At 64.1% G+C, this 92,454-nt stretch carries 100 protein-coding genes and 1 tRNA gene (1 of these 101 only partly in view); 59 read left to right on the forward strand and 42 right to left on the reverse strand.

Annotation, left to right across the window (positions count from 1 at the left end; translation table 11 throughout):
* The 3 genes in view from serA to AC066Y_RS28080 are tightly spaced (at most 43 nt apart) and all read left to right on the forward strand, a layout consistent with a single transcriptional unit that may run on beyond the window.
* A protein-coding gene (gene serA / locus AC066Y_RS28070) for a phosphoglycerate dehydrogenase (RefSeq protein WP_478276697.1) crosses the window boundary here: on the forward strand, positions 1-402 show its end. 1,188 nt of this gene lie to the left of the window's left edge; only the last 402 of its 1,590 coding nucleotides appear in the window; its start codon lies beyond the left edge, outside the window; it ends in the stop codon at positions 400-402.
* A 43-nt stretch (positions 403-445) separates the two neighbouring features.
* Positions 446-637, forward strand: a complete 192-nt coding sequence (locus tag AC066Y_RS28075) for a hypothetical protein (RefSeq protein ID WP_478276698.1) — start codon at positions 446-448, stop codon at positions 635-637.
* Positions 630-1,802 (forward strand): thiolase family protein, encoded by a 1,173-nt coding sequence (locus AC066Y_RS28080; protein ID WP_478276699.1) that lies wholly within the window; start codon positions 630-632, stop codon positions 1,800-1,802. The genes AC066Y_RS28075 and AC066Y_RS28080 overlap by 8 nt, the downstream gene beginning before the upstream one ends.
* A gap of 72 nt (positions 1,803-1,874) precedes the next feature.
* Here AC066Y_RS28080 and AC066Y_RS28085 read toward each other — a convergent pair whose 3' ends face one another.
* Complete coding sequence (locus AC066Y_RS28085; RefSeq protein ID WP_478276700.1) at positions 1,875-2,333, reverse strand: MarR family winged helix-turn-helix transcriptional regulator; 459 nt, start codon at positions 2,331-2,333, stop codon at positions 1,875-1,877.
* 83 nt (positions 2,334-2,416) lie between these two features.
* Here AC066Y_RS28085 and AC066Y_RS28090 point away from each other — a divergent pair, with 83 nt between their 5' ends.
* The 3 genes from AC066Y_RS28090 (at position 2,417) to AC066Y_RS28100 (ending at position 6,614) form a co-directional block, all read left to right on the forward strand.
* Complete coding sequence (locus AC066Y_RS28090; RefSeq protein WP_478276701.1) at positions 2,417-3,844, forward strand: MFS transporter; 1,428 nt, start codon at positions 2,417-2,419, stop codon at positions 3,842-3,844.
* 175 nt (positions 3,845-4,019) lie between these two features.
* Entirely contained in the window at positions 4,020-5,696 is a 1,677-nt protein-coding gene (locus AC066Y_RS28095) for a mucoidy inhibitor MuiA family protein (protein ID WP_478276702.1), read from the forward strand.
* An 81-nt stretch (positions 5,697-5,777) separates the two neighbouring features.
* Complete coding sequence (locus AC066Y_RS28100; RefSeq protein WP_478276703.1) at positions 5,778-6,614, forward strand: enoyl-CoA hydratase-related protein; 837 nt, start codon at positions 5,778-5,780, stop codon at positions 6,612-6,614.
* Positions 6,615-6,633: 19 nt separating this feature from the next.
* On the opposite strand, the gene AC066Y_RS28105 is transcribed toward AC066Y_RS28100, so the two are convergent.
* The 6 genes from AC066Y_RS28105 to hemP form a co-directional block, all read right to left on the reverse strand.
* A complete protein-coding gene (locus AC066Y_RS28105) occupies positions 6,634-7,077 on the reverse strand; it encodes a hypothetical protein (protein ID WP_478276704.1) in 444 nt (147 codons plus the stop codon).
* Between the two features lie 508 nt (positions 7,078-7,585).
* A complete protein-coding gene (locus AC066Y_RS28110; RefSeq protein WP_478276705.1) occupies positions 7,586-8,938 on the reverse strand; it encodes an esterase-like activity of phytase family protein in 1,353 nt (450 codons plus the stop codon).
* Between the two features lie 108 nt (positions 8,939-9,046).
* Positions 9,047-9,850 carry a heme ABC transporter ATP-binding protein gene (locus AC066Y_RS28115; RefSeq protein WP_478276706.1) on the reverse strand — a complete coding sequence of 268 codons (804 nt, stop codon included), beginning with the start codon at positions 9,848-9,850 and terminating at the stop codon, positions 9,047-9,049.
* Positions 9,847-10,947 carry a FecCD family ABC transporter permease gene (locus AC066Y_RS28120; RefSeq protein ID WP_478276707.1) on the reverse strand — a complete coding sequence of 367 codons (1,101 nt, stop codon included), beginning with the start codon at positions 10,945-10,947 and terminating at the stop codon, positions 9,847-9,849. The genes AC066Y_RS28115 and AC066Y_RS28120 overlap by 4 nt, the downstream gene beginning before the upstream one ends.
* On the reverse strand, positions 10,944-11,894 hold the full coding sequence (locus AC066Y_RS28125) for a heme/hemin ABC transporter substrate-binding protein (protein ID WP_478276708.1): 951 nt from the start codon (positions 11,892-11,894) through the stop codon (positions 10,944-10,946). Before AC066Y_RS28125 ends, AC066Y_RS28120 begins: the two co-directional genes overlap by 4 nt.
* An 8-nt stretch (positions 11,895-11,902) precedes the next feature.
* Entirely contained in the window at positions 11,903-12,109 is a 207-nt protein-coding gene (gene hemP, locus AC066Y_RS28130) for a hemin uptake protein HemP (protein ID WP_478276709.1), read from the reverse strand.
* Between the two features lie 251 nt (positions 12,110-12,360).
* Here hemP and AC066Y_RS28135 point away from each other — a divergent pair, with 251 nt between their 5' ends.
* The 6 genes from AC066Y_RS28135 (at position 12,361) to AC066Y_RS28160 (ending at position 17,859) form a co-directional block, all read left to right on the forward strand.
* Positions 12,361-14,709, forward strand: a complete 2,349-nt coding sequence (locus AC066Y_RS28135) for a TonB-dependent hemoglobin/transferrin/lactoferrin family receptor (protein ID WP_478276710.1) — start codon at positions 12,361-12,363, stop codon at positions 14,707-14,709.
* Positions 14,710-14,857: 148 nt separating this feature from the next.
* Positions 14,858-15,190, forward strand: a complete 333-nt coding sequence (hmuQ, locus tag AC066Y_RS28140) for a heme-degrading protein HmuQ (RefSeq protein ID WP_456718829.1) — start codon at positions 14,858-14,860, stop codon at positions 15,188-15,190.
* 47 nt (positions 15,191-15,237) lie between these two features.
* Positions 15,238-15,711 carry a heme utilization cystosolic carrier protein HutX gene (gene hutX, locus AC066Y_RS28145; RefSeq protein WP_478276770.1) on the forward strand — a complete coding sequence of 158 codons (474 nt, stop codon included), beginning with the start codon at positions 15,238-15,240 and terminating at the stop codon, positions 15,709-15,711.
* 58 nt (positions 15,712-15,769) lie between these two features.
* Positions 15,770-16,522, forward strand: a complete 753-nt coding sequence (gene exbB / locus AC066Y_RS28150) for a tonB-system energizer ExbB (RefSeq protein WP_420971875.1) — start codon at positions 15,770-15,772, stop codon at positions 16,520-16,522.
* A 3-nt stretch (positions 16,523-16,525) separates the two neighbouring features.
* Positions 16,526-16,972 carry a TonB system transport protein ExbD gene (gene exbD, locus AC066Y_RS28155; protein WP_478276711.1) on the forward strand — a complete coding sequence of 149 codons (447 nt, stop codon included), beginning with the start codon at positions 16,526-16,528 and terminating at the stop codon, positions 16,970-16,972.
* A gap of 65 nt (positions 16,973-17,037) precedes the next feature.
* The gene (locus AC066Y_RS28160) at positions 17,038-17,859 is read left to right on the forward strand and encodes a TonB family protein (protein WP_478276712.1); all 822 of its coding nucleotides are present in this window, start codon (positions 17,038-17,040) and stop codon (positions 17,857-17,859) included.
* 170 nt (positions 17,860-18,029) lie between these two features.
* Here AC066Y_RS28160 and AC066Y_RS28165 read toward each other — a convergent pair whose 3' ends face one another.
* The 4 genes from AC066Y_RS28165 to AC066Y_RS28180 form a co-directional block, all read right to left on the reverse strand.
* Positions 18,030-18,926 carry a carbohydrate ABC transporter permease gene (locus AC066Y_RS28165; RefSeq protein WP_478276713.1) on the reverse strand — a complete coding sequence of 299 codons (897 nt, stop codon included), beginning with the start codon at positions 18,924-18,926 and terminating at the stop codon, positions 18,030-18,032.
* Positions 18,919-19,875: a carbohydrate ABC transporter permease gene (locus tag AC066Y_RS28170; RefSeq protein WP_176533451.1), complete on the reverse strand. Its 957-nt coding sequence runs from the start codon at positions 19,873-19,875 to the stop codon at positions 18,919-18,921. The genes AC066Y_RS28165 and AC066Y_RS28170 overlap by 8 nt, the downstream gene beginning before the upstream one ends.
* A 132-nt stretch (positions 19,876-20,007) precedes the next feature.
* A complete protein-coding gene (locus AC066Y_RS28175; protein WP_478276714.1) occupies positions 20,008-21,354 on the reverse strand; it encodes an ABC transporter substrate-binding protein in 1,347 nt (448 codons plus the stop codon).
* A 146-nt stretch (positions 21,355-21,500) separates the two neighbouring features.
* Positions 21,501-22,544 (reverse strand): C-terminal binding protein, encoded by a 1,044-nt coding sequence (locus AC066Y_RS28180; RefSeq protein WP_478276715.1) that lies wholly within the window; start codon positions 22,542-22,544, stop codon positions 21,501-21,503.
* A 269-nt stretch (positions 22,545-22,813) separates the two neighbouring features.
* On the opposite strand from AC066Y_RS28180, the gene AC066Y_RS28185 reads away from it, so the two are divergent.
* Positions 22,814-24,499 (forward strand): methyl-accepting chemotaxis protein, encoded by a 1,686-nt coding sequence (locus AC066Y_RS28185; RefSeq protein ID WP_478276716.1) that lies wholly within the window; start codon positions 22,814-22,816, stop codon positions 24,497-24,499.
* A gap of 307 nt (positions 24,500-24,806) precedes the next feature.
* On the opposite strand, the gene AC066Y_RS28190 is transcribed toward AC066Y_RS28185, so the two are convergent.
* Complete coding sequence (locus AC066Y_RS28190; RefSeq protein ID WP_478276717.1) at positions 24,807-25,190, reverse strand: nuclear transport factor 2 family protein; 384 nt, start codon at positions 25,188-25,190, stop codon at positions 24,807-24,809.
* 135 nt (positions 25,191-25,325) lie between these two features.
* Between AC066Y_RS28190 and AC066Y_RS28195 the strand changes: the two genes are divergently transcribed.
* Positions 25,326-26,282 carry a LysR family transcriptional regulator gene (locus tag AC066Y_RS28195; RefSeq protein WP_478276718.1) on the forward strand — a complete coding sequence of 319 codons (957 nt, stop codon included), beginning with the start codon at positions 25,326-25,328 and terminating at the stop codon, positions 26,280-26,282.
* A gap of 118 nt (positions 26,283-26,400) precedes the next feature.
* On the opposite strand, the gene AC066Y_RS28200 is transcribed toward AC066Y_RS28195, so the two are convergent.
* Together AC066Y_RS28200 and AC066Y_RS28205 are read right to left on the reverse strand one after the other, a co-directional pair.
* Positions 26,401-27,342, reverse strand: coding sequence for a DMT family transporter (locus tag AC066Y_RS28200; RefSeq protein WP_478276719.1), 942 nt, complete (start codon positions 27,340-27,342; stop codon positions 26,401-26,403).
* Positions 27,343-27,634: 292 nt separating this feature from the next.
* Complete coding sequence (locus AC066Y_RS28205) at positions 27,635-28,480, reverse strand: metal-dependent phosphohydrolase (RefSeq protein ID WP_478276720.1); 846 nt, start codon at positions 28,478-28,480, stop codon at positions 27,635-27,637.
* A 133-nt stretch (positions 28,481-28,613) separates the two neighbouring features.
* Between AC066Y_RS28205 and AC066Y_RS28210 the strand changes: the two genes are divergently transcribed.
* Positions 28,614-29,015, forward strand: a complete 402-nt coding sequence (locus AC066Y_RS28210) for a DUF1330 domain-containing protein (RefSeq protein ID WP_478276721.1) — start codon at positions 28,614-28,616, stop codon at positions 29,013-29,015.
* 137 nt (positions 29,016-29,152) lie between these two features.
* Here AC066Y_RS28210 and AC066Y_RS28215 read toward each other — a convergent pair whose 3' ends face one another.
* Positions 29,153-29,770, reverse strand: a complete 618-nt coding sequence (locus tag AC066Y_RS28215; RefSeq protein WP_478276722.1) for a TetR/AcrR family transcriptional regulator — start codon at positions 29,768-29,770, stop codon at positions 29,153-29,155.
* A gap of 74 nt (positions 29,771-29,844) precedes the next feature.
* Here AC066Y_RS28215 and AC066Y_RS28220 point away from each other — a divergent pair, with 74 nt between their 5' ends.
* Positions 29,845-30,249 (forward strand): hypothetical protein, encoded by a 405-nt coding sequence (locus tag AC066Y_RS28220; RefSeq protein ID WP_478276723.1) that lies wholly within the window; start codon positions 29,845-29,847, stop codon positions 30,247-30,249.
* Positions 30,250-30,251: 2 nt separating this feature from the next.
* Here AC066Y_RS28220 and AC066Y_RS28225 read toward each other — a convergent pair whose 3' ends face one another.
* From AC066Y_RS28225 to AC066Y_RS28245, 5 genes are all read right to left on the reverse strand, one after another.
* Positions 30,252-31,406, reverse strand: coding sequence for an alpha-hydroxy acid oxidase (locus tag AC066Y_RS28225; RefSeq protein WP_478276771.1), 1,155 nt, complete (start codon positions 31,404-31,406; stop codon positions 30,252-30,254).
* A gap of 107 nt (positions 31,407-31,513) precedes the next feature.
* Entirely contained in the window at positions 31,514-32,323 is an 810-nt protein-coding gene (locus AC066Y_RS28230) for an MlaD family protein (RefSeq protein ID WP_478276724.1), read from the reverse strand.
* 82 nt (positions 32,324-32,405) lie between these two features.
* Positions 32,406-33,332 carry a DMT family transporter gene (locus AC066Y_RS28235; protein ID WP_207835212.1) on the reverse strand — a complete coding sequence of 309 codons (927 nt, stop codon included), beginning with the start codon at positions 33,330-33,332 and terminating at the stop codon, positions 32,406-32,408.
* Between the two features lie 200 nt (positions 33,333-33,532).
* On the reverse strand, positions 33,533-33,919 hold the full coding sequence (locus AC066Y_RS28240; RefSeq protein ID WP_478276725.1) for a hypothetical protein: 387 nt from the start codon (positions 33,917-33,919) through the stop codon (positions 33,533-33,535).
* Positions 33,920-34,352: 433 nt separating this feature from the next.
* Positions 34,353-35,126, reverse strand: a complete 774-nt coding sequence (locus AC066Y_RS28245) for a LuxR family transcriptional regulator (RefSeq protein ID WP_478276726.1) — start codon at positions 35,124-35,126, stop codon at positions 34,353-34,355.
* Positions 35,127-35,205: 79 nt separating this feature from the next.
* Here AC066Y_RS28245 and AC066Y_RS28250 point away from each other — a divergent pair, with 79 nt between their 5' ends.
* Genes AC066Y_RS28250 through AC066Y_RS28260 form a run of 3 tightly spaced genes read left to right on the forward strand, consistent with a single transcriptional unit; the run spans position 35,206 to position 37,443 of the window.
* Positions 35,206-35,862 (forward strand): acyl-homoserine-lactone synthase, encoded by a 657-nt coding sequence (locus tag AC066Y_RS28250; RefSeq protein WP_478276727.1) that lies wholly within the window; start codon positions 35,206-35,208, stop codon positions 35,860-35,862.
* Complete coding sequence (locus tag AC066Y_RS28255; RefSeq protein WP_478276728.1) at positions 35,822-37,186, forward strand: cytochrome P450; 1,365 nt, start codon at positions 35,822-35,824, stop codon at positions 37,184-37,186. The genes AC066Y_RS28250 and AC066Y_RS28255 overlap by 41 nt, the downstream gene beginning before the upstream one ends.
* Before the next feature lie 38 nt (positions 37,187-37,224).
* Positions 37,225-37,443 (forward strand): hypothetical protein, encoded by a 219-nt coding sequence (locus AC066Y_RS28260; protein ID WP_092117320.1) that lies wholly within the window; start codon positions 37,225-37,227, stop codon positions 37,441-37,443.
* A gap of 104 nt (positions 37,444-37,547) precedes the next feature.
* Here AC066Y_RS28260 and ybaK read toward each other — a convergent pair whose 3' ends face one another.
* The gene (gene ybaK, locus AC066Y_RS28265; RefSeq protein ID WP_212316129.1) at positions 37,548-38,030 is read right to left on the reverse strand and encodes a Cys-tRNA(Pro) deacylase; all 483 of its coding nucleotides are present in this window, start codon (positions 38,028-38,030) and stop codon (positions 37,548-37,550) included.
* Positions 38,031-38,055: 25 nt separating this feature from the next.
* Here ybaK and AC066Y_RS28270 point away from each other — a divergent pair, with 25 nt between their 5' ends.
* The 7 genes from AC066Y_RS28270 to AC066Y_RS28300 all read left to right on the forward strand — a co-directional run bounded on the left by AC066Y_RS28270 (position 38,056) and on the right by AC066Y_RS28300 (position 45,017).
* The gene (locus AC066Y_RS28270; protein WP_478276729.1) at positions 38,056-38,196 is read left to right on the forward strand and encodes a hypothetical protein; all 141 of its coding nucleotides are present in this window, start codon (positions 38,056-38,058) and stop codon (positions 38,194-38,196) included.
* Positions 38,197-38,379: 183 nt separating this feature from the next.
* Entirely contained in the window at positions 38,380-39,672 is a 1,293-nt protein-coding gene (locus AC066Y_RS28275; RefSeq protein ID WP_456760972.1) for an adenylosuccinate synthase, read from the forward strand.
* Positions 39,673-39,707: 35 nt separating this feature from the next.
* Complete coding sequence (locus AC066Y_RS28280; RefSeq protein WP_478276730.1) at positions 39,708-41,285, forward strand: hypothetical protein; 1,578 nt, start codon at positions 39,708-39,710, stop codon at positions 41,283-41,285.
* 193 nt (positions 41,286-41,478) lie between these two features.
* Positions 41,479-41,913 (forward strand): DUF5413 family protein, encoded by a 435-nt coding sequence (locus AC066Y_RS28285; RefSeq protein WP_478276731.1) that lies wholly within the window; start codon positions 41,479-41,481, stop codon positions 41,911-41,913.
* A 283-nt stretch (positions 41,914-42,196) separates the two neighbouring features.
* On the forward strand, positions 42,197-43,819 hold the full coding sequence (locus AC066Y_RS28290; protein ID WP_478276732.1) for an inorganic phosphate transporter: 1,623 nt from the start codon (positions 42,197-42,199) through the stop codon (positions 43,817-43,819).
* Positions 43,820-43,882: 63 nt separating this feature from the next.
* Positions 43,883-44,251, forward strand: a complete 369-nt coding sequence (locus AC066Y_RS28295; protein ID WP_456760975.1) for a Crp/Fnr family transcriptional regulator — start codon at positions 43,883-43,885, stop codon at positions 44,249-44,251.
* Between the two features lie 205 nt (positions 44,252-44,456).
* Positions 44,457-45,017, forward strand: coding sequence for a DUF4112 domain-containing protein (locus tag AC066Y_RS28300; RefSeq protein ID WP_478276733.1), 561 nt, complete (start codon positions 44,457-44,459; stop codon positions 45,015-45,017).
* Between the two features lie 61 nt (positions 45,018-45,078).
* Here AC066Y_RS28300 and AC066Y_RS28305 read toward each other — a convergent pair whose 3' ends face one another.
* The 6 genes from AC066Y_RS28305 to AC066Y_RS28330 form a co-directional block, all read right to left on the reverse strand.
* Positions 45,079-45,369, reverse strand: a complete 291-nt coding sequence (locus AC066Y_RS28305; protein ID WP_092117298.1) for a hypothetical protein — start codon at positions 45,367-45,369, stop codon at positions 45,079-45,081.
* 222 nt (positions 45,370-45,591) lie between these two features.
* Entirely contained in the window at positions 45,592-45,756 is a 165-nt protein-coding gene (locus AC066Y_RS28310) for a DUF3309 family protein (protein ID WP_016844323.1), read from the reverse strand.
* 137 nt (positions 45,757-45,893) lie between these two features.
* Positions 45,894-46,271 carry a hypothetical protein gene (locus AC066Y_RS28315; RefSeq protein WP_478276734.1) on the reverse strand — a complete coding sequence of 126 codons (378 nt, stop codon included), beginning with the start codon at positions 46,269-46,271 and terminating at the stop codon, positions 45,894-45,896.
* A gap of 178 nt (positions 46,272-46,449) precedes the next feature.
* The gene (gene msrB, locus AC066Y_RS28320; protein WP_478276735.1) at positions 46,450-46,863 is read right to left on the reverse strand and encodes a peptide-methionine (R)-S-oxide reductase MsrB; all 414 of its coding nucleotides are present in this window, start codon (positions 46,861-46,863) and stop codon (positions 46,450-46,452) included.
* 21 nt (positions 46,864-46,884) lie between these two features.
* Complete coding sequence (gene msrA / locus AC066Y_RS28325; RefSeq protein WP_478276736.1) at positions 46,885-47,601, reverse strand: peptide-methionine (S)-S-oxide reductase MsrA; 717 nt, start codon at positions 47,599-47,601, stop codon at positions 46,885-46,887.
* 392 nt (positions 47,602-47,993) lie between these two features.
* Positions 47,994-49,103 carry an ATP-dependent DNA helicase gene (locus AC066Y_RS28330; RefSeq protein WP_478276737.1) on the reverse strand — a complete coding sequence of 370 codons (1,110 nt, stop codon included), beginning with the start codon at positions 49,101-49,103 and terminating at the stop codon, positions 47,994-47,996.
* Between the two features lie 217 nt (positions 49,104-49,320).
* Between AC066Y_RS28330 and AC066Y_RS28335 the strand changes: the two genes are divergently transcribed.
* From AC066Y_RS28335 to AC066Y_RS28365, 7 genes are all read left to right on the forward strand, one after another.
* Complete coding sequence (locus AC066Y_RS28335) at positions 49,321-50,526, forward strand: LLM class flavin-dependent oxidoreductase (RefSeq protein ID WP_478276738.1); 1,206 nt, start codon at positions 49,321-49,323, stop codon at positions 50,524-50,526.
* Between the two features lie 216 nt (positions 50,527-50,742).
* The gene (locus AC066Y_RS28340; RefSeq protein WP_478276739.1) at positions 50,743-51,693 is read left to right on the forward strand and encodes a sulfonate ABC transporter substrate-binding protein; all 951 of its coding nucleotides are present in this window, start codon (positions 50,743-50,745) and stop codon (positions 51,691-51,693) included.
* A 38-nt stretch (positions 51,694-51,731) separates the two neighbouring features.
* Positions 51,732-52,685 (forward strand): sulfonate ABC transporter substrate-binding protein, encoded by a 954-nt coding sequence (locus AC066Y_RS28345; RefSeq protein ID WP_478276740.1) that lies wholly within the window; start codon positions 51,732-51,734, stop codon positions 52,683-52,685.
* Entirely contained in the window at positions 52,667-53,848 is a 1,182-nt protein-coding gene (ssuD, locus tag AC066Y_RS28350) for an FMNH2-dependent alkanesulfonate monooxygenase (RefSeq protein WP_456760983.1), read from the forward strand. The genes AC066Y_RS28345 and ssuD overlap by 19 nt, the downstream gene beginning before the upstream one ends.
* The gene (locus tag AC066Y_RS28355) at positions 53,845-54,651 is read left to right on the forward strand and encodes an ABC transporter permease subunit (RefSeq protein ID WP_092117282.1); all 807 of its coding nucleotides are present in this window, start codon (positions 53,845-53,847) and stop codon (positions 54,649-54,651) included. Before ssuD ends, AC066Y_RS28355 begins: the two co-directional genes overlap by 4 nt.
* 8 nt (positions 54,652-54,659) lie before the next feature.
* Complete coding sequence (locus AC066Y_RS28360; RefSeq protein ID WP_478276772.1) at positions 54,660-55,505, forward strand: ATP-binding cassette domain-containing protein; 846 nt, start codon at positions 54,660-54,662, stop codon at positions 55,503-55,505.
* A 7-nt stretch (positions 55,506-55,512) separates the two neighbouring features.
* The gene (locus AC066Y_RS28365) at positions 55,513-56,103 is read left to right on the forward strand and encodes a flavin reductase family protein (RefSeq protein WP_092117278.1); all 591 of its coding nucleotides are present in this window, start codon (positions 55,513-55,515) and stop codon (positions 56,101-56,103) included.
* Positions 56,104-56,127: 24 nt separating this feature from the next.
* Here the strand turns inward: AC066Y_RS28365 and AC066Y_RS28370 are convergent, their stop codons facing one another.
* Positions 56,128-56,505 (reverse strand): hypothetical protein, encoded by a 378-nt coding sequence (locus tag AC066Y_RS28370; protein ID WP_478276741.1) that lies wholly within the window; start codon positions 56,503-56,505, stop codon positions 56,128-56,130.
* Positions 56,506-56,660: 155 nt separating this feature from the next.
* Here AC066Y_RS28370 and AC066Y_RS28375 point away from each other — a divergent pair, with 155 nt between their 5' ends.
* A complete protein-coding gene (locus AC066Y_RS28375; RefSeq protein ID WP_478276775.1) occupies positions 56,661-56,840 on the forward strand; it encodes a hypothetical protein in 180 nt (59 codons plus the stop codon).
* A gap of 42 nt (positions 56,841-56,882) precedes the next feature.
* Here the strand turns inward: AC066Y_RS28375 and flbD are convergent, their stop codons facing one another.
* The 6 genes from flbD to sciP form a co-directional block, all read right to left on the reverse strand.
* Positions 56,883-58,262: a sigma-54-dependent transcriptional regulator FlbD gene (gene flbD / locus AC066Y_RS28380; RefSeq protein ID WP_478276742.1), complete on the reverse strand. Its 1,380-nt coding sequence runs from the start codon at positions 58,260-58,262 to the stop codon at positions 56,883-56,885.
* Between the two features lie 53 nt (positions 58,263-58,315).
* Positions 58,316-58,666: a flagellar motor switch protein FliN gene (gene fliN / locus AC066Y_RS28385; RefSeq protein WP_456659307.1), complete on the reverse strand. Its 351-nt coding sequence runs from the start codon at positions 58,664-58,666 to the stop codon at positions 58,316-58,318.
* 18 nt (positions 58,667-58,684) lie between these two features.
* Positions 58,685-59,308, reverse strand: a complete 624-nt coding sequence (locus AC066Y_RS28390; protein WP_478276743.1) for a FliH/SctL family protein — start codon at positions 59,306-59,308, stop codon at positions 58,685-58,687.
* A complete protein-coding gene (gene fliG, locus AC066Y_RS28395) occupies positions 59,308-60,393 on the reverse strand; it encodes a flagellar motor switch protein FliG (RefSeq protein ID WP_021077001.1) in 1,086 nt (361 codons plus the stop codon). Before fliG ends, AC066Y_RS28390 begins: the two co-directional genes overlap by 1 nt.
* A gap of 1 nt (position 60,394) precedes the next feature.
* Positions 60,395-61,972 carry a flagellar basal-body MS-ring/collar protein FliF gene (fliF, locus tag AC066Y_RS28400; protein ID WP_478276773.1) on the reverse strand — a complete coding sequence of 526 codons (1,578 nt, stop codon included), beginning with the start codon at positions 61,970-61,972 and terminating at the stop codon, positions 60,395-60,397.
* Positions 61,973-62,199: 227 nt separating this feature from the next.
* Entirely contained in the window at positions 62,200-62,475 is a 276-nt protein-coding gene (gene sciP / locus AC066Y_RS28405) for a CtrA inhibitor SciP (RefSeq protein ID WP_002714638.1), read from the reverse strand.
* Between the two features lie 541 nt (positions 62,476-63,016).
* Here sciP and AC066Y_RS28410 point away from each other — a divergent pair.
* The gene (locus AC066Y_RS28410; RefSeq protein ID WP_342726624.1) at positions 63,017-63,796 is read left to right on the forward strand and encodes an alpha/beta fold hydrolase; all 780 of its coding nucleotides are present in this window, start codon (positions 63,017-63,019) and stop codon (positions 63,794-63,796) included.
* Between the two features lie 136 nt (positions 63,797-63,932).
* On the opposite strand, the gene AC066Y_RS28415 is transcribed toward AC066Y_RS28410, so the two are convergent.
* Together AC066Y_RS28415 and AC066Y_RS28420 are read right to left on the reverse strand one after the other, a co-directional pair.
* Positions 63,933-65,159, reverse strand: a complete 1,227-nt coding sequence (locus AC066Y_RS28415) for an OpgC family protein (RefSeq protein WP_478276744.1) — start codon at positions 65,157-65,159, stop codon at positions 63,933-63,935.
* Positions 65,160-65,313: 154 nt separating this feature from the next.
* Positions 65,314-65,493, reverse strand: coding sequence for a hypothetical protein (locus AC066Y_RS28420; protein WP_478276745.1), 180 nt, complete (start codon positions 65,491-65,493; stop codon positions 65,314-65,316).
* A gap of 543 nt (positions 65,494-66,036) precedes the next feature.
* Here AC066Y_RS28420 and AC066Y_RS28425 point away from each other — a divergent pair.
* Both AC066Y_RS28425 and AC066Y_RS28430 read left to right on the forward strand, forming a co-directional pair.
* Positions 66,037-67,014: a helix-turn-helix domain-containing protein gene (locus AC066Y_RS28425; RefSeq protein WP_478276746.1), complete on the forward strand. Its 978-nt coding sequence runs from the start codon at positions 66,037-66,039 to the stop codon at positions 67,012-67,014.
* A gap of 29 nt (positions 67,015-67,043) precedes the next feature.
* On the forward strand, positions 67,044-67,259 hold the full coding sequence (locus AC066Y_RS28430; protein WP_478276747.1) for a hypothetical protein: 216 nt from the start codon (positions 67,044-67,046) through the stop codon (positions 67,257-67,259).
* Positions 67,260-67,389: 130 nt separating this feature from the next.
* Here AC066Y_RS28430 and AC066Y_RS28435 read toward each other — a convergent pair whose 3' ends face one another.
* From AC066Y_RS28435 to AC066Y_RS28445, 3 genes are all read right to left on the reverse strand, one after another.
* Positions 67,390-67,563 carry a hypothetical protein gene (locus tag AC066Y_RS28435; protein ID WP_478276748.1) on the reverse strand — a complete coding sequence of 58 codons (174 nt, stop codon included), beginning with the start codon at positions 67,561-67,563 and terminating at the stop codon, positions 67,390-67,392.
* A gap of 461 nt (positions 67,564-68,024) precedes the next feature.
* Positions 68,025-68,741 carry a flagellar hook assembly protein FlgD gene (locus AC066Y_RS28440; protein ID WP_092117260.1) on the reverse strand — a complete coding sequence of 239 codons (717 nt, stop codon included), beginning with the start codon at positions 68,739-68,741 and terminating at the stop codon, positions 68,025-68,027.
* Positions 68,742-68,751: 10 nt separating this feature from the next.
* Positions 68,752-70,338, reverse strand: coding sequence for a flagellar hook-length control protein FliK (locus tag AC066Y_RS28445; RefSeq protein WP_478276749.1), 1,587 nt, complete (start codon positions 70,336-70,338; stop codon positions 68,752-68,754).
* A gap of 369 nt (positions 70,339-70,707) precedes the next feature.
* Here AC066Y_RS28445 and mnmA point away from each other — a divergent pair, with 369 nt between their 5' ends.
* The 4 genes from mnmA (at position 70,708) to AC066Y_RS28465 (ending at position 73,170) form a co-directional block, all read left to right on the forward strand.
* Positions 70,708-71,904, forward strand: coding sequence for a tRNA 2-thiouridine(34) synthase MnmA (gene mnmA, locus AC066Y_RS28450; RefSeq protein ID WP_478276750.1), 1,197 nt, complete (start codon positions 70,708-70,710; stop codon positions 71,902-71,904).
* 25 nt (positions 71,905-71,929) lie between these two features.
* Positions 71,930-72,568, forward strand: coding sequence for a class I SAM-dependent methyltransferase (locus AC066Y_RS28455; RefSeq protein WP_173640979.1), 639 nt, complete (start codon positions 71,930-71,932; stop codon positions 72,566-72,568).
* A 52-nt stretch (positions 72,569-72,620) separates the two neighbouring features.
* Complete coding sequence (locus tag AC066Y_RS28460; protein WP_478276751.1) at positions 72,621-72,977, forward strand: hypothetical protein; 357 nt, start codon at positions 72,621-72,623, stop codon at positions 72,975-72,977.
* 116 nt (positions 72,978-73,093) lie between these two features.
* Positions 73,094-73,170 (forward strand) — tRNA-Met (locus tag AC066Y_RS28465).
* Here AC066Y_RS28465 and AC066Y_RS28470 read toward each other — a convergent pair.
* The gene (locus AC066Y_RS28470) at positions 73,127-74,731 is read right to left on the reverse strand and encodes a recombinase family protein (RefSeq protein WP_478276774.1); all 1,605 of its coding nucleotides are present in this window, start codon (positions 74,729-74,731) and stop codon (positions 73,127-73,129) included. The genes AC066Y_RS28465 and AC066Y_RS28470 overlap by 44 nt on opposite strands.
* 700 nt (positions 74,732-75,431) lie before the next feature.
* Between AC066Y_RS28470 and AC066Y_RS28475 the strand changes: the two genes are divergently transcribed.
* From AC066Y_RS28475 to AC066Y_RS28485, 3 genes are all read left to right on the forward strand, one after another.
* Entirely contained in the window at positions 75,432-75,569 is a 138-nt protein-coding gene (locus AC066Y_RS28475) for a hypothetical protein (protein ID WP_478276752.1), read from the forward strand.
* Positions 75,570-75,678: 109 nt separating this feature from the next.
* Entirely contained in the window at positions 75,679-76,242 is a 564-nt protein-coding gene (locus AC066Y_RS28480) for a sigma-70 family RNA polymerase sigma factor (protein ID WP_478276753.1), read from the forward strand.
* A gap of 10 nt (positions 76,243-76,252) precedes the next feature.
* The gene (locus AC066Y_RS28485) at positions 76,253-78,418 is read left to right on the forward strand and encodes an AAA family ATPase (RefSeq protein ID WP_478276754.1); all 2,166 of its coding nucleotides are present in this window, start codon (positions 76,253-76,255) and stop codon (positions 78,416-78,418) included.
* Here AC066Y_RS28485 and AC066Y_RS28490 read toward each other — a convergent pair.
* Positions 78,415-79,119 (reverse strand): DUF4145 domain-containing protein, encoded by a 705-nt coding sequence (locus AC066Y_RS28490; RefSeq protein WP_478276755.1) that lies wholly within the window; start codon positions 79,117-79,119, stop codon positions 78,415-78,417. The two genes, AC066Y_RS28485 and AC066Y_RS28490, sit on opposite strands and share 4 nt — an antisense overlap.
* Before the next feature lie 749 nt (positions 79,120-79,868).
* Here AC066Y_RS28490 and AC066Y_RS28495 point away from each other — a divergent pair.
* The gene (locus AC066Y_RS28495) at positions 79,869-80,174 is read left to right on the forward strand and encodes a hypothetical protein (RefSeq protein ID WP_478276756.1); all 306 of its coding nucleotides are present in this window, start codon (positions 79,869-79,871) and stop codon (positions 80,172-80,174) included.
* A complete protein-coding gene (locus AC066Y_RS28500; protein WP_478276757.1) occupies positions 80,167-80,355 on the forward strand; it encodes a hypothetical protein in 189 nt (62 codons plus the stop codon). The genes AC066Y_RS28495 and AC066Y_RS28500 overlap by 8 nt, the downstream gene beginning before the upstream one ends.
* Positions 80,356-80,370: 15 nt before the next feature.
* Here AC066Y_RS28500 and AC066Y_RS28505 read toward each other — a convergent pair whose 3' ends face one another.
* Entirely contained in the window at positions 80,371-80,556 is a 186-nt protein-coding gene (locus AC066Y_RS28505) for a hypothetical protein (protein WP_478276758.1), read from the reverse strand.
* 87 nt (positions 80,557-80,643) lie between these two features.
* On the opposite strand from AC066Y_RS28505, the gene AC066Y_RS28510 reads away from it, so the two are divergent.
* The 13 genes from AC066Y_RS28510 (at position 80,644) to AC066Y_RS28570 (ending at position 92,148) form a co-directional block, all read left to right on the forward strand.
* On the forward strand, positions 80,644-81,249 hold the full coding sequence (locus AC066Y_RS28510) for a hypothetical protein (RefSeq protein WP_478276759.1): 606 nt from the start codon (positions 80,644-80,646) through the stop codon (positions 81,247-81,249).
* Positions 81,250-81,513: 264 nt separating this feature from the next.
* Positions 81,514-82,029 carry a hypothetical protein gene (locus AC066Y_RS28515; RefSeq protein WP_456722804.1) on the forward strand — a complete coding sequence of 172 codons (516 nt, stop codon included), beginning with the start codon at positions 81,514-81,516 and terminating at the stop codon, positions 82,027-82,029.
* 12 nt (positions 82,030-82,041) lie between these two features.
* Positions 82,042-83,850 (forward strand): phage terminase large subunit family protein, encoded by a 1,809-nt coding sequence (locus tag AC066Y_RS28520; protein WP_456722805.1) that lies wholly within the window; start codon positions 82,042-82,044, stop codon positions 83,848-83,850.
* Between the two features lie 7 nt (positions 83,851-83,857).
* A complete protein-coding gene (locus AC066Y_RS28525) occupies positions 83,858-84,220 on the forward strand; it encodes a hypothetical protein (RefSeq protein ID WP_456722806.1) in 363 nt (120 codons plus the stop codon).
* A 128-nt stretch (positions 84,221-84,348) separates the two neighbouring features.
* Entirely contained in the window at positions 84,349-85,968 is a 1,620-nt protein-coding gene (locus tag AC066Y_RS28530; RefSeq protein ID WP_478276760.1) for a phage portal protein, read from the forward strand.
* 15 nt (positions 85,969-85,983) lie between these two features.
* Positions 85,984-86,268: a hypothetical protein gene (locus AC066Y_RS28535; protein ID WP_478276761.1), complete on the forward strand. Its 285-nt coding sequence runs from the start codon at positions 85,984-85,986 to the stop codon at positions 86,266-86,268.
* A gap of 2 nt (positions 86,269-86,270) precedes the next feature.
* Complete coding sequence (locus AC066Y_RS28540) at positions 86,271-86,912, forward strand: hypothetical protein (protein WP_478276762.1); 642 nt, start codon at positions 86,271-86,273, stop codon at positions 86,910-86,912.
* A gap of 31 nt (positions 86,913-86,943) precedes the next feature.
* Positions 86,944-87,288: a hypothetical protein gene (locus AC066Y_RS28545; RefSeq protein WP_478276763.1), complete on the forward strand. Its 345-nt coding sequence runs from the start codon at positions 86,944-86,946 to the stop codon at positions 87,286-87,288.
* A gap of 136 nt (positions 87,289-87,424) precedes the next feature.
* The gene (locus tag AC066Y_RS28550) at positions 87,425-89,707 is read left to right on the forward strand and encodes a phage tail tape measure protein (protein ID WP_478276764.1); all 2,283 of its coding nucleotides are present in this window, start codon (positions 87,425-87,427) and stop codon (positions 89,705-89,707) included.
* Positions 89,708-89,721: 14 nt separating this feature from the next.
* Entirely contained in the window at positions 89,722-90,156 is a 435-nt protein-coding gene (locus AC066Y_RS28555) for a hypothetical protein (protein WP_478276765.1), read from the forward strand.
* Positions 90,157-90,740: 584 nt separating this feature from the next.
* Positions 90,741-91,007 (forward strand): hypothetical protein, encoded by a 267-nt coding sequence (locus AC066Y_RS28560; RefSeq protein ID WP_478276766.1) that lies wholly within the window; start codon positions 90,741-90,743, stop codon positions 91,005-91,007.
* Between the two features lie 446 nt (positions 91,008-91,453).
* Positions 91,454-91,867: a hypothetical protein gene (locus AC066Y_RS28565; protein WP_478276767.1), complete on the forward strand. Its 414-nt coding sequence runs from the start codon at positions 91,454-91,456 to the stop codon at positions 91,865-91,867.
* Positions 91,868-91,977: 110 nt separating this feature from the next.
* A complete protein-coding gene (locus AC066Y_RS28570) occupies positions 91,978-92,148 on the forward strand; it encodes a hypothetical protein (protein WP_478276768.1) in 171 nt (56 codons plus the stop codon).
* The last annotated feature ends 306 nt before the right edge of the window (positions 92,149-92,454 follow it).

A 92,454-nucleotide genomic window follows, 5' to 3' on the forward strand; every position in this document is an offset into this window, starting at 1 on the left:
CGCGGCATGGTGGTGGACGAGGTCGTCCGCGCCGCGCAGAGCGATTATGAAAGCCTGATCACGGTCACCGTCACCACCGAGCGCCAGGAGCGTTCGGTGTCCGGCACCGTCTATGCCGACGGCAAGCCGCGCCTCGTCGACATCAAGGGCATCCGCGTCGATGCCGAGTTCGGCAAGTCGATGATCTACGTGACCAACGAGGACAAGCCGGGCTTCATCGGCGCGTTCGCGAGCCTGCTCGGCGATGCCAAGATCAACATCGCGACCTTCCATCTCGGCCGCGTCAAGCAGGGCGGCGACGCCATAGCGCTGGTCGAGGTCGACGGTGCGGTGCCGGCGGACCTGCTCGCCAAGGTGCAGGAGCTGCCGCAGGTGAAGCAGGCCAAGGCGCTGACGTTTTAAACGTTGTTTGAGCGGCTCTCGTCATCGCCCGGGACGGGCCGGCATGACGCGGGAAGATACCGTCCAAGCGCGTCCAAATTCCGATCTGCGGAACATGACGCCGTCTCCGGCCCCGGAGGCGGCGTTTGCCGTTCCGGGGCGTCTGGTATTGCTGTTGCAGCGTCCAAAATATGTGTACGAAGGCGCCAAGACGCGCCACTATCCGGCGATCTCAGAGGGAGAAAACAATGCGTGAAGCCGTAATCGTTTCCTATGCGCGCACCGGCCTGGCGAAGTCCGGCCGTGGCGGATTCAACATCACCCCGCCGATGTCGCTGGCCGGGCACGCCATCAAGCACGCGGTCGAGCGCGCCGGCGTCGACAAGGACTATGTCGAGGATTGCTATCTCGGCAATTGCGCGCATGGCGCGCCGAACATCGGCCGCCAGGCGGCGCTGCTCGCCGGCCTGCCGAAGACGACCGCGGGTGTCTCGGTGAACCGCTTCTGTTCGTCGGGCCTGCAGACCATCGCGATGGCTGCGAACTCGATCCGTTCCGACGGCTCCGATTGCATCGTCGCCGGCGGCGTCGAGAGCATCTCGATTCCCGGCGGCGGCTCGCCAAAGGAATCGATCGATCCGGACCTGCTCAAGACCGCGCCCGACATCTTCATGGCGATGATCGACACCGCCGACATCGTCGCCGAGCGCTACAAGGTCAGCCGTGAATACCAGGACGAGTATTCGCTGGAGTCGCAGCGCCGCATGGCGGCCGCGCAGCAGGCCAACAAGTTCAAGGACGAAATCGTCCCGATGAAGACCAAGATGAAGGTGGTCGACAAGGCGACCAAGGCCGAGTCGATCGTCGACTATGTGGTCGATCGCGACGAGTGCAACCGTCCCGAGACCACGCTGGAAGGCCTTGCCAAGCTCGAGCCGGTCAAGGGCCCCGGCAAGTACGTCACCGCCGGCAATGCCAGCCAGCTGTCCGACGGCGCCGCCGCGGTGGTGCTGATGGAAGCCAAGGATGCCGAGAAGCGCGGCCTCAACCCGATGGGCCGCTTCGTCGCCTGGGCCTCAGCCGGCTGCGAGCCCGACGAGATGGGCATCGGTCCGGTGTTCGCCGTGCCGAAGCTCTTGAAGCGCCACGGTCTGAAGATCGACGACATCGATCTCTGGGAGCTCAACGAGGCCTTCGCCAGCCAGTGCCTCTATTCGCGCGACCAGCTCGGCATCGATCCCGAGAAGTACAACGTCAATGGCGGCTCGATCGCGATCGGCCATCCGTTCGGCATGACCGGTGCCCGGCTTACCGGCCACCTCTTGCAGGAAGGCCGCCGCCGCAAGGCGAAGTGGGGCGTCGTGACCATGTGCATCGGCGGTGGTCAGGGCGGCGCCGGCCTGTTCGAGATTTACAGCTAAGCGCGATCGATCCTGATCGTGTCAGAACGAGTGGCCCGGCGGCAACGCCGGGCCACTTCCGTTTGAAGCCGGTCATGTTGCCGGCAAATCCGCCGCGCGTTCGCCGAACTCGAACGTGGAAATCAGTTCGAGCGTCTGCCTCAGATCGGCCGCCTGTTTCGTGCCAAAGGCGGTCTCGAAGCGCTCCTGCGCCTCACGCCAAGCGGCCTGCGACTCGTCAAGCCGGGCTTCGCCGCGTTTGGTCAGCCGAACCACGCGGCTGCGCCGGTCATTCTTGTCGACGGTGATGGTCAAAAGGCCGTCGCGCTCCAGCGGCTTGAGGTTGTGGTTCAGCGCGGTGCGGTCGAGCACCAGCGCAGCGGCCAGCTCGCCAATCGTCGGCGCGCCCGAACGTCTGATGTGGACCAGAATGGCGCGTTGCGTGCCGCGCAGGCCGGATGTCGCCAGGACCTGATCGTACAGCTGCGACACGCGCCGCGTCGCCTTGCGCAACGCCGTGAGATTGCACCGGCTGGGTTCCGTTTTCACCATCGCTGCCTCCAAACTAGGCTTGACAGATATATGCATATGCACCTAATGGCAATAGATGCATATGCATATATTTGGAGGGTGTGATGTCGGAGATCGAAGCGGAGACGATCGGGCTGGCTATCGGAACTGACGCGCGGCCGCGGTCCCGCGTAGCAACGCCGCGCCAGGTGCTCGCGATCGTATCGGTGGGGATCTGCCTCGCAAACCTCGACCTGTTCATCGTCAATGTCGGGTTGCCGAACATCGCGCAGGAATTCCGCGGCGCCTCGCTCGAGGATTTGTCCTGGATCCTCAATGGCTACGCGATCGTCTATGCGGCGCTGCTGGTGTTTTTCGGCCGGCTCGCCGAACGCCACAGCCGCAATCTGAGCTTCCTGCTCGGCGTTGCGCTGTTCACGGCCGCGTCGGCGGCCTGTGCGCTCGCGCCCAACGTCGAATTGCTGGTCGTCGCCCGCATCGCGCAGGCCGCCGGTGCGGCATTGATGACCCCGACCTCGATCGGCCTGCTGCTGGCGTCGTTCCCGCCCGAGCAGCGTCCCGGCGCGGTGCGGACCTGGACGGCGATCGGCGGCCTTGCCGCCGCGCTCGGGCCATTGGCGGGCGGCGTGCTCGTCACCTTCGACTGGCGCTGGATCTTCATCGTCAATGTCCCGATCGGCATCGTCGCACTGATCATCGGATGGCTGAAACTGCCGGAAGTGCCCGGCCATGACGTGCCGCGTCCGAGTTCATGGGCGGCGCTACTGGTCACCTGCGGCATCGGTGCGCTCACCCTTGCGATCGTGAAGGCCAATGACTGGGGATGGGGGTCGCGCGGCGTCGTGCTTGGCTTTGCCATCGCAGCCATCTCGCTCGCTGCCTTTACGTGGCACTGCCTCAACTCGAAGAATCCCTTCGTCGATCCTACGTTGTTCAAGGTGCGGCCGTTCACCGGGGCGACGTTTGTGATGGCGCCATACTCGGCGGCCTTCGGCGCGATGCTGCTGTCGGTGGCGTTGTGGGAGCAAACGGTGTGGGGCTGGTCGGCGCTGAAGACCGGCCTTGCGATCGCGCCGGGTCCGCTGCTTGTCCCGTTCACCTCGCTGTTGTTTGCCCGCCGCCTGATCGCGCGATTTGGCGCCGCGGCCGTCGTGTCCGCCGGGATCGCATCGTTCGCGGGCGGTCTTGCGATCTGGGCAACGTTGCTTGGGGTTGACCCCGACATGCCTGCCTTTGTGGTCGGAATGATGTTCACTGGCATCGGCGTCGGGCTGACCTTTCCGACCCTGATGGGCGTCGGCGCCGGTTCGCTGCCGCCGTCGTCGTTCGCCACCGGCTCCGGTGTCATCAACATGATCCGGCAGGCCGCGCTTGCGATCGGCGTCGCGATCTTTATCGCGATCCTGGCAACGCCGGCCTCGATGACTGAGCGGATCGCGGCGTTTCAGCGCGGCTGGTGGATCATGATCGCCATCACCATTGCCGGCTTCGTGCCGAATTACCTGTTCATCCGGCGCAGGGCGGACCGCTAGCGGGTCAAAGCCGCCGCCGCGCCATCCGGCAGCCGCGAGCGCGCCATCGTCGTGCCGCACCGAAACCTCAATCGAACCAGTCCTTTCCTCGCTGCGTCTCACCACGAGAAACGGCGCGCTCTGAGCCCAGCGCACCGTTGGTCTCGCGCGATGCGATGTTTCCTGGAGGGATGTGATGCGAAGGATTACGAATTGTCTCGTGACCACCAGCCTGGTGCTGGTGGGTGCGCTGGTTGCCGGGCCGCTCCACGCGGCCAATCTCGATGCCGCGTCGCAGGTCGACGCCGTGACCGTCTATCCCGATGGCGCGAGCGTCACCCGCGTCATCACGCTGGATCTGCCCGCCGGCGACAACACGCTGGTCGCGAAGGATTTCCCGATGGGCCTCGATCCGTCCTCGCTGCGGGTTGAAGGCGAGGCGGGCGGCAGGCTGACGATCGGCGCCATCGACGCGCGGCCGCCGCGCCCGGTGGAGCCGGCGAACCTGCCTGAGATCGACAAGCGGATCGAGGCGCTGCGGGATCAGCGCGAGGATCTGCAAGGGATCATCACCTCGGCCGAGGCGCGGCGCAAATTCGCCGAACACTTCGCCGAGGCCTCGCCGGTCGGGATCGGCGATAAGGGCGAGGCGCGTCCGGTCAGCGAGTGGCGCGCCGCGTTCTCGGCAGTCGGGGACGAAGTCGCAACCGCCGACACCGCGATCCGCGACGCCGCGCGCAAGCAGCGCGACATCGATCGCGAGATCGCGCGCCTTGAAGCCGACCGCGCCGCCAAGCCGCCGAGCAAGCTCGAGGTGCGGATCGAGCTTGCCTCCGCTGCCGCGACCCGCGCGACATTGCGGGTGACCTATGCGGTGCGCAACGCCCGCTGGATGCCGATTTACGACGCCCGTCTCGACACCGGCGCCAAGGATCGCAAGCCGGCGATCGAGCTGGTGCGCCGCGCCGAGATCACCCAGGCGACCGGCGAGGACTGGTCGAACGTGGCGCTCGCCGTCTCCACCGTGCGCGTCGCCCGCGGCGGCAACGCGCCCGATCTGCATTCGCTGATCGTGCAGTATCCGCAGCCGCCGCGGCCGCTTGCGTGGCGAAATAGGGAGGATGGCGTGCAACAGCGCTCGGCCGCGGCGCCCGCTCCGGTCGCCGACGCGCTCAAGGAATTCCACCTTGGTGGGGGGCCGGTCATTGCGGAACAAGAGGCCACAGCTGACGTCGGCGCCTTCCAGGCCACGTTCAAAATTCCCGGCCGCGTCAGCGTCGCCGCCAACGAGGGCGCCAAGAGCCTGCGCATCTCGACGGCGACGATCACCCCCGATCTCGCAATCCGCGCCGTCCCGGTGATCGATCCGACCGCGTTCCTGGAAGCGAGCTTCGTGCAGGCCGACGAGGCGCCGCTGCTGCCGGGGCAGGTCTCGATCTATCGCGACGGCATCTTTGTCGGCCGCAGCCGGATGGCGACGGCCGCCAAGGACGAGACCGTGCGGCTCGGCTTCGGTGCCGACGACAAGGTCAAGATCGAGCGCACGGTGGTGAAGCGCAATGAAGGCTCCGCCGGCCTGATCGTGACGACATCGAAGACTGACGAACGCGCGTTCAAGACCACGGTGCGCAACGGCCACGACTTCCCGATCAAGGTCGCGATCCAGGATCAGCTCCCGGTCAGCGAGAACGACGATATCGTGGTCGAGATGCTGCCGTCGTCGACGCCTGCGACGACAACCAATCTGCGCGACAAGCGCGGCGTGCTGGAATGGGCGTTCGAGGCCAAGCCCGGCGAGGTCCGTGACATCAATTTCGCCTGGCGGATGCGCTGGCCCAAGGACAAGGGCGTCGTGATGGTTCCGGCCGGCTGATCTGCACCGGTAGCCGATGACAACTCTCCCGATCTCGGGCATCACTTTGCCAACGGCAAAAAGCCGAGATCGGGAGGATCCATGAGCTACCAGCACATCATCGTCGATGATCCGCGTCCGCGCGTCCGCCGCATCACGCTGAACCGGCCCGAGAAGCGCAATGCGCTGAACAACCGCCTGCGCGGCGAGATTTTCGAGGTGCTGGAGCAGGCCGATCGCGACCCCGACATTTCGATCTCGATCCTGCGCGGCGCGGGTCCGTGTTTCTCGGCAGGCTATGATCTCTCCGCCGACAACCGCGTCGACCAGCCCTATCATTCGGCGTCCGGCCCCGGCCAGTGGTCGCGCCACGTCGTCGAGGGCTGGTTCTCGATCTGGGATCTTGCCAAGCCGGTGATCGCGCAGGTGCACGGCTATTGCCTCGCCGGCGGCACCGAGCTCGCGACCGCCTGCGACGTGGTCTATGTCGCCGACGATGCCCAGATCGGCTATCCGCCGGTGCGGCTGATGAGCCCGCCCGACATGCAGTATCATCCCTGGCTGGTCGGCATGCGCCGCGCCATGGAATTGATGCTGACCGGCGATGCGATGTCCGGCCGCGAGGCCGCCGAGTGGGGCTATGCGACCCGCTCGTTCCCGCTCGCCGAGCTGGAGGCGAAGACGCTGGATTTCGCCGAGCGCGCGGCGAAGGTGCCGGTCGAGCTGCAGCAGCTCAACAAGCGCAGCGTGCATCGCGCGATGGAGATCATGGGCGCCCGCGCCGCGATGCGCGCCGGCACCGAGATCCAGGCGCTGGCCTTCACCACCGAGGCGAGCAAGGCCTACATGGCCGGCTTCCGCCGCGACGACGGCAGCGTGAAGGCTCAGCTCGACCAGCGCGACACCACGTTCGGGGATTACCGGACCAAGAAGGAGTAACGTTTGATGCGAACGCGGGCTAGAAGCCCGCGTCCTCCTCCAGCCATTGCTGATTGTCCCAGCGCGCGCGGCGGCCGACGACATATTCGCGAACATCGTCCATGAAGCGCACTTTGCTGGCGAGTGCTCCAATGAAAGCCACGATCGCCGCGATCCAGGGCCACAGATGCATCAGCAGCGAGGCGGGTATTTGATTGGCGAATCCCGCCTGCAGCGCGCCCGTGACCAGATAAGCCAACACGCCCCACACAGCGGCCAGGATCGTCGCCACGACTTCATAGCTGTTTTGATGAAACCTCACCAACCGTCGCATCAGGCACAGGTAGGCAAAGTAGACGACCGCGCCGAGAATCAAAGCGACGAGCCCGGGCGGAAACCCCCAGCTCTGGTCCCAGCCCAGATACGCAACGGAGCCCGCGGCGATCAACGCCTCGATGTAGGTCAGGCTGGATTTTTCTCGCATGATTTGCCCCGAAGCGATTCAAGCATCGGCCGAGGCTATCATCATCGAGCGCTTCGGTAGAAGGGCAATTGCAAGACAACCGTTGGCGCCTTGTCCAGCGCGATCCTATGTTCGGGGATTCGGATGAAGAAGGAGCGAGCTAATGCTGAGTGAGGCGCGGCGCTCTATCACCGTCACCCTGAGGAGGCGGCAAAGCGGCCATCTCGAAGGGCGACGGCCCGGCTGCTCCGCGCGGCATCGTCGGGGCCGTGCATCCTACGAGGCTCGCTCCGCTCGCACCTCAGGATGACGGGACTGCTTCCGCATATTCGCTGTCATGCCCCGCCTTGAGCGGGGCATCCAGTACGCCGCGGCCCATCGATTGAACTCAGACGTCTCTGGAATACTGAGTCGCCCGGTCCCGTCTACGCCAAGGCTTCGACGAGGCCATGAGTGCATGGCGCGCCGAAGCTTTAGCGGGGCGGCGAGCCGGGCGACGACCCTGTTGTGGGTGGCGACAGCAATCGCCTCACTTCGCCTTCAGGAAGTCTCCGACTTCGAGCAGCACGAACTCGTCGTCATCGGCCTTGTTCGGGTCGCGGCTCGAGGAGAACGGCAGATTGTTGTCGTTGCCGACGATGATGTGGGTCTCGTCGACCCGGTCGACGTTCTCGATGGTGAAGAACGGGAAGGTGTAGACACCGTCGTTGAGCGGCTTGCGGGCCTTCTTGTTCGGATCGCGGATCTTCATCAGGTCGATATAGGCGATCTTGCGCACCGGCTTGCCGACATTGGCGTCGGACAGCTCGATCTTGTAGACGCGCTTGAACCTGGCGAGGTCAGGGAAGCAGTTCTCGCCGCGCTGGCCTTGCGGGCAGGCCTTGTCGGCGGTGCCCTCGCCATTGTCGCGCTCGATCACGAGGCCCTGAGTCGGATCGATCATGTTGAAGTCGCCGATCGCATTGCCGTTCTGCTCGAACACATATTGCCAATAGCGACCGGTGAACTTCTCCGCCGCGACGTCGAACTCGAGGATGCGCGAGGCTTCCTTGCCGTCGACCTTCTCCCAATCCTTCTTGTCGGCATCCCACAGCGGCCCTTCGAGCAGGCCGTAGAGGAACTTGCCGTCCTTGGAGGAGGCAAAGCCCTCATAGCCCTTGGAGCGGCGCAGGTTGACGTTGGTGTAGGTGGCGCCGGGCGCGCCGGGCGACTGCACGGCCCAGTGATCCGGCGAGCGCACCGGCTTGCCGTCGGCGACCGTCTCGAACACCGCGAGGATCTTGCCGGTCTTGTCGGCCTTGAGGATGTAGGGCCCGAACTCGTCGCCGATCCAGAAGGTGTCGTTGATGATCTGGAAGCCCTCGGTATCGAAGTCGGCACCGGTGAGGTAGCGCTTGGCGGTGTCCTCATGCACGATGCGGAACGGCACCTTCTTGTCGGGATCGTGCAGGAACACGGTCTCCTGACGCTCGATCTTGCCGTTCGCCCAGTCCATCTTGTAGCGGTTCAGGTACAGCATCGAGTCCGCCGAGTTGTAGCGCGCGCCCATGCCGTTGTCGGTGATCACCCAGAACGAGCCGTCGGGCATGGCCTTGATGCCGGAATGGCCTTGCAGCGGCTGGCCCTTGAATGGCAGCGACACGCCGGTCGGCCGCTCGTAGGATTTTCCCATCACGGTGCCGATGGCATCGACGCGCTTGCCGGTGGTGTACTTGCCCGATGTCTTCAAATCGTTCGGGGCATCGGCGGGAGCGTCGATGAAGCTCTCCGCCGGCATCACGGCGTGTCCTGCCAGCGTCGCCGGGAATTCGCCCTCGCTCTGCGCGAACGCCGATGTGGCGAGCAGGATCGAGGCGACGGAACAGAGCAGTGACAAGCGCATGGTTGATCTCCCAAAGGATAAACGATGCGATGTTCTCCGAGCCGCCTGTTACAGCCGGCTGACAGTTTTGTGAACCGCGGATGTTGCGACGGGATAAGCCTTGCGGCGTTACGTCGCCTTGCCCGCCGGCCGCATCGTTTGCGGCAGCAGGAAGGGCACGCCGCTCGCGGTATAGTCGATCGTGGCGTCGACCTCGAAGATCTGCCTCAGCGTGTCGGCCTGCATTGCCGCGGCACGGTCGCCGTCGACGGCAAGCCGCCCGCGATGCAGCAGCAGGATGCGGTCGGCGAACCGCATCGCGAGGTTGAGATCATGCAGGATCGCGATCACGGCGGTGCCGCGCGCGGCGCGCCGCCGGGCGGTCTCGACCAGGTCGATCTGATGCCGCAAATCGAGGCTCGAGGTCGGCTCGTCCAGCAGCAACAGTCCCGGCCCGTGCAGCGCTTCGCCGCAGGCGAGCTGCACCAGCACGCGGGCGAAATGCGCGCGTTGCTGCTCGCCGCCGGACAGCGTCGGCAATTGCCTGAACCGGAAATGCGCCAGCCCAACCTCGTCCAGCGCCGCGGTGACCAGCGCACGCGTCACCGCGCGCGGACTCTCGCCGGCGCCCATGCTGACGATTTCCTCGACCGTGAACGGGAAGCTGACGTTGACGTGCTGCGACAGCATCGCACGGTGCTGCGCCAGCTCGCGTGGACCATAGGCGTTGAGGTCGCGCTGCCTGAGCCGAATCGTTCCGCGCGACGGACGGAGGTCGCCCGACAGCATCCGCAACAAGGTCGATTTGCCGGCGCCGTTGGGACCCACGATCGCGATCATCTCGCCGGCGCCGATCTGCAGCGAGACCGCATCGACCAGCGCGGCGCCGCCGACCGTCATCGATACCGACTGCGCCTCCAGCAGCGCGCTCATAGCGACACCAGGGAGCGCTGGCGCAGCAGCATGGCAAGGAAGAACGGCGCGCCGATCGCCGCGGTCAGGATGCCGATCGGCATTTCAGCGGGGCCCACGATGGTGCGCGCCACCGTGTCGGCGCCGACCAGCAGGATCGCACCGAGCAACGCGGACGCCGGCAGCAGCAGGCGATGCCCGGGTCCGATCACCAGCCGCAGCAGATGCGGCACCACGATGCCGACGAAACCGACCACGCCGCAGACCGAAACCGCGACCCCGGTCATCGCCGACACCAGCACGATCGAAATCCGCTTCAGCCGTTCGACATCGACGCCGCTGTGGAACGCCTCGGCCTCGCCGAGCACCAGCACGTCGAGCCCGCGCGCGATCCAGAGGCAGGCAATCAGGGCCGCGGCCAGCACCGGCGCCAGCGCTGTGAGCTTGGTCCAGGTCGCGCCGCTCAGCGAACCCAGCATCCAGAAGGTGATGTCGCGCAGCTGGCGGTCGTCGGCGACGAATACCAGGAGCCCGATGCCGGCATTGGCGATCGCGGCAATTGCAAGTCCGGCCAGCAGGAAGATCGCAATCGAGGTCCGGCCGCCGCGGCTGGCAATGCCATAAAGCACGATGGTCGTGACCAGCGAACCCGCGAAAGCCGCGATCGGCAGCAGCTGATGCTGCAGGAAGCGCACGCTCTCGCCGAGATGGCTGTCGGTGAACACGATCGCCGCCGCTGCGGCAAACGCGCCGCCGGAGGAGACGCCGACCAGCGCCGGATCGGCGAGGGGGTTGCGGAACAGGCCCTGCATGATGGCGCCGGAGACGGCAAGGAGTCCGCCGACCATCGCAGCCGCCGCGATCCGCGGGATCCGGATCGACCACACCACGAGCTGGTCGCGCGCGAGCAGCGGATTGGCCACGCCGTCGGCCCATAGCCCGAGCGCGGCGGGAAGTCGCGCCAATGGAATGCCGGCGGCCCCGACCGTCAGGGCGACCAGCGCGCTTGCTGCGAGCGCCGCAAGCAGGCAGAGCAAAGTGAGTGTCGCCGCTGGCCGCAGCGACATGCCGGCGCGCCGTCGTTTCGCACGCGCGGGGCGTTCGGCCAGCACGCTCATTGCCGGCAGTTCGCGGTCAGCGCCGCCGGCTTGAAGGTGGCGGCCTCCGGCGCCAGCGCCGGATAGAGCTTGACCGAGAGGTCGCGTGCCGCGGCCGCGGTGCGCGGCCCGAAGCCGAGCAGATAGAGCCCCTCCATCGAGATGAAGGCGTTATTGGCCGCAACCGGCGTCAGTGCGAAAGCTGGATGCGCGAACACGGCATCCGACGTCAGCGAGTCCTTGCCGCGATCGATCGACAGCACGACATCCGGCCACGCCGCCACGATGGCTTCGTCGTTGACCGGCTTGTAGCCGTCGTAACCGTCGACCGCGTTGACGGCGCCGGCAAGCTGGATGATCTCGTCCGCGGCGGTCTTGTGGCCGGCGGCCAACGCCCGGCCGTTCAGGAGCGACATCACGAACATCACGCGCACCGGCTTTGTCACTTTGGCGCGCAGTGCGCGCAGTTGCGCGAGGTCGCTCTCCACCGCCGTGGCCAGGCAGGCGGCGCGCGGATCGGCGCCCATGGCATGGCCCACAAGTTTGATCTTCTCCACCAGCCCGGCCTCCGTGAACGCCTCGGGCACCAGCACCAGCGGCACCTTGGCCGCCTCCAGCACGTCCATGGTCTCCTTCGGCCCGGAGCCCTGCACCGCAAGCACCAGCGACGGATGCAGGCCAAGCACGCCCTCCGGCGACAGCTGGCGCATGTAACCGACGTCGGGCTTCTCACGCAGCGCGGACGGCGGGTAGAGACTGGTGGCATCGACGCCGGCGATGCGGTCCTCGAAACCCAATGCATAGAGGATCTCGGTGATCGCGCCGCCGATCGAGACGATCCGCGTGGGATCATCGATCACGACGTCGCGGTCGCGTGCGTCGTGCACCATGATGCCCTCGGCGATCGCTGCGCCGATCGGCAGCAGACAGGAGAGCGCGAGCAGAGCGAGCGTGCGACAAATTGTCATCGGGGCCGTCACTTGGTCAGGATCAGCTTGTTCTGAGAGGTCAACCGCAAGCGGTAACGCTCTTCGCCATGCACGATGATGATCTCGCGCTCAGCCGAGAACAGGTCGCGGCTGTCGAGGCGATTCCCGCGCATGATGAGCGTTTTGGCCGCGTCAGGCGCTGATACGGCCTGCTTTCCCGCCGCGCCGATGTTGTCTCCGAAAGTTGCCGACATGCTCGTGGTGCTGCGCCTTCGAGATCTTCAAATGATGTTTGCTTGTATAAGCGGGCGAAGGCGCATTCCAACGGCCGCACTTTACAATCGATGTAAACAGCGCTGCCGCATTCTTGACCGTTTTGTTGCCGGCTCGTAACCAATCATCACACGATGCGAGCTTGTGGCTTGCATTGCAACGTAGCCAGCAAGCCGCTCGGTCGAGCGCACGCCAGCCAAACCAGAAATGCGATGATCGGGCTGGGGCTAGAATGGCTGACGGGGCTAGGATTTCGCGCGCCTTGATTTTGGGGGCGTCGGTGTTTTCATTTTCGGCGGCGCTGCCGGCAAGCGGTTTGGCGCAAACCGTTGATGCGTCGGCTGCGCGTCCCGCGACCGAGCGGCCGAAGCAGGCCAAGCGCAAGCCGAAGCCTGCGGCCGAATCGCAGGCAGCGGCGTCGCCTGCGATGAATGCACGCGCGCAGGTCGGCGCGGTGTCGGTGCAATCGCTCGACACCATCACGGCTGTGGCATCCAAGACCGAGGAGCGCGCGATCGACGCGCTGGCGCCGGTCAGCTCCGTCACGCTGGAGAAGATTCAGGGCCTGCAGCCGAACCGGGTGTCCGACATCTTCTATAGCGTGCCCGGCGTCTCGTTCCAGGAACGCGGCGACGATCCGGCGACCGTGATCAATATCCGCGGCCTGCAGGATTTCGGCCGCGTCGCCGTGGTGGTCGACGGCGCGCGGCAGAATTATCAGCGCACCGGCCACAACGCCAACGGCTCCTTCTTCCTCGATCCGGAATTGATCGGCGGCGTCGACGTGGTGCGCGGCCCGACCGCGAATATCTACGGCTCCGGCGCGATCGGCGGCGTGGTCTCGTTCCGCACCAAGGATATCAACGATGTGGTGCGTCCTGGCGAGCGCTGGGGCGTCGACATGTCGGGTTCCTACGGCAGCAACAAGGACCGCGGCATGGGTTCGGTGTTCGGCGGCGTGCGCGCCGATCCGAATGTCGATGTGTTCGGCGGCGCGGTCTACCGCACCCAGAGCAATTACAAGGACGGCGCGGGCACCGAGATCGGCAACACCGGCAACGATATCGCGGCCGGCCTGATGAAGGTGACGATCCGCCCGACCGAAGGCCACGAGTTCAAGATCGGCGGAGTCTTCCAGGACTACCAGTACAATATCGGTCAGCAAAACCGCGGCCCGACCACGACGGCGGCGCCGCTGGCCGCGATCGCGGGCTCCTCGGTCTACGCTTCCGATGCAAGGAACTACACGGGCACGCTGAGCTGGCGATATTCCAAGCCCGACGACATGCTGTTCGACTGGAACATCTCGGTCTACGGCAACCGCACCGACAACGACCAGGTCAAGACCTACAACAACCGCATCACGTCAGGCGGCGGCGTCTGCACGCTGGCCAATCCCGGCAACAACATCTCCGGCTGCGTCGGCGACAAGCGCGGCTATTCGCTCGACACCGTCGGCCTCGACGTCAACAACACCTCGCGCTTCAATTTCGGCGACTGGCGCAACACCGTGACCTACGGCTTCGACGCCTTCCGCGACGATGTCGAGACTTTCGACTCCCGCGGCAATTCCAACATCACGACGCCCGGCGGCCAGCGCACGGTGTCCGGCGGCTTCGTGCAGTTGAAGCAGAACTATTCGACCTGGCTCGAGCTTGTCAGTGCGGTCCGCTACGATCATTACGAGCTCACCTCGATCAACACCACGACGAGCGGCGACCGGCTGTCGCCGAAGATCACGGTCGGCGTTACGCCGGTGACCGGCTTCACGCCCTATGTGAGCTATGCCGAGGGCTATCGCGCGCCGTCGATCACCGAGACCCTGATCTCGGGCGGCCACGCCACCGGCGGCGGGCCGGCGCTGTTCAACTGCCCCGACGGCACCAGCGGCCTGTTCTGCTTCCTGCCCAATGCGGCGCTGCGGCCCGAAGTCGGCAAGAACAAGGAAGCCGGCATCAATCTGAAGTATGACGGCATCTTCGCCGCGAGCGACTCGTTCCGCGGCAAGATCAACGTGTTCCACAATGACGTCGACGGCTATATCGACCTCGTCCCTTCGGCGCCGACCCTGACGCCGTTCGGACGCTTCAGCCAGTTCTACCAGTACCAGAACATCGCCCATGCCCGCATCGAGGGTTTTGAGCTCGAGACGATGTATGACGCGGGCGGCTGGTTCGTGGGCGTCGCCGGGCATCTGATGCGCGGCCGGAACACCGCGACCAATGTCGGCCTCGCCACCATCACGCCGCGCAAGGTGACGACGACGGGCGGCGTCCGCCTGCTCGACCGCACGCTGATCATTGCAGCGCAATGGTCCTCGTTCGGCGCCAATAACGACCTGCCGGCGGGCTATCTGCCCTCGACCGGCTACGAACTGGTCAATCTCTATCTGACCTGGAACGCCACCAAGGACATCACCTTCACGGCGTCGGTCGACAATCTCTTGAACCAGTACTACCGGCCCTATGCCATCCCGGGCTCCTCGAGCGACGGCACGACGCAGAACGACGTGCTGTTCTCGAGCCCCGGTCCGGGCACTGTCTACAAGGCCGGGCTCAGGATTCACCTAGGTGGAGCGTAACGCGACGAGCCGATCATTCCATCCAGGTTGCTCCGGCCGCGCTGGTGCTCCCAGTGCGGCCTTGGCGGATTCCTTGGCGCATTCATGATATCAACGAGATCAACCGGCAGGATCCCGTGCATCCGCCGCCAATCAGGAGAAGGCTTTCATGTTCATCGCAATGAACCGGTTTCAGGTGATCAAGGGCAAGGAACAGGCGTTCGAGACGGTCTGGAGGACGCGCGAATCCTATCTCGGCGATCTGCCTGGATTCATCGAGTTTCACCTCGTGAAGGGCCCCGAGGCCGAGGACCACACGCTCTATGCGACCCACACAGTGTGGGCCAGCAAGTCGGCGTTCGAAGACTGGACCAGGTCCGATGCGTTCCGCCGCGCCCATTCCCGTGCAGGCAACGAGACCGGCGGCAGCCTCTATCTCGGCCATCCCAAATTCGAAGGCTTTGAAGTGCTGATCACCGAGCGCGCCAAGAGCCCGGCGTGACGGAGGCGGCCGTGCAGAACGCGGAGCTTGCCGGGTTGAAGGCCTATATGGCCGACAATCCCGGCGCAGTCATCGAGGACGTCGCGCGCGAGCGCAACGTGACGCCGCGCGCGGTGCTCGAGGCGCTGCCCGAAAGCATGGTGCGGATCGGCGCCGGCGAGTTCGTCGCCGCGATGCAGGACATCGCGGACTGGGGCGAGGTGACGCTGATCGTGCACACCGATGATGCGATCTTTGAATTCACCGGCGCCATTCCGAAAGGCGAAGTGGGCCGCGGCTATTTCAACCTGATGCAGCCAAAGGGCTTGCACGGCCACCTCAGGCATGAGCGCTGTGCGGCGATCGCGTTCGTCGAGCGGCCCTTCATGGGCAAGGTGTCGGCCTTCATCGCCTTCATCAATCTCGACGGCGCCATCATGTTCAAGGTGTTCGTCGGCCGCGACGAGACGCGCGCGTTGCGCGGCGACCAGCTGGCGCGCTTCCACGCGCTGGCGGATCGCATCGCACCGAAAGCAGGCTGAGACCGACGAAGGACGGGAGGCGACCATGTCGCATCGCAGGCTTGGGCGACGCATCGGGATGTTGGCGGGCGCCATGTTCGGCATGCTGCCGGGCGCGAGCCTTGCCGCAGCCGACGCCGCGCTGCTGCCGCGCAATCTCTCGCCCTGGGGCATGTTCGAGAGCGCCGACATCGTCGTGAAGGCGGTGATGATCGGGCTGGCCTTCGCCTCGCTCGTGACCTGGACAGTCTGGCTCGCCAAGACCGTCGAGATCCGCCGCAAGACGACGCTTGCACGGCAACGGATCGGGCTGCTGGAGCGCGACACGCAGCTTGCCGAGGTCGAGCAGGCGAGCCGCGACGGCAGCGATGCCGTGGCGCAGATCGTGCAGTCGGCGTCGCGCGAGGCCGCGCTCTCCGGCGGCATGTTCGACGACGGCTTCAAGGAGCGAATCGCGCTGCGGCTCGAGCGGGTCGAGGCGGCGATGTCGCGGCAGATCGCGCGCGGCACCGGCGTGCTCGCGACGATAGGCGCTACCGCGCCGTTCGTCGGCCTGTTCGGCACGGTGTGGGGCATCATGAATGCCTTCATCGGGATCTCCGAGGCGCACACCACCAATCTCGCGGTGGTCGCGCCTGGTATTGCGGAGGCGCTGCTTGCGACCGCGCTCGGCCTCGTCGCCGCGATCCCCGCGGTCGTGATCTACAATCATCTGACGCGTTCGATTGCGGCCTACCGTGCGCTGCTCGGCGATGCCTCGGTCATGGTGATGCTGCTGGTCAGCCGCGAGGGCGATCGCAGCCTGTTCCGGCTGGCGCGCGCCGCGGAGTAGGCGATGGGCGCGAAGCTCGGTTCTGGCGGTGCATTCGGTGGCCGGCGTCGCGGCGACGACGATCTGGCCGAGGCACATGAGATCAACGTCACGCCGTTCATCGACGTGATGCTGGTGCTGCTGATCATCTTCATGGTGGCCGCGCCGCTGGCGACCGTCGATCTCGGCGTCGATCTGCCGGCCTCGACCGTGGAGCCGCAGCCGCGGCCGGACAAGCCGGTGTTCGTCACGGTGAAGCCCGACCTCTCGGTCGCGGTCGGCGAGGACGTGATCGCGCGCGACGCGCTGACCGCGACGCTCGACGGCGCCACGCAGGGCAAGAAGGACGAGCGCATCTTCCTGCGTGCCGACAAGGCGGTCAGCTATGGCGACCTGATGGAGGTGATGAACCTGTTGCGCAACGCCGGTTATCTCAAGATCGCGCTCGTTGGCCTCGACGGACGCAGCTAGCGCATGATCCGGAAAAGTGGGTACCGGTTTTCCGGCAAGATCATGCGCAAACAAGACGAATCTCGATGAACGCGTATGCGCTTCATGATGCGGGCGACGAAATCAGGCTGCGGCGGTGGGGCCTGTCGGCAACCGCGATTCTGGCCGCGCATGCGGTGCTGATTGCGCTTGGCATCACCTGGGTCTCGGCGCCGCCGCCGGGTGTCGTGGTGCCGGCGGTGCTGGTCGACCTGACGCCGATCACGTCCTCGCCGGCGATCTCGGAGACCGAGCTGCCGCCGGGCCCGGCGATGCAGGAGGCTGACGCCTCGCCGCCAGAGCCTGCCGCCACGCAGCCGGTGCAGGAGGAGATCGCGCCGACGCCGCTGCAGGAGAAGCCCGAGGTGACAGCGCCGCCGGAGCAGAAGCAGCAGGCCACGCCGCCGAAGCCCGAACCCGCAAAGGTCGTTCCGGAGCGGAAACCCGAACCGATCAAGCCGAAGGTCGTCCGTCGCGAGGCCAAGAAGCCGTCCGAGGCAGCGCCGGCACCACGCACCAGCGCGCCGAGCCGGGCCGAGCGTCAGGCGCCGGCGGCATCCGCGATCAGCGCCGGCGCAGCCGCGTCTGCGATCGCGGCCTACAACGCACGCGTTCGCGCGCATCTGCTGCGCTTCCACTCCTATCCGGCCGGCGGCAACGGCCAGCGCGGCGTGGTCCGGCTGGTGTTCACGCTCGGCCGCGGCGGGCAGGTGCTGTCGAGCCATCTCGGCGGCTCCTCCGGCAATCCGACCTTCGACGCGCGGGCGCTGGCGATGGTGCGCCAGGCCCAGCCGTTTCCGGCGTTTCCATCCGAGGTCACGCAGGGCTCGATGGCTTTCAGCGTGCCGGTCGCGTTCGTGCCGCGCTAGTACCAAGCCTCACTGACCTAGGCCGCACTTCTTTTCCCGTCATCCTGAGGTGCGAGCGGAGCGAGCCTCGAAGGATGCACGGCCCCGCCGGTGGCCGTCGATCCTTCGAGACGCGCTTCGCGCTCCTCAGGATGACGGGAAAGGCTGAGTTCGCTTCGACCGACGCCCCGCTACTCCTTCACCGCCCCCGTCAGCGACGAGACGTAGTAGTCGACGAACAGCGAGTAGAACAGCGCGACCGGCAGCGAGCCGAGCAGGGAGCCCGCCATCAGCGCGCCCCACTGGTAGACGTCGCCGGTGATGAGCTCGGTCAGGATCGCAACCGGCACGGTCTTGTTGGCGCCGCTCTGGATGAAGGCGAGCGCGTAGATGAACTCGTTCCAGGACAGCGTGAAGGAGAAGATGCCGGCCGAGATCAGGCCGGGTACCGCGAGCGGCAGCGTGATCCGCCACAGGATCTGCAGCCGCGTTGCGCCGTCGACCAGCGCGCATTCCTCGAGCTCATAGGGGATCGACTTGAAATAGCCGATCAGCAGCCACGTGCAGAACGGCACCAGGAAGGTCGGATAGACCAGGATCAGCGCCAAGGGTGAATCGAACAGGCCGAACTGCACGATCACGGTGGCCAGCGGAATGAACAGGATCGACGGCGGCACCAGATAGGCGAGGTAGATGCCGAGCCCGACATAGGGGCTGCCGCGGAAGCGCAGCCGCTCGATCGCGTAGGCGGCGAGCGTCGAGGCGAACAGCGACAGGAAGGTCGAGCCGATCGCCACCAGCATGGTGGTCTTCAGCCAGCGCGGATACGAGTTGTCGAACAACAGATGCTTGACATGCGCGAGCGTCGGCGAGGTGATCCAGAACGGATTGTGCTCCTTGTAGTTCAAGAGCTCCGCGTTCGGTTTGAACGAGGTGATCGCCATCCAGTAGAACGGGAACAGCAGGATCAGGATGAAGCAGGCGAGCGGCAGATAGATCATCACCACGCGCCGGGCGCGGGAATCCCACGCCATCGTGTCGGGCGTGGCGCTGGCGACGTTGGAGGATTGGGCTGCAACGTCAGTCATTGGCTTCTCCCTGCTGCCATTTGCGGCGGGCGAGGCCGAAGTAGCTGAACAACGTCGCGAACACGAGGAACGGGATCATCGAGACCGCGATCGCCGCACCCTCGCCGAGCTCGCCGCCGGCGATGCCGCGCTGGAACGCCAGCGTCGCGAGCAGATGGGTCGAGTTGACCGGGCCGCCACGGGTAATGGCGTAGACGAGCTGGAAGTCGGTGAAGGTGAAGATGATCGAGAACGTCATCACGATCGCCAGAATCGGCATCATCATCGGGAAGGTGATGTAGCGGAAGCGCTGCCAGGAGGTGGCGCCGTCGAGCATCGCCGCCTCATAGAGCGAGGGCGAGATGGTCTGCAGCCCGGCCAGCAGCGAGATCGCGACGAACGGGATGCCGCGCCAGATGTTGGCCGCGATCAGCGAGAACCGCGCCGGCCAGGGCGAGCCGAGGAAATCGACATTGCTGTCGCGCAGGTGCAGCACGTCGACCAGCAGATAGGAGATGATCGAGAACTGCGGATCGTAGATCCACCAGAATGCCAGCGCGGAGAGCACCGTCGGCACGATCCACGGCAGCAGCACGATGGCGCGGATCAGGCTCTTGAACGGAAAGTGGTTGTTGAGCAGCAGCGCCAGCCAGAAGCCGAGCGCGAACTTTCCGAAGGTTGCGACCGCGGTGTAGAAGATCGAGTAGAACACCGCGTTCCACCACAGGGGATCCTTGAGCAGATACTGGAAGTTCTCGAGCCCGATATAGACACCGCGCTGGCCGATCGTGGTGTCGGTGAAGGCGAGCCAGATGCCGAGGCCGAGCGGATAGGTGAGGAACACCAGCAGCAGGCCGACCGCGGGCGCAAGGCACATCACGATCAGGAACGGCTTGTAGTCGAACAGCCGCGCGAGCCAGCCCGGCTGGCGTAGTGCCGCGCCGCGTGAATTGAGGGTGGTTACGGACATTGAATGCTCGTCTTGTCGTCATTGCGAGGAGCGAAGCGACGAAGCAATCCATCTCTCCTCTGGGGCGTTATGGATTGCTTCGCTTCGCTTGCAATGACGGTTGATTAAGTTTCGCAGTTTCAATGACCGTCGTTACCGGCCCTGCCGCCGGAAGTACCGCTTGGCGCGCTGCTCGGCTTCCGCGGCGGCGGCCTCAGGCGTTGCCGCATCGGTCGCCACCGAGGCGCACATCTGCACCAGCACGTAGTCGGCGTTGACCGCGCCGGTCGCGGTCGAGATCGGCCCCTTGTAGCCGTTGTAATAGGGGCTCTTCATCGTGTCCTTGAAGATCGCGACCTTGGGATCGCCCGACCACACCGCAGCGTCGGCGTAGGCTGCGAGCGGCTGCGACCAGTAGCCGGAGTTGGCGTTGAGCCACGGCTCGTACTGCTCCTTCTCCAGCATGAATTGCAGGAACGCCTTCGCTGCGTTGGGATACGGGCTGTGCTTGAACGCCATCGCATTCAGCGTCAGGCCGGACATCGGCGAGGTCGATGCCAATCCCTTGGGCAGCAACTGATGCTCGGTGTCGTCGGCGACCGCCTTGGTCGCGGGATCGTTCTTCAGCGAGAAGTACAGCGAGACGCCGTTGCCGGTCAGGCCGATTTCCTGCGACGAGTAGGCGCGGTTGTTGGAGACGTCGTTCCAGGACGGCGTGCCGGCGATGAAGGTCGGATAGAGCTCCTTCAAATATTTCAGCGCGGCGATCGTCTCCTTGCTGTTGATGATGATATTGCCTTCCTCATCGAGCAGCGCGGCATTGTGGGACCACAACAGCCAGTTGGCGAAGCCGTTGCCGTCGCCGACGGCGTTGCCGAGCGCGAAGCCCGCGGGCTTGCCGGCCGCTTTCAGCTTCTTGCAGAGCTCGAGGATGCCGGCGTGGTCTTCCGGCACCTTGTCGAAGCCGGCCGCATTGACCAGCGACTTGCGGTAGACCAGCGGGCCACCCGAGGCGCCGAACGGCAGGCCGACCCAGCTCTTCGACTTCGAGCGCATGCCGTAGCGGCGCGCCAGCGTCAGCCATCCGCCGTAGCGCTTGTCGAGATAGTCGGCGACGTCGGTCAGTTCGATCAGCTTGTCGATATAGATGTGCGGTGCGTCGCCGAAGCCGATGATGATGTCGGGACCGGCGCCGGAGTTCGAGGTCACCGCGGTCTGCTGATTGATGTCTTCCCAGCCGACGAAGTCGACCTTGACCTCGACGCCGGTCTTGTCGGTGAAGCGCTTGGCATTGGCGCGGAACACGTCTTCGTCGGCCTGGACGAAGCGCACCGGCCGCAACATGCGCAAGGTCGCGCCCTTCTCGATCGGCAGCGACGGCGCCGCCACGTCGGCAGCCTTCACTTTCGATGCGTCCTGCGCCGAGGCCCCGGTGACCGCCAGTGCCGCCGCGGACGCCCCCAGCGCCAGCGCGTCGCGACGCGTGATCTCGTACTTCATGTCGTTCGCACTCCCGTTCTTATTGTTTCGTTGTCATTGTTCCTTCCCGGCGTTGGTCGCCGGTGAAGGGTCTTGTGGTGTCGGCGCACCCGCGCGCGAAGGGCCCGCATGAGACGGGGCCCTCGCGCGAAAAGCGCAATCCCGCCTCAGCTGTTCGGACCGCGATCCATGCTGACGGGCTGCCAGCGGCGCAGCGCGGTGTCTTGCAGCACCGACGGGTTGACGCAGCTTACCGGCCACATGCCTTGCAGCACTAGTGACAATTCGTAGCCCACGCGGCGCTTGCGCGCCTCGTCAAAACGTGCCGATGCCGAGGCGACGTGGGCGGTCAAGGTAACATTGTCCATCCCGAGCATCGGATTGTTGTGCGACGGCGGCTCCTTCTCCAGCACGTCGAGCGCGGCGTGGGCGATCCAGCCCTCTTGCAGCGCCTTGATCAGCGATTCCTCGTCGACGGTGGCGCCGCGGCCGGTGTTGATGAAGATCGCCGATTTTTTCATCTGACGAAAATGCTTCTCGGTCAGCATGTGATGCACTTCGGGCCGCGCCGGGGCGTGCATCGAGACGAAATCAGACTGCGACAGCACCTCCGACAGCGTCGAGGGAATCACGCCGTGGTCGTACATCAGCGTTTCCTGGATGAAGGGATCGTAGGCCATCATCCTGAGGCCGAACGGCGCGGCGCGCTTGGCCACCGCGCGGGCGACGCGGCCGAACGAGATGAAGCCGAGCGTCTGGCCCATCAGCCGCGGAATCTTCAAGAGGGCCGGGCGGCCCTCGGCCCAGCGGCCGCTGCGCACCATCTTGTCCTGCTCGATCAGGCGGCGGAAGCCTGCGAGCAGCAGCATCATGGCGTGGTCGGCAACCTCCTCGATGAAGGTGTCGGGGATGTTGGTGACGGGGATCCCGCGGGCGGTCGCGGCCTTGACGTCGACGGAGTCGACGCCGACGCTGCCGAGCGTGATCACCTTGCAGTTCTCCAGCGCATCGATCACCGCTTTGGTGATTAGCATGCCCTTGGCGTAGATCGCGTCCGCGGTGCGTGCCGCGGCGATGAATTCGGCCTCGTTGGCCGGCGCCTCGACGATCTCGGCGCCGATCGGATCGAGCGCCTCCCGCTCGTAATCATAGCCGCCGCCGGCGACCGTGAAGCTCGCGCCCTTTGGCGTCACCACCCTGAATTTCGACATTGTCTGCTCCCGATTGAGGTCTTCTGTTCTTGCTTCTTGCTGGTTTGCTTCTTGATGTTCTTGATTCCCGGAGCGCGGCCTGGATCACCGCTGTCCCTACTTGTACGCGAGCGGCGCTGTTCTCTCCACAATTGCCGGTTGGTCCGCCGCCCGATTCTCCGGGCTTCTACGGAGAACCTCCGTAACCATCAGGTAAAGGGTCTCACATTACGGTGAGCGGAATCAATCCGCCAATCGCGTCGCGTTCCCCGCCTCCTCTGGAGATCCCCGTGAAGCTGTCAAATCTGAAGATCACCCCCAAGCTCGGCATTCTGGTGGGAGTAGCGCTCCTCGGCCTGTGCGCGGCCGGTATCCTGGCGATCAACCTGATGCAGCGTGAGATGACCAATGCTCGCATCGACCAGGCCAAGGCCATCGTCGAGATGGCGAAGAACATGGCGGCAGGCCTGAAGAAGGAAGTCGACGCCGGCAAGATGACCAAGGAAGCGGCACTGGCCGAGTTGGGCAAGCGCGGCAACGCGATGACCTACGATAACGGCTCGGGCTATCTGTTCGGCACGGACTACAACGGCATCACGGTGTTGGCACCCGATCCGAAGCAGGTCGGCACCAACCGGATGGACGTCGTGACCAATGGCCGCAAGCTGTCGCAGGAACTGATGGATGGCGTGAAGGCCAAGGGCGAGATTCTGCTGTTCTATGAATACGTGAAGCCTGGTCAGGAGACGCCGATCCGGAAGCTTGGTTACGCGGTCGCAGTGCCTGGCTTCGATATGTATCTCGGCACCGGCGCCTATCTCGACGATATCGACGCCAAGATGCGGCCGATCGCGTGGCTGCTCGGCCTTGCGATCCTCGGCATCGGCATCATCTCCGGCTCGGTCGCCTGGCTGATCGGCCGCAGCATCTCCCGGCCGCTCAACCTGCTCGGTGCACGCATGCGCGACATCGCCGACGGCAAGCTCGACGGCGACATCCCGGGTGTCGGCCGCGGCGATGAGGTCGGCGGGATGGCGGCGACCGTGCAGATCTTCAAGGACAATGCGATCCGCATCCGCGGCCTCGAGCAGGCCGAGGCCGAGACGCAGGCCCGCGCCGCCGCCGAGCGGCGCAGCGCGATGCAGGACCTTGCGAGCGATTTCGAGCGCAGCGTGAACGGCATCGTCCGAACGGTGGCGTCCGCCGCCGCCGGCATGCAGACCACGGCGCAGTCGATGACCGCGACCGCCAGCGACGCCAGCGCGCGGGCCGCGACCGTCGGTGCTGCCTCCGATTCTGCCTCCGACAATGTCGGCACCGTCGCCGCGGCGGCCGAGGAGCTCTCCAGCTCGGTTGCGGAAATCTCCCGCCAGGTGGCGCGTTCCAGCGAGGTCGCGAGCCAGGCGGTGGCCGATGCTGAGCGCACCAATGCGACCGTGCAGGCGCTCTCGACCGGCGCCGAGAAGATCGGCGAGGTGGTCAAGCTGATCCACTCGATCGCCGCCCAGACCAACCTGCTCGCGCTCAACGCCACCATCGAGGCGGCGCGCGCCGGCGAATCCGGCCGCGGCTTCGCGGTGGTCGCCTCCGAGGTGAAGGCGCTGGCCAACCAGACCGCAAAGGCGACCGAGGAGATCTCGGCGCAGGTCGCCGCGATGCAGGCCTCCACCGGCGAAGCGGTGACCTCGATCGGCGGCATCACCGCGACCATCGCGCAGATGAGCGAGATCACGGCCTCGATCTCGACCGCGATCGACCAGCAGGGCGATGCGACGCGCGAAATCGCGCGCAACATTCAGCAGGTCGCGGCCGGCTCGAGCGAGATCTCCGCCCATATCGGCGGCGTCACCACCGCGGCCGCCGCCACCGGCACCGCGGCGGGCGACGTGCTGTCGAACGCACGCGAGCTCGACACCCAGTCCGGCATGCTGCGCAACGCGGTCGACGAGTTCCTGCAGAAGGTGCGCGCGGCGTAAGGTTGCGCAGGGTGGGTTAGCGAAGCGTAACCCACCGCCTTCATCCGCGAACAGACGGCGGGTTACGCCTTCGGCTAACCCGCCCTACGGTTTCTGCGGTCGTGCTTCCCCGTCATCCCGACGCAATGGCTTCGCCTTTGTCGCTGGAGGCGCCCGACTCCCGGGCCGTCGCGGGGACGCGCGGCCAAAAAATCGAAAAACAACCCCATGCAAAGGAGCCGGTGAAGGGCCGGCCTATGACCAGCCAACTTGACTCGTCGGGCAAATCAGTGCCATATTTCTAATATTCAGAAAATCCCGTGCGGCGTCATGATCCCGCCGGAAAGACCTGCGCGACGTGAAACGCCTTGGTGGTGATGAGCCACCTGCCGTCGATCCGATGAACCACGAGATGGTCGATGAAGCCGGTTTGGCCGGCCCTGACGCGCACCTTGGCGATGGCCAGATCGGACGCGGTCTGGTCGATGCTGATGATGGCCTCGTCGCGCGGCGATTTCATCGACGCCGGCGAGGGGCGGCTGCGGATGAAGTCGCGGAATTCCGCGGCCGACCGCACCGTGTGCTTGCCGTCCCGGATGCCGTGCACGATGCAGGCATCGGAGAAGACGTCGCGGAACCGGCTATCGTCGACGTCATACATCAGGTTGAAATATCCATCGATCGCGGATGCGATGGCCTGGATGTCGCTCATTGCAAAATCTCCGTAGCGGATAATGTGGCGGTGGCCGCACCGGATCGAACCGGTGATCTGCGCCGACAGTGGCCGATATGGCGGCGGAGTGCTACGACTGGACGGTCATCTCTTGGATGACTGAGAGGCATCGGCATGGACGAAGTTGACGGTCGGCTGGTTGGCGGCCTGGTGGTCCTCGCGGCGCTGGCGGATGCGCGCAGTTTTGGCCGGGCCGCCGAACGGCTCGGCATGACGCAATCCGGGGTCAGCAAGGCGATCGCCAAGCTCGAGGCGCGCCTCGATGCCAGGCTGGTTCACCGCACCAGCCGCGCCGTCGAGCTCACCGAGGAAGGACGCGCGCTGGTCGAGCGGGTTGCCGCGCATCTGGCCGGGATCGGCGAGGCGGCGGCGGAGACCTCGAAATCGCGCGATGCGGTCCGCGGCAGGCTGCGGGTCAATGTCGACCCGCTGTTCTCCCGCATGGTGCTGTCGCCGAAGCTGAGCGAGTTCCTGCTGCAGAATCCAGGCATGGAGCTGCGGATCGAGACCCGCGACCGGATCGCGGATCTGGTCAGCGACGGTTTTGATCTGGCGGTGCGTTTCGGCGAGCCGGCGCCGTCGGCGCTGATTGCACGCCGCGTCCTCGATGCGCGCGTGCTCACCGTGGCCTCGCCGATCTATCTCGAACGACACGGCCGGCCGCTTGATCCGCGGGAGCTGGCGAGCCGCGACCATCAGTGCATCCTGGCCATCGACGCGGCGACCGGGCGTCCCTTCGATTGGGAGTTTTGGCGCGGCGGCGAGGTGGTGCCGGTCGCGGTCAACGGGCGGCTCACCGTGACCGATTCAGGAACCAAGCTCGGCGCATGCCTGGCCGGCTTCGGCATCGCGCAGGTGATCGATCTCGGCATCGATGAGCACCTGCGGAGCGGCGCGCTGGTCGAGCTGTTTCCGGACTGGCCCGACGAGCGCTTTCCGCTCTACGTCTATTACGCCTCGCGTAACCACGTGCCGGCCAAGGTGCGGCGGTTTATTGACTTCATCACGGAAACGCTGGCGGCAAAGCCGCATTCGCCGCGCAAATCCGTCGGCTTGCGCAAGGCAGGCTAGAGCTTCGGTTCTGATTGAATCAGAACCGAAGCTCTGGATTCTTGCTTTCACGCGTTTTCTTCACGCGAACCGCTGCCCACTTCGCTCGAAAACGCTCTAGCCGTATCCTCGGCGTCAGCTAGCGCTTCGCGGACCCTTGCCGCGAGGCGATGATGACGCCGGCGAGCACCAGTGCGTAGCCGATCAGATGGTACGGCGCGAGCGTCTCGCCGAGCAGCAGGATCGCCATCGCCGAGCCGAACACCGGCACCAGATGAAAGAACGGCGCCGCGCGGTTCGGGCCGATCAATGCGACGCCGCGGTTGAAGAACAGATAGGCGAGCGTGGACGGGAAGATCAGCGTGTAGCCCAGCGTTGCGAAAGTCAGAACGTCGAGCTTCAGCGTCACGCCGTTGGCGAATTCCCAGATAGCCACCGGCAACAGCATCAGCGCACCGCAGCAGGTGGTGAACGAGATCAGCGAGAGCTGATGGATTTTCGGCCGCCGCGGGATCAGCGCCGAATACAGCCCGAACGACACCAGCGAGGCGCCGAACATGATGTCACCGCGGTTGAAGCTGATGCTGGCGAGCGCCGAGAAGTCGCCGCGCAGGATGATGGTCAGCACGCCCGCCAGCGAGATCGCAATGCCGGCAAGCTGTGCCGGCGTCAACCGGACGCCGAACAGGATCAGCGACCACAGCGCCACGAACAGCGGCCCCGCCGACTGGATCAGCAGCGCGTTCAACGCCTCGGTGTATTGCATCGCCCAGTAGGAGATCGCGTTGTTGAACGCGAAGCCGACCGCGGACAACAGCAGCATCAGCGGCAGCGCCCGGCGCAGCTTCGGCCAGTCCTCCTTCAGATGCGGCCAGGCGAACGGCAACAGGATCAGGAACACGCCGAACCAGCGGATCGTGGTCAGCGTGACCGGCGGCACATGGCTGCCGACATGCCGGGCCAGCACGATATTGGCGGCCCAGAACAGCGACGTCAGGCTGAGCAGCAGATAGGGCTGGTTGTTGAGCCAGTGCAGCGGAGAGCGGCGTGGGGTTGTGGCAGGTGCGGGCAAGGCGGTCATTATCGAGTGGATGTTGTGCCCGAATCCGCCGCCGCCACAAGACGAAAGAGCGGATTGGAGCCATGCGTGCGGGGCCGCAATCTGGCGCGGAAGCTACACCGCTAAGGCGTCGTCCGCCCGCAGGGGATCCGAGTAACAGAACTGAATTCCGTCATCCTGAGGTGCGAGCCCCTTCGGCGAGCCTCGAAGGATGCACGGCCCGACTGTGGCCGATTCATCCTTCGAGGCTCGCTCCGCTCGCGCCTCAGGATGACGGGGATAGTTCTTGGGTGCGGCCTGCGCGGCCTTCAACCTACTTCTGCGGCCCCGACAGCGAGATGTCGCGCTCGGCGCGAAACACGTTGCTGTAGAGATTGGCGATCCATTGCCGTCCGCTGGAGGTGATGTTGAGGTGGCGGATCGCCTGCTGGACGTGCGGCGCGACGCTGTCCCAGTAGAAGCGCGGATAGAGGTCGACGAGGTCGGCCGGAGAATCGTAACCGAGCTGGCGGTTCAGTCCGGCCTCCTCGAATTCGAGGTACAGTGCGTTGGCCTTGCGGATGTAATGGGGATCGCCGAGCTGGCCGATCAGGTCGGCGGCCCGCAGCAGGATGGCCTCCTCGCCGAACTCCTCATTGCCATCAGGCGCGCTCTGCGGAAAGCGGGTGCCCTCGATGGCGCGCGCGATGCGCTCCTTGTCGAGCAGGGCGACGCCCTTGAGCCGCTCCATCACGAAGATCTTCGAGCGGTCGACGTGATAGGACATCAGCGCCGCGTCCGATGAGCCGCGCGGCAGGATCACCTTGCGGCCGTCGGCGGCGACCAGATAGCCGTCCTGGTCGTCGGCGTCGAACAGCCCGCGCACATAGCCGATGTCATGGGTGAGGCAGGCGACGATGACATGCGCATAGTCCTCGGCGCTCATATGCGAGTGCAGCGCGCGGCCGCGCAGGATGGCGTGGCCCGCCAGGGTCACCAGCATGGTGTGCTCGACATTGTGATAGAGCGCGTCGCTGTTGCCGATGCATTCGATCGCGATCCGCGCGATCGAGGGCACCATCTCGACCAGCTGGGTCTGCGAAGAGCCGAAGCGGCGCTGCATGTATTCGCCGAGGAATTTGCCGAGCGCGTCGGCCGCCAGTTCGGGAAGGGTCATCACGGCATTGACCTCCGAGATCGGGTGACGAGCTTACGGCCTGCCGGCATTTCAGGGTAGTCCCGCGATGTGACATAATCGTTGCGGCCGGTCCGACCCGGCCCGGACTGATGCGACTTTGGGCGGGAGCTGGTGGATGGGTGTCGATCTCTTGAACGTCAAAGGCTTGAGCGAACTGGATCAAAAGGCTCCGGTCGTGATGGTCAATCTGATGCGGTTTCGCCAGCGGTCGCTCGACGGCGACGGCTCGGGCTGGGATGCCTATCTGCGCTATAGCGCGCTCACCGTTCCGATGATCAAGGCACGCGGCGGCACGCTGCTCTGGACCGGCAGCGCCGAGACGGTCGCGCTGGGCGAGCCGGCCGGCCAGCGCTGGGATTACCTCGCGCTGGTTTATTACCCGAGCGTCGCGGCCTTCCGCGACATGATGACCTCGGCCGACTACGAGACCCGCTGCGACCCGCATCGCCGCAACGGCTGCGAGGAGCACGTCATCATCGCGACGCGCGAGGCCTACAGCAAGTTCAAGGTGGGGTGAGGGGGAGCGCGAACTTTTCCCGATGGTAGCGTCGCCCTTCAAATCTATGACCTGAGGAGGTCGCAACGCGGCCGTCTCGAAGGGTCGACGGCCCGGCTGGGGCCGATTCATCCTTCGAGACGCCGCTTCGCGGCTCCTCAGGATGACGGGTTGATTAGCGGCGCCAGCGCCGCGCGGCAGGCCGCCTGAACCAACCGGCTGACCTCATCCCGCGATCGTCCGGCGCTCAGCGAGGCGAAGGTCGGATAGCTCGTCAGCGCGAAGATCAGGTCGACGGCGTCCTTGCGGGCCTGCGGCGACGCGCCCTTGCCCGCGATGCGGTCGACCAATGCGGTGACGCCGCGGCGGCGGCGCTCGTTGCGCTCGCTCAAGGCTTCGGCGAATTCGGGATCGGTCGCCATCGCGTCGTGCAGGCGTCCGACCGCGGAATCGCGGCTCCAGAAGCCGCAGAAGATCTCGACCATGCGGTCGAGCGCGGCGCGCGGATCGGCCATCGCCATGGCGTCGGCGAGCTGATGCAGCCCGCCATGGCGCGCGATCTCGTCGAACACGGCTTCGAGCAGTCCGCGCCGCGAGCCGAACTGGTTATAGACCGTCAACCGCGTCACGCCGGCGGCCTTCGCCACAGTATCCAGCGAGAAGCGCGCAATGCTCTCGCCTTCGCGCAGCGTGCGCGAGGCGGCCTCGATCACGCGCTCGCGGGTCTCGGCGGCGGCGGCGCTGCGCGCCGGGCTCACATAACTGCGCGGCGGCATCGGCTGGCCTTGCTTTCGTCAGATTGACTATACATTATGTATATCTAATTTCCAATGCCCTTTGGAGCGAGATCATGCAGACCGTCCTCATCATAGCCCTGTCCCTTCACGTCCTGTCATCGGTGTTTTGGGCCGGCTCCAGCTTCACGTTGGCGCGCACCGGCGGCCTCGGTGGCGAAAAGCTGCTGGTTCCCCAAATCGGCGCGGCGACGGTTGCGATCGTGACCGGCGCAACGCTCTGGCGCCTGGTCCATGAAGGTTCGTTCGCGCTGTCGGAGCAGATCCTGGCGGGCGGCGCGCTCGCCGCGCTGGCCGCGATCACCGTGCAGATCATCGTCGGCGGCGGCGCCATCAGGCAGCTGCGCAATGGCGCGGCCGAACCGTCAGCCGCACGTTCGCGGCTCGCGGTCGCCCAGCGCATCGCGGCCGGGCTGCTCGCGATCACCGCGCTCTGCATGGGCGCCGCGCGCTATACGTAAGTTCAGAACTTGCGCACCAGGTCCGGGGTGATCTCTTTCAGGCTGCGGATGCCGAGCAGTGCGAGATCGCGGTCGATCTCGGCGTGCAGCAGCGAGATCGCGCGCGAGACGCCGGCTTCGCCCGCGACCACCGCGCCATAGAGGAACGGGCGCCCGATCCAGACGAAATCCGCACCGAGCGCGAGCGCCTTGATCACGTCGGTGCCGCGGCGGATGCCGCCGTCCATCATCACGGTCATGCTGCCCTTCTGCGCCGCGATCTCCGGCAGCGTGCGCAGCGCGGAGACGGTGTAGTCGAGCTGGCGGCCGCCGTGGTTGGAAACCATCACGCCGTCGCAGCCGTGTTCGCGCGCCAGCCGCGCGTCCTCCGGCGAGATCAGCCCCTTGACCACGAGCTTGCCGCGCCAGCGCTTGCGGATCAGCTCGACGTGTTTCCAGGCGAGCTGGTCGCGGCTGCCGATGTTGCGCATCAAGTTCTTGGACAGCACCGGCGGGCCTCGCTTGGCGTCCATGTTCTCGAAATGCGGCATGCCGTGATTGAACACGGTGCGGGCCCAGGTGTTCAGCAGCCAGTCCGGATGGGTGATGGTGTCCCAGAACACCCGCGGCGTGATCTCGAGCGGCACCTGGAAGCCGTTGCGGATGTTGTTCTCGCGGTTGGGGGGCACCGGCACGTCGGCGGTGACGACGAAGGTGTCGTAGCCGGCCGCGGCGACGCGATCGACCAGCGGCTCGATCCGTTCGTCGAGCCCGGCGAGATAGGCCTGGTACCAAGCCTGCTGGTTGGCGGCGCGGACGTCCTCCAGCGTGATCAGCGAGGAGGCCGAGAGGATCATCGGGACATTGGCCGCGGCCGCTGCGCGCGCCAGCACGATGTCGCCGCGATAGGCGCACAGCGCGGACGAGCCCATCGGCGGAATCCCGAACGGCGAGGCGTAGCTCTTGCCGAACAGCGTCGTGGTCTGGTCGCGGCCGGAGACGTCCTTCAGCACCCGCGGCACGAAGCCGTATTCGTCGAACGCCCGGCGATTGTCTGATCGTGCCGCGTCGGTCTCGGCGCCGCCGGAGATGTAGCCGTAGAGGAATTTCGGCAGCAGCCGCCGCGCCTGCGGCTCGAAATCGTCGAGCGTGAGATAGCGTCGCAAATGCCGGGGCACGGCGCTGGCCGCGCGGTTGACGGTTGCGGGAGGCGTGGCAGGGGCTGCGGTCCGGTCGTGCACGTTGGGCGTTTCCGTTGTTCTTGGTTCTTGGCTGGAACGCGAGGCTAGCGCCTTGCGGCGGGCGGGACAAATTTCTCGTTGAACTTGTTGACCGACTGGCTGACGTCGGTGAGCGTCTTGCGGGTCTCGGCAATCATGGCGCCGGATTTCTTGTCAAAACTCTGGATCAGCTCGCGCAGCGAGATCACGGTCGGCAGCAGCTCGCCGCCATATTTGTCGCTACCGAAGCTCTTCAGGAACTTGTCGGCGGACGTCAACTTGCTGTCGACCGCGTCGACGCCGTCCTCGGCGGCATCGATGAAGCCTGCGATCAGCTCGCCACTGCCGGACAGCGAGTTGGTGAAGTTCTCGAGCCCGAGCAGCGAGTCCTTGATGTCGGCCTCGTTCTCGGTGATGACGCGGTCGACATTACGCAGCGCGACCCGGAGCTTCTCCTGGATGCCCATCGTGCCTTCGGCGTCGGCGGTCAGCTCGGGAATACCGTCGGCGCCGAGCGCGGGCGGCGGAGCATCGTCGGTGCCGCCGGTGAAGGAGATCGAGGCGATCCCGGTGAGGCCCTGGAATTCGAGGCCGACCTGGGTGTCCTTCTTGATCGGGGCGTTGCCCTCGATCCGCGTCATCGCCACCACGCGATGACGGTCGAGCCTGATCGAGACCACTTCGCCGATCCGCACGCCGGCGAAGTTGACGCTGCCGCCGCGACGCAGGCCGGAGGCCGAGCCCTCGAACACGACGCGGAACGGCACCATCCGTTTGATGCCGGCATAGCGCTGATAGCCCAGCCAGCCGCCGAGCGAGCCGGCGATCAAAGCCAGCGTCAGGGTGCCGATCACGAGATTGCTGGCGCGCGCCATGCGTTGGGGACCTGTCCGCGAAGCAGACCTCAAGAGATAGCGGATTTGCCGCCGATAGTCACCGCGCCTCCGGCGGGCAAGATCAGGCCGACTGCCTCCGCGACGCCGCGAAGACGCCGGCCAGCACCAGCGCGAAGCCGATGAAATGGAAGGCCTGCGGATGCTCGCCGATGAACACGATCGACATGATGGTGCCGAACACCGGAACCATGTGGAAGAACGGCGCGGCGCGGTTGGCGCCGATCAACTGCACACCGCGGTTGAAGCACAGATAGGCCACCGTCGAGGGGAATACCGCGACATAGAAAAGAGACAGCAGATTGCTGGTGGTGAGCTGCATGACCGGACGCGTGCCGAGTTCCCAGATCAGGAACGGGATCAGGAACAGCGCGCCGCAGCCGAAGGTGAAGGCCGCGACCGACAGCCCGTGGATCTTGGGCCGCTTCAGGGTCAGCACCGAGTACAGTGCGAAGATCACCAGCGCGGCGATGAAGATCAGGTCGCCCTTGTTGAACTCGATCTTCGACAGCGTCGTGAGGTCGCCGTGCAGCAGGATCACCAGCACGCCAGCGAGCGACAGCAACACGCCGCAGAGCTGCGCCAGCGTCAGCCGTGCGCCGAGCAGGATCAGCGACCACAGCGCGACCATCAGCGGCACGGAGGATTGCAGCAGCAGCGTGTTGAGCGCCTGGGTGTGCTCGAGCGCCCAGTATTGCAGCGTGTTGAAGGCGCTGATGCCAGTCATCGACAGCAGCATCATGATGCCGAGATTCTTGCGGATCGCAGGCCAGTCGCTGGCGAGGTGCTTCCAGGCAAACGGCAGAATGATCAGGAACGCCACGAACCAGCGCAGGAACGACAGCGTCACCGGCGGAATATGGCCGGCGGCGAGCCGGCCGACGATCGCATTGCCGGCCCAGCACATCGCGGTGATGCAGAGCAGCAGATATGGCTGGTTGGCGATCCAGGAGCCGGACGCAGGCGTTGTGGTGGAATCGGTGGCAGACATGCGAAGGGCCCGGGTTCACGACGCCGCGGCCTGCCCGCCCGGCCTTCGCCGGGCCGGTATGGATCGCCCCGGCACCCGTCACAGACACGGATTCCGCCGTTCTATCAATGGTGATCGACGCATCGCGACCATGCGCGAAGGCCCCTTACGGAAGGCGCGACGGCGCCTTGCCAGGCCGGTCGGGCACACGCCACAAGCCTCTAGCCGGTCTCCGGCGGCGTGGTCTGGCGCTTGACGATCTGCTCGGCGAGCTCGATCAGGATCCGCTTGGTGTCGGGATCCTTGACGTCGCGGAACACCCGCAGCATGCGCAGCTCGAGCAGGGATTGCAGCGATTCCGACGCCTTGCCGCCTTGCGTGTGCGCCGTGGCGGCGGGCCGGTGATTGAGGATGTCGGCGGCGATTCCGAGCATCTCGGCGACCGTCGCGAGGCGCCCGGTCTCGATTTTGACGGTGCCGTCCACGCCGTTCTTGTGCAGGGAGGCCCCCGCGCACAGGATCTCTGCGAGATCTGCCTGCGACAGCCCGATTGCGCGCCAGCGCGCCTGCACCAGTTGATCGATCTGGTCGTCCTGCGATGTGCTCATGGTGCGCTTGGGCGATCTCCAGCTACGTCCGTCGACAGCATGTCCGCGACGATGATTGGTAGCAAATGGAACAGCGGTTCGTCGCGACGGGACTTCTACGGATCACCCGGATCGACAATCGGTCCCGGCGCGCCGGGCGACGTGCTGGACGATCCGTGCTTTCACGACGGCTCGGCAGTCGCGCTAGGCGGGCACTGCAATACGCACCCATGGTCTGAAATCCCTGTCATCGGGCCGCAGCCCTATTATGCAGCCTTATTATCAAGATCGTACGCGAATGCAATCTGGGGGCGATCGCTGAGGCGAATCCAACCCGGATGTGTGACCTTGCCACAGTTCGCGGCGTTGCCGTCGCGCGCGGCGATACCGGCCGCACGGAAGCAGCGCGCACGGAAGCAGCCCTCGGAGCGCCGCGACGGCCGCGCGGCGCCGCTCACAGGTCGATGATCCCGAGCGCAATGCTCTTCGCCACCCCGTGCGTCTTGTTGGAGGCCTCGAGCTTGCGCAGCGCCTGCTTGATGAATCCTTCCACCGTCTCCGGCGAAATGCCGAGGATCTGCGCGGTGTCGGCCACGGTCTTGCCGCGCGCCGCCCAGGCGATCACTTCCTTCTCCCGTCCCGTCAGCTTGATGGTCTCGGCGGCGTCGGCGGGCTTCAGGATGGTCGGCGCGTTGCGCTGGTCGCGGTTGACGATGTCCATCGCCCGCTGCACCCAGTAGATCATCAACAGATGCAGTTCATGCCGATGGCAGACGAACAGCTTGTCGAAGTCGCGCGGCTCGTCTTCCCAGAAGAACACCGTCGAGCTCGAATGCACCGCGCCGAGCCGGTCGCGGTAATGGAACGGCACCACGAAGCCGTCCTTGAAGCCGAACTCCCGGGCGGCATCCATCGTCTTGGCCTCGGGCGCCCGCTTGTGTCCGCTTCGCTCCGGCAGCTTCAGGCTGCTCCAGCTGAACGGCGTGTTGGTGCGTCGCGACCGCGCCAGCGCCGGGTCGGCATGGACGAACTCGTTCTGCACATACGCCCGCTTCCAGGCCTCGGGAAAGGTGCCGACATGATAGGGCAGATCAAGGTCGGGCCGGCCGGCATCGACAAAGGCGAAGCCCGAGAAGCCGTAATTCTGGATGACACGGTGCAATGACGAGCTGAGCTCGTCGATGGTATCCGACGCCTCGATGGTTGCAATCGCGTCTACCAGGCCCATTGACTAAAACCCCCGGTTTCCGGGGGTACCACATTTGGCCCCTTTCGTTCCACATGTTCCGCATTTGGAGGAAAGGATAATGCCGCATTCATTGGACGGATATCATGCACTCATCACCAGGGAAGAGCTTGATCCGGCGCATGTCGGGGCGATGCTGCGGCTACGCAAGCGGCTGTTCGTCGACCATTGCGGCTGGCTTCTGAGCACGACCGGCGACGTCGAACGCGATCAGTTCGACAGCTGGTATACCGAGCACTGCCTGTTGTTCGCAGGCGCCGAGCTGGTCGGTGGCTTCCGCGCGATCCGCACCGACTATCCCTACCTGACCAAGTCGGTGTTCCCGCAGCTTGCGGTGCGCCGCTTTCCGAGCCGTCGCGATGCCTGGGAAATCAGCCGTTTCGGCGTGCTGCCTGGTGTCGCGAGGTCGCGGACGGCACGCGTCAACTACGCGCTGATGTTCCGCTTCGCCGAGCTGCGCGGGGCGGCGGCGCTCGTGGCGCTCGCCGACCTTTCCTACGAGCGCTTCCTCACCCGCATGGACATCCGCACCCGCCGCTACGGCCCGCCGCAGGTGATCGGCAATGATCGCATGGGCCGCCCGCTGACGGCGCTTGCCGGAGAAATCCCGCTTGGTCTCGCCGACAATCCCGGCCTGATCAAATTCCTCGACCTTGGACGGCAATTGGAGATTCACGATGCCTCACATGTTCTCGGACGTTCGAGCATTCCAGCGTGACCCGCTGCGTCTGTTGCTGACGCGCGGCAACGAGGCCGAACTGGGGCTCGTGCCCCTGCGGCTCGGTCCCGCGCCCGTCTTTCTGGTGAACGATCCCGATCTGCTGCGCCCGATCCTCAAGGCGCCGGAGACCGACATCGGAAAGGGCAAGCTGATCAAGAAGCTGACGCCGGTGCTCGGCCGCAGCTCGCTGATGCTGAGCGGCGAGGAGCATAAGCGGCGGCGGACGGTGCTGCAGAAGCACATGGCCAAGGGCAGCGTCGAGAAATTCCTGCCGCATATGTGCGCCGAAATCCGCGCGGTCGGCGCCAGCCTGGCGCGGCTCGGATCGTTCGATCCGCACCATGTCACCGCGATGCTGGCGCTCCGGACCATCTGCGTCGCGATCTTCGGCTCCCAGCTGATGTCGTCCGGCGACGAGGAAGCGCTGGTTCAGGCGGTCGGCGTGATCGAGGACGATCTGGCCGAGGAGATGTTCCGCGCGTTGCCGTTCGGTCCGGTGGCTTGGTACCGGCGCCGGCAGAACCGGGTCTGCGCCAAGCTTGCGATGTCGACGGTGGTGCAACGCCTGCGCCGCAAGGCGGGCTCGAGCAGCGCGCTGCGGGATCTCGAGGCGCTCGGCCTGAGCGATCGCGATCTCGAGGACGAGATCCTGACACTGCTGCTGGCCGGTCATCACACCACGGGTTCGACTGCGGCGTGGATGTTCTACCAGATGGCCGCCGATCCCGCCCTGATGGACGACATTGCCGACGAGGCGGCGGAATGCCTTGGCGACGACGGCGAGCTGCGGCTTGACGCGGTGAAGCGCGCCAATCTGAGCGCGACGTTTGTCAAGGAGGTTTGCCGGCTCTATCCCAGCGCCTGGTGGTTCTCGCGCGAGGTGATGCAGCCGGTGACGATCGGCGGGCGCGACCTCAAGGTCGGCACCTCGCTGCTGATCTGTCCCTGGCAATTGCAGCGCGATCCCAGGCATTTCGAGGATCCCGACCGCTTCCTGATGACGCGGCGCTACAACACCGACGCCTATATCCCGTTCGGCGCCGGCCCGCGCGCCTGCGCCGGGATGGGGGTTGCGATGCTCGAGTTGCAATTGCTCGCGCTCGAGATCGCCGCCGCCTATCGCTTCACCGCCGTCAGCCCGAATCCGGCGCCCTGGCCGAAAGCCTCGGTGACGCTGATTCCGCCGCCGATGACGATCGACATCGAAGTCCGCGAGTTGCCATCGCGCATCCTGCATCTCGGCGAGGAAGCCGAGCGGCTGCCATACATTTCATCCGCCAGCGCGGCGTCCATCAGCACATTACAATCGGTATCCCAATGACAACACACATCACGACGGCCAGCATCGGGCAGAGGGCCATGGATCAAGTGCAAATGCGCAGCTTGCGCGACGTCATCGCGGTGTTGATCGAGCAGCGCAGCATCGTGACGGCGGCCGGCGCGACCTTCGCCGCACATCTGCTCGACCTCGCGATCATGCAGCTCAGGCTCAACGTCAACGATATTTCGGCGGAGGAATTGTCCGGCCTGTCCGACTATGTCGGCGCGGAGTTCAACAGGGACAAGCCCTCGCATTGATCGCGCGAAGCGTTTTCGCGCGAAGTGGACACCGGTTCGTGTGAAGCAAACGCGCTAAAGCAAGAAGCCGGAGCTTCGGTTTTGATTCAATCGGAACCGAAGCTCTAATCCTGCGTCGCCACCAGCGCCTTCATCGTGGCGCCGGCGGCAAGCGCGGCGTCGTTCGGATCGATCTCGATCTGCAGGCCGCGCTGGCCGCCATTGACGAACACGGTGACATGGGTGAGCGCAGTCTCGTCGATCGCGGTCGGCACTTTCTTTTTCTGTCCGAACGGGCTGATGCCGCCGACATGATAGCCGGTCAGCCGCTCGGCATCGGCCGGGCGCATCATCCTGGCCGACTTGCCGCCGAGGGCTGCGGCAAGCTTCTTCATGCTGACCTCGCAGTCGGACGGCACCACGGCGCAGACCGGCTTGCCGTCGACCTCCGCCATCAGCGTCTTGAGCATGCGGTTCGGGTCGACCCCGAGCGCCTCCGCCGCCTGCAGCCCGATGCTCTCGGCGCTGGAATCGTAGACATAGGTGTGGAGCCTGAAGGCTATGCCTAGCTTGCGCAGCGCAATCGTCGCTTGTGTCGAATTGGGCATGGTCCGGGCCGGTTGATACGGGCGAATGATCGCCGCAAAGGGCCCGGCGATCAATCGGCCGTTCGGTCAGCGTCAGGCCACCCCAACATTAAATTCCCGCCAGTCCGCAGCGGCCGGGCGCGGCATGGAATTTTCAGGGGATATCAAAGGCTTGTCGCCGCTCTAAAAGGCGTAAACGACCCCCTTCTTGCTTGCGCAGCCGACCCGCTTCCTTTATCCGATAGGCGCCTTGCGTGCGCGCGGCCGGCCGCCGCTGTTTGGGCTGGGCATATCATGCATGGTCGCTGTGGGCGGACGCGTTTTCGCCGCGATCATGGTCTCTGAAACACCTGAAGGGAACATCTTCGCAATGGCCAATGTTGTCGTCGTCGGCGCCCAATGGGGTGACGAGGGGAAGGGCAAGATCGTCGACTGGCTGTCGGAACAGGCCGACATCGTCGTGCGCTTCCAGGGCGGCCACAATGCCGGCCATACGCTCGTGATCAACGGCGAAACCTACAAGCTGGCGCTGCTGCCCTCCGGCGTGCTGCGCCCGAACAAGCTTGCGGTGATCGGCAATGGCGTGGTGTTCGACCCGCAGGCCTTCCTCGACGAGGTCGCCAAGCTGAAGGGCCAGGGCGTTGCGGTCGGACCGGACAATCTGCGGATCGCCGAGAACGTCACGCTGATCCTGCCGCTGCATCGCGAACTCGACTCGCTGCGCGAATCCTCCAACGCCGTCACCTCGATCGGCACCACCCGCCGCGGCATCGGCCCGGCCTATGAGGACAAGGTCGGCCGCCGCGCCATCCGCCTGATGGATCTCGCCGATCTCGATACCCTGCCGCACAAGATCGAACGCCTGCTGGCGCACCACAATGCGCTGCGCCGCGGCAACAATCTGGCGGAGATCGACGGCAAGGGGATTCTCGCCGAACTGACGGCGTTCGCGCCGAAACTGCTGCCCTATGCCGAGACGGTGTGGCGGCTGCTGGATATCAAGCGCCGCGAGGGCAAGCGCATCTTGTTCGAGGGCGCGCAGGGCGCGCTGCTCGACGTCGACCACGGCACCTATCCCTATGTGACGTCGTCCAATACGGTGGCGGCGCAGGCCGCGACCGGCACCGGCATGGGTCCGGGCGCGGTCGGCTATGTGCTCGGCATCTGCAAGGCCTACACCACCCGGGTCGGCCAGGGTCCGTTCCCGACCGAGCTGAACGACGAGATCGGCGAGGAAATCGGTCGCCGCGGCAAGGAATTTGGCGTCAACACCGGGCGCAAGCGCCGGGTCGGCTGGTTCGACGCGATGCTGGTGCGGCAGACCGTCCGCACCTGCGGAATTGCCGGGCTGGCGCTGACCAAGCTTGATATTCTCGACGGGTTCGACAGCATCAAGGTCTGCATCGGCTACAAGCTCGACGGCAAGGAAATCGACCATTTGCCGGCGGGCGAGGGCGCGCAGGCCCGAATCGAGCCGATTTATGAGATCATCGAGGGCTGGAAGCAGCCGACCGCCAATGCGCGGTCCTGGGCGGACCTGCCGGCCCAGGCCATCAAGTATGTCCGCCGGGTCGAGGAGCTGGTGGGGTGCCCGGTCACCCTGCTTTCCACCAGTCCGGAACGTGAAGATACTATTCTGGTACAGAATCCGTTCGAGGCTTAACGGGATATTACCTATATCCCACCAATTGTGTGGAAATGGCTGACTACTACCCGCTGATCGCCCGTGCCATCGCCGGACTGGACCCCAACGCCCCCGGCGAAGCCCGCCGTGCGCTGTATGCGCGGGCGCGGACAGCGTTGATCCAGCAACTCCGCGGTGTGCAGCCGCCGCTCTCCGAATCCGAGATCACCCGCGAACGGCTGTCGCTGGAAGAAGCGGTGCGCAAGGTCGAGTCCGAGGCCGCGCAGCGCGCCCGCGAGGCCTCGCGCCCCGGCGGCGGGGCGGCCCGCAGCAGCGACCCGCTGCGCCGTGCCAATCCAAGACCGCCGGAGGCAAATACAAGGCCGCCCGAGGCCAATTCCGCCGACAATGCCGCGCGCCCGCGGCCGCCGGCCGAACCGCGCCCGCCGCGCAATTTGCGCCCCGACGCGCCGCCGCCGGCCCCGCCGCGGCCGCAGAACCCGCAGGTTGCTGCCGGCACCGATACCCAGGCGCCGTCCGCCCGGCCGGCTGCGCCGCGCCGTGGCCCCGAAGGCGCGCCCCCGACGCCGCCGGCCGCCCCGGGCGTGCGCGGCTTCCGCGACATCACTGCCGACGCCGACGATCTCGGGCGGGCCGCGGCGCAGGCCAGCCGCAACGCGCGCAAGACCTACGCCAACGTGCCGTCGCCCTCGCCGGAATTCGACCGGCTCGAGCCGAGCCTCGAAAACCGCGGCGGCGATCCCGAGGCGCCATATTCCTACGACGAGTCGATCGAGGAGGCGGAGCGCTACGCCCCGCAGCCGCCCCAGGCGCCGCCGCCACGCTCGCGGGTCAGCAATGCCGAGGGCGAGCCGAAGCGGCCGCGTGTCGGTTCGATGTTCCCGTTCAAGACCGCGATCGCGATCGGCATCCTGCTGATCCTGGTCGGCACCGGCTTTCTGTTCCACCAGCAGGCCGCCACCCTCGTCAGCAGCCTGTTCAAATCCTCGGCCCCGGTCGAGGCGCCGAAGGATGCCGCGGCGACGCCTTCGAGCAAGAAGATTACCGACCGCGTCGGCCAGCCGTCGTCGTCCGGCGAGCCGGTCGCTCCGGTGGCGCAGCGCGTGGTGCTTTATGACGAGGACCCGTCGGATCCGAAGGGCAAGCAATATGTCGGTTCGGTGGTCTGGCGCACCGAACAGGTCAAGGGCTCGGGCAACCAGAAGCCCGACATCGCCGTGCGCGCCGACATCGACATCCCCGATCGCAAGTTCAAGATGACGATGTCGTTCCGCCGCAACACCGATTCATCGCTGCCGGCGAGCCATACCGCGGAATTGACCTTCATCCTGCCGCAGGACTTCGCCAATGGCGGCGTCGGTAATGTGCCGGGCATCCTGATGAAGTCCAACGAGCAGGCGCGCGGCACGCCGCTGGCCGGGCTCGCGGTCAAGGTCACCGACGGCTTCTTCCTGGTCGGCCTCTCCAACGTCGACGCCGACCGCTCGCGCAATCTGCAGCTGCTGAAGGAACGCTCCTGGTTCGACGTGCCGCTGGTCTACACCAACCAGCGCCGCGCCATCATCGCGATCGAAAAGGGCGCCCCCGGCGAGCGCGCCTTCAACGACGCGTTCGCGGCGTGGGGTGAGTAACAGCTTCAGCGCTCACCTCGGTACTCACGATCTCATCGCCCCGCTGAGTCCGGGCGTTTCCGTATCGCAGCGAAGTCCGGCTGTTGCAGCGCATCGACGCGATGATCCCGGAACATTACCGGGCGCTTTCGATTTTCCCTAGAACCGTCGCGTGACTGCGTTACACTCGCCTGATGTCGGGCAGGGGCACGCCATGAAACGCTATCTGATCTTCGCAGCCATCGGGCCGTTCATCGGCGGCTTCCTGCTGCTGCTCATGACCACCTATCAGTCCGGCTACTGGACCGAGACCAATGGCGGCGAGGTGGCGAAGCTGCTCGCCGTGTTCGTGAAGTCGCTGCAATACAATTATCTGTTCGGCATCGTGCCGTCGCTGATGTTCGGCGCGGTCGACGACATCCTGATGCATATGCGGCGGATCACGCCGACGGTGCGGATGCTGATCGTAGGTCTCGTGGCGTTCGTCGGCGCGGCGCTGACCTACGCCTCGCACGGCTCCGAGAGCGGCGCGGTGCAGTTCATCCTCTACGGGATGGTCGGCCTCATCCCGGGCGTGATCACGTCCTGGCTGGCGCACAAATATGCCGAAGAGCAGCACGTGCCGGCGACGCCGGCATCCCAGCATTAGGGCATGTACTCATTGCCTCGGGAAAAGCAGAAGTCGTCAGCTTTGACGTGATCGGCGATTTCCGACCGGTCGGCGCAACGAGCGCATCGCAGCCGGACGGGAAGTCGTGTCTAATGCACGGCGAGCGGCGGGGGCCGCTATTATGGCAATCTCGTCAATGGATTAGGCGCCGGCCGCAAGCCGGCCGCATTGCCTTTCATGGAGCTGTCATATGGACGTCATGTCAGCGTAGTCCAAATGTCACATGGCCGCTTTTGTCCTCCCGCGGCTGTGAGGGCGATCCATGAGCGATGTAGCGTTACCTGGTTCGATCGAGCCTGCGCGTAGCGGCGGGCCCGATCTCGAGAAAGGCTTTCATCCTCTCACCGGCATCATTTATCTCGGCGTGATCGGCGCCGCGCTGCTGTTCGTGGCCTACAGCATCTACGCGGATGTCGGCGCGACGGGCGTCGGCAAGACCTCCTATCTCGCGTTCCTGCTGCTGTTCGTGGCGCTGTTGATCTCGCTCGGCTTCGAATTCGTCAACGGCTTTCACGACACGGCGAACGCCGTCGCCACCGTGATCTACACCCGTTCGATGCCGGCCCACATTGCCGTCGTCTGGTCGGGGCTCTTCAATCTGATCGGTGTCCTGCTCTCCAGCGGCGCCGTTGCCTTCGGCATCGTCTCGCTGTTGCCGGTCGAACTGATCCTTCAGGTCGGCAGCAGCGCCGGCTTCGCGATGGTGTTTGCGCTGCTGATCGCCGCCATCATCTGGAACGTGGGTACCTGGTATTTTGGTTTGCCCGCCTCGAGTTCGCACACCCTGATCGGATCGATCATGGGCGTCGGTATCGCGAACGCCCTGATGCACGGACGGGAGGGGACCTCCGGCGTGGATTGGTCACAGGCCGTCAGCATCGGCAAGGCGCTGCTGTTGTCGCCGCTGTTCGGATTTGCGCTCGCTGCCATCCTGCTCTACGGGCTGAAAACCGCGCTGTTGCGCGCAACGCCGGCGCTGTTCGGCGAGCCGAAAGGCGATCAGCCGCCGCCATGGTGGATCCGCGGCATCCTGATCCTGACCTGCACCCTGGTCAGCTTCTTCCACGGATCGAACGACGGTCAAAAGGGCATGGGTCTGATCATGCTCATCCTGATCGGCGTAGTCCCAACCGCTTACGCGCTCAACCGCGCGATGCCTGCGAGCCAGATCGCGGCATTCACCGCGAATTCGGCGGCGGCGAGCAAGGTGATCGAGGATAAGGGAGCCGATCGCAAGGTGACGGGCAATCCGCGTCCGGCGGTGACGAACTACATCGCCCTTCGGCAACTCACCGACGATACCTATCCGTCACTCGCCGTTCTCGTCGGCGAAATCCGCGACCAGGTCGTTCAGTACGGTTCGCTGGCGAAATTCCCGGCCGAGGCCGTCGGCAACACGCGCAACGACATGTATCTGGTATCGGAGGCGCTGCGCTTGCTCATGAAGAGCGGCGACAATGGGCTGAACGATGCCGATGTCGCGACGCTCAATCGCTACAAAGGCTCGCTGGATGCCGCGACCAAATTCATTCCGTCCTGGGTGAAGATTGCGGTCGCGATCGCGCTCGGTCTCGGCACGATGGTCGGCTGGAAGCGGATTGTCGTGACGGTGGGTGAAAAGATCGGCAAGACCCATCTGACCTATGCGCAGGGTGCCTGCGCCGAGATCACGGCGGCCGCGACCATCGCCGCGGCAGACGGGTACGGCTTGCCGGTGTCGACGACGCATGTGTTGTCGTCCGGCATCGCCGGCACCATGACCGCGAACGGATCCGGCCTGCAATGGTCGACAGTCCGCAACATCGCCATGGCGTGGGTTCTGACCTTGCCGGTGGCGATGCTGATCTCGGGCCTGCTCTACTTTGTTTTCGCGCATTTGTTTTAGCCGGAGCAGCAAGACAACCGGATGCATGAGACCTGCATCCGGATTCGGGGAAAGGAATTTCGAGTGGCAGATGCAAGCTTCAGCCTTCTGACGGGCAACGACATCGAAACACGCCTGGTCCGCGCCGGCGGCCTTATCTTTCGCGAAGGTGAGCAGGCCAACGAGCTGTTCGTGATCAAGAGCGGCTATGTGCGCATTCAGGTCGGTAACAAGACCATGGCTGAGCTGGCACCTGACACGATCTTTGGCGAAATGGCGTTGATCGACAACGAGCCAAGAAGCGCGACCGCCACGGCGCTCACGGATGTCGAGCTCGTCCCGGTCTCGGAAAAGCAGTTTCTCTTCCTCGTCAGCCAGACGCCGCATTTTGCCCTGAAGGTGATGCGGACGCTGGCTCAGCGGCTCAGAACCATGAACAAGGGCGTCTATTAGGCGAGGCGAAGAGAGCATCTCGCCAGTTCACGCTTCGCGCGAAAACATCTCGCTGATTGTTGCAAAACGGCGGACATTTCCGTCCGCCGTCGCTTCGGCTTGACGCTGTCGGCGGCGCGGGGCACGTGACGAGGCTTGAACGGCCTTGAATGTGACACAGTGGTAATGTGACGCAACTTGAACCACCTGCCTGCGTTACCATGTGATGGCCATGCCCGAGGACGACATTTTCAACCCCCACGCCACGCGATCGCGGCCGCCTTTCGGCGGGGCGCAGGCGCGCGGCAAGGTCATCGATCAGGACGGGCGCGAGCTCCGCGATGGTCCGCTGCATCCGCAGTTCCAAGGCTTTCAGGGTGCCTTTCAGGAAGGCTTCCGCTTCGACTTCCGCAACTCCACCGCCAACCCGTTCGGCAACCTGACGCGCGAGGAGCGGCTCGCGCGGCTGGAGATGATCGCAAAGCTGCTCGACGTCGCCTTCGTCGTGCCGGGCACCAATGTCCGCTACGGCATCGATGGGCTGATCGGCCTGATCCCGGTGATCGGCGATCTCATCACCACCGCGATCTCGCTGTGGCTGGTGCGCGAGGCCCGTCTGCTGGGTGCGCCCTGGCACATCACCGCGCGGATGCTTGCCAATGTCGCGGTCGACGGCGTGGTCGGCATGGTGCCGGTGGCGGGCGATGCCTTCGACGTCATGTTCCGCGCCAATATCCGCAATGTGCGGATGCTGCGGCGCTGGCTCGACAAGCAGCCGAGACTCTAGCCTCAAAAACAAAAGCCCCCGGATCGGTCCGAGGGCTTTTCGTTAGCGACGAGTAGAAGGTCTATGCCGCGTCGGCGTCGGTCTGGGCCGGCTCGGGGCGCGGACGGCGCGGCAGCGGGAAGCCTTCGCTCTCATACAGCGAACGGATGCCGTTCTGGTCGAAACGGGCTTCCTCGACCTGGAGGTAGGCGCCGTTCAGCGAGTCCGCCGGCAGCTCTTCCATCGCAAAGCGCACGGCTTCGGCGGCAGTGCCGAAACGGCGATAGGCGAAGCCGGCCCGCTTCTTCTTGCGGATCGCGGCGGGGAACAGTTCAGCGGACGTGTTATAGTTGAACGGACGCAGGGGACGCATGGTCGACGACCTCTTGTGTTCTTGGCATAGAGCGGCGAAAGGGATTTTGGGGGACGGCGGCCTACAATCGGCGGCGCGCCGTACATGTCATTTCGATCCCTAATATAGGCCTCTTTGACAAAAATGCGACCCCAGAAGCGCCCCCGGCAGGGCACATGCTGAATCCGCGCATGGCACGCGGTCAATCAAAATAACTCCATTTATTTCAATGGCTTACAGCCATTAAATCTTGTCGAGCCAGGCCAGGATCGCGACCACGATCAAAATCACCCCGAAAAGGCCCATTCCGGAGTGGCCGAGACCATAGCCGTAGCCGCGGATGCGGCCGCTATAGCCGCCCAGCAGGATAATCAGCAGGAGGATGATGAGGATCAGTCCAAGCGACATGGCGCCCTCCTCAGAACAGGCGGCAGCCGCACGGCGAGACGCCTACGGCCCCGCAAATTCGGAGCAAAGCACATTCCGGGGCGCGAGTCGTTAAGGCCGCCGGCCGATCACGAGGATATTGTTGGGCGCCGGGGCGGCTATTTCTTGCTTTCGTCGATCGGGAGCACCTTCAGGGGCGTCGGATAGAGCTCGACCCGCAGCGAGTCGCTGGCGATCAGGCCGATCTTGTGCAGCGGCGCCTGTTCGAGCTCGCCGGAAGCGGATTTGTGCACGGCGTATTGCCAGACGCTCATCGAGCCCTTGGCGACCAGCATCTTGGCAATGCCGCCGGCATTCTGGCCCTCGACCTGCGCGAGGTCGGCGTCCGTCAGGCCGATGACGATTTCGTCCTTGGAGGTGATGACCTTGAACAGCGAGATCTTGTCGGCGGCGAACGCCGGCATGCTCACCGCGCTCCCGATGATGAAGCTGGCAAGACCGAGACCAAACAAAAGCTTTGCTGGAATTGGCGACATCAAAATTTCCTTGTGTTTACGCGCGCGGAAGGACGGCCGCGCCAAAACAAAACCCCGCGCGACCGGTTCTTGGTCGCGCGGGGCGGAGAAATCGTTCGACGTAAGGCCTGGATATTTGCCGGACCCACCATTGTCATTGCCGGGCCTGACCCGGCAATCCATCGCGGAGTGGCCGCTGCTACTTCTTCTCGTTCAGCTTCAGCGCCGCCGAGTTGATGCAGTAGCGCAGGCCGGTGGGGCCGGGGCCGTCGTTGAAGACATGGCCGAGATGGCCGTCGCATTTCGAGCACAGCACCTCGGTGCGGACCATGCCGTGGCTCACATCGCGCTCCTCGTCGACATGGCTCTCGACCGCGGGCTTGGAGAAGCTCGGCCAGCCGCAGCCGGAATCGAACTTCTGGTCGGACTCGAACAGCGGCTGCCCGCAGCCGGCGCAGACATAGGTGCCCTTGCGGGGATCATGCTCGTATTCGCCGGTGAAGGGCCGCTCGGTCGCCTTCTCACGCAGCACGGCGTACTGCATCGGCGTCAATTCCTTGCGCCACTCGGCCTCGCTCTTGCGGACCTTGCCGTCGGTTTTGGTATCGGACATTCAGCCTCCTTTGCGAGATGCTCAGTTGGTGACCTTGGTGCTGCTCACCAGCGTCGGCTTCTCGATGTAGTCCTCTGCGAAGATCTTCTTCAGGTTCTCGACCTTCGGGATGTCGTTATACGCAATATAGGGTTGGTTCGGGTGCAGGGTCAGGTAGTCCTGGTGGTAGCCCTCCGCCGGATAGAACGCCTCCAGCGCGCCGACCTTGGTGACGATCGGCTTCTTGTAGACCTTGGCCGCGTTGAGCTGGGCGATATAGGCGTCCGCCACCTTCTTCTGCTCGTCGCTGGTCGTGAAGATCGCCGAGCGATACTGCGTGCCGGAGTCGGGCCCCTGGCGGTTCAGCTGGGTCGGGTCGTGCACGACGGAGAAGAAGATCTGCAGGATCTTGCCGTAGGAGATCTTCTGCGGGTCGTACTTGATTTCGACGGATTCGGCGTGGCCGGTGGTACCGGTCGAGACCTTCTCGTAATCGGCATTCGCCTTGCTGCCACCGGAGTAGCCGGACACCGCGCTGACGATGCCGGCGGTGTGCTGGAACACGCCCTGCACGCCCCAGAAGCAGCCGCCGGCAAGCACCGCGGTCTTGATGCCGGTTTCCGGCGCGCTCGCGGCCGGCGGCGGGATGACCACGGCGTCCTCGGCGGCAAGCGAGGGCGCAACGGCAAAAGCGGCAACGGCCAGCGCGCCGATCGCGGCGGCGCAAAGCGAGAGGCGGCTGAGGGAGCTTTTGGGCATGGGTTCCTCGTGGGATCGCAATTGGGGGCCAGTCTAGAGCGGGAGCCGGCATTGGCAAATCGGGCCGGGCTGCTCCGACGCTTCAAAATACGGGCGAAGGAGCGTTTTGTTACCGCGCCGGCCACACGGTTTCGTGAGGGAAATCAGCGAGGTTCAGGGATGACGGTGATGGATTTTTGCCCGCGGCCTCTCCACGCCCGTCGTCCTGGCGAAGGCCAGGACCCATAACCACCAAATGTAACTGTAGGCGGGATCGTGGCCCCAGCGTCCCGCAACAACAAGCAGGCGGGGTAATGGGTCCTGGCTTTCGCCAGGACGACGCTGAAGGTTGGGCCCGCCTGCGAGGCATACGCTCACCTGCTGTCAGGATGACGTCGGCGCCTGCGGGACCTTCACACCACGATGCTCAGTCGCTTCGCCGCCCGCGTGATGCCTGTATAGAGCCACCGCGCGCGCGAGTCCTGGAACGCAAAGCTCTCGTCGAACAGCACGACGTCGTCCCATTGCGAGCCCTGCGACTTGTGCACGGTCAGCACATAGCCGTAGTCGAACTCGTCATAGGGCTTGCGCTGCTCCCACGGCACGCCCTCGACGCCGCCGTCGAAACATTCGCCGCGCACCGAGACCTTGGTGACCTTGTAGCCGAAATCCTCGTCCGGCATCACGCGCATGGTGATGATCTTCGACTTCGACTGCGCGCGCGCCTTGACCCGCCACAGTCCGCCGTTGAACAGGCCCTTCTTGCGGTTGTTGCGCAGGCAGACCAGCTTGTCGCCGGCGACGGGGAGAGGATCCTCGATGTTCTGCCGCTGCCGCACTCGCATGTTGTAGGCGCGGCGGGTGTTGTTGCGGCCGACCAGCACCTGGTCGGCCCTCATCACGCGGTCGGGATCGAGCTCCTTGCGCGAGACCACCTCGCTCTCGCCATGGCGGCCGATCTCGAGCTCGCGGCCCTCGCGGATATCCATCGACATCCGCACGATCGGATCGTCCTGCGCCTGGCGGTGCACCTCGGTCAGCATCGCGTCCGGTTCGGCGTCGGTGAAGAAGCCGCCGCCCTGGATCGGCGGCAATTGCGCGGGGTCGCCGAGCACCAGCAGCGGGCAGTCGAACGACATCAGGTCGCGGCCGAGCTCGGCATCGACCATCGAGCATTCGTCGATCACGATCAGCTTCGCTTTTGATGCCGGCGCGTCGTCCCACAGCTCAAAACTCGGCTGCTCGACGCCGGACTCGCGGGCGCGGTAGATCAGGGAATGGATCGTGGAGGCGCTGTCGCAGCCCTTGTTGCGCATCACCAGCGCCGCCTTGCCGGTGAAGGCCGCGAATTTCACCTCGCCATCGACGCCTTCGGCGATGTGGCGGGCGAGCGTGGTCTTGCCGGTTCCGGCATAGCCGAACAGGCGGAATACCGGCGGCGTCCCGTTCTGGCCGGGCTTGGCTTTCAGCCAGTCGGCAACGGCTTTCAGCGCGGAATCCTGGTGCGGCGTAAAGGTGGTCATGAGCTTTCGGAAGGGTGAGCGCGATCAATAACGCCGCGACTCAGCTCGTTGCAAGCTAACCATTCGTGCGTTCCGATCAAGCCGGCTTCCGCTACGCGGAATTGTGGTTTCGTCCCCGAGGCTAGACTTGGGGTGCTGTGGCACTAGACTGCCGCAAAACAACAAATGGTCGGGGACCACGACAAATGGTCAAGCACGCGACCTTGGGAGTGACGCCATGAAATTCGGCATCTTCTACGAGCTGCAGCTGCCGCGCCCCTGGAACGACGGCGACGAGCTCAGGCTCTACCAGAACGCGCTGACGCAATTGGAGACCGCCGACCGGCTCGGCTACGACTACGCCTGGGTCGTCGAGCATCACTTCCTCGAGGAATATTCGCACTCGCCGGCGCCGGAATCCTTCCTCGCCGCCGCGAGCCAGCGCACCAGGAACATCAGGCTCGGCCACGGCATCTTCCAGCTCACCACCAATCATCCCGCGCGCGTCGCCGAGCGGGTCGCGGTGCTCGATCTGCTCTCGAACGGCCGCTGCGAGTTCGGCATGGGCGAGAGCGCCTCGATCACCGAGCTGACGCCGTTCGGCCGCGACATGGAGACCAAGCGCGAGGTGTTCGAGGAGGCGGTGAGTGCGATCTTCCCGATGTTCACCAAGGTAGGCACCGAACATCACGGCAAGTATTTCGACATCCCGCTGCGCAACGTCGTGCCGAAGCCGGTGCAGAAGCCGCATCCGCCGCTGTGGATGGCGTGCTCGCAGCTGCCGACGATCGAACGCGCCGGCCAGAACGGATTTGGCGCGCTCGGCTTCCAGTTCGTCAGCGCCGAGGCGGCGCATGCCTGGGTGCACGCCTATTACAACGCGATCACCAAGCGGCTGAAGAAGCTCGCCGGCTACGAGATCAATCCCAACATGGCGCTGGTCTCGTTCTTCATGTGCGCGGAGACCGATGAGGAAGCGCGTCGGCGCGCCGACGGCGCGACCTTCTTCCAGTTCGCGCTGCGTTATTACGGTCAGGCGCAGAACCGGCAGCGGCCGGCGCCCGGCACCGTCAACATGTGGGACGAGTACAACAAGTGGAAGCGCGAGAATCCCGAGGCGCAGGAGGCCGCGCTGCGCGGCGGCCTGATCGGTTCGCCGGAAACGATCGCTAAGAAGCTGCGGCGCTTCCGCGCCTCGCATATCGACCAGGTGATCCTGCTCAACCAGGCCGGCAAGAACACCCATGAGCACATCTGCGAGTCGCTCGAATTGTTCGGCAAGGAAGTGATGCCGGAGTTCCAGCATGATCCCGAGCACGATGCCTGGAAGAAGGGCGTGCTTGACGGCTCGATCCAGCTCGAGGAGATCGACACCCAGGCGTTCTCGGACCGCTACGGTAAACTCGCGGTCAATGTCGGCCCGAAGACCGCAGCCGCGGGCTGATCGATTCTTGAGCAGCGACCTCGCGATCGCGTGAAGAAAATAATTCGCTACGCGCGACCCGCGCCTTGAACGAAACGGCACGTGCGATGCCTGCACCGAAGTGCCGGCATCGCTATTTTTGTGCGGTGCTCGACAGCTTCATTCGCGCGCCCCATCATCCTGACATCGCATGATCGCGTGTTGAGAAGCGCGCTTGATCGTCAGGAGAGTCTTGGAATGAAGCGTCGTGAGTTCCTCCAGCTGTCGCTTGTCACAGCAGCTGCTGCTGCGCTGTCAGGGCGCGCGCAGGCCCAGGCGGACGCGAAGGAAATTCGTATCGGCTACCAGAAGAACGGCGTGCTCGTTATCACGCGGCAGCGTGAGGCCTTGGAAAATCATTTCAAGCCGCAGGGCGTCAGCGTGAAATGGGTCGAGTTCTCCTCGGGCCCGCCGATGATGGAGGCGATGAATGTCGGCAGCGTCGATTACGGCGCGGTCGGCGATTCCCCGCCGATCTTCGCCCAGGCCGCGGGCGCGGCCATCGTCTATGCCGCCGCGCAGCCCATCATCAATGGCTCCGGCATTCTGGTGCCGCAGAATTCGGCAATCACCGCCATCGCCGATCTCAAGGGCAAGCGGGTCGGCTTCACCAAGGGATCCAGCGCGCATAACGTCGTGATCCAGACGCTGGAGAAGGCCGGGCTGACCTATGACGACATCACCCCGGTCTATCTGACGCCGCCGGACGCAGGTCCTGCCTTTGCCAATGGCGGCATCGATGCCTGGGCGATCTGGGATCCGTATTTTGCGATCGCCGAGACCAGGCAGAACGGTCGCATTCTGGTCAAGAGCAGCGATATCACCAAGACCAACGCGTTCTACATCGCTAACCGCGATTTCGCGAACAAGCACGGCGCCCTGCTGCAGCAGATCGTCGATGTCACGACATCGACGGCGAAATGGGCCGAGGCGCATCCCGACGAGGTCGCGAAATCGCTGGCCGCCGTCACCGGCGTCCCGCTCGATATCCAGACCATCGCGGCAAAGCGGGCCGGCTTCTCGGTCGGCCCCGTGACCGACGACATCATTGCGACCCAGCAGGGCGTCGCCGACCGCTTCTTCAAGCTCGGCCTGATCCCAAGGCAGATCGCGATCCGCGACATCGTCTGGCGCAACACCCAGACCTGATCGGCGCGTTTGGTCAATTCAATGCAGAGGATATTCCCATGACGCGTTTATTTCGGCGCTGGGTCGCCCGCGCGGTGCTCTCGCTCAGCATCGTCGCCGCCACCGTCGGCGCCTCCTACGGCCAGGAGAAAGTCGTCCGCATCGGCTATCAGAAATACGGCAAGCTGGTGCTGCTGAAGAGCAAGGGCTCGCTCGAGGAGAAGCTGAAAGCGGTCGGTACCAAGGTGGTGTGGACCGAGTTTCCGTCCGGGCCGCCGCTGCTTGAAGCGCTCAATGTCGGCGCGATCGATTTCGGCAACACCGGCGAGGCGCCGCCGATCTTCGCGCAGGCCGCCGGCGCACCGATCCAGTATGTCGCCTATGAGCCGCCGGCGCCGAAAGGCGAGGCGATCCTGGTGCCGAAGGACAGCCCGATCAAGTCGGTTTCTGATTTGAAGGGCAAGAAGGTCGCGCTGAACAAGGGCTCCAACGTCCACTATCTGCTGGTGAAGGCGCTGGAGAAGGCCGGCGTCAAATATTCCGAGATCGAGCCGGTGTTCCTGGCGCCGGCCGATGCGCGCGCGGCGTTCGAGCGCGGGGCGGTCGATGCCTGGGTGATCTGGGATCCGTTCCAGGCCGCGGCGGAGGCTGCGACCGGCGCGCGCACCGTCGCCGACGGCACCGGCATCGTCGCCAACTATCAGTTCTATTTCGCCTCGAAGAAGTTCCTGCAGGCCGATCCGAAGATCGTCGAACTCGTGCTGGCGCAGCTGAGCGCGGTCGATGACTGGGCCAAGGGCGACATCCAGGCCGTCGCCGAACAACTCGCGCCGAGCATCGGCCTGTCGGTGCCGGTGGTCGAGGTCGCGCTGAAGCGGCAGGCCTACGGCATCAAGCCGGTCACCGACACCGTGATCGCGGATCAGCAGCAGGTCGCCGACACGTTCTTCGCGCTCGGCCTGATCCCCAGACAAATCAAGATTTCCGACGTCGCATGGAGGCCGGGCACGTGAGCACCCCAACCAACGCCAACATCCTCTGGTTCCTGCCGACCCACGGCGACAGCCGCTATCTCGGCACGTCGATCGGCGGCCGCGAGGTGAACTTCAACTATCTGCGCCAGATCGCGCAGGCCGCGGACCAGCTCGGCTATTACGGCGTGCTGCTGCCGACCGGGCGGAGCTGTGAGGACTCCTGGGTGGTGGCATCAGCCGTCGCGCCCTGGACTGAGCGCCTGCGCTATCTGGTGGCGGTCAGGCCCGGCCTGCAGTCGCCGAGCGTTGCCGCCCGCATGACCGCGACCTTGGACCGGCTGTCGAACGGCCGTCTCTTGATCAACGTCGTCACCGGCGGCGATCCGATCGAGAACAAGGGCGACGGCATCTTCCTCGACCACGACGAACGCTACGCGGTGACGCGCGAGTTTCTCAATGTCTACAGCGATCTGCTCGCCGGCAAGACGGTCAATGTCGAAGGCAAGCACATCCGGATCGAGGATGGCCGCCTGCTGTTCAATCCGGTGCAGTCGCCGCGTCCTCCGCTGTATTTCGGCGGCTCGTCGGACGCCGGCATCGACGTCGCGGTCGACACCGTCGACAAATATCTGACCTGGGGCGAGCCGCCGGCGCAGGTCGCCGAGAAGATCGCCAAGGTGAAGGCTGTTGCCGCGCAACGCGGCCGCAAGCTGTCGTTCGGCATCCGCCTGCATGTGATCGTGCGCGAGACCAACGCGGAGGCATGGCGCGCCGCCGACGAACTGATCCAGTACGTCACCGACGATACCATCGTTGCCGCGCAGAAGATCTTTGCGCGGATGGATTCGGTCGGCCAGCAGCGCATGGCGCAGCTGCATGGCGGACGGCGCGACAAGCTAGAGATCAGCCCGAACCTCTGGGCCGGCGTCGGCCTGGTGCGCGGCGGCGCCGGCACCGCGCTGGTCGGCGATCCCCAGACCGTCGCCGCGCGGATCAAGGAGTATCAGGACGTCGGCGTCGATACCTTCATCATGTCGGGCTACCCGCATCTCGAGGAAGCCTATCGGTTCGCCGAGCTGGTGTTCCCGCTGCTGTCGCTGGCGCAGCCGGGCAACGTGACGCCGATCCGCGTCAACACCGGGCCGTTCGGAGAAACCATCGGCAACGACTACCGTCCGCAGAAGCAGGCATCGCAATCATGAGCTTGATCGATTCACTACCACGTGTCGGCGCGCCGAAACTCCCCAAGGTCGACGGCCTGATCCCCTGGATCGTGCCGCTTGCGATCGTACTGGTCTGGCAGCTTGCCTGCGTCACCGGTTTTGTTCCCTCGCGCGTGCTGCCGGCGCCGACCGATGTCGCGCTCGCCGGGTGGAAGCTGCTGCTCTCGGGCGAACTCGTTCGCAATATCTGGGTCAGCTTCTGGCGCGCATCGATCGGCTTCGTGATCGGTGGCGGCATCGGCTTTGCGTTCGGGCTCGCCAACGGGCTGTCGCAGCTGTCGGCGAAGCTCACCGACACCACGCTGCAGATGGTGCGCAACATCCCGCATCTGGCGCTGATCCCGCTCGTCATCCTGTGGTTCGGCATCGACGAGTCGGCAAAGCTGTTCCTGGTCGCGCTCGGCGTGTTCTTCCCGATCTATCTCAACACGCTGCACGGTATCCGCACCGTCGATCCGCAGCTGATCGAGATGGGCCGCATCTACGGCATGACCGACGGCGAGCTGTTCCGCCGGGTGATTTTCCCGGGCGCGCTGCCCTCGATCTTCGTCGGGCTGCGCTTCGCGCTCGGCATCATGTGGCTGACGCTGATCGTCGCCGAGACCATCGCGGCCTCGTCGGGCCTCGGCTACATGGCGATGCAGGCGCGCGAATTCATGCTGATCGACGTCGTCGTGCTCTCGATCCTGATCTACGCCTTGCTCGGCAAGCTCGCCGACAGCGCCTCGCGGGCGCTGGAGCGGCTCACTTTGTCGTGGCACCCCGCCTTCCAGAAGAAGTGAGAATGAGAATGCAAGAAGCGCTTCGTTTCCAGCCCGTCGACGCCGAACCGGTCGACCACGCCGACATCGTCGTGAAGGCGCGGCATTTGCGGCGCGTGGCGGAAGGCGCGGCCCGCGGCCTGTCGCTGACCATCCGCGGCTTGCGCAAGGCGTTCGGCGACAATGAGGTGCTGCGCGGCATCGACCTGCACATCCCGGCCGGCCAGTTCGTCGCGATCGTCGGCCGCAGCGGCTGCGGCAAGAGCACGCTGCTGCGCCTGATCGCCGGCCTCGACGCGCCGACGGCGGGCAGCATCGCCTTCGGTGAAGAACCCCGGGCGCAGGACGTCCGCGTCATGTTCCAGGAGCCGCGCCTGCTGCCCTGGGCGCGGGTGCTGTCCAATGTCGAGGTGGGGCTTGGGCGCGAGCGCTCATCGGCCGACGCGCAGGCCCGCGCCGAGCGGGCGCTGGTCGAGGTCGGCCTCGGCGACAAGCGCGCCCAGTGGCCCTCGGTGCTGTCAGGCGGCCAGAAGCAGCGTGTGGCCCTGGCGCGGGCGCTGGTCAGCCAGCCGCGCGTGCTGGCGTTCGACGAGCCGCTCGGCGCGCTCGATGCGCTGACCCGGATCTCGATGCAGCAATTGCTGGAGCGGGTCTGGCGCGACCAGGGCTTTACCGCGATCCTGGTGACGCACGATGTCGCCGAGGCGGTCGCGCTCGCCGACCGCGTGCTGGTCATCGAGGACGGCCGGATCGCCGAGGATGTCACGATCGACCTGCCGCGGCCACGCCGCCGCGGTTCGGCCGAGCTCGCCGCGCTGGAAGGCGAGATACTGAAGCACCTGCTCGAGGGCAGCGAAGACACGTCCGATCTGTGAGGCCGCCATGAATTCCGTTGTCCGTAATGTTTCGATCGAGCCCGCGGTCTCCGCCACCGAGTTCCGCGGCGCGATGCGCCATCTGACCGGCGGCGTTAGCGTCATCACGGCCGGCCGGGGCAAGGAAATCTCGGGAATGACGGTGACCTCGGTGTCGTCGCTGTCGGTCGAGCCGCCGTCGCTGGTCGTCAGCATCAACCGCGCTGCCTCGTCGTGGCCGCTGATCGCGCGCCATGGCGTGTTCGGCGTCAACATCCTGACCGCGGATCAGCTCGAGATCGCCGAGCGCTTCACCGGCAAGGGCGGCCTGAAGGGCGCCGACCGGTTCACTGGAGCCGAATGGACGACGCGCGCCTCGGGCGCGCCGTTGCTGGTCGGGGCGCTGGCTGCGATCGACTGTGAGGTTGAGGAGGTCATCGAGCGGCATTCGCACGCGATCGTCATCGGTCGCGTGCTCGATGTGATCGCATCGGAGCGCACCGCCGCACTGGCGTATTGGCACGGCGAATATGTCGCGATCGACCGCGACGAAGACGCCGCCAGGCTGGCCGAGGTCAGCCTGCCGTCACGTCACGTTCATCCCCGGGGCGTGCGCTAGCGCGCTGCTTGTCCGGATCAGGCGTCAGAAGACTGCGCTCAGCGACGCCGGGCTGTCGATGATCACGGTGCTGCCGCGGACGCCGGCCCATACGGCCTGGATGGTCTGAGCCGAATTGCCCAGCGGAATGCCGACGACGAGCGTGGTCGGGATGCGGCCAAAGCTCGACGGGGTCTCGTTATAGGTGAAGCTCGCGACCACCGGCGAGACCGCGCCATTGACAGTGACGCCGAACATGCCGCCCGGAATATCGTTGCCGGTGGCGTAGGGATTCGGAACGTTGAGGGTGATGATCGCGGTGGTGCCGACGCCCTCCGGGATCGTCAGGCTGAGGCCTTGCATCGCCGTGAACGTCGCGGAGGTGGTGGACAGGGTGCCGCTGGTCTGCGCGTAAAGGGCCATATCACTCTCCAGTTGTCTAAAATAGAAACACAATAGGAGATTGAATAAGGCAACCGCCCGCAAGACTCAAGGGATGAATGGCAAGGGAACGGCAAGGGGGCCGGCGCGGCATGTTGGCCGTGGCGCTTTGCCGGCCAGCGCACTAAAAGCCGCGGATGTTTCGCAGACGTGACGGTTCGATGAAGCGCGTGGGAGCTTGGCTGTTCTATCTCGTCGGCGCAATCGCCGTCGCGTATCTCGCGCTCTATGCGTATGTGACCTTCACCGGCCGCGACATCACACCCGGCGATCCGATCCGGATCTTTCGCAAGCCCGATGCGCCCAACTATTCGTGAGGCGCGGCAGTCGCGGCGGGATCGCCCGCCGCTTTCCCTTTCTCAGCCGGCGCTCGCCATGCGCTGATAGTCGGGCGCGCCATTGCCGGCGGGGGTGATGGGGATGCCGCCGTCGGCATATTCGTTCAGCTTGTTGCGCAGCGTGCGGATCGAGATGCCGAGGATGTTGGCGGCATGGGTGCGGTTGCCGAGGCAGTGCTTCAGCGTTTCCAGGATCAGGTCGCGTTCGACGTCGGCAACCGTGCGGCCGACCAGCGCGCGGGTGACCTGCTCGGCGGCCAGCGTGGCGTGCGCGACCGCGGTCTTGGCGAGGTCGAGACGGTCGCCGTCGGGGGTCAGGATCGCGTCCGCGCCGATCTCGTCGCCCTGCGCCATCAGGACCGAGCGATGGATGGTGTTCTCGAGCTCGCGGACGTTGCCCTGCCAGCGGTTCGCGGTCAGGACGCGGCGGGCCTCAGTCGAGATCGGGCGGACCGCCACGCCATTGGCCTCGGCATATTTCTTGGCGAAATGCTGCGCCAGTTCGAGGATGTCGGCCGGACGATCGCGCAGCGGCGGGATCTTCAGGTTGACGACGTTGAGGCGGAACAGCAGGTCCTCGCGGAAGCTGCCTTCGCGCACCGCCTCCGACAGATTGCGGTTCGAGGTCGCGATGATGCGGATGTCGACCGGAACCGGCTTGGTACCGCCGACGCGGTCGATCACGCGCTCCTGGATCGCGCGCAGCAGCTTGGACTGCAGCCGGACATCCATCTCGGAGATTTCGTCGAGCAGCAGCGTGCCGCCGGTCGCTTCCTCGAACTTGCCGATGCGGCGCGCCACCGCGCCGGTGAAGGCGCCTTTCTCATGGCCGAACAGTTCGGATTCCAGCAGGTGCTCGGGGATCGCGGCGCAGTTGATCGAGATGAACGGTCGCTTGGCGCGGGCCGAGCGGGAATGGACATAGCGCGCCAGCACCTCCTTGCCGGTGCCGGACTCGCCGGTGATCATCACGGAGGCGTCGGAGCCCGCGATCTGCTGCGCGAGCTTGATCACCCGGCCCATCGCCTCGTCGCGATAGATCAGGTCGCGCGCGTCGTTGGCGACCGCGGCGAGCACCGCTGCGATCAGCTCGGGGTCGGGTGGCAGCGGGATGTATTCCTTGGCGCCGGCATGGATCGCGGCGACCGCGGCGCGGGCATCGTTGGAGATGCCGCAGGCGACGATCGGGACGTGGATGTGTTCGGCCTCGAGCCGCATCACGAGGTCGCGGATGTCGAGACCGACATCGACCAGCAGGAGGTCGGCGCCCTTGCCGCTGCGCAGCACGTTCATCGCCTGCTCGGCGGCCTCGGCATGGGTCACCGAGGCGCCATTGTCCATCGCGATCTTGGTCGCGGTCGTGAGCTGGCCCTTCAGGGTGCCAACGATGAGAAGCCGCATGATGATCTCCTGTTCGTCTGGTCGCGCAGGTTCCGCGCGCTACCGTCTGGTTGTTACGAGCGTTCTGCCTTGATGATTTCGGTCATGGTCACGCCGAGCTTGTCTTCCACCAGCACCACTTCACCGCGCGCCACCAGGCGGTTGTTGACGTAGATGTCGATCGCCTCGCCGACGCGGCGGTCGAGTTCGAGCACGGTGCCCGGTCCGAGCTTCAGCAGGTCGCCGACGTCCATCTTGGAGCGGCCGAGCACCGCCGAGACCTGCACCGGCACGTCGAACACGGCCTCGAGGTCGGCCGCGATGCGCGCGGCATTTTCGTCCTCGTTGTAGCCGATGTCGTCGATCCTGGGCGCGTCGGCGGCGTTGAGATCGGGAAGCGGGACTTGGGTGTCGGTGTCGCTCATGGTTCAGCCCTCAATCCTTCAGCCGGCCTGGCTGCGGGACGCCAGATAGCGCCCGACGAGTTCGTTGATCTTGCCTTCGATCGCGGCGCGCTCCAGCACCACGCCGCCGTCGGCCCATTCGATCCGGCAGTCACCGGTCGCAATCGTGGGCTCGGCCAGGATCACCAGCCGGCCCTGGAAGCCGGAATGCGCCGCCACCCGCTCGATATTGTCCTGCGCCGCCTCGTAGAGCGCGTCATTGATGCGGACCACGAGATGCGGCGTCGCCACCAGATGCGAGAAACAGTCGGAGACCAGCGCGGTGATCTCGCCGAGCGGCTCGCGTGCGACCAGTTCGGAGCAGAGCTTGCGGGCCACCGCGACCGCGACATCGACGGCCTCGGTTTCCATCCGGGTCTCGATGCCGGCGAAGCGGGCGGCGATGCCCTTGATCGCGGTGCCGATCTCTTCCAGCGCCTGCGCCGCGCGGCGGTCGCTCTCGACCTTGGCCTCGCGCAGCGCCGCCTCATAGCCGGCGCGATAGGCCCGCGCCTCGGCGTCGGCGACCTTCTGCGCGACCTCGGCCGGGGTCGGGGCGCGCTCGCGCGAACGGTCCGGCGCCGAGAAGTCGGTGTCGAACAGGAATTTTGCGGGCGCGGCCATCAGTACACCAGCTCGTCGTCGGCGCGGTTCTTGGTCAGGGTGATCTCGCCGCGGGCGGCGAGGTCCTTGGCGAGGTTGACCAGCAGCGCCTGGGCCTCGTCGACGTCGCGCAGGCGCACCGGGCCCATCGCGGCCATGTCGTCCATCAGCATCTTGCCGGCGCGCGAGGACATGTTGCCGAGGAAAAAGCTGCGCACCTCCTCGTTGGCGCTCTTCAGCGCGACGCCGAGCTTGTCCTTGTCGATGTTGCGCATCAGCGTCTGGGCCGAGGCGGAATCGAGCTTGATCAGGTCGTCGAAGGTGAACATCAGCGCCTTGATGCGCTCGGCGGATTCGCGGTTTTCCTCTTCCAGCGAGGTGATGAAGCGGGTCTCGGTCTGGCGGTCGAAATTGTTGAAGATCTCGGCCATCACCTCATGGGCGTCGCGGCGGCGGGTCTGCGACAGGTTCGACATGAACTCGGTGCGCAGCGTCTGCTCGACGCGCTCGATCACTTCCTTCTGCACCGCCTCCATCCGCAGCATGCGGCCGACCACGTCGAGCGCGATGTCCTCGGGCAGGATCGCCAGCACGCGCGCGGCGTGCTCCGGCTTCAGTTTCGACAGCACCACGGCGATGGTCTGCGGGTATTCGTTCTTGAGGTAGTTGGCGAGCACCTCTTCCTGCACGTTGGAGAGCTTCTCCCACATGTTGCGGCCGGCGGGGCCGCGGATCTCGTCCATGATGCCGGTGACGCGCTCGGCCGGCAGATATTGCTGCAGCAGCCGTTCGGTGGCGTCGAAATTGCCCATCAGCGCGCCGGAGGCCGACATCCGCGACACGAATTCCAGCATCAGGTCCTCGACCACGTCGGCCTCGACGGTGCCGAGTGTCGACATGTGGACTGACAGCTCGCGGACCTCCTCGTCGTCGAGCATCGACCAGATCTTGCCGCCATACTGCTCGCCGAGCGCGAGCATCAGGATCGCGGCGCGCTTCGGGCCGGGCAGCGGCTTGCCCTTGGGCCGGGCGCTCTGCCGGTTCGCCAGCGTCGAGAGGACAGTGGCGATGTCGTTGGCGTTGGTGGTCTGGGGTACGGCGGCCATGTCAGTTCTCTACCGGCTCGCTCAGCCATTGACGGACGATGGAGACGGTTTCGTTCGGATTGCGCTCGGCGAGTTCGCCGACCCGGTGCACGGCCTGGGCATGGACCTGGCCCTGGATCTGGGCGACGTCGATCAATTGCGCTGCGCCGCTGCTGCTCGGGATCAGCGCCTGGCCGGGCGCACCGGCGCTCTCGGCATGGGCTTCGGCCAGCGCGGGCAGGCCCGCGCCGCCGCCGAGCGCCGGGATCACGTCTGCCGCCACGATGCGCTTGACCAGCGGGCGGACCACCATGAACAGCACGACGAGGCCGAGCATCATCATGACGCCGAGCTCGATGACGTACATCACGTCATCCTTGGTGAATTGCAGCATGCCGAGCAGGCCGGTCGGCTCCGCGATCGGCTGAGCGGTCGGCGGCTCGGCGAAGCGGAGGTTGACGACCTCGACCTGGTCGCCGCGCTTCTGGTCGAAGCCGATCGCGGAGCGGACCAGGGCGGCGATACGGTCGAGCTGCTCCTTGGTGCGGTCCTGGTAGACCATCTCGCCTTTTTCGTTCTTGGCGTAGGCGCCGTCGACCAGCACCGCGACCGAGATGCGGTTGACGCGGCCGGCCTCGGTCACCTCGGTCTTGGTGGTGCGGGAAATCTCGTAATTGTTGGTTTCCTCGCTCTTCTTGCTCTGGTCGCGGGCGCGGGCGGCGTTGTCCTGGTTCTGGTTGCCCGGCAATTCGTTGTTGACGGTGACCTGGCCGGAATTGTCGGCGGTGAGGCTCGATTCCTCGCGGGTCTGGGTCGAGCGCAGCACGCGGCCTTCGGGGTCGAACTTGTCCGAGGTCTGGGTGATCTTGTTGTAGTCGAAGTCCGCGGAGAGCTGGACGCGGGCGCGCCCGGCGCCGACCACCGAGGAGACGATGTCCTCGACCTGCTTGCGCATCCGCTTCTCGAAGGCGGCGCGGCGCTCGTCGCCGACCGCGGCATCGGCATCGGATTGGGCGCCGTCGGCGAGCAGCTGGCCGGCCTCGTCGACGATCGAGACCCGCTGCGGCTTCAACCCGTTGACGGCGGAGGCGACGACGTGGCGGATCGCGCGGATCTGCTGCGGCTCCAGCGCGCCGCGCACCCGGAGCACGATCGAGGCCGATGGTTCCGGCGTCTCGCGCGAGAACAGCGGCTTTTCCGGCAGCACGAGGTGGACGCGCGCGGCCTGGACGCGGTCGATGGCGCGGATGGTGCGGGCGAGCTCGCCCTCCAGTGCCCGCAGATGATTGATGTTCTGGACGAAGCTCGTGGTACCGAGCGCATCCGACTTGTCGAAGATCTCGTAGCCGACGCCGCCGCCCTTGGGCATGCCGCCCTCGGCGAGCTTCATCCGGAGCCGCGTCACCTTGTCCTTCGGCACCATGATCGCGGCGCCGTCGCTGCGCAGCTCGAACGGGATCGCCTGGCGCTCCAGCTCCTTGATAATGGCCGAGGAATCCTCGGTCGACAGGTCGGTGAAGAGGGTGGTCATCTGGGGCGTGGTGACGCGCATGATGACGAACGCGAAGAAACCGATCAGGGCCGCGGTGACCGCAACCATGGCCGCGAGGCGGGCCGCACCAAGACCTCTGAAGAAAGCAACCAGACTTTGCACCAACGGCCCCCAGGGATTCGGCCCACGCGGGTCCGACTGGGCAAATATTGCCTAGGGTATGGTTTCCATATGGTTAACGAAGATTAAGAACCGCGGCAAAAACGCGGACATGAAAAAAACCGGCTTCGCAAAGCGAGGCCGGTTTTCGTCAAATACCACTCTTTAGGCGAAACTTACTGCCGGTACTGCTGGATACGTGTGGTGCGCAGTCCGGCCAGACCATGCTGGTCGATCGAGAACTGCCAGGAAAGGAACTCATCGACGGTCAACGTGTAGCGGCTGCAAGCCTCCTCAAGGGAGAGCAGGCCGCCGCGGACCGCAGCGACGACTTCGGCCTTGCGGCGGATGACCCACCGCTTGGTACCGGGGGCCGGCAGGTCCGCAATCGTTAACGGGCTGCCGTCAGGCCCGATGACGTATTTCACCCTCGGGCGATGGGGTTCTGTCATGGCGTACTCACAAACTCTCAACCACTGAACTCTCAGGAGGTAAGCTACGCCCACCGGTTTAAAATTTGCCTAAGCCCAAGCGTTCAATACGAATCTCGTTGGAATGGCCGGGAACAGGGCGGCGGATTGGGCGCTCGGAGCCGCGCGCTGCCGGTTATGCGCCTCTTGTCGGGCAGCGGAACAACTGCACCCCTCTCCCTAACCCTCCCCCGCAAGGGGGGCAGGGAACCCTCCCGCCAGTGCGTCCCTCACATGTAATTGGGTTGCTCAACGTGAGATGAGCACACTTATCAGGCTCCCTCCCCCCTTGCAGGGGAGGGCTGGGGAGAGGGGTGGCCCCGGGCGAGATGATCAATTGAAACTCGCTTTCGCAATTCGTCGCGGGTCACGACGTGTGTCGAAAGATTGCCGGACCGACCGTCATCACTTCTCTTTGACAACAGCATAGCGCCGTAACGACGTGCTCTCGTGTGCGTAGGAGTCGTTGTCCGCCCACCGCAGGTGGGCGCGTTTCCCCAATCACTCCATCCGAGCCCTTGTCATGATGATGAACAGACGCACTTTCTCGACCGCCTTGCTTGCGGGAGCTGCAGCTTCGCTGGTGTCCTCGCGCGGCATCGCCGCAACGCAGCCGCCGGTGAAGGCACGCAACGTCGTGCTGGTGCACGGCCTGTTCGCCGACGGCTCGTGCTGGTCGGAAGTCATTCCGCGCCTGCAGGCGGCAGGGCTCAATGTGACATCCGTGCAAAATCCGTTGACCACACTGCCGGAAGCGGTCGCATCGGCGCAGCGTGTGCTCGATCGTCAGGATGGCCCGACCGTTCTGGTCGGCCATTCCTTCTCCGGCATGATTGTCACCGAGGCCGGTGTGCATCCGAATGTCTCGGCGCTGGTCTATGTCGCCGCGCGCGCACCCGATGCGGATGAGGACTACACCGCGCTGGCCAAAACCTATCCGACGCCGCCCGCGAGCGCCGGCATTGTGTTCGATGGCGACGAGGGTCGGCTGAGCGAAGAGGCGTTCCTGCGCGATTTCGCCGGCGACATCCCGGAAGCCAAGGCGAAGGTGCTCTATGCCGTGCAGCAGCCGTTCCACAAGCAATTGCTGGCAGGCAAGACCAGCCACGCGGCCTGGCGCAGCAAGCCGAGCTACTACGCCGTCTCGGCCGAGGACCGCACCATCAATCCGGATCTCGAACGTTTCATGGCCAAGCGGATGGGCGCCACCACGATCGAGGTGAAGGCCAGCCATCTCGCGTTGATTTCACAGCCCGAGCCGATTGCGCGGCTGATCCTCGAGGCCGCGGGCCGGTCGGAGTGAGCATCGGCGGCAAGCATGCTTCGGCAGCGAGCTCCGTTTCGCCTCCCCCCGCGTGTGGGGAGAGGTCGGAATGGTTGCGTCGCGAATGCGTGTGCGGCCGAACGTGGCAAATAGCCGATGTCCGGCACGATCCAAATCAAGGGCAGTACGTCGACGGAGCGGTGACGGCTGTCAGCTGTGCATCAGGAACGGTCCCGTGTGCGCGATCCTCAACTTTCCGATTTGTAGCGGCGGCGGGCATTTTCCGATCAACTGCGCCCACCGCAGGCTTGCGCTTGGTGCTGAGCGCGTTCAGGAGCGCCGCGACGGCGGTCATCATCAAGACGCCGCCGAGACTGAGCGCGATCTGCATCGCAAGCCGGTTCGAGATGTTGAACAGATCAAGCTGGCTGACCAGCGCCAGGAGAACGCCGAGGCAATAGATCGGTAGCGAATTCTCGCCACACCACCGCGCGCTGCGCAGGATCGGCGTCGATAGTCCTCGCCAACTCTCGGGAACAAGCCATGACGCCACGATCGCGAGAGCCAGGAAATGAAGTAGCCGCAACGGGCTCAGATTCGATTTGTCCGATGGAAATAGCAGGTCCGTCAAGGCCTGCGGCGCCACCGGCTTGACATGCTGGCCGAGTGCAATGACCAGGCTTGTCGCGAGAAAGAGAGTGGAAAGGACCAGCGCAGGCCGCGACGTTATCCAATCCCGGATTGTCTTCCCCTCGATGACGTACCATGCGCCCAGCACGACCAGAAACTGCCATGCCAGCGGGTTGAAGAACCAGACGCCGTCGGGCCAGGCGGGAATGCACCAGCCGAAGACGTGCACCAGCGCATAAAGCAACAGCGAAACGCCTAGCGTCACGTTTGGTGCGCGCAGCAGCAGCCACAACAACGGTGCGAACAACACGTGGCAGATCACAAAGACCGGCAAGACATCGGTATTGACAGGGCGGAATTGCAGGATTGCGGCGTGCGCAAGCGTCGCGCCCGGATGCTCGAACAAGACCCGCGTATTGCTGTCGTCGGCGAGACGATCGCTGCCCGCGACGTAGACGAGCACTGCGCAAGCGAGCGCGAGCAAGAGAAAGGCGGCATAGATATCCCATGCCCGCCGCAGCGAACGGCCGATCACGCCTCTCCAGCCGTCACGTTGACGGGCTCTGCCGTAGGCCAGCGCGCAAGTCACGCCCGAAATGAACATGAAAATCTCGGCCGCATCGCAGAAGCCGTAGTTGCGCAGCGTCAGCCAGCTTCCGACGTTATTTGGAATGTGGTCGAGAAAGATCCACCATAACGCGATCCCGCGACAGACGTCGATGCGCGGGTCGCGATCGGTCGATCTGAATTCCGGCGGAGTTTCGCCGATCATTCGCTTCGAGGTGTGGGTTCGGTCATGCATCTGTCGATCTGTCCGGCGCGCGCGTACGGCCTCATCGGGCGCAGGTCCATGCGACGCTTGGATGCTCCAATGCGTGCGCGTGCCGGACCAGCCTCCGGCCAAGCCTTGGGATTGGACGCTCCAGCTACCCGAGGGTTGGCGGCGCTTTCGCTGGCCAGCCGCAATCAAGGGGCCCGGAACGATCGCCGTCTTCCAGCGGCGCCTGCAGGACTTCGCCGACGAGCGGTATCAAAAGCTGCTTTCGCATTTCGGCGAGGCGGGCACGACAGTATTCGTGATAAAGCATGTCGAGTATCATGGACATGATCGAACGCCTTCCTGATCACTGAGGTTGACTTCCCACGTGACAGATTTCGACCATTTCAACCGGCGGCCAAAAGCCAACAGTGCCGACGGCATTTTATGTCCGACAAATTCTGCTCAGCGATTTGGCCAAAGCAGCGAAATAAAATCGGTATCAGCAATCTTTCAAAACGACCTGCCCGCGGCTCCGTAAACCGGATCAATTGCGAACAGGGGCATCAACTGCTCTACGCGCGTCACCAAGGGTGTCCAATGAATCCATGGCGGCAATTACAGATAGAGCCATCACGACCGTCTCCTCCTAAGGGAGAAAATAAAGGCCGCGACTTTCGCGATCAGTATAAACGTAATATTCTGACCGGCACGTGAACCAGTTCACATCTGCATCGATCACAGGCAAATCAGACTAGCAGATCGATAGCATGGCTTCTTGGACTTGCGCGCACGACCCTGAGAAGGCCGGTGCGTGAATTGCAAAATGCAGACATTGAAAATGGTGTGCCGCAGCATTTCATCCTGATGCTCTGTGAAGGCTGGAGGTCCCATGCGTACGGACGCAGCCGATTTTGCATCGTATCGATTTTCGACGCGCGACCTTCCGGAGCGTATTCGTCTCCCTCTATGGCGCGAACACTTTGGGCGATGCATCGTGCACGCCGACATCGAGCCGCTGTCGAACACTCCGATCCAGGCCGATGCGTCGCTGCAGGCGATTCAGGGTCTGCGCATGCTCACGCTAAAGGGCACTTCGATGCGCTTCAAGCGTTTGCAGGCGAACCTTGCCGATGGCGATGATTCCGTCGGCCTCATCTTCTGCTCTCCCGGCAGAAGTCAGCTATCGCAGCGCGGCCGCCAAGTTGAGCTTCGCGCGGGCGATGCAATCGCAATTCTGCATTCGGAGCCGGCCAGCGTTATCTATATCGATGGATTACAATTCGGTCTGGCGGTGCCGCGCGCGGAGCTTGAACAGCGCGTAACGAATGTCGAAAGCCTGGCCATGCGGCCGATTGGGCACCGAGCGGAAGCATTCCGGCTATTCGCGGCCTATCTGAAGTCGGTGCTCAAGGCGAGAGCACTGACCGCCCCGGAACTTCGTCATACGGTCGTGAGCCACATCCATGATCTCGTTGCACTGGCGATCAGCGAGTGTCCTGCCTTGGGCGAGAGCGGCGCGAGCGCCGTCGTGGCTGCGCGGCATAATGCAGCCCTCGACTACATCACCATACACTTTCAGGAGCCTGGGCTCAGCGTTCAAACGGTCGCCCGTTGCCAGGGCATCTCGCCGCGCTATCTACAGCGCCTGATGGCGTCATCGGGAACGTCGTTCACGGAGCGCCTGAATGAATTGCGTCTCCAGCGCGCGCTCGAATTGCTAACTGGGTCTCACGCCGGCCGTCAGAGGATTTCCGATATCGCGCTGGAGGTTGGCTTCTCGGATGTTTCGCATTTCAACCGCCTGTTCCGAATTCGCTTCGGCGATTCTCCGCGCGGCGTTCGGCTTGCCCGAAAGGCGGCCAGCTGAGCCACAGTGCCCAGACTGCCGCGTGTGCAATGCCCGCCTTCATCGCGGGCTCGGTGTCGGCCGCCAGGACTCGGGCAGGCCGCTCCTTCGAGAGGAACCAGACCTCGATGGAGCCCCGGCACGAAACCGACCGGGCCGTGTACTGGGATCACCGCGGCGGTGTCGGCGTCGTGCTGATCCTGACCTTGCAGAATCGCAACAATTTTCCGGTGACGTTCGAGGCCAATCACGTCCGCATCTATTGATGCGGCGCGCACATGGAGCGGGCTGCGCCGGTTGCGCGGCCGGCGCAGGCCATCAGCCTTGACTGGCGTTCGGGGTTCGTGAGCGCGGCGAGACAGTCTCGCACCCGGTCATTCCACTCCGGCTGCGTTGCTACTCGCCGGCAGTCGGCGGCAGCCGTTCCCGAAGCGCTGCGATCTCGAGCATGACGGTGATGGCGATGGTCTTGAGGCGCGCATTCTCGGTCATTGTCTCGGCAAGCTGCGGGTGGGGTGCCCCGGCATGGCCTGGAGTGGTCTGGGCGCGTTCTGGCGGTGTCGGGGTCACAGGCTAGCTCTTGCCGGCGGTCAAGGCGCGCAGCCCGGGCAGCTGCGGAGTTCAGGGCGGAAGCGGCGTTCAAACGCGGAATATGAAGATAACGTCCGCTTGCTTACAGGAAGCTGACGTGTCGCAATTTATTGCTGTTTGTGTCTGCCGATGTTGCTTGGGAGGAGAGGGCGGAACGAGAAGCAAAGCTCGGACGGTTCATGTCGCGAGGATGCGGATGCGTGACTTACAGGCCATGCCGCATATCCAGTGTCGTCCCTGCGAAAAGCAGGGACCCATAACCACCGAAGTTCTTTGTTGTGCGTTGCTGCTATGACGAGTCCCGTCAACAACACCCGCCGCGGAGTATGGGTCCATGCTTTCGCAGGGACGACAGGTGTGTATGCGGCGACGCGCAAAAGCGCACGCGCAATTCCCGCGAAGCTGAACGCCGGATTGGTTGGATGCAGCGAAGCCTTAGCTTAGCTGCTGCCCGTCGCGCCGCGCACCACGCGCTTGATCTTGTCGGTGGTGTAGGTCTGGCCGCCGATTGAGAGCAGCGGCGGGGAGGCGGTCAGGTCGACGGAGTCGACGACGCCCTGAATCTCGGTCGAGATGGCGAGGTCGTTGCCCTTGGAATCCTTGCCGGTCGCGGTCAGCGTGTAGGTGCCGGCCGGCCATTGCGTGCCGTCCGTGCCCTTGCCATCCCAGACGAAGCTGGCGTTGCCCTGCTTCAGGTTGAAATTGCCGGAATAGGCGGTCTGGCCGGTCGCGCTGGTGATCGTGATGGTGGCGCTGGTGGCTTGCGGCGACACCAGATTCCAGGTCGCGGATTTGTTGAACTGCGTCTTGCTGCCGTCGACGGCGACCGTGTTGCCGACATAGACCAGCGCCTGGGTCGATTGCGCGCTCTTCTCGATCGCGATCAGCTGCTTGAGCTGATCGTTGGATTTCAGCTGCTGCTCGACGCCGGCGAACTGCACGAGCTGCTGGGTGAACTGGTTGGTGTCGAGCGGGTCGAGCGGGTTCTGATGCTGCAACTGCGTGGTCAGCAGCGTCAGGAAGGTCTGGAAGTTGTCGGCGATGCCCTGCGAGGAGGTCGTCAGGCCGCTACCGGTGCTGCTGCTTCCGGAGCTCGTTCCGTTGCTGGTGCCCGGTGCTGAGACGACCGGCGTCGGCATGGTTGCATCGACTGCCATGGTGAACTCCTTACACTCTGATATCGACGCCGCCGAGGGCGCTGGTTGCACGGCCATAGGAGCGGCCCGCTGCTGCGGCGGGGACGCTGTCCTCCTCGGTGACGATCAAACGATGGGCGTTCGGATTGGACTGGCCGTTGTTGTTCTGGCCCGACTGCGACTGATCGCGCAGGCTGAACTGCAATCCACCATTGCCGGTCGACAGGCCGGCATTGTCGAGCGCGCGTTGCAGCTGGTTGGCGTCCTGGCGCAGCATCGACAGCGTTTCCGGGCGTTCGACGGTGAGATGCGAGGTCACCTGGCCGTTGCGATCGACATCGATGCGGACATCGATGCGGCCAAGCTCGGCAGGATCAAGCCGGATCTCGAAGCGGCTCTTGCCGCTCTTGGCGGAGGCGGCGATCTGCATCGCAAGCCCGCTGAGCGGCACGGCGGCGGTTTGCGCGGCGTTGGTCACGGTCAATTGCGCGGTCGCAGACGGCGTCGTCTGGCTGGCCGGCAGTTGCGCCTGGAGTGCGTTCGCCGCCTGCGCGCCGGGATCGGGCGTCGTCAGCTGGGCCTGCGCAGCCGCGTGGCCACCGGCCGTCGGCGTCGGCGCGGCGTTGCCGTCGCCGCTTGCATCGGCCTTGATGGCATCGGCTGCGCCGTCCGCGGTGGCCTTCGCCTTGCCGGATACAGCCGCCGGCTGCGTCGCTGCGGGAACGATGTTGGTCGGAGCGGCCTGCGCGGTGTTGGCGTTGCCCTGGGCCGCGCCGTCCTGGTCGGTTGGCGTTGTCACAGTCGCGTCCTTTGCGGCCACCTGTGCCTTGGCTTGCGTCGTCGTCTTCGTTGCCGGCGTTCCGGCGGCAACCGTGGCGGCGAGTGTCGCATCGCCGGTCGCCGTCGCTGCGCCGGAAACCGTTGCCGCATCTGTCGTGATGACCTGTCTCTCGGTCTTGACGCCCGCCGCCTTGGCGGCCTTGTCGGCATTCGCCGCGGTGGTCGCCGCTGTTGCGGTGTCGGCGCCGGCAGGCGCGCCGCTGCCGGCCGGCGCACCGGTGGCGGCGATGGCCGAGCTGGCCGCGATGGCCGCAGCCGCGATCGCAAGCGGTGCGGCCGGCTGGCCGGCTGGCGCGGTCGCCGCTGCCGGGTCAGTCGCCGCTACGGCGGCGACGGGGACGGCAACCACGGCGTTGGCCGCCGCCGCATTGGATGGGTCCGGCTGCGGCACGGCTTGCGTCGCGGCCTTGTCGCCGGTGGATTGCGCATCAGTGCTCGACTTCGAGTCGTCCGATTTCGATTTCGACTTGGTCTTGGGCGGCGCGTCGCTGCCGCTATCGACCTTGTTGTCATCGCGCGAGCTGCCGGAATCCCGCGACGTCCGGTCGGGGGCCGTGCTGTTGTCGCGGGAGCGTGCATCGGTCGTCGAGGTCGAATCGTCGGACCGGCGCGCGGGCGACGGTTGGGTGTCGTGCCTGGTGTTGTCGCTCGTGGACGCAGAATTGCTGTCGACCAGCGCGGCAAAGCCGTCGTTCCCCGCCTGCGAGGCGGGATCGGGCCGCGCCGACCGCGGCGCCGCGCCCTGAAAGGACCGGCTTGCAAATGCTTCCGACGTCACGCTGACCACTGCCAACCCTCGCAAATGAGACTTCCGGCGTATTGTCAGCAAGGAGCGGGCCAATCATCGGTCGTTATAAATACTGAGTTATTTCAATTGGTTAAGAGGTGCGTGCGCGGCCTGGAACAGGTTCCAGAGAGGCCTCCTTTTTGCCCGGCGGCAAGATTTGCCGTCCGCGCACGGCAAGACACGGATTCCGCCGGATTGCCTCGCCGGAATACGGCCTATATTAAAGGTGGCCTCCGACGCGTCCCGAACCGACCGAACCGGCCTTGGACGCGTTCTAAGGCTTTCTGGACAAAGGCTTTTTTCCAATTTCGTCGCGGAGCGCATAAGCTCGCCGCGACGGTGACCAATGACCACTTAGAGATGCTCAACAGTCTGGATCTTGAAGGCCGCCCTGAAGACACACGGATCGTCGTTGCCATGTCCGGCGGCGTCGACTCGTCGGTGACGGCTGCGCTGTTGAAGTCGCAGGGCTATGACGTGGTCGGGATCACGCTGCAGCTTTACGACCATGGTGCCGCGACCCATCGCAAGGGCGCCTGCTGCGCCGGCCGCGACATCCATGACGCGCGCAATGTCGCGGAGCGGATCGGCATCCCGCATTACGTGCTCGATTACGAAAGCCGCTTCAAGCAATCCGTGATCGACAATTTCGCCGACAGCTACGCGCTCGGCGAAACGCCGGTGCCGTGCATCGAGTGCAACCGTTCGGTCAAATTTCGCGATCTGCTCTCGACCGCGCGCGAGCTCGGCGCGCAGGCGCTCGCCACCGGACATTATGTCGCCTCGCGCCGGCTTGCCGACGGATCGCGCTCGCTGACTTGCGCGGCGGATGCCGATCGCGACCAGAGCTATTTCCTGTTCGCGACCACGCGCGAGCAGCTCGACTTTCTGCGCTTCCCGCTCGGCGACATGACCAAGCCGCAGACCCGCGAGCTGGCGCGGCGCTTCGATCTCGAGGTCGCCGACAAGCAGGACAGCCAGGACATCTGCTTCGTGCCGACCGGCCGCTACACCGACATCATCGGACGGCTGAAGCCGAATGCGATCGCGCCGGGCGACATCGTCGATCTCGCCGGCAATGTCATCGGCCAGCACCAGGGCATCGTTCATTTCACAGTCGGCCAGCGCAAGGGCCTCGGCATCGCATCAAGCCATCCGCTCTATGTGGTCAAGCTCGACGCGGCGACGCGCCGGGTCGTGGTCGGGCCGCGCGAGGCGCTGCGCATGGATCGCATCGCGCTGCGCGACGTCAACTGGATCGGCGACGGCGCGCTGGACCGCGTGATCGGCGAGGGTATCGAGATCTATGTCCGCGTGCGTTCGACGCGCGCGCCGCAGCCGGCATGGTTGCGCGCCACGGATGGCGGCTATGAGGTCGAGCTCGTCGCCGGCGAGGAGGGCGTGTCGCCCGGCCAGGCCTGCGTGTTCTACGACGCGGCCTCCGGGCAGGCGCGCGTGCTCGGCGGCGGCTTCATCAGAAGTGCGAGCGCGAGCCGCGCGGCGCGGGCCGCGACGCAGGATGCGATGGCGCCGCTGGCGGAAGCGGTTCGCGGCTAGACAGAAGAAGCATCGGGGCAGGGGAATGGCTGGGGACATCGACCGCGAGGGGGTCGAAAAGGCGTATGGCCGCTGGGCACCGATCTACGATCTCGTGTTCGGCAAGGTGTTCGATCAGGGCCGTCAGTCGACGATCGCGGAGGCCGACCGGATCGGCGGACGCGTGCTCGACGTCGGCGTCGGCACCGGGCTGTCGCTGTCGGAATATGCGCGCACCACGAAGCTGTGCGGCGTCGATATTTCCGAGCCGATGCTGCGGCGGGCGCTCAAGCGCGTGCGCGCGCTGGGCCTCAGCAATGTCGAGACGCTGGCGGTGATGGACGCCAAGCACCTCGCATTTCCGGATTCGTTTTTTGATGCGGTGGTCGCGCAATACGTCATCACCGCGGTGCCGGATCCCGAGGCGACGCTGGATGATTTCATTCGCGTGCTGAAGCCGGGCGGCGAGCTGATCCTGGTCAATCACATCGGCGCCGAGAGCGGCCCGCGCCGGATCTTCGAGCTCGCCTTCGCGCCGCTGGCGCGGCGGCTCGGCTGGCGTCCGGAATTTCCGTGGGAGCGGCTGACCAATTGGGCCGCCAAGCATGGCGGCGTCAGCCTTGCGGAACGCCGGCCGATGCCGCCGATGGGGCATTTCTCGCTGATCCGCTTCCGCAAATCGTGAGAATGCGGCGATTTTGACGGGAACATCGGCGCGTCGTCACGGTTTTCTCGTCATGAGGATCAATCGAACACTCGCTTTGTCCTGTGCCCTGATCATGGCGCCCGTCGTTGCCGCGGCGCAGGCGCCGCCCACGCCCGCCACGCCGCCGGCACCGACTGCGCCGCCGGCGCCGTCTCGCGCGGCCGCGAATTGCGCGCCGCAGCAGCCTTCGCATCCGGGTGTTGCGGCGCCAGAGGGAACCACCACCGGGCAAGCTTTGGGCGACAAGCTCGCCAAATCCGACGGCGTGCTGTGTCCGCCGGCCGGCGTCGACCCCGAAATGCGTGCGCCGACCCCGCAAGGCGGCAACACGCCGGTGATTCCTCCACCCGGCAGCCCCGGCGGCGACCCCTCGGTCAGGCCAAAATAGCCTCTATCTGCAATAGTTTGCGGTCTCGTCCGGGTTTGCTTGACAGGCGTGCGTGCCACTCTTTATATGCCGCGCGTTCGCACCCGCGGCTTGCATGCCGCCGATCGCGAGCCCATGGCGGGGTAGCTCAGCTGGTTAGAGCACGGGAATCATAATCCTGGGGTCGGGGGTTCGAGTCCCTCTCCCGCTACCAACGGTCCCCCACCCAGGGAACGTTGGAGGAACGGAGCGCCTACCAGCTCTTGCAACCGGCCCTTGATCTCGACATCGAACGAACCTTTCACGCCGGGCTCAGCGTGCACCACAACGCTGTGGATCAAGCGCCGTAGGGGCGCGATCAGCTCGGGCCGCTCGGATGCCTTCTCGTCGTCGAGCGCCGATCTCAGCGCCTCAACGTCTCCCAGATAATTCCGGATCGCAGCCGGGTGGAGGGCGACCGTTTTGCCCTGATCGGTGGCAGCGGCGAGCTGCTCTTCGACCGATAGCCTTTCGGCCTCTAGGGCGTTCAGGCGAGGGACGATGGCATCAGTTCGGGCACCTTGGGCGATGGCGTCGACTAACCGTTCGGTTTCGCGCTTGATTTCTCCGGCGCGGCGTTCCAGCTTCGCGCGATCTCTGGTCGCTCCGCTGACGAGCAGGCGGCGCTCTTCATTGTAGGCCGTCAAATAGTGCTTCCAGTATCCGGGGTCCTTGAGCACTTCGCGGAGCCCATCGAGCACGGCCGCTTCGATTTTGTTTCGGTTGACCATCCGACTATTCGAACATGAACCGCTCTCGCGATACGTCGAGCACTGTACGCGCGGTTCACCACGGTGCAGGCCTACAGAACCCATTCCCCCGCCGCAGACAGGGCAGCGGAGCAGACCACTCAGCAAACGCGGTATGCGATGCATTGTCGGCTTCACAACGGCCCGACGCTTTGCTCGAATCGCTGCCCACGTTTCATCGCTGATGATGCGAAGGTGGGGCGCATCAACTCGCTTGTGCTTTGACGCTGGATTAGGGCGCGACAGTCTTTTGCCTGTCGTCGGGTCCTTGATCATGCTGACCTTGTTCCAGACGATTTGCCCGACATAGATTTCGTTTTGCAGGATGCCGTTACCCCGCTGCGCGCTGCCCTGGATCGTTGAAGCATTCCAGCGATGTCCGCTCGGCGGCGCGACCTTGTCTTTGTTCAGACGCCCCGCGATGTCGCGCACGGTGCGCCCTTCGAGATGCTCTTTGAAGATGCGCCGGATGATCGCCGCCTGCTCTTCGACGACCTGAAGTTCGCCCGGCTTGCCCGGCACAGGCTGATAGCCGTAAGCCTTTCCGCCTGCACGCCTGCCGTCGCGGATAACGGCTTCCATCCCGCGCCGTGTGTGGATCACAAGGTTCTCGATGAACATCTCGCCCATCAGCGCACGCAGCGCGCCGTCGAGCTTCGTGACCTTGCCCATTGCCGTGTGGACGGCGATGCCTAGAAACTCGAAGCGTTTGCGAGCCGTGTGCCAGTCGCCCTGATCGCGCGAGATGCGGTCAATGTCTTCCGCCACAAGAACGTCGAAGCCCTTGCTCTCGGCGGCGCGCATCATCTTTTGGAAGCCGGGCCGATTGGCAGCCGATGAGCCGGAGATGGCGCGATCCTCGAAGACCGTGACCACCTTGAAGCCTTCGCGCTCGCACAGCTCACGGCATAAGGCGATCTGATCTTCGGTCGACTTCTCGTTTTGATTTTCAGAAGAGAAGCGGGCGTAGATCGCGGCGCGAAGCATCTAGTTCAACTCCCTGGGGCGAGGCCCCTTCAATTGGGTCTCGTGGTCCTTGCGAGCCGCGTAGCGGGCGAGCGCCTCCACGAACGCGACAACATCCGGATCGAGCTTACCGCGCCCGGTCGGGGCGGGTAAACCGGCCGTTGCCAGTCCACAGGTTTGTCGGCGCTCAGATACCATTTGCTCGGCGGGGTCAGGGGTCGAATGACCCCACTAAGCGCGGGCTTTTGGGAAAAGCGCAACTTAATGGACAGTGGGAGCCGTTGCCCTGGTCGTAGCAGGGAGGGGGTGCCAAATATGAAAATTCCTAATGTCCTAAAGTCCAAAACCGAATGTCCATTAAGTTGAAGAACTCAAATAGACGCTGATATACGGAAGTAAGCCTCGCAGAAACGGACATGTACTGCGGGCAGGATTAGGGGGCGGATGGCACGCCTACCAGCCGAAGTCCTACACGGGAAAGAGCCCGTGGTTCGCGTAAGCGAATTGCCGATAGCGTCCCTCGGGGCGTAGCCCGGACAGTGCGAGAGTGCCATTCGATTGTCAGCCGTCTCTGCGGGGACGGTGTCCTGAGCCCAAATTCTTCTCTAGCTCAGGTCACACCCATGACTCACCCCACGCGCGCGCGAGCGTTATTCGCGTCAACATTCCTTCCGACTTTCCTCACCCTCATCGCCTGGGCGGGCGCGATCTCTATCTGGCCGTGCTCGGCAACCCCGCGCCCTCCACGTTCGCGCGCTGGCTCGCGGAAGGCAAAATCCCGAAGCCCCAGAAACTCGGCTCCCTGAACCGCTGGCCCGAAACGGTCATGGCGGACACGCGCGACAGCGGCATCGCCTGAGCCTCGCGCCGAACGCCGCTTAGCAAGCAACACTTCAATCACGCCACCCAGGCCCAACGCGCGCCTTCACGCGACAGGCTGCGCGTGCCCTCAAACTTCACGAGACCTCATGTCCCATCTCACCATGACCGAATTCAACCGCGATCTAGTCGACCATCTCCCGATGCTGCGCCGCTCGATCCTTTCGCGGCTGCCTCGCGACCTCGCTAACCGAGCCACTACCGCTGACGAGATTCAAAGTGACGTTTGCTGGCTCGCGCTGGAATTGCAGGCATCCTATGAACGCGGCTGCTTTGAGTGCTGGTTGCACGCACTGCGACGGATTGCGCACATCAGATACTTCGATGACCACGCCAAACTCCGCAAGCGCGAAACGTTGAGGGCCGATTTGATCGACGGCAACGATGACGACCACGAGGAGCCCGATTTGCTTGCCGAGGGGGGCGACGGAGCTGACGGTGTTGCACTCACCGAAGCACGCGCTGCGCTCGATATTATTCGCGAACTGCCCGGCCACGAGGGCGAGGCGTTGCTTTTGGCCGGAGCGGGCTTCAAATCTGCCGAAATAGCCAAGTCACTCGACCTTAACGCAGAGCGTGTCCGGAAGATGCTTGAACGGAGCCGCGCGAAATTGCGCCAGATGCTCGACACGCCCGCCGCGCAGACTGCCTAAAGGAAAAGACGTGACTGTAAGCGACAACACTGGCGAACGTCAGAGCACGAATCGCAAGAACGCGCGTTTCTTCGCGCAGGCTGGCCTCTACGTCTTGCCTAGCGATGGGAAGGTCCCCTTGATCCCCCGCTACAATCGCGCTGACACGTCGCTCAGCAAGGAAGAGCGCGAGGCCGCAATCGAAGAGTACGTCGAGAAGCACGGCGTTGAACCCGTTCACGTGGGCGCTACCAGAGACGATGCCACACTCGTCAAGCTGTGGCGCAAGTTCCCCAACGCGGTGCCGTCCATTTCGTGCGGCCCGTCGAAGCTCGTTGTGCTTGATGCCGATCAGAAAGATTCCGGGCCGGAGAAGTTGCGCGCGCTCTTCGACGAGCATGGGGGACCGCCCATGGGCGTCGCGATCAACCCGACGAAAAGCGGAGGGATTCACGTAGTCTTCCGCGATCCGGAGAACCGGTTCAGCAACCGCGCGGGGGCCTTGAAGAAAAACTACGGCACCGATGTCCGGGGAACCGGCGGGCAGTTCGTCGGTCCGGGCTCTATCCGCGAGGATGGCGCGACCTACGGCACCCAGGCCGACAAGCAAGCATTCGTTCGTGCGTTCGTCGGCGGTCAATTGCCGACGCTGCCGGACTACGTCGTCGAGTTGATCGGCTCTCAGCCCGAAGGTGAGGCTTCGCCACTCAATGATAGCGATCCCGTAATTAAGGGCCTCATTGAGGAGCTTGGCGTGGGGGAGCGGGACGGGTTCTTGTCGCTCTTCGATTCAACAGTCGGCAAATTCCCGCTCGATTACATTCGGCAGTGTCGACCCGACTTCGATTTCTTTTATGATCACCCCAGCGATGACCGCTCTGCGAATAGGATGAAGGCTGCGACGTTCCTTGTTGGGGCGTATCCCGAGCTGACAGTTAATGACTATGCGGTGTTCTGTGAGGAATGGGCTGGCGCAGGTGAGCCGGATGACCGGCAACTGGCCCGCGAGTTCGCGCGAGCGAAACGCAATCCTGCGCACGTTTCCAAGCCGAGTGACGGAAGCGCCTTTGAACCGGTGGAAGAGGAGGGTGACGAGACTGGTCACAAGCGTTCCTCTCACACTCGCGCAGGCGAGCTTGTCGCCAACTATAAGCCCATTCGCTGGCTCGTTAAGCGCCTAATCCCGCTCAACAGCGTTGGCGCGTTGTACGGGCTGCCTAACGTTGGCAAAAGTTTCGTGGTGTTTGATCTCGCGAGCCACGCTCGACGCGGGCGGGAGTGGTTTGGCCGTAAGATGGCAGGGGGCGACGTTCTATACTGCTACGCCGAAGGTGCCGAAGGAATGAGTGGGCGCGCTAAGGCATGGGCCGACAACAACGACACGAGCGGCGGCGATGTGGCTCTGATGAACAATGTCCCCAATCTGTTCAAGGACCCGAAGGCCGCCGACAAGCTGATCGCTGAAGCCCGCAGATGTGAGGCAGATAGCGGGCAGCCGGTGCGGCTGGTCATTGTTGATACGCTCGCAGCGGCGACTACCGGAGCCGATGGAAGTAGCGACAAAGACATGGGCTTGGTATGCGAGCGGCTACGCAAAGTCGCCACGGCGCTCGATTGTGCCGTCCTGGTCGTTCACCATAGCGGCAAGGACGTGACGAAAGGTATGCGCGGTTCGTCTGCGATCTTGGGCGCAGTAGACTACACGCTGCTCGCCGAGGAGGGCAAATGCGCGTCGACTGTCAGCGTCGAGAAAATGCGTGACGCATCTAAGTCTCAGTCCATCCGATTCAAACTCGTGGAAGTCGTCATCGGCAAAGACGAGGACGGGGAGGACGTGACGAGCTGCATCATTCGTCCGGTCGCCGTCGGCGATAGCATCGACTTGGCAACTGACGACTCAGATGATGACGCAAGGCTAACGCCTCCGGACGAACCGTCCGACAAGCTCGCGGCAACCCTGAGAGTTTTCAGGGAGCGTGCTGAAAGCATCGCTGCCGAGACGGGCGATAGGGTCGAAGAGATCGGATTGGCCGCGAAGGACGTGCTAGCGGCGCTGAACGTGGATAGAAAGCGGAGCGGGCTGGCGGAGCTTAAAGAACGCACGGCCGTCCCGCGACTGTTGGCAAAGTTGGTGGAAGCCGGTGAGATCGTTAAGTCGGGAGACAATCGACAGACGGAATATCGGCTAGCAAGCTAAGGCTTTTGCATTGCCGTTAGCCGCCCCAGGAGGCCCTTGTACTGATAAGCGCCCTTCAGTAGTTCCTTAGCTAAATCTATCGAGAGCCGCACCTCTGGCTCTCCGATGGTCTGATACGTCTTAGCCTCGATATGAGCCGCGTCATTTCCAAGCAGCCGCAAGTGATCCGCTGCTTGGATAAGCTCCTGCGGGATGATGACGATATTTGCTAGGGCGGCAATTCGATCCTTGAGATTGTTTCCCTTAGCGCCACGATCTTCACACAACTCTTCGAGAACACGGCGTACCATCAGGGCTGCCGCCTTATAGCATTGTGAGCCGTGACATTTGACCGCCTCCTCTAGCGACGCGGCGATGCCGGGAGGGATATCGGTCGAATCGAAGTCGAGTACTTCGTTTGGCAACGAAACGGTCTTGCCCGTTCCATCCATTACGACCAGCACTATCCCGCGACATTCGTAGTTCGGACAGATGCGAATTCCAACGGTTGAGATGCCTTTGGAGACCGGCGAATTGTTCCTAAACTCCAGGTGATTGATCTGCAAGTCTTGCGGTCCCACCGCTGTAAATGCTCCCATATGCATGCAGTGGGGACAGCGAATGTTTGGCACTAGGGAAGAGGGCACTGCGTTTCCTGCGGCGGGAGGCAAAATGTTCACATCATTGCCTTGTGAAGATTTCAGCTTGTAGACCGTAGCCAAGGCAATGCCCTCCACAATTTTGACTGTGCAATCGACCGTGCAGCGCCCCACCGTGCACGGTTGCTGCACGGTCGTTTGCACGGTTGGCCTGCACGGTTCGCGCACGGTCAGGTGCACGGTTGTTCGCAAGTATTATCAGTCACTTAGTTCGACCGTGCAGCAACCGTGCACTGATTTTCCCATCAACCGTGCACGTCTCTCCCTCCCTACAGGGGAGGGAGACGGCACGAGGGCGCGAATTGGGAAGGTAAGCATTAGCCCGGAGTGCCGACCGCCCGTCCGAGACGCCCGGGAAAAAAGTTGTCGGGCCGCGTCACAAACTGCCTCCCAAAACTGATTACCCAATAGGGCCGCTCGAAACCGAGCGCGCATCTCACCGGCCGAAGCGGGGGCAACGGCCATCATAAAGAGCACCTCCGTAGGCGACCCCTCGAAAGGTCGCACGCTTCTCCAGCGTCCCGTAGACCCGGTTGGCCTGCGCGACTGATCTCGGAGAGCAGGCGGTCTCCCTGATCTCCGCACAGTGCGTGCTCGGATCAGATGAAATGGCCCAACAAGCCGCGAGGCTTGGCCTCCACCCCTGGAAATGGGGGTCGGGCAAATATGTATAGGTGAGTCTGAGCGGCGCAGGCGCGCGGCCCCAACAAGTTTTAGAGATAGTGCGAGCGGAGCGGGATGCCGTTTGCACTGCGCGCCGCGCGGTAGGCTCGTGACCGCCGCGTGGCGCAACCCCCTCGAAAGGAACGCCGATGAGCGACAACCCCGTTTTCGAAGGCCTCGCCGAAGGTCTCAAGCCCTCCGATGCAATTTTCTCGCGCGATCTCGCGCTGATTGGTATCGACGCCAAGCTTGCGCGCCTGACCGATGCAGCCGAACGTCAAGCCGACGCGCTCGAAACGTTCGTCACGCTCTTCGCAAGCTGCATCGGTACCACTCATGCGTTCTGCCCGGGTCGAGCGGAGGGCGAGACGCCTCATGTCAACTTCCTACGCGCGAGCGCTGACGGCGGGCCGTTCAGATGCGACTCGTCGCCCGATGAGGCTGACGATGACTGATCGGCAAGTGCGCACGACACCGAACGCCGACACGAACAGCGCGACCGCGCTTCTCGATAAGGCAGCGCAGGCGATGCCGACGCATTGGAGCCCGGGTCCGGGCTTCAATCTGTTCTATGCACGGCTGTTAGCTGCGCGACGTGTCGAGCCCGTTGTGTTCGTGTCGGGGCCGATGCTTTAGGCCGAAGCCAATACTTCAGCGTTGGTGTCCGACGCCGATACCGAGTTGCGAGGCTTTGACGCGTACCGCGCCAATAGTGCGTTTGAGTTCCTTAGAGACCTTCGCGACAGGCGTACGTGCCTTCGAGTGCTTCTTCAGGCTCTTCACATCTGCCGTGGTCCATTCGCGGCGAATCTGAGTCTTCTTCTTTGCGCGCTTCAATTCACTGACTCCACGTCCATTGACGCTGTGCAGTAACAACAGCCGCTTGTGATCGCAACTCACAAAGCCTTGCTGGGGATAAATACGATGAGTTTGTTACAAGTCAGTGTCGACGCCGCTCCAATGGAGCGTTGGGCGCAAGAACTAAGCACGCGTGGCATTCGAAACGCCATCCGCCGAGCTGTCGATCGATCAGCGACGGCAGCGCGCAAGGTCGCGTTAGAGGTGATTGCGAAGGACGCGGGCGTCTCCGTCGCGCGCATCCGCCCTGGCGTTACGAAGGTGCGACGTACTACTCAATCCGATCTGAGCGCGTCGTTTGTGGCGACCAAACTACGCATCGGCATTCTGAACACGCAAGGTGCAACCGTGAGCCGTCGCGGCGGTTTGCATGCTAGCACATTTAGGCTGACAGGTGGTGGCAGCTCTTCGCTCGACGTTGCGAAGGCCTTCGTCATCCGGGCTAACGGAGGCAGCTTCGTAGCAATCCGACGCGGGAGAGAGCGACTTCCGGTGAAAGGAATCTATGCTGAGCAGCCGTCCACCGCGATGGCGCAGGACAACGGCGCAGCGCGATTGGCCTGGCAGAAGGAAGCAAGTGCGCAAGTAGCTCAGCGGTTGCCGCAAGAGATACAGAAGCAGCTTCTCGCCGAAGGCCTGCCTTACAGCCCGCCCGCCGACGCGGGCGATTAGAGCCAACACCGTCGCTGGAGCGATATCGACACGCTCGCGACGATTAGCGCGCCGCGTCCGGCTGAAGCGGAAGTGAGACGACGCCCTGTCGGGCGTGGCGCGCGCCCCCTTGGCACGTAGGTCCCGAACGCGACCACAATGCACCATGGCAAGCCGCCGCAGGGGCGTTGGGGTCCCTCCCGGCGACCCTCCGGGCAGCCCAGCGGTGCACCGCCGCACCATTTTCACTGAAAACGCCGACATTTTCGATAGCAGAGAACCCTCATGGGAAGGCCGAGAGGCATTATCCGCAGGATCGCGGACGAAACGAGCCTGGATCAGGCGACCGTGCGTCGCTTGCTCGCGGCGGCCGACATCACCGAACAGAACTGCGAGGCGGACTTCGCCCGTGCTGTTGAGACAGTGAGAAGCTCGGCGGACAATGACCGAGTAATCGGCCATGCCGCGAGCGGAAGAGGCGAGGGCGGGACCAATAGCGAGTACGCCGCAGCGAAAGCGGAAGCGGAGCGCTACCGCGCCGAGAAGATGCGGCTGCAAAACGAGCGGCTGCGCGGCTCCCTGATCGACCGTGCCAGTGTCACCAAAACATACACCCGCATACTCGGCGATTTAAGAACGACGTTGTTGGCGATGGGCGGAAAGCTCGCGCCGCAGCTTCTCGGGCAAACTGACGTTCGCTTGATCGCGAAGATTCTCGACACCGAAATGAGAGACACGCTCACCGTATTCGCTGATGAGCAAAAATTTGCTGAAGCGCTAGACGACGAAGCGCTCGGCTAAAAGCGAGATACAATGATCGACAACGCATTAGCGTCGGCGATGCTCGGCGCTATGCGTCCTCCGCCGATTATATCGCCGCGTGAGTTTGCAGAAACCAACATACGGCTTCCCTCAAATGCGGCTGCCCGCCCGGGGCCGTTGCGGCTTGCACCCTACCAGATCGAGCCGCTCAATTACTTCGCAGAAGACGACGCAGACGTACTTGTGTTGGAGTGGGCGGCACAGACCGGGAAGAGCACCATTGTCAATGCCGTGCTCGGCCATATCATTGGCTGCAACCCGGGTCCCACGCTCCACGTCTCACCGACCGGGGACCGCTCGAAAGAGCTGGTTCGCGAGCGTCTAGACCCACTGATTGCAAGCTCTCCCGCCCTTCGCGCTTTGGTCGGTACCGGTAACGGTACCAAGAGGGGGAGTGCGGGCGGCACGGACAGCACGTCGCTCAAGACCTTCCCTGGGGGGTCGATTGCCTTTGCGTCGAGCTTCAAGGCCGATGAGCTTGCAGCGCGAGCGATCAGGTTTTTGCTGCTCGATGAGACGGACAGATTCGCGGGCGCGCTCCCTGGCGAAGGCGATCCCGTCGCACTCGCTTTTAAGCGTACCAAGACCTTCGAGGACAACGGCCGTCGTGTCCTCCTCGTCAGCACCCCGACGACGCGCATGGGGTCGCGTATCGATTCTTGGTTCAAGCGCGGAGATCAGCGCAAATGGTTCGTCGCCTGCCCCGATTGCGTTCACAGCGGACCGCTAGACTTTGCGGACATCAAATGGACACCGGGTAAGCCTGAGACCGCTCACCACGTCTGCCCGGACTGTGGCGTGGTTCACGGTGAGGCGCAGCGGCGCGCGATGGTGGGAGCGGGGAGATGGATTGCCACCGCAACCGGCGAGAGGGGCATTAGGTCTTACCATCTAACCGAGTTGGCCTCACTGTTCAGCACGATGGCTTCAGTTGTTCAGCAATTCGAGGCTGCGACCACGCCAGAGGCCAAGCAAGTCTTCTACAATACCGTGCTTGCCCAGGCCTACGACGCAACGACAGAAGTCGAGTTGTCTGCAAGCGAACTACAGCAACGCGCCGAGCAGATCGCGTCGCCGTACCGTGCGGATATGGTGTTCGTCAGCGCGGGCGTCGATGTGCAGTCCAATCGTCTTGAAGTGACATTCTTAGGTCACCACGCCGATCAGACGTTAAGTGTTCTCAATCACGTTAAGCTGGTGGGGGACACAAGCGGTGACGCGGTTTGGCATCAGCTTGACGCGGCAATGGAGTCCGCCTTTCGAACCGTAGACGGCCGCGTGTTGCCCGTTCTAATTCAGGCAATCGACTCAGGCTTCAACGCTGATCAAGTCGTGAAGTTCGTGCGATCTCAACGCCGAAAGTCGCGCTCGGCGTACGCCGTTAAAGGTAAGGGAGGCTTCGACCGAATGCCTCTCGTCAGTGGCGGACGACTTAAAGGTCAGATGCAGTTGCTGATTGTCGGGGTCGACGCGGTCAAGCTCGCCGTTCAAAAGGCACTTGCGATTGAGGAGCCGTCTCCGGGTTATATCCGACTGCCGGAGCACTTGGACGAAGAATACTTTGCCGGTTTGGCATCCGAGCAGTTGCGTGCCCGCGTCGTGAATGGTGCACCGCGCTTCGAATATCACCGCACCGTGAGACGAAACGAGCCACTCGATTGCCTGGTGTACGCCACGGCCATCGCAAGGCATCCCCAAGTTCGGGCGGCAATTGAAAAGCCGCCCGCACCTACACAACCCAAACCATCATTCGAAGAGTCGCTCAAGCGATTGGCGGCTCTCTCCGAACCCATGAGGTAACTACACCATGCGCGAATACAAGAAACCGGCCGCTGTTAGCGGCGAAGCGAACGCCGCAATCGCGAGTGAACGTATGCGAATCCGAGATATTCTGGAAAGCGTTGAAGCGCGGCGCAATCCTGCTATGGCGCAGAAACTTGCGCTTGTCGCGGCGCTCGACGCTGAGACAGCGAGGAGCATCCTGGGTGAAGCGCCTGTCGCTAATCCTTATCTTGCGGCCTTGGATCGCGAAGTTCCGAGCGGCCTGAACGCGGCCACGGTAGACATCACCGGCGATCCGAGGGCCGCGCGCATGAAAGAGATCGCGGAGGGTGTAAAAGCCATCAACGCCGCGAACCGTCGCGCGCAGGGCCTTGCCGCTAAGGAATAGGTCCTATGTCAAAGATCAAAGGACGCGGTGCTTTCCGCACCGCTCGCGCTGGCCGGGGATCAGGTACAAGCGGACGGACTCGTGCCCCTGGAGTGCCCAAACGGCTTGCGGCTGCCGCCAAGGACGCAATGATTAAGCCGCTCGCACCGATCGAATCTGTCGGAGCAGCACGAGCGGGTATTCTCGACGGGACGGACGGCAAGCCGTCGCTCGTTTGGGCGCGTTACGACGCCGGGCCGTTCACTGCCGGTAACCTTGGCGGATGGCAGCCGTATTGGGGCACTCCTGGCAGCGAGATTAGCCGCGAGCGCTCATTGGTCGCTTCGATCACGCTCGACCTCTTGATGTCTAATCCAGTCATTGCGGCGCTCGTGGAAGGCTTTGCGACCTACGCAGTAGGAAACGGGCTCACGCTCTCTTCGCGACCCAACTATGGCGCGCTTGGCATCTCCAAAGACGCTGCGCGGGAGTTATCGCATCAGATCGAAACGGCATGGCAGGAGTGGGCGAAAACTGGTGCCGAATGCGACGCTTCAGGCCGCCACTCGCTGCATCAGCTCGCGGTCGCAGCATACAAGAGTTTTCTGCTCACTGGCGAAACGCTCTTCATTGTCGGGCAGAGTGCAGACGGTTCGGTCACACGTACGAAGGTCAACATGCTTGATGTTCGCCAGCTCGACCAAAGCATCACCCGCGTCGCCGAAGGCAACAACGGGGGAACCATCATGCAGGGGGTGCAGTTCAGGAATGGCAGGGTAGAAGGCTATTGGATCAGACCCTTCCAACTCGGCAATTTCAACACCGCTCCGCAAGCAACGTTCGTGAGGGCTCGTACGTCGTGGGGGCGGACAGTGGTTGGGCATCTCTTCGACATGATCGCCCCGGGACAAATTCGCGGCATCTCACCGCTCGCGCCCGCTCTGACGCCTGCTCATTCGAAGTCGACGCTGCGGGAGTTTGGGCTAGCCGCCGCCCTGGTGCAGTCCATGATTGCAGCCACGGTAGAATCTGATCTACCCCGGGATGCCGCGCTTAGGTCGCTTGCGACTGCCGACGCTATGGACATGCCTGCACCGTCGGGTGTTTCACCTGAAGCATGGGCGGAGGCTCGCGCGGCATACTATGAGACCGTCAAGGTAAACCTTCAGCCGGGCGTGGTCACTCACATGATGAAGGGCGACCGGCTCGTTCTGCATCGGCCGCAGAGCCCCAATACTGTTCATGATGCCCTAGACAAGAGCTTGTCCCGGGAGGCCGCCAAGGCGGCGGGCTCATCAGCAGAGGACGTGTCGGGAGATTACTCGCAGACATCCTTCAGCGCTTCACGCCTCGCGCAGGAGCTACCGTGGCGGATCAACAAGCGCAGACGCTCTGCAATCGTTGAACCGTTCTATCAAGCGGCGTTCGTCGCGTGGCTCGAAGAGATGTGTGAGACCGGGCGTATCCGCCTCCCGGCTGGTGCACCGGCCTTCTGGCAGGCCCCCGAAGCCTATAGCAGCGCAATTTGGCGCGGCGAAGGTAAGCCAGTGGCCGACCCGTTGAAGGCAGCTCAGGCCGATATTCTCGAAATCGAAAACGGCTTGTCGACGCTCGAAGCGAAGCTCGGCGAACGTGGCTTGGACTTCGAGGAAGTATTGGCTCAGCGCAAGAGCGAGCGAGAGCAATTGGAAGCGGCTGGCCTGCCTTATCCCGTGCCAAAGAACCGGGACGATTGGAAGGCCGAAGACGACGCGTCTTCGTCGACCTAGCAGGACACTACAAACATGACAAACTGCAAACCCGGTGGAGGCGTCCCCACCGTCGACAACCCGTGCGCAATGCTTGGAGCGCTGCGCGCTGCGTTTCTTCAGCTACTTGCCGGACAGGCGAAGGCCGTGGTCCGAAACGGCGATCGGTGGCTCGAATTTCAGCGCGGCGACGCAAAGACATTGCAGCACGAGATTCGCCGCCTCGAAATCATCTGCGAATCCGGCATCAGCGTTGGGCGCGCGGTGCGCGTCGGGCCGTACATCCCCATGAACGCGCCGCACCGGCGCTTTAGGTACTGACCATGAAAGAGAAGATAGCCATTCCACTGGATGGCGTGCCCAGCATCGTCTTGCTGGACAATGGCAGCCGCATGACGAGTGTCAAAGCGGTGGCTGCGGGGTATCGAATTGTCGACGCGTCCGCGATCAAGAGCGCTGAAGCCGCAAACGTCGTAGTTGATGCGGTCTCACGCTGGCGGCTCGCAATCGAATGCTTGCCGGAGGCAACTGAACGAGCGGCGGCAACAGCCGAATTGCTGGCAAGCCGCAACCCCGAAACCCTGACGGTAGAGCAGGCCCGCGCGTTTCTTCGCGGCCTGCCCGTTGAGACCGAACACACCGAACAGACGGAAGACACCATGACAACCGACCCGAGGGCGGAACGCCTCGCCGAGATCGAACGCTCTATGAACGCGTTCAACAGGAACAACGGGCACGCGGGCAAAGACCTCCGCGCCAAGATCGCGGACTTCGACCCGGCGCGGTTGCGCCGCTTGGCTGAGATCAAGCTCAACGCGATGGAGGCAAACAAGCAAGGCATGACCTCCGACTTCAAGAAACTGAAGCTCGCTCTCGACACACATTCGAGGCTTGGCGGCGACTTTTCGCGCGTGCTCGCCCAGGCAGGCGTCGACGCTCAGAGCCTCGCGCCGAAAGCCGTCTAACCCCAATCTAAAATATTAGGATCGACACCAAATGACTACGCAAACATTCACTCTCAGTAAACCGCTCACAACCCATGACGGAAAGCTGACATCGTTGACGCTTCAAGAGCCCACCGCTGGCGCGTTCGTGGACTACGGCGAACCGTTCAAGGTACACACCCGCAAGGATGCCAGTGGTGAGCCGGACGGCGTCGACATCGAGTATAACAACAAGATCATGTCGAAGTGGTTGGTCGAGATGATTGCCGAGAAGGTCGACGAGATCATTCTCAAGAGCCTCAGCGCACGCGACTACTACCAGCTTCGCGGGCTCGCGACCGATATCGTGCTGTTGGGGGCGGGCGACCGCAACCCTACCGAACCGTCCGCCGCTTGATTGCGGTCCTTATCAAGGACCAGGGGGTGCAGCTGTCCGAGCTGCTCCCCATGCGGTTAGGACGGTTCATGTCAGTTGTCGATCTGTTCGCAGACCTTCAGAAGGTGCGAGCAAACGAGCAGAGGCTTAATACCCAATGAGCAATCCAAGCGTAACGGCGACAATCAGCGCAAACGATCAGGCGACGCCGCGATTGCGCGAACTACTTGAGCTGACGAAGCGTCTCGATCAGACAGCCAAGGGGCTGTTCAAGGATACCGGTGGCAGCGCGAACCTCGCTAACCAATTCAGGCAGGCCAATAGCGCGGCGCAACAGCACCTCAATACGCTCGAGAAAATCCACAAAGTGCAGGCCGCTATCGGCGCGACAGTTGCGGGCGTTGTGGGTGCCAAGGCCTTTCAGTTCGCGAAGTCGGCTGTCTCCGATTACATCCCCTATGAGCGGGACGTACGGTATCAACGGGCCATTCAGCACTACAGCAACTCCGATATGGCGCTGTTGGAGAGGCAGAGAATTGAAGCTGCCACTGTCTATGGCCTGAAGCCGGAAGACACGTTGCACGCTCAGCAAGCGTTCGTAACGCGAAACTTCTCTGCGCCGATCACCGAAGCAGCGACAAAGCAGGCAATCGTGCTCGCCAAGGCGTTAAACGTGAAGACGGAGGAGGCCGCGCGAATAGTCGAAGGCCTGACGTTCGGGCAGGGTATCCACCTTCACACCCGAGCCGACGCCACACGTGAGATTGCGCGGCAGACCGATTTGGCCGCTATCGCGGCTAAGGCTGGTGCCATGAGCCCGGAAGACATCCAGCAGTTCGGCAAGTTCGGTATCGGCATGTCGACGGCAGCCGGTATCCGGGCCGAACAAGCGTTTGCGACGGCGATGACCCTGAAGCGCGCGAACGTGGGAGGTGACGAGTCGGGCGTCTTCATGCGCGCCGTGGGCGCTCGCCTGCTCGCACCGACGAAGCAAGCTTTCGAAGCGTTCGCCCATATGGGCATCAATTATGCCGACTACGCTCCCCAAGGCGCGGTCAGCACGGACGCAATCGATGCCTCGTTGCGCCGACGCTATGGCAAGGGTCTGTCAGAGGCAGGCAAGACGAGCCTAAGCGCAGCACTCAGCGATGAGTCCCGGAATGTGCTGGGGAGCCGTGAAGACTTCTCGGCAGCCGTCCGTGAGGCCGTCGAGGCCAGCGGCGAGAAGCTGTCCAGGATGGATCAAAAGCACCTCGTGGATACGGCGCTCCGACAATACGACTTGTCGAAAGGCTCGCTCCGGGGTGGGGAGTTGTTTGACGCGATCCTTCAACGGGCGACCGCGCGGGACATGCAGGCCCTGGTAGGCGACAAACAGGGCGGCCGGGCCGTCATGCTGCTCAACTCGCTTGGGCAGTATCAGGAATATCTGGAAAAGCTCAACCACGGCGACGGGTTCGCGCAGAACATCGCGAACGAGCGCATGCAGGGCCTCGCGGCTGCCGCCGACCGGCTTACCGCCTCGTTCGATGCCGCCGAAAAACAGCTCGTCAAAGCGAACGAGGGGTGGCTTACCCCGCTCGCGGAGGCGGGGGCGAGGCTCGCGGGCTTCACCGCTGGGCTCTCAGACGCACAGAAGCAGGCTATCAGCGTCTCGGCTGGGCTCGCGTCTCTATCGGGTTTGACTGCGGCCGGAGCGACCATTGCATCGGTCCTGTCGAGCTTTACGGGGCTTGCAGCGAGCGCCAACGTGGCCTCAGCGGCGTTAACCCGGATGGCGGGTGGCGGCGCCGTAGGAGCGGCGGCGACAGCCGCTGGGAGCGTCGCGGCCGGTTCGCGGGTGGCAGCTGGCCTGGGGCTCGCGTCCAAGGTGTTCGGTGTGACGGCCATCGTGGCGGGAACTGTGCCGCTCGTGTACGGGTTGACGAACGATGAAGCACAAGGCGTTACACGGGACCATAGCAGGGCAGCGCGAGCGCGGGAGGCTATCCGTGCTGATGCGCAGGCACGTACGGACCGGGAGCTGGCGCGGGGTGGCGGGGTTGAGTTCGAAGACTTGCTCACCGGATCAAGTCCTTTTGACCGTTATCAGCCGTCTTCCTGGCCGAAGGCACGACGCGGCGCGACAAGCGATTATCTCCGCGTGCTCGGTGCATCAGACGAACGGCCGGGGGCCGGTTGGCAGGACTCGATTGCTAAGGGCAACGTCGAGCCGTCGCAGGGCTTCAAGGATGTTTCCGTCACCGGCACAGTCAACGGCGCGGCCGAACTGGCGATCAATGTCAACGGCGAGATCAGACCGACGCCTTATCTCGAAGGCATCATCCACCGGGCCGAAGCAACAGCCAACGTAGCGCTCAATGGCCATCTCGGCACAAGCATGCAAGGCCCAGGCGATAATGCGACCAAGCCTAGCTTCGCCTCCGGTGGACATCACTAAGGAAGACCAGAGCAATGACTATGCTGTTTCCGACCGATTGGCGGAAAGCCATGCAGACTGAAGTCAGTCCGGCAATTGATGACGCGTTCGGCGAGTGCGTGTGGGTTACGCCTGCGGAGCCCGGCAAGCCTAACTTCCCGGCAGTACCGTGCCCTGATCGCAAAGTCAGGGTACGCGCTACGTACATGGCCAAGGCAATGACCCTAGCATTTGGGGAGGGGCGACGCGTGGGAAACCACGACGCCTATCCCCTCGTTTCAACACGGAAGCCTGTCTTCAGCTTCGGCTATGGCGTGTTGCCTTGGCCGCTGACGCAAGGGTGTCGTATCGCGCGAGACAACGGAGAAGTGTTCGAAGTGACTGACATAAAGCCCGATAGCGTGTCGCGCATTGAAGTGAACGTCGTGCAGCTAGGTAGACAAAAGGACGACTATCATGGGAATGGGTGATCCCACTGCGCGCCTGTCTGGGTGGCCCCGCTCATCAGCTTCGGAGCGGGACATCCCGGATACGATTGCCTACGGGCTCGCATGCCTGCGCGACATGAACGGCGATTCCATGCGGCTCTTGATCTGGCTAGACAACGACTGGCCGGACCAACTCATCCCCGCGCTTACATGGTACGCCGCGCAACCCCGCAGCGGAGTATCGCAGACCTTCGTGAAGTACCTCATCAAATATGCAGGCCCGGAGATGCTGGAACGCGCGTTCGGGAAGCGTCGAGTGCGCGAGCTGTTGCAGCGATACCCTGGCTGGGGCGATCCCGCAGGACTGCGCGGGCGATTTGACGGGCTAACTTGCGGGACTGACGGTCTACCGAACTGAGCGGCGTAAATCAGTCGTGGCGTCGCTCAGACACGCCGATTGTAAGGTGTGTCACCTTACAGACCTTACAATCTAAGGTGATTTATACTGACGACACTCGCAGCCGTCAATTCTACTATAATCCTTCAAGCTAACGGCATTTGCTCATGTATTGAACGTTCGTCGTCAATTCACGTCGATTCGATTTCAAACGAAGAGAAACAGAGTAATGCAACGTAAGAACGATCATTTGCCGTCGATGCGAGATTATCCGCTTTTGAGCGGGAAGCTGCTGAAGAATGCAACGAAGCAAGACTTGGCCGAAGAAGCCGCGACCGATACAGAAATGGAAGCGATAATCGATGCCATCGCTGTGACCGGGATCGAAGAGTTCGCCCAGACCGAAACCGAAAAAGCACGTCGCCTTGCCGTCTACCTAGCGCGTCAAGTCGAATTGGCCCCGTCGCGAAAACTCGCACGGAAGTCGGACGAGTAAGAGCCAGCTTTGGGGGATGGGGCAATGAGGGAATTCACGATTGCGATACGCGACTATTTCGATCCATGGGAGCGTAAAGTGTGCCGCGATAGACTGATACGGTCATCGCGCAACAAGTTCTATTTGATCGAAGAGCCGTGCGAACCCGGGCGCCGTGAAGTCGTTCGGTCGCTCGGACTCGCAGACGTGTTCGATTGGTATCGGCTTGAACCTTGGCAGATCAAGCGCACAGTTTTGACGGCGGCACTCGCGCCTCTGGAAAGAGGGTAGTCTTTTGCCCGCCGATTTGGATCGCCTGATGGAGCTTGTGGTCACAAGGCATCTATGGGGACGCGGCTTGAGCGCGGAGCAGATTCAAGCGAAGCTTGCGTCTGCTCTCGACGAAGGGCGAAGGCATCTTGTTAGCGTGCGCCGGGATGAGAGCGGGCGCTTGGAGATCGGATTTGATGAGCAACTCGGAGACATCGGCCGCGCCTTCAGCGAAGCTGCGAAGACGACACCCAACAATCTCCCTAGCTGAATTCAGCAAAATGAATGACCCTGATCAGCTATCCGAGTTGGATCGACCTCTCTCGCTGAAACAAGCTTGTGAGCAGATTTTTGCCAACGCGATTTCAGTAGCGACGCTCAAAGCCGAACACGCGAGAGGCAATCTTGAGATATCCAAGATAGGCAGGCAGTACTTCACGACGCGCCGGGACATCGCGGCAATGAAGGAGAAGTGTCGCCTCCCGTCTAAAGCGGGGAGCCACGTCAACCCGACAGACAGCCGGGCTGAGGCCGCTCACCTTCACGCCTCGCTAATTGCTTTGCGTTTGCAGGTTGAGGGACGTAAGGCGCTATTTAAGAGGCGATCGTGACTGCTAGCATTCGCTCGCGCTGAGGCTGTGAGTGGGCATATCCTCCCGCACGAACTAGACGGCGACGGCTCCCAGTGGCATTGTTAGGGCTCGCTTTAGGAGGCCAGCCAATGACCACGGCAGAGGCTTTGAAACACATTCGCGAACTGGTCGAAAACGCGGACAAGTTGCCGGAGCACCAGCGCAGGATCGTCCTGGAAAGCGTAGCGGAATTGGTGCGCAAGGCTAGCATTCGGTTAGAGCAGAGCGGCCCGGTGGTGGCGCGTCCACGGATGGTGTAATGCGGGCATGGCGCAGAAGTTATTCATCCGCTAGTCCTTGGATCATCTCAAGCGCGTCGCGATAAAGAAACGGGACCCAGAACGTCGGATTGTCCCGTGATCCTCTTTTCTGAAAGAAACCGATAGAGACAAGCGCCTCTGCGCTCTTTGCGACTTCGTCTGGAGAGGTACCGAATAGGTTAGCCCGTCTTATTCGTCAGAGGCGCCTGAGAGGCTGGCGAGCGTGGTGTAAAGCGCTGATGCGGCGTAGGATTCGGTTGCAAAGCCAACCCCATCACCTTCAGCCGCGAACACCACGCCCGCCAT

Source organism: Bradyrhizobium sp. USDA3010 (assembly GCF_056429065.1).

What these genes read in the sequence shown, in the direction of transcription:
- AC066Y_RS28075 (WP_478276698.1), top strand. Translation starts at nt 446, where the DNA reads ATGACGCGGGAAGATACCGTCCAAGCGCGTCCAAATTCCGATCTGCGG.
- AC066Y_RS28080 (WP_478276699.1), top strand. Translation starts at nt 630, where the DNA reads ATGCGTGAAGCCGTAATCGTTTCCTATGCGCGCACCGGCCTGGCGAAG.
- AC066Y_RS28085 (WP_478276700.1), bottom strand. Translation starts at nt 2,333, where the DNA reads ATGGTGAAAACGGAACCCAGCCGGTGCAATCTCACGGCGTTGCGCAAG.
- AC066Y_RS28090 (WP_478276701.1), top strand. Translation starts at nt 2,417, where the DNA reads ATGTCGGAGATCGAAGCGGAGACGATCGGGCTGGCTATCGGAACTGAC.
- AC066Y_RS28095 (WP_478276702.1), top strand. Translation starts at nt 4,020, where the DNA reads ATGCGAAGGATTACGAATTGTCTCGTGACCACCAGCCTGGTGCTGGTG.
- AC066Y_RS28100 (WP_478276703.1), top strand. Translation starts at nt 5,778, where the DNA reads ATGAGCTACCAGCACATCATCGTCGATGATCCGCGTCCGCGCGTCCGC.
- AC066Y_RS28105 (WP_478276704.1), bottom strand. Translation starts at nt 7,077, where the DNA reads ATGCGAGAAAAATCCAGCCTGACCTACATCGAGGCGTTGATCGCCGCG.
- AC066Y_RS28110 (WP_478276705.1), bottom strand. Translation starts at nt 8,938, where the DNA reads ATGCGCTTGTCACTGCTCTGTTCCGTCGCCTCGATCCTGCTCGCCACA.
- AC066Y_RS28115 (WP_478276706.1), bottom strand. Translation starts at nt 9,850, where the DNA reads ATGAGCGCGCTGCTGGAGGCGCAGTCGGTATCGATGACGGTCGGCGGC.
- AC066Y_RS28120 (WP_478276707.1), bottom strand. Translation starts at nt 10,947, where the DNA reads ATGAGCGTGCTGGCCGAACGCCCCGCGCGTGCGAAACGACGGCGCGCC.
- AC066Y_RS28125 (WP_478276708.1), bottom strand. Translation starts at nt 11,894, where the DNA reads ATGACAATTTGTCGCACGCTCGCTCTGCTCGCGCTCTCCTGTCTGCTG.
- hemP (WP_478276709.1), bottom strand. Translation starts at nt 12,109, where the DNA reads ATGTCGGCAACTTTCGGAGACAACATCGGCGCGGCGGGAAAGCAGGCC.
- AC066Y_RS28135 (WP_478276710.1), top strand. Translation starts at nt 12,361, where the DNA reads ATGGCTGACGGGGCTAGGATTTCGCGCGCCTTGATTTTGGGGGCGTCG.
- hmuQ (WP_456718829.1), top strand. Translation starts at nt 14,858, where the DNA reads ATGTTCATCGCAATGAACCGGTTTCAGGTGATCAAGGGCAAGGAACAG.
- hutX (WP_478276770.1), top strand. Translation starts at nt 15,238, where the DNA reads ATGGCCGACAATCCCGGCGCAGTCATCGAGGACGTCGCGCGCGAGCGC.
- exbB (WP_420971875.1), top strand. Translation starts at nt 15,770, where the DNA reads ATGTTGGCGGGCGCCATGTTCGGCATGCTGCCGGGCGCGAGCCTTGCC.
- exbD (WP_478276711.1), top strand. Translation starts at nt 16,526, where the DNA reads ATGGGCGCGAAGCTCGGTTCTGGCGGTGCATTCGGTGGCCGGCGTCGC.
- AC066Y_RS28160 (WP_478276712.1), top strand. Translation starts at nt 17,038, where the DNA reads ATGAACGCGTATGCGCTTCATGATGCGGGCGACGAAATCAGGCTGCGG.
- AC066Y_RS28165 (WP_478276713.1), bottom strand. Translation starts at nt 18,926, where the DNA reads ATGACTGACGTTGCAGCCCAATCCTCCAACGTCGCCAGCGCCACGCCC.
- AC066Y_RS28170 (WP_176533451.1), bottom strand. Translation starts at nt 19,875, where the DNA reads ATGTCCGTAACCACCCTCAATTCACGCGGCGCGGCACTACGCCAGCCG.
- AC066Y_RS28175 (WP_478276714.1), bottom strand. Translation starts at nt 21,354, where the DNA reads ATGAAGTACGAGATCACGCGTCGCGACGCGCTGGCGCTGGGGGCGTCC.
- AC066Y_RS28180 (WP_478276715.1), bottom strand. Translation starts at nt 22,544, where the DNA reads ATGTCGAAATTCAGGGTGGTGACGCCAAAGGGCGCGAGCTTCACGGTC.
- AC066Y_RS28190 (WP_478276717.1), bottom strand. Translation starts at nt 25,190, where the DNA reads ATGAGCGACATCCAGGCCATCGCATCCGCGATCGATGGATATTTCAAC.
- AC066Y_RS28195 (WP_478276718.1), top strand. Translation starts at nt 25,326, where the DNA reads ATGGACGAAGTTGACGGTCGGCTGGTTGGCGGCCTGGTGGTCCTCGCG.
- AC066Y_RS28200 (WP_478276719.1), bottom strand. Translation starts at nt 27,342, where the DNA reads ATGACCGCCTTGCCCGCACCTGCCACAACCCCACGCCGCTCTCCGCTG.
- AC066Y_RS28210 (WP_478276721.1), top strand. Translation starts at nt 28,614, where the DNA reads ATGGGTGTCGATCTCTTGAACGTCAAAGGCTTGAGCGAACTGGATCAA.
- AC066Y_RS28215 (WP_478276722.1), bottom strand. Translation starts at nt 29,770, where the DNA reads ATGCCGCCGCGCAGTTATGTGAGCCCGGCGCGCAGCGCCGCCGCCGCC.
- AC066Y_RS28220 (WP_478276723.1), top strand. Translation starts at nt 29,845, where the DNA reads ATGCAGACCGTCCTCATCATAGCCCTGTCCCTTCACGTCCTGTCATCG.
- AC066Y_RS28230 (WP_478276724.1), bottom strand. Translation starts at nt 32,323, where the DNA reads ATGGCGCGCGCCAGCAATCTCGTGATCGGCACCCTGACGCTGGCTTTG.
- AC066Y_RS28235 (WP_207835212.1), bottom strand. Translation starts at nt 33,332, where the DNA reads ATGTCTGCCACCGATTCCACCACAACGCCTGCGTCCGGCTCCTGGATC.
- AC066Y_RS28240 (WP_478276725.1), bottom strand. Translation starts at nt 33,919, where the DNA reads ATGAGCACATCGCAGGACGACCAGATCGATCAACTGGTGCAGGCGCGC.
- AC066Y_RS28245 (WP_478276726.1), bottom strand. Translation starts at nt 35,126, where the DNA reads ATGGGCCTGGTAGACGCGATTGCAACCATCGAGGCGTCGGATACCATC.
- AC066Y_RS28250 (WP_478276727.1), top strand. Translation starts at nt 35,206, where the DNA reads ATGCCGCATTCATTGGACGGATATCATGCACTCATCACCAGGGAAGAG.
- AC066Y_RS28255 (WP_478276728.1), top strand. Translation starts at nt 35,822, where the DNA reads ATGCCTCACATGTTCTCGGACGTTCGAGCATTCCAGCGTGACCCGCTG.
- AC066Y_RS28260 (WP_092117320.1), top strand. Translation starts at nt 37,225, where the DNA reads ATGGATCAAGTGCAAATGCGCAGCTTGCGCGACGTCATCGCGGTGTTG.
- ybaK (WP_212316129.1), bottom strand. Translation starts at nt 38,030, where the DNA reads ATGCCCAATTCGACACAAGCGACGATTGCGCTGCGCAAGCTAGGCATA.
- AC066Y_RS28270 (WP_478276729.1), top strand. Translation starts at nt 38,056, where the DNA reads ATGATCGCCGCAAAGGGCCCGGCGATCAATCGGCCGTTCGGTCAGCGT.
- AC066Y_RS28275 (WP_456760972.1), top strand. Translation starts at nt 38,380, where the DNA reads ATGGCCAATGTTGTCGTCGTCGGCGCCCAATGGGGTGACGAGGGGAAG.
- AC066Y_RS28280 (WP_478276730.1), top strand. Translation starts at nt 39,708, where the DNA reads ATGGCTGACTACTACCCGCTGATCGCCCGTGCCATCGCCGGACTGGAC.
- AC066Y_RS28285 (WP_478276731.1), top strand. Translation starts at nt 41,479, where the DNA reads ATGAAACGCTATCTGATCTTCGCAGCCATCGGGCCGTTCATCGGCGGC.
- AC066Y_RS28290 (WP_478276732.1), top strand. Translation starts at nt 42,197, where the DNA reads ATGAGCGATGTAGCGTTACCTGGTTCGATCGAGCCTGCGCGTAGCGGC.
- AC066Y_RS28300 (WP_478276733.1), top strand. Translation starts at nt 44,457, where the DNA reads ATGGCCATGCCCGAGGACGACATTTTCAACCCCCACGCCACGCGATCG.
- AC066Y_RS28305 (WP_092117298.1), bottom strand. Translation starts at nt 45,369, where the DNA reads ATGCGTCCCCTGCGTCCGTTCAACTATAACACGTCCGCTGAACTGTTC.
- AC066Y_RS28310 (WP_016844323.1), bottom strand. Translation starts at nt 45,756, where the DNA reads ATGTCGCTTGGACTGATCCTCATCATCCTCCTGCTGATTATCCTGCTG.
- AC066Y_RS28315 (WP_478276734.1), bottom strand. Translation starts at nt 46,271, where the DNA reads ATGTCGCCAATTCCAGCAAAGCTTTTGTTTGGTCTCGGTCTTGCCAGC.
- msrB (WP_478276735.1), bottom strand. Translation starts at nt 46,863, where the DNA reads ATGTCCGATACCAAAACCGACGGCAAGGTCCGCAAGAGCGAGGCCGAG.
- msrA (WP_478276736.1), bottom strand. Translation starts at nt 47,601, where the DNA reads ATGCCCAAAAGCTCCCTCAGCCGCCTCTCGCTTTGCGCCGCCGCGATC.
- AC066Y_RS28330 (WP_478276737.1), bottom strand. Translation starts at nt 49,103, where the DNA reads ATGACCACCTTTACGCCGCACCAGGATTCCGCGCTGAAAGCCGTTGCC.
- AC066Y_RS28335 (WP_478276738.1), top strand. Translation starts at nt 49,321, where the DNA reads ATGAAATTCGGCATCTTCTACGAGCTGCAGCTGCCGCGCCCCTGGAAC.
- AC066Y_RS28340 (WP_478276739.1), top strand. Translation starts at nt 50,743, where the DNA reads ATGAAGCGTCGTGAGTTCCTCCAGCTGTCGCTTGTCACAGCAGCTGCT.
- AC066Y_RS28345 (WP_478276740.1), top strand. Translation starts at nt 51,732, where the DNA reads ATGACGCGTTTATTTCGGCGCTGGGTCGCCCGCGCGGTGCTCTCGCTC.
- ssuD (WP_456760983.1), top strand. Translation starts at nt 52,667, where the DNA reads ATGGAGGCCGGGCACGTGAGCACCCCAACCAACGCCAACATCCTCTGG.
- AC066Y_RS28355 (WP_092117282.1), top strand. Translation starts at nt 53,845, where the DNA reads ATGAGCTTGATCGATTCACTACCACGTGTCGGCGCGCCGAAACTCCCC.
- AC066Y_RS28360 (WP_478276772.1), top strand. Translation starts at nt 54,660, where the DNA reads ATGCAAGAAGCGCTTCGTTTCCAGCCCGTCGACGCCGAACCGGTCGAC.
- AC066Y_RS28365 (WP_092117278.1), top strand. Translation starts at nt 55,513, where the DNA reads ATGAATTCCGTTGTCCGTAATGTTTCGATCGAGCCCGCGGTCTCCGCC.
- AC066Y_RS28370 (WP_478276741.1), bottom strand. Translation starts at nt 56,505, where the DNA reads ATGGCCCTTTACGCGCAGACCAGCGGCACCCTGTCCACCACCTCCGCG.
- AC066Y_RS28375 (WP_478276775.1), top strand. Translation starts at nt 56,661, where the DNA reads ATGTTTCGCAGACGTGACGGTTCGATGAAGCGCGTGGGAGCTTGGCTG.
- flbD (WP_478276742.1), bottom strand. Translation starts at nt 58,262, where the DNA reads ATGCGGCTTCTCATCGTTGGCACCCTGAAGGGCCAGCTCACGACCGCG.
- fliN (WP_456659307.1), bottom strand. Translation starts at nt 58,666, where the DNA reads ATGAGCGACACCGACACCCAAGTCCCGCTTCCCGATCTCAACGCCGCC.
- AC066Y_RS28390 (WP_478276743.1), bottom strand. Translation starts at nt 59,308, where the DNA reads ATGGCCGCGCCCGCAAAATTCCTGTTCGACACCGACTTCTCGGCGCCG.
- fliG (WP_021077001.1), bottom strand. Translation starts at nt 60,393, where the DNA reads ATGGCCGCCGTACCCCAGACCACCAACGCCAACGACATCGCCACTGTC.
- fliF (WP_478276773.1), bottom strand. Translation starts at nt 61,972, where the DNA reads ATGGTTGCGGTCACCGCGGCCCTGATCGGTTTCTTCGCGTTCGTCATC.
- sciP (WP_002714638.1), bottom strand. Translation starts at nt 62,475, where the DNA reads ATGACAGAACCCCATCGCCCGAGGGTGAAATACGTCATCGGGCCTGAC.
- AC066Y_RS28410 (WP_342726624.1), top strand. Translation starts at nt 63,017, where the DNA reads ATGATGATGAACAGACGCACTTTCTCGACCGCCTTGCTTGCGGGAGCT.
- AC066Y_RS28415 (WP_478276744.1), bottom strand. Translation starts at nt 65,159, where the DNA reads ATGATCGGCGAAACTCCGCCGGAATTCAGATCGACCGATCGCGACCCG.
- AC066Y_RS28420 (WP_478276745.1), bottom strand. Translation starts at nt 65,493, where the DNA reads ATGTCCATGATACTCGACATGCTTTATCACGAATACTGTCGTGCCCGC.
- AC066Y_RS28425 (WP_478276746.1), top strand. Translation starts at nt 66,037, where the DNA reads ATGCGTACGGACGCAGCCGATTTTGCATCGTATCGATTTTCGACGCGC.
- AC066Y_RS28430 (WP_478276747.1), top strand. Translation starts at nt 67,044, where the DNA reads ATGCCCGCCTTCATCGCGGGCTCGGTGTCGGCCGCCAGGACTCGGGCA.
- AC066Y_RS28440 (WP_092117260.1), bottom strand. Translation starts at nt 68,741, where the DNA reads ATGGCAGTCGATGCAACCATGCCGACGCCGGTCGTCTCAGCACCGGGC.
- mnmA (WP_478276750.1), top strand. Translation starts at nt 70,708, where the DNA reads ATGCTCAACAGTCTGGATCTTGAAGGCCGCCCTGAAGACACACGGATC.
- AC066Y_RS28455 (WP_173640979.1), top strand. Translation starts at nt 71,930, where the DNA reads ATGGCTGGGGACATCGACCGCGAGGGGGTCGAAAAGGCGTATGGCCGC.
- AC066Y_RS28460 (WP_478276751.1), top strand. Translation starts at nt 72,621, where the DNA reads ATGAGGATCAATCGAACACTCGCTTTGTCCTGTGCCCTGATCATGGCG.
- AC066Y_RS28470 (WP_478276774.1), bottom strand. Translation starts at nt 74,731, where the DNA reads ATGCTTCGCGCCGCGATCTACGCCCGCTTCTCTTCTGAAAATCAAAAC.
- AC066Y_RS28480 (WP_478276753.1), top strand. Translation starts at nt 75,679, where the DNA reads ATGTCCCATCTCACCATGACCGAATTCAACCGCGATCTAGTCGACCAT.
- AC066Y_RS28495 (WP_478276756.1), top strand. Translation starts at nt 79,869, where the DNA reads ATGAGCGACAACCCCGTTTTCGAAGGCCTCGCCGAAGGTCTCAAGCCC.
- AC066Y_RS28500 (WP_478276757.1), top strand. Translation starts at nt 80,167, where the DNA reads ATGACTGATCGGCAAGTGCGCACGACACCGAACGCCGACACGAACAGC.
- AC066Y_RS28510 (WP_478276759.1), top strand. Translation starts at nt 80,644, where the DNA reads ATGAGTTTGTTACAAGTCAGTGTCGACGCCGCTCCAATGGAGCGTTGG.
- AC066Y_RS28515 (WP_456722804.1), top strand. Translation starts at nt 81,514, where the DNA reads ATGGGAAGGCCGAGAGGCATTATCCGCAGGATCGCGGACGAAACGAGC.
- AC066Y_RS28520 (WP_456722805.1), top strand. Translation starts at nt 82,042, where the DNA reads ATGATCGACAACGCATTAGCGTCGGCGATGCTCGGCGCTATGCGTCCT.
- AC066Y_RS28525 (WP_456722806.1), top strand. Translation starts at nt 83,858, where the DNA reads ATGCGCGAATACAAGAAACCGGCCGCTGTTAGCGGCGAAGCGAACGCC.
- AC066Y_RS28530 (WP_478276760.1), top strand. Translation starts at nt 84,349, where the DNA reads ATGATTAAGCCGCTCGCACCGATCGAATCTGTCGGAGCAGCACGAGCG.
- AC066Y_RS28535 (WP_478276761.1), top strand. Translation starts at nt 85,984, where the DNA reads ATGACAAACTGCAAACCCGGTGGAGGCGTCCCCACCGTCGACAACCCG.
- AC066Y_RS28540 (WP_478276762.1), top strand. Translation starts at nt 86,271, where the DNA reads ATGAAAGAGAAGATAGCCATTCCACTGGATGGCGTGCCCAGCATCGTC.
- AC066Y_RS28545 (WP_478276763.1), top strand. Translation starts at nt 86,944, where the DNA reads ATGACTACGCAAACATTCACTCTCAGTAAACCGCTCACAACCCATGAC.
- AC066Y_RS28550 (WP_478276764.1), top strand. Translation starts at nt 87,425, where the DNA reads ATGAGCAATCCAAGCGTAACGGCGACAATCAGCGCAAACGATCAGGCG.
- AC066Y_RS28555 (WP_478276765.1), top strand. Translation starts at nt 89,722, where the DNA reads ATGACTATGCTGTTTCCGACCGATTGGCGGAAAGCCATGCAGACTGAA.
- AC066Y_RS28560 (WP_478276766.1), top strand. Translation starts at nt 90,741, where the DNA reads ATGCAACGTAAGAACGATCATTTGCCGTCGATGCGAGATTATCCGCTT.
- AC066Y_RS28565 (WP_478276767.1), top strand. Translation starts at nt 91,454, where the DNA reads ATGAGCAACTCGGAGACATCGGCCGCGCCTTCAGCGAAGCTGCGAAGA.
- AC066Y_RS28570 (WP_478276768.1), top strand. Translation starts at nt 91,978, where the DNA reads ATGACCACGGCAGAGGCTTTGAAACACATTCGCGAACTGGTCGAAAAC.